This window comes from Ruegeria sp. BE10 (assembly GCF_056538905.1).
The window spans coordinates 114,655-209,747 of the sequence record NZ_JBQFTX010000009.1 but is presented as its reverse complement, the minus strand read 5'-3'; the positions used below and the strand labels follow the sequence as shown (position 1 = coordinate 209,747).

The following is a 95,093-nucleotide window of genomic DNA, read 5'->3' as shown; positions in this document are numbered from 1 at the left end:
CCTGCAAAACACGAGCATCGGTATTGCCAGGCCCCGGACCAGCAGCCAGTGTCTCGGGGATCTCAAGCGTGGGATAAATCTGAAAAGTCATTCGATCCTCCTTGATCGTCGGCGTGATCAATCACGCCCAAATATCGCGTTGTGGATCAGAAAAGCCTTGCTTGCATCATTGCGCAACGTAACTTACTACTGCTTTGGGACTTCTAATAGGATTAGAAAAAAACTACCCGTTTTGGCAGAAATACCGCAGTATACCAAATTATTTCCTATACTTACGGGTAGTTTTTTGGGTTTTTGGGTGTAAAATCAATGGCAGAGCCTTCACAGCAACCGATTAACGTTATGCTTGCCGACAACAATCCACTGGTATTGTCGGCCATGTCCGAGATTTTCGAGCGTGATCCACGATTCTCTCTGGTGGCAACATCAGCAACCGCCGAAGGCTTCTTGGGCGCGGTTATGAGAGTTCCGGTCAAGGTCTGCGTGATCGCCTGGAATTTGCCGGTCTTGGGCGCCGCCAAATTGATCGAGGTTCTGCGTGAACAGGAGAACGCGCCCCGTTTCGTCGTATATGGAGACGATGCCGGAGACGTGCCGCGCCTTGCTATGCAGGCAGGAGCTGCGGGGTTCGCATCCCGGTCAGGTGAGGTCGATGTTTTGCTGGAAACTTGTTCGGATGTTGCCCGAGGCAAAATGGTTTTTCCGTTCATCGATGTTCGGAAAATGCAGCAGGATCCAATTCACAGCCTGTCTCGTAAAGAGCGCGTCATCCTTGAAGCGTTGGCCAAGGGCCTATCCAATCGTGAACTTTCGAAGGACCTGCAAATCTCGACAAATACAGTCAAATTTCACCTGAGCAACATCTATGAAAAGCTCTCGGTTAAAAACAGGGCGCAAGCGATTGCATTCTACTATTCTTCTGGCGCTGCCTCAGATTAACAGATTTGCACCTATGGCCGAGCATTTACTAGCTATCACGCAATATGTGGAAGCCCAAGCAGGCCAAAACGCTCGAATTCAAGCTTTCAGAACGTCGCAGCAAACAGGTCGCCACAAAGTTCTTCGCCAAGATGCTGGAGGTCAACGGCCTCCCACGAAAGATTGTCATCGGCAAAAGCAGCACAAACACTGCGGGTATCAAAGCAATCAACAGAATGCTCAAGGGTTTTGGTTGCCCGATACCAATAGAGATGGTCAGGCGGAAGTACCTGAACAATATCGTCGAACAGGACCACCTGTTCATTAAGAGGCGAACAAGACCGATGCTTGGAGTTAAGGCCTTCGCATCAGCCGAGGCAAGCTTGGACGAGATCGAAATTGTGCACATGATTACTCCGAGCCCGTATTTTCAATTCGTCGAATTGCATTAAAAGACCTGCCTGCTGTCAGGCTACGCAGACGCTTTCATCGCTTTTGAGTGGCGACGGAACGCGATGCAAACTCCATGAGGCGCCTGAACTTTGGGCAATCCATATGGGTCTCTGCCGGACAATCCGCCACGTGACGCAACGCATCGCGTAGCCGGGTGAGACCACGGATTTGTTCATCAAGAGTATCTGCGCGCAGGTGCAATTCAGGGCGTGGCAATTGCGGAGTGCCATCATTGGCGAACATGTCCTTGATCTCAGCAAGTGAGAATCCCGCCATTTTTCCTAAAGAGATCAAAGCAAGCTGCGTCGCGACGCGTATCTCGAATTGCCGTCGAAGCCCATTCCTAGCGGCGGACTGGATCAGCCCGATCTCCTCATAATAGCGCAGTGTTGAGGGGGGGACGCCGCTCCTTTTGGACAGGACGCCAATATCAAGAAGTTTCATAGTTGACCTCAAGTCGACTTGAAATGGCAGGATAGCTCCTCACTGGCACATGAGACAAGAGAGTTTACGATGACTGATACAGTGCAGGCGCAATCTTCCATTCCCATCCTGATCACTCTCGCTGCAGCGACATTGACCGCCTCATTGGGTATCAGTATTGCCGCGGTAATGCTTCCGACGCTGACGCGTAGCTTCGCTGCGACAGTTTCAGAGGTGCAGTGGGTCGTACTGGCTTACCTGACATCCGTGACCATCACGATCGTATCCGCCGGGCGGCTTGGCGATCTATTCGGCCACGGTCGCTTGCTGATTGCTGGTCTCATCGTCTTTATTGCAGCGTCGGTTCTGTGCGCTATGGCCCCGAGCCTGGGCTTGCTGATTACTGGGCGCGCGTTGCAGGGGCTTGGCGGAGCGATCCTGATCGCGCTTCCAATGTCTATCGCACGTGATTTTGTCCCGACTGAGCGGTTGGGTACGGCAATGGGATTGCTTGGCACGACTTCTGCTGCGGGGACTGCCCTGGGCCCCTCACTGGGCGGTGTGTTGTTGGCGATGGGCAACTGGCGCATGGCATTCTGGTTTCTTGCCGGCTTTGCTGGTGTCACGCTTATACTGTCTGTCACCGCAATCACGCGCGATTCTGAACGTCCGACAGTATCCTGCCGAGAATTGGATTTTCCGGGAACCATAGTGTTGGTTATTGCACTGGCAGCCTACGCTCTGGCAACCAGTGGCGGAGCCTCACGTATCCCCGTGCCACCGGTTGCATTGTTTTCTGCTGCTCTGATCGCAATCGTCTTTTTTGGGCTTGTCGAAACCCGTGTAGCTTCACCGCTGGTGCCGATGAAATTGCTCCGCGACCAGAGGACAAGTATCGGGCTTTTTTCGAACCTTCTGGTCAGCGCAATCATGATGTCCACTTTGGTCGTTGGTCCGTTCTTTCTGGCATTTTCTCTGGAATTGAACGAAGCGATCATCGGTTTGGTTATGGCAGTTGGGCCGCTGGTCGCTGCGCTCTTCGGCGTTCCGGCCGGATGGGTGACGGACAGGCTTGGTGCGCATCGCGCGATGACCATCGGCCTTGTGCAGACTACTGTTGGTCTGCTGTGCCTGGCGTACCTGCCGGGATACTTCGGTGTCGGCGGCTATCTGGCCGGACTCATCATGTTGACGCCCGGCTTCCAACTTTTTCTTGCCGCTAACAACACGGCGGTTCTGATCCACGCCGCCAAAGAACAACGTGGCCGGCTCTCTGGCCTTCTCGGGCTCTCGCGGAACCTGGGTCTGATGACGGGTGCCTCTGCAATACCCGCGCTATTCGTCAACATAGTCGGGAAGGGAGATACCACTAATGCTCCGGCCGCAGATGTTGCCTATGCTTTTTCGATGACTTTCACGGCCACTGCATGTTTGACCCTGATTGCCCTGGGGTTGGCAATTAGCAGCCGAGCCTGGCGCGCCCGCAATGCGCCGACCCCCGCCGAGTGACGTTGCCGAGAAAGGTAATCCGCGTATTGCGGGGCGATTGTGGAGGAGCCAGAATTCTTGTTTTCGGATCGAAGCGGCCTTTGAAGTCACTACGGCAATGCAAAGTGGACGGGCAGGGTTGCTGATCCTCCCCCTCTGAAGTGGTCCGCCGTTATGGTTAAGAAAATGAAGGAACCACATGGCGAACAAGCGACCGAAGCCGGAAGAGATTGTATCAAAGTTGCGGCAAGTTGAGTTATTGATGGGCAAGGCATGTCCCGTCTGGATGCTTTGGACCGGTGGCTTGAAGCCATGGAATCTTCTGGAATCCCGTTGTGAGGCACCCTTTACTGATCATGCTTGGATTGCGTGCCGGCATTTCTTTCCTGTTCCGACTTGTAAACACTGTTGGGGACCGGCATACATGTTCACGCCATAATCAAGAGACTGGCTATTCCGTACAGCCCGGCAATGACGGCTCGTTTGTTTGCGCAGCAGGTGAGTTCGTACCCGCCTCAGTTTTCGGTCGCCGCAAATGGCCGGTCAGGTGAAGCCTCACCACGGCTCATAACGGCCTTGCCTAAGTCCGCTATGAGCCGGATGGGTTACATCATCAGTGCCTTTCCTACCAATGCTTGCTTGTTTGGATATTGCGAAACATCAACACCGCGCTCCATCAGTGCTTCGCTAAGTTCTTCCTCGCTCAAGGCTTCGATCGCTTCGGTCGTCATCTTCATGAAATTGATCCGGCGCTTGGGCAGGCCGTTTGTGTCACCAAAAACGTGTCGATCCTCAAACGCGAACTCATCCGCGTATTTGGTCATGAAGTAGGTTAGGAAGGTGTTTAGGCTGGTTCGAACACGGGGATCATCCGCCATCAAATCCGAGGATGCATCAAGCGTTTCTCGCATCAGGGTTACCCAACGCTTGGCCCCTTTGTCGTTCATCAGGGCCATCGCGTTGTGGGTGTGATGGAAGCTCAGCCGGAACTCTGCGCCGTGATAGTACGGGCCGCCGCCCATGACATCGATCCACATTGACGCCTGGGTTGTGACATGGTGGCTCAGCCCACCGACCCGTTCAAACACGGACGTGAACCAAGGCTCATCGGCAAACACACGTTCATAGAACCTATGCACGATGCCGACGATGGGCTCTTGCCCGAGGACGGAATAGAGTTGCCAAAACTGAATGGGCTTGCTCAGGTCACCGGGGGCCGTCAGCGAGACAACCTCTGCCATCCGGAGTGCTTCCGGTGGTAGCAGCCCCTTATCGATTGCCGACTTAATATAGGCCTGCTGGATTCTCTCGCTCATATAACCATGGCGGGTCGGAAATTTGGGGAGGTCAACACGGAGCATTGGGCGAATTCCTAGAGCGTCTTGATGCCAGAAAAATGATGGCTGGGGCAGGGCAGACCGTCACCGTCCAAATGCCTTGCGGTACTTCTGGATAAAGAGTTCTTTTCCTTTCATCTTCCGTGTGACCCAGTCGCCGACAGTCGCAAAGAGCCAACTGTTTCCGATTTTGGGGCCAAGCGGAACGAGGATCGGTGCCATTTTCCAAGGCGCGTAGGGCTTTTGTTTCTCTACCGGTTGCCCGCTGAGGACCTGTTTCAGGGTCTTGATCAGCCAAGGGTTCTGACGAGAGATCGCAACAATCGTCATACTGTCAGCGACGTCGGCTATGTCCCCGGCGATGAAGACATTTGGGTACTCGGACGGGCGCAACCAGCTATCCGTCTTAATCCGGCCAGAGGGCGTCACGGTCACCGCGGGCAGCGTTTGCGCCAATGCAGTATTTGGTTTGGACCCGATCACGGGGAAGACCAGATCAGCTTCGATAACGCGGCCATCTGACAGTTTTACTGATCCGGCATAAGGTTTGTCCGCGTGCTGCAGATTCTCTGCCCTTTGACCTACCACGACGTTCACGCCGGCGCGTTCCAGCTTGCGTTTGAGCTCTGCCCCCAGCTTGACGGGATACGTTGGAAACAAGCTGTTGTCAGACGAAACCAAAGTGATGCCCTTACTGGGCTGTGCCGCTGCAATCTCTCCGGCCAACTCGGTACCGACGGGGCCGGCCCCAACGATGACGACCGATTTCGCAGACGCCAGCCGAGCGCTGACATCGGCACTGGCCTTGCGAAAGTCATCCATACTTTCGCCCGCCGGTTTGAAAGGGGCTGCATAAGACGAACCAGTTGCCAGGACGATGTAATCCGCAGGGTAAGCAGAGCCGTCTTCCAGCGTTACCTCGGATTGAGTCACAGTAGCGGCACGGCCGCGGATGACCCGTCCATTCTTCAGCAAGCGGTCGTAAGGCAAAATGATCTGATCCAGCAGATCGGGCTCTAGTAGCGCACGAATGGCCGCTGGCGGCTGCATGAAAGCCTCTCGCTGCTCGATCAGAGTGACATCAGCATATTCATCCAACTCTTTTGCGACTTCAAAGCCGACGTACCCACCGCCAACTATCACGACTTTCTGCTTGTCCATTCTGTTCCTCATTGCTTTCCATTCGTCTGAGCCGTAATTAGAAACACAAGATCACAACGACAAGTACGGTCATTTGGGATACTGTTATGGCGCCTGTTGAACCGGATGAAAATTGCCTCATTGAACCTTTGATTGAGGCGATATCGGGTAAGTGGAAGCTCTTGGTCATCTATTGGCTGGCGCAGGAAACCTCGCGGTTTAATCAACTGCAACGAAATCTTGGCAGCATCACGCACCGGACGCTGACCCGCCAGCTTAGCGAGTTGCAAGACGCCGGGTTTGTGTCGCGCAAAGATTTCAAAACGATCCCACCGCATGTGGAGTATAGCCTCACACCTTTGGGCCTAAGCCTGATACCAGTGTTACAAGTTATGCATGATTGGGCAGCGGCAAATGTGGACAAGCTAGCCACCAGGAAGTGAGGGCTTCGTACGTCAATTGTTGCGTATTTGCAGGAGAAAGAAGAATAGTCTGAGGCGCTGCGCATCAATGTTCGCTTGTGAATAAGCAGAAACGCTGCACTGGACACTTTGATCAAGGTCAGCAAAGGGCGGCTGGCTGCGATCATTCCTCTCGTAACAACGCTTCATTTCGGTATTCTGTAGGGGTTTTGCCTGTTTGCGAGCGAAAGGCCCGATTGAATGGCCCAAGCGAAGAGAAGCCAACGTCAAAAGCAATGCTGAGCACTGTACGCTCGGCCATTTCCGGCTTTTCCAGCATCGCTTGCGCCTCGTGAACGCGAAATGCGTTCACGAAGCTGGTGAAGTTGCGGTGTCCCATTCCCTGATTGATCGCAGACCGTAGCCGATGCTCTTGCGTCCCGAGTTTGGCCGCCATTTGTGCTACGGTCAGCCCTTCCTCTCTCCAAAGACCTGCAGCCATCGCAGTATCAATACGCTTGATCAATGCCGCTTGCGCAGCGTTCGGGTTTATGTCGCGCTGCGAGGCAGCAGAGTGTTCGATCCAAATGTCGGGTGCAACACGCACCGACCAAACCAGGAACGCCGCTGCAGACAGGCAAATTGCTGATGCCTGTAGGGGGAATACCCAATACGGAAGCACCTGATCCAAATGGGTGATTTCAATCACCGTGATGATTATGCCAAGGGTCAATAGCCAGACCAGAAACCAACGGCGAAACCGGCGGCGTTCGGCAATCAAATCTTCGACCTCGCCTGACACAACAATTTTCAGCATGTGCAAAAAGAAGATCAGCACGCATGCGCCACGAACCACACCGAGTGGAAACTGCAGCTGGGTCAACCAGCTTGTCCCAACGATAAGAACCGCGACGGTGATCTGCCAGGGTCGAATGACAACGTCATCCTGAAACAGCTCAATCGCGGCCCAATAGATCAGAACCGGGATCACGCCCGCGATCATCACAAGTACAAACCGGATTGGCCCCTCGCTCAGATCGATACCCGGAGAGGACACGATCACATAAGGGCCTAGGCTCAGGCACAGCAGCACGACGGCCAGACTTTTCCGGGTTCGGGGTCCGCTTGCCAGAAAGATCACAGCACAGAGAAAGAGAACGCCAACGGCGCTGCCACGCAGGAAAATATCGAAGACCGCTAAATCAGACATCACGCGCATAAGCGAAGTGCGAATTGGCTTGCCGGTCAATGGCTGGACCATGTCGAAACTGAAAAATCCTCGCCGAAAACTCAATATGTCCATCGTTTTTCGAAATCAGAGAGCACCGGAAACCCGCCTGCGTCAGGTCGTTTTGCATGTCCTTTCGCACTTGGAGAAGCCAATGACACATCTCACTACACTGCTTTCCGTCTATGCAAATGTCTTTGGCGGAGACTTCTTGCGCTATGTTTTGGGCGCAGGCGGTACGTATCTATTGATCAATGTCCTTCTGGCACGTCGGCTTGCCGCGCAAAAAGTCCGCCTGTCGGATCCACCCAAGGGCCAGATCCGTCGCGAGATCCTGGTAAGCCTGCGGACCGTTCTGATCTTTACTGCTGCTGGTACATCAATCGTGCTGGGCGCCAGGGCAGGGGTCATCACGATATACCAACAGGTCGCGACATTTGGCTGGGCCTATTTCGCGTTCAGCATCGTGGCGCTGATCGTCCTCCACGATGCGTGGTTTTATTGGACACACCGCGCGCTGCACTACCCGCCGCTGTTTCGGCGGTTCCACCGGTTGCACCATAAATCACACCAACCTACGCCCTTCACCTCCTATAGCTTCGATGTCGGTGAGGCTGTGGTAAACGCGGTCTACCTGCCTTTGGTATTGGTTCTCCTCCCGGCGCATCCATTGGCGCTGTTCGTTTTTGTAACCCATATGATGCTGCGCAATGCAGTGGGTCACTGCGGGATCGAGATCTTTCCAGCCGATCACAAAGGCCGCCCTGTCTTCGGCTGGCTAACAAGCGTCACCCATCACGATCTGCATCACGCCCATGCCGGTTACAACCTCGGCCTGTATTTTTCGTGGTGGGATCGGCTGATGAAGACGGAACATCCCAAGTACCTCACCGAGTTTGCCCGCGTTGCGCCGCGCATCCGGCCTGTTGGTCTGAAAGCAGCACTTCTGTTTGTAGCGATTGTTGGGGGGCTGGCAGCCAGTCGCGGCGATGCCTTCGAGCTCAGCGGTCGCTACGCGTCGCCCGGGCTTGGTATCATAGTTGAATTCGAGGATTGTGGCGGGGATAGTGCCACCAGATGCGGTCGGTTGCTCTGGAGTTGGGAGGGGCAGACACCCCATGCGAAGATAGGCGATTTGATCCTGACGGGTCTTGTGTTCAACGGTACTGCCTGGGAGGGAATGCTGCGGGACCCAGAATCCGGGCGGACATATCGAGGCACAATCAGACAACCGAGCCAACATCGGCTTATCCTCAAGGGCTGCGCCGGCATCATCTGTGCAACCCAGACATGGCACTCTACAAACTACCTTCGATCCGTACTTTCTGAACACGGAGGTTAACTTCACGCATTGCGCGTGAACACGTTACCAAATCGGCGTCGGGACCTTAATGCGATAGGCGGCTTTGTCAAAGTTGCGCAGCAGGGCCAGTGTGTTCCATGGATGTCTCCTGTGGGCTGAGCTTATCAAATGACGTAAATTGAAGTAACGTATTCTGGTTAACAGCAGGTCTTGTTTTTAAGATGGAAAAAGTGCTGGGACTTGGCGGGTTTTTCTTCAGATCTGAGGATCCTCCCGCGTTGGCAGAATGGTACCGCGATCATCTGGGAATTGATCTTGTTCCCAATGATTATGAAACGCCCTGTTGGACACAGGAAGCGGGCGAAACTGTCTTTGCCCCGTTCGAGAAGGTGACCGAGTATTTCGGAAATCAGGAAAAGGAATTCATGTTGAATTTTCGTGTTCGCGACATTGAAAAAATGATTGCGCAGTTGGAATCCAAAGGTGTCGAAGTGCGTCGCGATCCAGATTCTCCTTATCCGAATGGCAAGTTTGCGTGGCTCAATGACCCTGAAGGCAATCCGATTGAGCTTTGGGAACCTGCTTAATTTCAGGGCCCACTGGTTTAATTATCCCGATCCTGTCGGCGTAATAAAGCGCCGCGAGTTTCTGTGCTGCACAATGACTGGATTTCTTCAGATGATCGACAGGAAGATATCGGTCCTCCGGGCGCAATGCGTGTTGCAATTGCAGAACCACCGTATCGCTCCAAACATCCAAATTGGTTGGCTGTCGGATTTGCATGTACTCGCGCGTCCTTGCAGCATGTATCAAAAGGACGGAGGTAATAATGATCTATGCAATCACGATCTATGGGGAGGCAGGTGTGTTTGAGGCGCTGCCCAAAGACCGCCAGGATGAGGTAATGTCAGGCCACGGCGCGCTGCAAACGGCGTTAAAGGATCGGGGAGAGTTTGTTTCGATAAAGCTGATGCCGCCGACCTCTGCAGTGATGGTCGAACCGGCCACCAGCGAGGGCACCGCGCCGCTGATTACCGACGGTCCGTTTGCCGAGACGAAGGAGAACTTCCTTGGGTTCTACGCCGCCGATTTCAAAGATCTTGATGAGGCTTTGGAATACGCAAAGATGATTTCCTCGCCCGTTGCGCGGCTCGAAGTACGGCCTGTGGCCTGGGCCGGGGGTGTCATTTCATCGGAGTAGCTCATGTCGGACTGGCTGGAGGCCACATTCGCCCAACAGCGCCCACGTGCCATTGCGGCCCTGACGCGGGTGTTTCGCGATATCGATACGGCCGAAGAAGCCTTTGCCGATGCGTGCCTTAAGGCGCTGACGGTTTGGCCCAAGGATGGCGCGCCCCGTGATCCGTTGGCGTGGCTGCTGACGACCGCCCGCAATGCGGGTCTTGACCATGTCCGCAAATCCCAACGCCGCGCGGCAATTCTATCGCGCCACACAGAGGAGTTTCAACCAGCACCCACCGAAACACCTGACCCTGATGAGATGCGCGACGATGTCTTGCGACTGTTGTTCGTATGTTGCCATCCGGAATTGGATCAACGGGATCAGATTGCCATCGCTCTACGCGTGGTCGCAGGGTTGAGCGTCGACGAGATTGCCAGCGGATTCCTGGTTAAACCAAAGACAATGGAACAGCGGATCACCCGTGCCAAAAAGAAGATTGCGAGCAACTCGGTCGCTTTTGAAACGCCCAGCCCGGCAGAGAGGGGAGCGCGGCTGGGTGAAGTTTCCCTGATGGTCTACCTGATGTTCAACGAAGGGTGGTCGACTTCGGCCGGTCCCAAACAGATGAAGCTTACATTGTGTGAAGAGGCCATCCGCCTCGCCCGCCTGCTTGTGGCGTTGTTCCCGGCCATGGGTGAGCAGTCCGCCTTGTTGGCGTTGCTGTTGCTCCAGCACGCCCGTCGGCGGGCACGTATCGATGCGGATGGAAAGCTTGTCGCGTTGGACGATCAGGATCGCGACCTTTGGGACCGTTCGGACATCGCCGAGGCAACGGGCCTTTTGCAAAAAGCCCAACGTATTGGTCATCGCGGGGTCTATATCATCCAGGCCGCAATCGCTGCGGCCCACGCCCACGCGGCCTCATCTGAAGACGCCGACTGGGCCTTGATAGAGAGCCACTACGCCGCCCTTCATGCGCTGCAGCCGACCCCTGTGGTTAAACTCAATCAGATCGCTGCACAGGCCAAGTTGCACGGCCCGCAATATGCGTTGAAGGCGATGGAGGTAGTTGCAGATGATCTGACCACCTATCGCTGGTATCACGCGATGCGGGGCAGTCTGTTGCAGGAAACTGGCGACCACATAGCCGCCATCGCCGCCTTTGAAACCGTGATGACACTCGCTCCAACGGGCCCTGAACGCGTTGTGATCGCGGATAAAATCGCGATCAGCCAAAAAGAATTGCGCGGCGTGTAGGAAAGCCGGCACCTCGCGCGTCCTTGAATCAGACCCGTATGTGGCGGGCACAACCAAGGGAGACACCCATGAGTATTCTAGAGATGACAACTGTCGGCAATTCCGGATGGATCGGGCATTCCGGACCGGATCAGGGCAAAGCCAAAGCCTTTTATCAGGATGTGTTGGGCTGGGCGATAAACGACATGCCGATGCAGGACGGGTCGAGTTATTCGGCCGCAGTGGTAGGCGAGACGCCCATTGGTGGCTTTTCACCGATGCCTGAGGACAATGGAAGCTGGACGATCTTTTTTACCGTGGACGACGTGGATGCAAGTGTTGCAAAGGCGCAAGCCAAGGGTGCTGCGGTCATTCAGCCTGCGATGGATATGCCGGGGGTCGGGCGCATGGCGACGCTAACCGACCCGCAGGGCGCGCGGTTCGCGCTGATTACCTATGAAAGCATGGCGTCCTAAACGTCGCTCGAAAGGAGGGATCAGATGGAACAACTGCCCCAAATTGCGCTGATCGTGACAGCGGTGTTTGTCTTGATGAGCATTCCCATGGCAATCGCCGTTGGCGTGCGTCGTGCCAGGACCGGGATACTTTTGCTCCATGGTGAGGATGAGGGACTGCTACGCCTGATGCGGGCACACGGGAACTTCATCGAATATGTCCCGCTTGCCCTGCTTGCCCTCGCGGGTGCCGAGATTGCGGGAACGGCACCCTGGCTCATAGCTGTCTGTGGTGGGGTTCTGCTGCTAGCCCGCCTCATCCACTACTTCGGTTTGCGCGCATCAGCAGAAAGCAAAGGACGCGCAATTGGGGCGGCCCTGACGACCTTGACTATGATGGTGCTGGCTTTCGCCATCCTCTGGCAACTCGGCACAGCCGCCTGATGCCGGTAGATGAAAACCTTAACACTCGTGTGCGCGATGCTTTGGCCGCGCATGCGGGCATCTCCGAAAAACGGATGATGGGCGGCCAGTGTTTCTTTTTAAACGGCAACATGCTCTGCGGCGCGCGCCGTCACAAAGATGGGGTCGGTCGGTTCATGTTCCGGGTGGGTAAGGCGAACGAGAGCATGGCGCTGAAGGATCCAATGGCTAAGGAAGTGATCCATGGAACCCGTAAACTGGGGGGCTTTGTACATGTTGAAGAGGGCGACTGCGATGACCCAGCATTGCGACGCTGGGTAGAACTTTGCCTCGAACACGCCGCAGCCCTCCCGGCTAAAGACTGAATGGAGGATGTGATGGCTACATTTGAGAGTTTCTCGTCTGAGGCACTTGGTTTTCTTGAGGGTCTTAAGGCCAACAACACGAAGGATTGGTTCGCAGCGCACAAGACAACCTACGAAACCCAGTTGAAGGGCCCCAGCAAGCATTTTGCCGACGGCATGGCTGGCGCATTGCAAGACCTGACTGGGCAGGGCCACCGCAGTAAGATCTTTCGCATCTACCGTGATGTCCGGTTCTCCAAGGACAAGACGCCCTACAACGCATACCTGCATATTGCGTTCATTCCGCAGGGCAACGCTGTTCAACCACCGATGTGGTTCTTTGGGCTATCGCCCGAAAAACTGTCCCTTGGCTGTGGGGTATTTCAGTATGACAAAAATGCACTGGACGCGTTCCGCACGGCAATGGCTGGTCCAAAAGGGGCAGAGTTGATCCAGCTCACTGAAGATATGCGACAGGATGGTTTCCGGATCGAGGACCCAGAATTGAAACGCGTTCCGACTGGCTTTGACAAAGATCATCCCCACGCAGAGGCATTGCGCCGCAAGGGCTTTGCCGTTTGGACGGACGTCGGGGCTCCTGCGTTTGTTATTGAACCGAACCTCATAGAACGAACGTCTGCGCTATTCGGGAAACTCATGCCGGTGTTTCAATTGCTTTCCAGGGACATGTAGCCAAGAATTTGCGCTCGCAGCGAGCGGCAGCTTAGACGAGTTGCACTGCGGCGAAGTAGTCCTGTTCCGGATCGCCGATCAGATTGTCGAACGGCATTGCAAAACATCGCAGCGGGCAAGCGCTGTTTTTGACTTCAACCTCTCCCAATTCCTCGAGCCTGACATAAATGCGAGGGCGGATTTGATCTTTTGCAGCGCGCGAAAGGCATATTCCACCCGGTGCCGCCAACCGGGCACCTCAGCACTAAGTCCACAGCGGTCCAATCCTGACATCCACCCTACCTTCAGGATGCTGCGGTGCGCCCCGTCGAAGGAGACATGCGCTGAGAGCACAAATTCCGGAAGTAGTTGAATTCATACATAGCTTACAATGCCACCCTGCAGCGCATTCACGATCAGCTTGCGCGATTTCGTCGAATTTCGGGAACCTTTCCGTGTTTCCTGCATCTAAAGAACCAGGAACGCACTAAAGCGAACCCGGTGAAACCCTTGGAAAGGACCAAACCATGTTCAGAAAAACCGTAGTTGCTTTTGGATTAATTGTCGCTGCCGCCCCAACTGCTAAGGCTCACGATGAACAAGCTCTCGCCAATGCCCCAGCCGGTGATCCTTATGTGAAAGTGAGCGACGTATTGCCATTGCCCGAGTTCATCCCTGGTCTGGGAACGCTCTTCGTCGACCCAACCACTCTGCCCGCAGGTCCGTTCCTCGCATATGATCGCGACGGTCGATTGTCAGCCACGGTCTACATGACACCACTCGACGATCTGCAAAACGGTGCATCATTTGACGGATTGAACATCGGTTCACACACCGTCAGCTCGACAGATATCTATTTCAATGCCGGGCATCCCGGCGTGGACAAGCCGCACGCGCATGTCGTGCTGTTTCACGACGAAAACGCAAAAGAGCGTCTGGCCGAATGATCTGTACGCGCCGTCATGCTGTATGGCTTGGGGGACTGGCCGTTGCTTCCGTCGCCAGTTCGCGGATCGCGCTTGCGCAACCGATCGCCACGGTTGAGATGCGCGGCAGCCCGCGCGGCGAACGTATCTGGTATGATCCTGTTGGACTTGCTGTGTCTTCAGGCACCACCGTCCGGTTCACCAATCGTGATCCCGGCAACAGTCATACAGCAACCGCCTATCATCCGGCGAACTATGATCGAAGGCGACGCATTCCCGCTGCGGCCGACCCGTGGGACAGTGACTTTTTGCTTCCGGATGAGTATTTTGAAGTCACCCTGATTACGCCAGGTGTATATGACTACTATTGCCTGCCACACGAAATGGCGGCGATGGTTGGTCGCATAGTAGTTGGAACCCCCAGCGACGCCGACTGGGAGGGAAGTTCACACGACAAGAGCGATGTTTCGGAAGATATTCTGACAGCTTTGCCTTTGGTAGAGAGGATCCTTTCGGAAGTTACCGTTCGCAGGGAGGACTGATCATGAAGGTCCAAACAAACCTCACTCAACAAGCAACCAGCGATGCGGCCAAATCAGAAGCTGAGCTTGTAAATGCCGCGCGTGACGGAAGCGAGCTGGCGGTCCGGGAACTTATCCGTCGCTTGAACCCCCGCCTGTTTCGCGTTGCCAGAGGTATCGTTGACAGCGACGCCGAGGCAGAAGAAGCGCTGCAGGAGGCTTATCTGTCGGCGTTCAGCAAACTGCAGGGTTTTCGTGAGCATGCCAGCTTTTCCACCTGGATCACCCGGATCGTGATCAACACGTCGCGTATGCAGCGCAGACGAGAGCGTACTGCTGAAGAGTACAACACCGTGGACGAAACCAGTGCACCGAGTGTGATTATGTTCCCCGGACAAAATTCTGAACTCCCCGACGCAACGCTTGGGCGCGCGCAATTGAGAGATTTGCTTGAATCTGCCGTTTCCGACCTGCCGCCCCATCTGCGGCTGCCGTTTCTGCTGCGCGAAGCAGAGGAAATGAGTATTCTTGCCATCGCCACCGAGCTTCAGGTCAACCCGATAACGGTAAAAACACGCCTTTATCGCGCCCGCCGCAGGTTGCAAACTACAATTGAAAACCGGGTACGGGGCGGCTTCGAAGCAATTTTCCCATTTGGCGGCAAACGATGCGCCAACATGACCAATCTTGTAGTAGCGAGATTGCAAGAAGTCGGCGTTCTATGACACAGTTCTTTCGGCTCAGATCAACCATCCTGCAAACCGCGCTCAGTTTTTTTCCCCGGCAACAACGCAAATGCGGTGGCAGATTGACAACGATCAATTCCTTCGCGCCAAAGGAAGCTTAGCAAAACCCGTGTGGTAAACCTTGCTAAAACAGCAGGAGGTCTGTTTGTCGAACCCTCAAAACCCTATTCTGATATGCTCTGCCGCGTGACGGGCGCGCTGCGGGTTGTCCTGCTTACGCCCCTGTCGCGTTCTTTGACCTTTATTGCGCAAAAACGTGAACCGTGTCGCCAGCGTCTCGACCGAAATGTTGGGCGAGGAGCTATGGCGGATGACTTTCTGCCCGGCGCTCCTGATTTCCAGCTGAACGACGGGTTCCTGATTGGCGTGCGTGGCGCGGAGTGATCAGGGTTGACCAGCGCAACACTATGACTTCGCGCAAGATCGTCCCATACCGTGTCCTGTTTCCCGCGGCATTTCTTTGCGCGTTGTTCACGATTGCCCTCTGGCCCCTAAGCGCATGGACTGATGGTTTTGGTCCAGCGTTTGAGCCTGCAATTATCTGGCACGTTCACGAGCTGATTTTTGGCTTTGTTGGCGCGGCGATTGGTGGGTATCTGCTGACGGCATTGCCAAGCTGGACAGGCCGACCGCCGGTTCAGGGTGGAGTTTTGATCACATTGTTGGCGTTGTGGGCCCTTGCGCGTGTTGCTATGGCGCTGGCGGATTTCGTGCCTTCCGGGCTGCTTGTCGTCTTCAATGCCGGGTATTTTCTCTTACTGGCGGTTGTAATCGGAACTCAACTTCTGTTGGCGGGCATCTATCAAAAGCTTGGCTTTGTGTGTGCGATAGTGGGGCTTGGTATCGGTGAATTCTTGTTTTTGACCGCGACGCTGATGGGGTCCCCGTCCAGAAGCCTGAAAATGGTTGATGTATTTCTGCTTGGTCTTGCATTGCTGATGATCAACATCGGATTGCGCGCAATTCCTGCTTTCACAGGTAATTGGCTTACTCTCCACGACCGCGTCGGGCCTTTGGTCCCGAGCACTCAGTCTTTGGTCATACCGCAGGTGCTGTTAGGTTTGGCCATTGCGGCCAGACTGATTGGCGCATCAGACTTGGCATATTTCGCGATGATTTGTGCGGCATTGGCAGTTTTGTGGTCAATGCTCAAATGGCGGACGCTGGCGATCATCGGGAACCCATTGCTTGTGGCACTGCACCTGGCCTTTTTTTGGGTACCCTTTGGTTTGATCGCCGTGGGTTTATCGGGGTTTGCACCGTCGTTCTATCCTAGGGCGGACGCCTTGCATGCCATCACAATCGGCGGAATGGCCGGAATGATTATGGCGATCGCAGGCCGGGCAGCAGCGCATACCACCGAAGGTGGCTTGAGGGCCAATTGGGGGTTTACCATTGGAGTTTGGGCGATCTGGATTGCAACCTGCATTCGCATTGCGGCACCGGTTTTTCCGGATCTTCCTCTCGTACTCTGCGTAGCTGTGCTGTGGTGCCTTGGCTGGACTGCTTTTCTGATCGGATTTATGCCTGCTCTCAGAGGAACACCACGGCGCCCAGTTTTGAGCGGCCGCAGGCATCAGACGAAAGTGAGTGCGGCATACAATGAAAGGACAGAGGGATGAAAATTGCATACGTCTCTTCGCAGAAACGGGGCGAAGCTGACAGGTTGTTATCGGAACTGGCCGATGAGCTGAACAACAACGGGTTTGAACTGCGCGGAATCGTGAAGGAGGCGAGCCATTCGCCGATTTATCAGGATGGGTGCGATATGAGCGTGCGAGTACTGCCAGATGGAGCGGTCATCCAGATTACGCAGAACCTCGGTGTCGGCTCGGAGGCGTGTAGATTGGATCCCAGTGCGCTTGCCGAAGCCGTGGCGCAAGTGGAGCAAAGCAGTTTCGAGAACGCCGATCTGTTCATACTGAATAAGTTCGGCCCCGAGGAATGCGCTGGCCGTGGATTCCGCTCGGTGATGGGCAAGGCCTTGGAACACGGTGTTCCGGTGCTGGTTGGCGTAGGGCCTGCATCCATCCCACAGTTTCAGGCCTTCGCTGACGGCCTTGCCATATCGCTGCCGGATGACGCCGTATCACTTCTTGACTGGTGCGTGACGCGCAGTTAACAGCCAGCTCAATTTGAACGGTTCCCTTGGCGCTGTTGCATTAACCGGCATTGGTAGCGATGGTTCCCGTCTGATCTTCGATCCTTGAAGCCTACGATGAGCCGGAAACCCTCCTCTATGCGAAAACCCTGAATTGTCCAATTGCTGCTGACGTCAGACACGTATGGGCGAATTCTACACCTGGCTTAAAGACGCTGAAGAGGACCCGGCGACAGCAGTCCTCAGGGGATTTTGTGCGTGAAAACTATCCGCTGCAGACCGGTGTGAAAGTTCTGGGTACGGGAATCTCAGCATCCAAACTCATCACGCTTGAACGCGCGCGAGAGCAAATGGCTGCAGTATGATTAACGGCAGTAGTGGGCTCTCATCGCAGGTTCGCAATCGTTCTGTGAACGTAAAGATCTAGCGATCAGTCTTGTCGCACATCGTAAGTCTCGCGCAACAAGCATCAAACAAATGCCTATCCTTCAAAAAAATTTCATCTGTTTTTTCGCTTTGTCCCAAGAAGCCCCTAACCTCTGCTCGAGAGGCTTCTTCCAGCTTCACACCGTTGTTCAACATGCGCCTAGGTTCGTTTGTCCCTGGGATGACCAAGTCCATCAAAGAACTTGTTTTCCCGGCTCATAGGATCTTGGGCATTGGTATGCCCCACCGTGGATTTAATTCGGCTCAGCCCGCGTTCGCACTGTGCCGCTAATGGGCGCATTTCCAGCTCAGTTGAAATCTCCAAGGCACGCTCATAGCATTTCATCGCGTCGTATTCCTCACCTGCGCCTGCATTGCTTAAGACTTCGCCCATCACAAACAAACCAAATGCTTCGTGACCGCGTTCACCACGACTGCGCGCTATTTCGAGTGCGCGACCGAGACGTTTGGATGCGTCTTCAATGCGACCGGCTTTGAGATATCCGAAGGCCAGCTGGGTAAAAACCAGGGACTTGAACAAACCAAGCCCAATGTCATCATACAACTGACAAGACTGTTCAAGCCTCGCCAGGCCCGTCTCAACCTCTCCTGCCAGGATTTCAGCAAACCCAAGAAAACCGTTCGTGAAGGGGGATAGATAGGTGAGGCCCCAAACGTCGATGATCGAACTCGCGTTGCCAAGAGTCGCACGCGCAGCCGCGATGTCACCACGTACAATCTGATAATAGCCAATATCGTAACCGATATGAGCGCGGTTGAAAGGATTGTCTTGAAGATTCGCAAGCGCGACGGCTTGTTCTGCATGATGTAAAGAACGTTCGAATTCGCCACGCTCGGCGTAAGACCAGACCAGCCAGGACCGGGCGATAATCGCAGGTGCAAAAGGCAGCCCACACTTTTCGAGCGCAGCATCGCCAGGCAGATTTGAAACAACGCGTTCGAAGTATTTCTCGGCTGTGCGCAGTTCACCAGAGGTTACGAATGTACAGCCAAGGTAAAAATCAGCCGCAACTTCCAGCGACCGATCACCGGAATTCCGAGCAATATCGCGCCCGCGTTGGGCGGCCGCCTTGGAGTCAGCCGAGCGTCCGACTTGCCACAAACTTGCGCCACGATAAACGGAAACCCAACCAAGGCGCACATCGTCTTCCAACGTGAGCGACAACTTCTCGGCTTCGTCAAGTGGATCTAGAATAGCGGCGAACTGCCCCAGTGCCCAAAGAACGTTCCGTAGCGCAAATTTCGTATCAATTGCTGCGGTTGCAGTTTCGGCATCCATTTCAAATTTTTTGCGAGCCTCGAGCGCCCTGCGGAACTGGCCTGCTGCTTCGCGCAGCGCCGAGCGTTCAACCGCGTCTTCGCCTGCTCTGCGAAACTCTCGGAAAGCACGCGGCCAATCCTCGCCAAGAAAGGCGTGATGGGCCACAATTCCTGCGGTCTCGCCATTGTTATCAGAACTTTTTCTTTCAAGCAGATCGGCAAATGCTGAGTGCAACTCGTGGCGTCGGCTCTTTAATAAAGTGGAGTAGGCAGCATCTTGGACGAGAGCATGCTTGAACATGTAGCTTGCCATTGGCGGAACGCCCATGCGGAGTATCAATCCAGATTCAACAAGTTTTTCAAGCGCTTGCAGGCAGTCCATGCCGACCTCTGCCGACAAGTCCACAATGTCTTTGTGATCGAATTCACGCCCAATGACGGATCCAATCTGAGCAATCGCTTTTGCCGACCCAAGCCGATCCAGGCGTGCTGAAAGCGATGTGTGAAGCGTGGCGGGAACAACATCCCCACTGCTCAACCCCGCCTCTTGAAATGCCTTGGTCAGTTCCTCAATGTAGAGCGGCACGCCATCGGCACGTTTAACAATTTGCGCGGCGGCTTCCTCGCTCACGTCTCCCCCAGAAACGGAGTTTAATATCCGCAAAGATTGCCGCCGACCGACCCGACTAAGGACAATCTCACGCCAATAGCCGCAGTCGTTCCAATCAGGCTGAAATTCCGGTCGGTACGTTAGCAATAACATGATTGGCGCTTCGGCGGCCTCAGAAATCATGTTTTGCAGCAGCTCCAGCGTCGACGGATCGGCCCAATGGATGTCTTCAATAACTATGATGATCGGGTGCTGCGCGCTCATACGCAGCACTTGATCTATCAGGCAGCGAATTATCGCGCGGCGCAATTGCACCGGAGGGAAATCCGGGGCATCGTAGCGCCCTTCAGTTTCTACCCTTAACAGCGACGCGATCAGAGGCACGCTTTCGGTCAACGGGATATCCGTCAGCCCAAGTATGTTCTCTAGTTTTTCAAGTTGCGCCGCTACCGAGTCCTGTTCTGCAATCCCGGCTGCTCTCCGCATCCCGGTGATCAATGGAAAAAAGGCATCGTTGGTGTGATGAGGAGAGCATTGGTAACGATAGCCGAAACGCCTGTCTCCAGAGATTTCGTGCCGCATTTCTTCTACCAATCGCGATTTGCCGATGCCCGGATCTCCGGTCAATGAAATCACTTGACCCGATCCTGCCTTTGCTTGCTGCCATGCATCACGAATTAAGTGAAGGTCCGAAGCTCGTCCAACCAATGGCGTTGAACCTTGGAACCGGGATGCTTCAAAACGTGTTTCGACAGTTGTTTCCGTGCCGACGCGCCAGGCTTGTACAGGCTCGTCAAACCCTTTCAATTCATGTTGGCCAGTGTCTTCCACTTCAAAACGGCGGCCCAAGAGTTGACGGGTTAATGGGCCAACAACAATTTCGTATGGCCGCGCCAGGCGTTGAAGCCGGTCAGCCAAGCCAGGTGTTGCCCCGATGACGGCGGCGTCATCATTCATGACATCGCCAACTATTGTTCCAATAACAACTTCTCCGCTAGCTGCACCTGCACGCGCTTGGAGTTGCCGTCCGTCTTGTGAGTGAATTTCCTGGATTGCTGCAAAGGCATCTTTTGCTGCCTTTACTGCTCGTTCAGCTTCATCTTCATGGGCTTCGGGCCACCCAAAATAGGCCAAAACGCCATCTCCGAGAAACTTGGCGACATAGCCTTGATACCGAAGGACAGCTGATACAACTGCCGACTGGTACTTTGTGACCAGATTCCGCATCTCTTCGGGGTCCAGCTGTCTTGAGAGGACAACGGAATCCACAATATCAACGAACAAAACAGTAAGCAGCCGCCGCTCGGGTGCTGCGTTTTCAATCGTGTCTTTCTTTACGGCTTGTGCCGCTGGCGAAATGGCCGCAAGCAGGCGACGACGGTGCCCAAGGCTGAAGCCAAGGTCTTTCAAGTCCTCGTCATTCAGATGGCGCAGAGTCTCAATGTCGACGTCGTTTTCTTCCAACAACGAAGCATAGCTCTCCAATCCCAGGCGACTCAGCCAGGCACGCAATCGTTGATCCACGTTGCCCCCCTCAGGTTTTTCGGGCTTATTGTATCACATCACAGAGAATTTATCTTTCGTATTGACAGTGTGATGGCCAGAGCCATTGGATGAGGGTCACAATGTCAATCGTTGTCCCAAGCCGAGAATTAGCGCATTCCACAGCGTTTTTTGCGGCACTGCCCCTAAAAAAACCCATCCAGTGCCGCGGCGTTTCACCGAAATTTCAAAAGTCGCAACAAGTTTCAAAAACCTGCGGCGTTTATGCAATCAGCTTCCAATTGGGGAATTTTGGAGCCTTTCTGAAATGGTTTTGGCAGCTTGGACAACCGATGCCGCCAGACCTTCAAGCTTGTTTTCGGGAAATCTTGTAACTGGACCGGAAACCGAAACGCCCGCAACAACTTTGCCCAGCGAGTCGAAGATAGGCGCAGCAATACAACGCATACCCAAAAACCGTTCTTCATCGTCCAAGGCCCATCCACGCTGTCTGGACTTGCGGAGTACTGACTTCAGCTCTTGCAGGTCTGTAATGGAATTGGGCGTCTGGCGGACTAGTGTTTGTGGGGCCAAAAGGGTCTCAACCGCGGCCTCGTCCATAAATGCCATCATAGCTTTTCCCACACCGGATGTGTGAAAGTACGCCGCAGTTCCGTTTTTGAAAGAAGCCCTAATTGGGTTATCGGATTCGACCTGAATGAGAAACAATAGCTGCCCACATTCTTCGATTGCCAGATTTGCTGTCTCACCGGTGTCTTCTGACAGTGTGCGCATCACTGACGGTGCGACTTCCAGCAAATTTGATCCATCTTCAAACGTACTGCCGATCCGATAGGCCTGCGGTCCAATTCGCCATTTGCCTTGCTCGGCATAATGAACAACCATGCCTCGCTGCTGCAACGTGGTCAGAAGCCTGTGTACCGTCGCGACTGGGATTGCCGTGACTCTGGCCAGTTCCGCAAGTGTCGCGCAGCGCGTATCTGAGAGAGCGATCAGCACGCGAATGCCGCGATCCAGCGCAACAACGGGCGATGTTTCGGCTTTCTCCTCATTCGCTTTTAGGCGCGGGCGTCCTCGGCGAAGCGAGTTTTTTTGTTCATTCATACTCAGGGCAACCAATGCTCAGTTTCTTGCTGAAAGATTCTAGCTCGTTCAGCGGGGTAAAAAAATGAAAAATAAAAATATAAAATAATCAATAAGTTGATTGGATTTATTGTCCAAATTTCAAGAGTTTTCCAAATTATTTTGAAATATTTGGAATCTGTCTTATCGTTACTCTTATCCGCTGGAGAGCGGATTGGTGCCAATGCCGAGGCAAAATCGGTCAAGGCCCAGTTAAGGGAGGAAACATGACAAAATCTTTGAACCGCAGAAATTTTCTGCGTGGCTCTGCCGTTGTGGGCGCCGGTGCGCTTGCAGCTCCGGCTGTCCATGCTCAGGAAGGAACTAACCTTAAGATGCAGGCCGCCTGGGGAGGCGGTATTTTTCTGGAAAACGCGCAGTCTTACGTTAACCGCGTGAACGAAATGTCCGGCGGGAAACTCACGATCGAACTGTTGCCCGTGAATTCCGTCGTAAAAACAAGCCAGATGCAGGATGCTGTTCACCGCGGCGTTCTGGATGCAGCGCACTACGTGCCGGCCTATTGGTACTCTAAGTCAAAGACAGCGTCGCTCTTTGGAACTGGCCCCTGCTTTGGCTGGTCCAGCCAGGAAGTTCTGGGTTGGGTGAACTATGGTGGTGGTCAGGAACTATTCGACGAATTGATGGGCATTCTGGGCCTCAACGTCGTATCATTCTTCAACTCACCCATGCCGGCTCAGCCGCTTGGCTGGTTCAAAGAAGAAATCACAAGCGCAGATCAAATGAATGGTCTGAAGTACCGCACCGTTGGTCTTGCGGCAGATGTCTTGCTTGAGATGGGAATGTCGGTCGTACAGCTGCCGGGAGGTGAAATTCAGCCAGCAATGAAGTCAGGTCTGATCGACGCGGCGGAATTCAACAATCCAACGTCGGACCGTGACTTTGGGATGCAGGATGTGTCCAAGCATTATCACCTTGCGTCGTTCCACCAGAGTCAGGAATTCTTCGAGGTCACGTTCAACAAGGACAAATACAACGCCCTTGCGCCTGAGCTTCAAGCCATTTTGAAGTATGCGTCAGAAGCCGAAAACTCCAACTTCTACTGGAACAACACCAAGCGCTATTCCGAGGATCTGGTCACACTGGCAGAGGAGCAGGGCGTTAACGTCTATCGCACCCCCGACAGTGTGATGCAGGCACAGCTAAATGCATGGGATGTGGTCGTTGAACGGATTGCCAACGAGGATCCGTTCTTCGCAAAGGTAATTGAAAGCCAGAAGGCCTATGCGAAGACCGTGATGAATTATCTCAACCTGAACCAACCGGACTACAAGCTTGCGTACAAGCACTACTTCGGTTGAGGCCTGAATACCTTTGAAATGAGGAGGTCGCGTTGTGGCGCGGCCTCCTGAACTCCGGGCAGAACAGGCGAGGAACTGACCTTGATCAAGACAATCCACGCCATCGAAGGGCTAAGCCAATGGGTCGGCAAAGCCTTTGGATGGTGCATCCTAATTCTGACACTTTCCGTGTCTTACGAAGTGTTCGTCCGGTATGTGCTGAACAAGCCAACCGTCTGGGCGTTCGACATGATGGTCCAGATGTATGGCGCGTTGTTTCTGATGGCAGGGGCCTATGCGCTGGCGCAAGACGCGCACGTCCGCGGCGACGTTCTGTACCGGCTGTTCTCTGTCCGCTGGCAGGCTCGGGTCGATTTTGTTCTATACATTCTGTTCTTTTTTCCCGGCATGTTCGCTTTGTTCTGGTACGGGTGGGAGATCGCGAAAGACAGTTGGCGCTATGAAGAGGTCAGCTGGAACAGCCCTGCGCGCATCCAGATTTACTTTTTCAAAACCCTGATCCCGGTCGCTGGTTTCCTTCTTATGCTTCAAGGCCTTGCCGAAATGGCCCGGTGCTGGCTGGCGATGCGAAATGGCGTCTGGCTCGAGCGGCTCGATGACGTGCGGGAAACCGAAGACATGTTGATGGAAAATACAATCGACAAAATTCGAACAACTGGCACTCAAGAAGGAGGTCGCAGCGATGACTGATCCACAAGTCGCCATCCTGATGCTCAGCCTCTTCATTGTTTTGGTGCTGCTGGGTTTTCCCATTGCGTTCACGTTGCTCGCCATGGGTGTCGGTTTTGGGTACTACGCCTACTACCAGTCCGCGCCCGAGACCATTGCGGACATCTTCAACAACAACATCTTCTACCTCCTGAACCAAAACACCTATTCGGTGATGGAGAATGATACGTTAGTTGCCATCCCATTATTCCTATTTATGGGATACGTCGTCGAGAGGGCGAACATCGTCGATCGCCTGTTCTTCTCGCTCTACATGGCGGCGCGAAATCTACCGGGCTCGTTGGCCATTGCGGCGCTGCTGACCTGCGCAGTTTTCTCGACCGCGTCTGGGATTGTTGGTGCAGTTGTTACTCTGATGGGTCTGCTTGCCTATCCTGCGATGGCGAATGCCGGGTATCAGCGCAGCTTCGCCTCTGGCGTTATCTGTGCGGGTGGAACTTTGGGCATTCTGATCCCACCGTCGATTATGCTGATCGTCTATGCCGCCATTGCAGAGCTATCACCATTGCGCCTGTATGCTGCGGCAGTTTTCCCAGGTCTTTTGTTGGCGGGGTTATACATCGTCTATGTGATGGTGCGCGTCTGGATAAACCCGTCGCTGGCACCAAAACCACAAGAGGAAGACATTCCTCCGAAACGGCAAATTTATATGGACTTGCTTGTTTCGTTTGTGCCTTTGACCGTTTTGATCATGCTGGTGCTTGGCTCTATCCTTGGTGGTCTGGCGACCCCGGCTGAAGCGGCGGCAATGGGCGCATTGGGCGGTTTGGTTCTGGCGATGCTGTATCGATCGCTCACTTGGGACAAAGTCAAACAGAGTGTCTTTCTCACAGCTAAGGCAACGGCCATGGTGTGCTGGTTGTTTGTCGGCTCTTGGACCTTCGCCTCGATCTTTTCCTATCTTGGTGGACACGATGTGATCGAGCATTGGGTCGTCGGTATGAACCTTCAACCCTGGCAGTTCTTGGTCCTTGCTCAGCTGATTATCTTCCTGCTCGGATGGCCGCTTGAATGGTCCGAGATCTTGATCATCTTTGTGCCGATCTTTCTGCCGATGCTGGATACGTTTGGGGTCAATCCGTATTTCTTCGCGATGCTGGTTGCACTGAATTTACAGACCTCATTCCTGACGCCTCCCATGGCCATGTCAGCCTATTATCTGAAAGGGGTTCTGAAGAACCAGATCCAGTTGATGGAGATCTTCAAAGGTCTGATGCCCTATCTGGCTATCGTGATCCTGTGCATGGTGCTGATGTATCAGTTCCCGGGGATCGCCCTGTGGCTTCCTGATTATCTGTTTGGGGTTTGGGTGCCATGACCAAGCATGATCTGTCACTGTTCTCGGCGGTTCAATCCGCCGAAGCTATCCGAACCGGACGCATTTCATCCGAAGCATTGGTTGAGGCCTGCTTAGCGCGAATTGAGGAAACGGATGACAAGGTTCGGGCATGGGCATACCTGGACACCGGCGTGGCACTCGATCAGGCGCGTGAGCTGGATCGTATTCGCAAGGCAGGGCGGGCGATAGGTGCGCTACATGGTTTACCCGTCGGACTGAAAGACATTGTCGATACAAAAGACATGCCCACGCAACGCGGATCAGCAATTTTTTCAGGCCGCCAACCTGAGACGGACGCTCGGCTGGTCGAGCATCTTCGTGAAGCCGGAGCGGTGATCATGGGCAAGACCAAGACCACTGAATTTGCCTTCATGAATCCGGCCGACACCACCAACCCTTTGGATCACAGCCGAACTCCGGGCGGGTCCTCCAGCGGATCTGCCGCTGCAGTTACGGCCAGGCACGTTCCATTGGCGATTGGAACCCAGACCGGTGGTTCGGTGATCCGCCCCGCCTCGTATTGTGGCGTATACGGTTTCAAACCCTCCCGCGGAACAATCTCGCGTAGCGGTGTCTTTCGCACATCTGTGTCGCTGGATCATGTCGGCGGATTTGCAAATTCTCTGGAAGACATAGCTTTGTTGACAGACGTCCTGTCTAGCTATGACCAAGCCGATCCCGCCAGCTTTGCCAGACCGCGGGCTAACATGCTGAAAGGCGTGCGGGCAGAGGTGCCTGTCGAACCGAACATCGCCTGGCTGGATTTTCCCTTCAATGATCGTTTGGATGTGGATACCGTCGAAGGCCTTAATGCCGTTATCGAAGGCTTGGGCGGTCGGGTCGAGCGATTTTCGGCATCCCGTCAATTAGCTGACCTCATTAATGTTCACAAAACGATCTACGATTACGAAATTCGCGAGAACATGGTTGAGATTTCCGAAGCTCATTGGCCGGAACTCAGCCTTGAGATGCAGTCTGCAATAACCCGAGGAACAGAAATAAGCTTGGCGCAGTATGAAGATGCCTTGGCTGTCATGATCTCTGCTCAAAGCTTTTTCGCAGAATACTTCACCGAATTCGATGCAATCCTTGCCCCTGCTGCTACAGGAGAGGCCGTGCCACTGACAGCAGGGCATACTGGCGATTCAGTCTTTTGCCTGACTTGGACGCTGGCGGGGTTACCGTGCCTCACCTTGCCTTTGCTGGTTGGACAGAATGACCTGCCAATCGGCGTGCAATTGATTGGCGCAGTCGAGGAAGATGACCGGCTTCTGCGCACTGCATCATGGGTACAACGCACCCTCGCCGAACAAGAACAGTAAGGAAATAAAACGATGTCGCGACTTACAAACATTCTTATGGGCATTATCGGCACCGGTCTGATGATGGTTTTTGTTCTTGGCCTTGCACACAGCATTTCAACTGGTTTTGCCGGGTTTTGGGGAGGTTTGCCTTTCCTGTGTATTGCGGTCTTTGTGATTGCCTTGGCGCTTTATAATTTCTGGGAAGACGCCGTCAAAAAGGACTGAACGCATGAGTGACAGACCAGTCCTATGGCTGCCGCGCCGCGTGTCCGACGCAACCATTGCCCGTGCGCGAAAGGATTATGACGTGATCCTGAACGAAGCCGATACTCCGGGCACGTCAGAAGAGATCATTGAGATGAGTTCCAAGGTAGACGCAATAATGCCCTGCCATTCGGAACACTTCTCAGCAGAGGTCGTGTCAAAGCTTGACCCGCGTTTAAAAATTGTCGCGAACCATTCTGTTGGTGTGGACCATTGCGACTTGCCGGCCTTGGCAGCAAGGGGGATCGTGGTGACAAATACACCAGATGTCCTTTCTGACGCTACGGCGGAACTTGCAATGTTGCTCATGCTTGGTGCGGCGCGACACGCTGTCCGAGGCGATCGCCTTATGCGTACAGGTACTTGGGACAGTTGGAGCCCATCTTTCATGGTCGGCAAGCAACTCACGGGTGCGCGCTTGGGCATCGTCGGGATGGGGCGCGTGGGTCGGGCATTTGCAACAAAAGCACGCGGGTTTGATATGGAAGTTCACTATTTCAACCGCACCCGCCTGTCACCGGATAAGGAACAGGGGGCAATTTATCACGAAAGCGTCGATACTCTTTTGCCAGTGGCCGACTTTTTATCGCTTCACTGTCCTGCGACGCCCGAAACTCTGGACCTTATGAATGCCGAACGGTTGGCTGCGCTGCCTGACGATGCAATACTCGTCAACTCAGCTCGTGGCGCTCTTGTTGATGAAGACGCGCTGCTGCAAGCCATTGAAAGTGGAAAGCTGGCTGCCGCAGGGCTTGATTGCTTTAAGACAGAACCGGGCGGAAATCCAAAGTTCGCAGCGCACGAAAACATCTTCATGTTGCCGCATATAGGTAGCGCCACGACTAAAACCCGGGACGCCATGGGCTTTCGCGCTTTGGACAATTTAGACGCTTTCTTCGCCGGCAAAACACCGCGCGACCTTTTATAGACTAGGAAGCTGTAAGGGCAAAATTCCTTTTTTTGACCTAGGTGTGGTGGACTATCCAAAGGCGAGTCATCCGAGGTCTGGAACGCATTGACTGCCTCGTTTTTAACGGGAACGGCAGATCGAAGATTCAGAACTTTGTTGCCTTTGCCCTTTTTTTCAGGTCGGTCTGACCCGATCAAAGATGCTGAGCGAGAGTACATGCTTGGGCGGCGATGATCTTTCAGAAGAATTGATCAGTATATTCGATCAATATCGGTGTAAAAGTCGGGTATCGTGAATAACAACCCATTTTCGCGGAGCGTTCCGGTATGTTTCTGGATTTCGAGGAACTGACTCTGAATGTCGGCGAGCAGAAGATTTTTGTTCGTCACGGGGGCGACCCCGGCAATCCGGGCCTTTTGTTGTTGCACGGCTATCCGCAGACATCGGCCATGTGGCATGCCGTTGCCCCGCAGTTCACAGATCAGTTCCATGTCATCTGTCCCGACCTGCGCGGATATGGTCGATCGTCCAAACCCGCCTCGGATGATCAGCATACGCCTTATTCGAAGCGCGAAATGGCAAAGGACATGGTCTCGGTCATGTCTCAGATGGGACATGAGACTTTTCTGGTTGGTGCCCATGATAGAGGTGCGCGCGTCACGCATCGAATGGCTCTGGATCATCCACAGAATGTCCAGGCGATGGTCCTACTGGATATCGCTCCGACGCGTGAAATGTATCGCGACACCTCGAAGGAGTTTGCCACCGCCTATTGGCACTGGTTCTTTCTGATTCAGAAACACCCCATCCCGGAACAGATCATCGGCAATGACCCCGCACAGTTCTGGAAACTCAAATGCTTCAATCAGGCTAAAGGTGAAAGTCCCTTTACCGCCGAGGCGCTTGACGAATACATCGCGGCCTTTAGCACACCCGAGGCCATCCATGCCACTTGCGAAGATTACCGTGCCGCTGCGACCATCGACATCGAACATGACGATCGGGACGACGGGCGGAAGGTACAACAACCGCTTATGGTCCTGTGGGCCAAGCGCGGGGTGATCGAGACCTGTTTTGACGCGATGGCGCTGTGGCAAGCGCGGGCGCACTGGGTCGAGGGAGAGGCCGTTGATGCCACGCATTACATGGCCGAAGAGATCCCAGACGAAATAGCAAGCCGAATGCGCGCATTTTTCCTGCGGCAAATCGATCAGAAGGATGCCGCCGAATGAGCAGGACGCTTTACGATAAACTGGTGGACGCACATAAGGTCTGCGACCTGCCGGACGGCGACATGCTGATCTATGTCGATTTCCATATCATGAATGAATACACCAGCCCGCAGGCCTTTTCCGGGCTGGATCAGAAAGGGCTCTCTGTCTGGCGGCCCGAGGCCCATTTGTCGGTCGTTGATCACGTGAACGCTACACGGCAGCGCGATCCGCATGATGCGGCGTCCAAGCTGCTGATCGACAATCTGGAAGCCAATTGCAAAAAGCACAACATCGCCTTTTATGGTCTGGGTGACTGCCGTCAGGGGATCGAGCATGTTGTTGTCCCCGAACAGGGGCTTGTCGCGCCAGGGATGCTGATTGCCTGCGGCGACAGCCACACCACAACCTATGGGGCCTTTGGTGCGTTGAGTTTTGGCATTGGCACGTCTGAGGTTGAACATGTGCTGGCGACGCAGACCCTGCGCTATAAGCGGCTGAAAACCATGTTGATCAATATCGATGGCGATCTCGCCCCCGGTGTGACCGCCAAGGACGTCATCATGAAGGTGGTTCAGGTGGTCGGTGCAGGCGGCGCCAATGGCTATGCTGTCGAGTTTTCAGGCTCGGCCATCCGTGCACAGGAAATGTCTGGGCGGATGACGATCTGCAACATGGCGGTCGAGCTGGGCGGACGGGCCGCCCTGATCGGTGCCGACAAAAAGGCGCTTGAGAGAATCAAGGGCCGCTCGCATAGCGATACGCTGGATTTTGGCGGTCTGGACTGGAACGCTGACCCCGGCGCGGAATATGACACGGTGTTTGAGATTGACGCCGCCGACATTGCCCCGCTTGTCAGCTGGGGTACCAGCCCGGATCAGTCGGTGCCAGTTGACGGCTCAGTCCCTGCCGAGACCGAAGGGATGACGCCCAAGGCACGCGAGGCGCTGAACCGGGCGCTGGGCTATATGGACCTGAAAGCGGGGCAGGCGATGACCGACATTGAAATCGACAGCGCCTTTATCGGCTCATGCACCAACAGCCGTATCGAGGATCTGCGCGCCGCAGCCAAAATCCTGAATGGCAAAAAGGTTGCCGCGTCGGTGAACGCCATCGTCGTTCCGGGTTCGACCTTTACCCGCCTGCAGGCCGAGGCTGAGGGGATCGACCGGGTGTTCAAAGAAGCGGGCTTTGACTGGCGCCCGGAAAGCGGGTGTTCGATGTGCCTTGCGATGAATGACGATATCGCCATGGATGGCGAACGAATTGCGTCCTCGACCAACCGCAATTTTGAAGGTCGGCAAGGCCGCGGGGCACGCACCCATTTGATGAGCCCGGAAATGGTGGCGGCCGCAGCCATCCATGGTCGGATCGCGGATGTACGCGAATTCCTGAGTGAAGGAGTGGACTAGATGCCAAAAACTGTTCACGGGCTGGCCGCCGCCTTGCCGCTTGCCAATGTCGACACCGATGTGATCATGCCCAAACGCTTTCTGATCACGATCACGCGCGAAGGGCTGGCGGATGGCACATTCGCCGACCTGCGCTTTCACGACGACGATACGCCGCGCACGGATTTTGTGCTGAACACACATCCCTGGCACGAGGCTAGGATACTGATCGTCGGCGACAATTTTGGTTGTGGGTCCAGCCGGGAACATGCGGTCTGGGGGCTGGTTCAACTGGGTATTCAGGGCATCATCGGCACCAGCTTTGCGGGCATTTTCTACGACAACGCGCGCAAGAATGGCCTTGCCTTGCCCATCGTCAGTCCTGAGGTTCGGGATCAGTTGATGCAAGCGGCGTCCCATGAGGATGGTGCCAGCTATACGATTGATATCGAAAATCGGGTCATCAGACACGGAGAGGCAGAGCTGCCGTTTGAAATGGACGACGCGACGCAAATCGCCCATCTTGAGGGCCGCGACGACACCCTGAACTCGCTGGATTTCGCCGACGCGATCCGCAAATATGAAAGCGGACTGGGAGAACGGCAACGGGTGCGCGTCATACATTAGCCGGGGTAGTGTGACTTGGAACTTCGCCAACTTCAGTGCTTTGTGGCCGTCGCCGAAGAATTGCATTTTCGAAAGGCGGGCGAACGCCTCGGCCTTAGTCAGCCGGCCTTGTCTGACCGAATTTCTTCCTTAGAGCACGAGCTGGGCTTTGCTCTGTTTTTTCGAACAACCCGGCAAGTCAGCCTGACGCAAGCGGGGTCCGAATTCCTGCGCGACACCAAACGGATACTGGCGGATATCGATAAATCCGTTTCCAAAGCCCGACACACGGCCGACAGCGGGCTGAAAACGCTGCGGGTCAGCGGCGTGGACGAAGCAATCTCGATGCTGTTGCCGCCGGCGCTGATGGAATTCCGCAAACGGCAACCTTCGGTGCACGTGGACATTCTTGAGATTTCGTCTTCGGACTACCATACGAGAGAGCTTGCGAACCATCGGACCGACATTGCTTTTGTCCGCAAACACCCAACGGAAGAATTTCTGCACGCAGATCTTTTGTACCAGCAGGGTGCCGTTGTGGTGCTGCCCTCCGCATCCGAGCTAGCGGGCCGAGCATTGCTGTCAGCGGCGGATATCCGCGATCAGCCGATTATCGGATTTCCAAAACACGCGCGCCCGATCCTGCATGACCTGCTGTGGAACAGCTTTCGTGCCCAAGGATGGCAACCGGACATCGCCTGCGAAGTCATTGACAAATCCACCATGTTGCAGCTGGTGGCGCACGGGGTTGGCATCGGGCTGGCACCAGCCTGGATCCGCACCCTGGCACCTGCGGGTTTGAGCTGCATCCCGTATCAGACAGACAGCCAACGCATCGAACTCTACGTCGCGCGACGGGCGACGGCGAACTCGAAAATGGTAGAGGAGTTTGTGGATGTGGTTAAGTACGTCTCCTCAACCCTGCACCCACACGGCGCAGGTCAGTGACAGATTGCCGATGTGCTTCACAAAGGCACACGTCGACTAAAGTGGAGCAACTCCGGAAGCCTTGATTAACTGCGTGGTTCACCCCAAAGCTGCGCGACGAGAATGCTCAATTGGCGAAACACCGCGCCACTAGGCGGGTTTTCGCGTCTAAATCGACCACGGGTTGGAGAGCAGTTGAGCAGACCCTACATGTCCAGAAACAAGCATCTAAGACATACGCGTGAACGTAAGGAAACCGACATGAAGAAGACAGCAGTAGTATGCCTGCTAGGTGGCACGTTGCTCTTGGCAGCATGTGGAGCCCCGACAACACCAACTCAGGCTCAAGCACAAAACGACGCCCGATGTGCCGCTGGGATTTTGGGGGGTGCAGCCTTGGGTGGCGTCTTAGGCAATCAGGTTGGTTCAGGCACGGGCCAGACCCTTGCAACGGCAGCTGGTGCTGGACTTGGAATGTATGCAGGTCAATCAGCTTGTAACTGACGAAAAGACACAGAAAGTCTGGTACTGGCCTTGCAGTGCTTTTTGGTGCGCTGAAACATTGCGTCGGAGTGTCGAAAAAAGCCGCTCCGTATTGCTGCCCGCATCGTGCCTTAAGGTAAATTAGAAAATGACAAATCCAATAATCAAGCCAACGTCTTCTGACGACATTCCGGGTCTCAAAGCCGTGCTGGACAATACAGGACTTTTCCCAAGCGAGATGCTTCCGGATATGCTGGCACCTACGTTGTCAGGGGAAACAGAAGCTCTCTGGCTTACGTGCCACTCAGACGACGAAGCCGTCGGCTTGTGCTACATCGTTCCAGAAGACCTTGCTGACGGAACCTGGAATATGCTCGCGCTCGCGGTGCGCCCAGACTTGCAAGGCAAACGTCTGGGCGCGGCCTTGGTCAAGGCCGCGGAACAGTATTTGAAAGACAAAGGGCAACGTATCTTAATCGTAGACACATCTGGCACTGATAACTTTGCACTCGCGCGCAAGTTCTATGCTCAGAATGGCTATGAGGAAGAAGCGCGCATCCGCGATTTCTGGGCGGAGGACGATGACAAGATTATCTTCCGAAAGGACCTGTGACGCAATAGGCCCTCTGCCGCTGATATGGCAGAGGGTACCACAAGAAAGCTAGCAGCTTACGCGCCGAGCAACTTCTTCATGGTCACAGCTTGATGGATAGCACTGCTCCGAATGTGGCCAGTGATCTTAAAGTTGTTTGGTGCCCATTGAAGTCATCGGAATCTAACGCCTGCGAGCGGCCTAATCGGTTGGCTTATTCAATCCGTCAAATCGTGGATCTGGTGCCGTAGTTTGCCCCGTCACTGCTGGCATCGGCTGCAACTGCACAGCCTGGCGAGTGTTTATTAACACTTTGATCTGATGTGGTCGAAACGCTTGAAGGGTGGATTCCATTAGTTCGAGTTCTCAGGTAATACGTATGGATGGATATCGTCGTCATTACGACCATCATCACTTCTCTTTTTGTTGTAATCGGGGTGGCGGAACCACTGGCCGCGCGATTGCGCTTGCCCTACAGCGTTATCCTCGCTGTTCTTGGGATAGTGATTGGGCTTGGCGCGGCATTCTTTCTTAACACCGACCTGACGGATGCGCTGAACCCGGGCGCGCAAGCGATTATTGACCTGCCGATCCGGTCTAACGTCTTTCTCTATGTTTTCCTGCCAACATTGCTCTTTCAGGCGACGCTTGGCATGAACCTGCGCAGGATGCTGGACGATTGGATGCCCATCCTGATGATGGCGGTTGTCGCGGTGATCGTGGCGACACTTTCCATTGGCTATGCGCTGAGTTGGGTAAGTACGCTGCCACTGGCCGCCTGTCTGTTGATCGGTGCAATTGTGTCGACAACTGACCCTTCGGCGGTTGTCAGCATTTTTCGATCAATCTCCGCGCCGCGCAGGCTGTCGCGAATTATCGAAGGCGAAAGCCTCCTTAACGATGCCGCTGCCATTGCTCTTTTCGGACTATTCATGAGCTTTGTCATGCTCGGAAGGCCCGACCCATTGCTAAGTGAAGCTGTGGGGCAATTTCCGCTGCTAATCGCAGGAGGTGCTTTCACCGGTTGGCTCATGGCGCGCATGGCTGTTTGGGTGATGGCGTTCGTCGACCGCTGGGATATGGCACAAATTTCTATTTCCGTTGCACTGCCTTATCTCGCGTATATCGTTGCAGAACAAAGCATCGGGGCTTCTGGTGTTATCGCCGTGGTGGCCGCAGGTCTTACGCTTAACCTCACGGGCCCCGGTCGTTTGTCACCGGCCGGTTGGACAAATCTTCAAGAAGTATGGGACCTGCTGGCACATTGGGCGGGCGCGCTTATCTTTATTCTTGCGGCATTGCTGATTCCGAGACTGTTGGAAGGGGTGCAGCCGTCTGACTTCGGCCTGTTGGCTGTGGTGGTTCTTGCTGCAGCGTTTGCACGGGCGGCGGTTCTGTTCGGCTTGTTGCCATTACTCACGACAATCGGTCTGTCGCCAGCTGTTGAACGCCCCTATCGCACCGCGATGCTGTGGGGTGGACTGCGGGGTGCCGTGACACTGGCGCTGGCGCTGGCAGTCACCGAAAGCACGCATATCCCGCTGGAGACCAAGCGACTGGTCGGCATCCTGGCCACTGGCTTTACGCTGTTTACACTGATTGTGCAGGGAACAACCTTGCGCGCAGTGATCACGAAACTGGGGCTCGATAGGCTCTCTCCGCTTGATACGGCACTGTCACGCCAAGTGGTCGCCGTCGCCTTGCAATCGGTGCGCGAGGACGTGTCCCGCATTGCAGAAAACTACGACTTGACCCACGATATCGTCAGAAACGAAGCCAAACAGTTCAGTGAACGCCTCGACGAGGCCGTAAACGCGGCTGAAGACAGCGCGCAGATCCTTGATCGTGATCGGATCACACTTGGCCTTATTGCGCTGGCTGGGGCAGAGCGGGATTCCGTATTGGCCCGAATGCGAGAGCGCACCATGTCATCTGTGCTGAGTGAAAAGATTCTGTCAGACGCGGATCGCCTCATTGAAGGCGCACGGACCGGAGGGCGGCTCGGCTATCAGCGCGCGTCAAACCGCTCCGTCGTTTACGGCAGGTCTTTCCGGATCGCCGTTTTTTTGCACAACCGGCTTCGAATCTCGTTTCCACTCACGCGTATTACAACGGATCGGTTTGAAAGACTGCTCATGCAGCGCCTGATCCTGCGGGACCTTGATGGGTTCGTCCGTGGGCGCATACGTCGAATCCACGGCCGCCGGGTTGCGGAATTGCTTGACGACCTGTTGGCGCGTCGATCCGAGGCGGTTGAGGCAGCGCTTGACGGACTGCGGCTCCAATATCCAGGCTACGCCGAAAAGCTGGAGCGGCGGTTCATCCGGCGAACGGCGCTGCGGCTGGAAGAGCGTGAATACGCGGTCATGCGCGAGGACGGCCTTGTGGGTGAAGAGCTCTATTCGGTGTTGATGCAGGAAGTGGCGGCGCGACGTGCTTTGTCTGAAGGGCGTCCGGTACTGGACATCGCCCTTAAAGGACGGGATCTGGTCCGGCAGTTTCCACTATTTTCTGATCTCGACAAAGCGTCACTGAGGAAACTCAGCAGAGCATTGCGAACCCGATATGCCAACGCGGGTGACACGATCATTTCCAAAGACGAATTCGCGGGGAGTGTATTCTTTATCGCTTCTGGGGCAGTCGAAGTGGAACTCGGCAGACATACTACGCGGTTAGGTCGTGGTGAAATGTTCGGGCAATTGGCCATGCTGTTGAAACGGCCCCGTCGCGTAAACGTGCGGGCATTGGCCCCCTCGACACTGCTAATGCTCGACGAAGCGCGTTTCCGGCGATTGCTCCGGCGCAGTGAGGCAATGCGGAATTCTGTCAAGATGAGCGCAAACAAACGCATGATCGACCCCGCAGTGTTGGATCTGGATGAGCCCGTAGGATCTTCTGAACAAGGGCCCAATTCCTGATAGGCCATCAATGGAAGGAGATTGCGACCCATTCTAGCCGTTTGTAGCCGGTTATTTTTTGCTGGGTTGCGGACGGTAAAACTAGCTATTCGCCGCGTGCGTAAAAAAGGCTGCACGGACACAAACTGCGCGATTGCCGTTACAAAATCTGCACAAATACCTAACGAAAACAAAAAGCTTCAGCTTCGGCCGTTTCATGCGGATATCTGAGATTCAACTGACGGATTTTTCAGCAATTAGCTTCAATGCATCACTCACATCGGTCGTATGCTCACCTCCTGTGATCCTCTCTAAAACGGCACTTAGATCAAAGTCGGCACTTTGCGCTTGTTCAAAACGATTGCATTGCTTGATGTAATCTACCGAGACGCGTAGCTCGAGCATTCCTGCCTTCTGCCGCCTCGCAGATTTCAAAGCCTCACGAAACTCTTGTTCGGCCACTTCATTCTCGCACAGCGCAAGCGCATAGACCCGATCCGTCTCAGATTGGGCCCATCCTTCATTGGTTTGATTTTGGAATTCACGTGCCTGAGCCAAAAAGCTCAAGGCACCTTCCCGATCACCGGTTTTAAGTGTGAGTTCGGCAATCAGAGTAAGAAAGAACGGCTTATAGTTTCCCGCCCCGCTTACCCTCCAAGCTTCTGAAGCTTTCAGTAACGCAAGGATCGTTTCCTGGTTTGGCGAAAGATACGCATTCACCCAGCTTCGCCAGAGGGTCGCAGTCAAGGACATGAACGTGAATGAGTGTTTGATTGAAAGCGCCTCAAGCTTTTCAACAGCCCCGAGTACGTTTTCAGGTTCACGTCTCATTAGGTAAAGCATGCACAGATAGGTCAGCGACTGCGCAATGCTGTGGGCATGCTCAAGTTCTTCTGCGCCCGCCACCGCTTGCGTCTGAACTTCAAGAGCGTTGTCTGGATCCCCGCGCATCCACATGGCCAAACTTAAAAAGCACGAAGTGATGGCCGCATGGTCCGACCCGTAAATGTACGCGAGGTGGCCATCACGTTTCCGGCTGTAGAGTTCTAACGCCTTGTTCAAATGCTCGTATGCTGAACCTAATTCCCCGATATGAAACAACACGGCGCCCATGGCGCGATGTGCCACCATTTGGTGCTGCGTCTCGCGTGTTGTAGTCGCCAATTCCAGCAATTGCGTGGCAACGTTCTTGGCCAAATCATACTCGGCGCGCACCAAATGAAAGGAATACAAACCGTTCAGAACCGGGAACAGATGATCAGTTTCTTCAACGCGTTCGCACAGGTCGCGGATCCTTGCGTAGACCGAGCCGGTCTCATCCGCTGCAATCCCCGCGGTTGATCGTAGAACGCCTGCTTTCAGAACCTGAATCTCAATTTCTTTGCGGTCTCGCTCAGTGCTTTGTTCCAGTTCACTCAACTGTTCGATCGCCAAGGAAAGCTGCGTGTTCGCCTCTGTATTCGCGGATCGTTGGACAGCACGCTGACCGGCAAGATACCGGTAATTGACGGCCTCCTTACGCATGCCAGCCATAGTGTAATGATGGGCCAGCACTTCTGGGCTGGCATCACCCGTGTGCGTCGAAGTGTCATCAAGTTGTTGCGCTACGCGAGAGTGCAGAACGCGACGTTCCCGCTTTAATAGGCTGTTGTAGGCAGTGTCACGAATGAGGGCATGACAGTAACTGAAGGTTTCAAAATCTTCGGCGCGAGAAACGGTAACAATGCCTGCTTCTACCAATAGTTCCAGGTTCGCACGCAGCGCTTTATCGCCAATATCGGCCACTTTAGAGATCAAAGGATAGGTGAATTGAGGCCCGATTACGGCCCCTATCTGGGCCACCTCTTTGGCAGAGCTCAAACGATCAAGGCGCGCCATAAGTGCATCATGTAACGTGCTGGGGACCGAGTTGGCCGGAGAGGCCCCACCCATCGTATAAGTGTCTCGGCCCTTGGTCAGAATGCCCGATTCAAGGAGATCTTTGGTCACTTCCTCTATGTATAACGGCACTCCGTCAGATCTTGCCGCGACCGCGTCGTACATCTCGTCCGAGATCACCTCACCTTTTGCGACTTCGTCCACAATGCTCTTCACCTCTTGAAAATCCAACTGCTTCAAAACAACTTTCGTGAGGTTCGATTGCAGCGTCCAGCCAGGGTCGTACTCGGGCCTGAATGTCATGACGACCAGAACCGGAAGGTCGCGAATTCGCTCCACTATTCGGTCCAAAAGCAGCTTGGTCGTTGGATCAATCCAATGCGCATCTTCAAACAAGAATAGAACCGGCTGCTCCTTTGCTTCCGACGTGAGATTGCCTAGCAGCAGGTCTAATGACTGATCCATGAGTTGCTGAGGCGTCAGATTCAGGGGCCCCAATTGATCCTCGAATGGGATGGACAGAAGGGACGCGGCCAGCTGCAATGCATCGTTGGATTGATCGCCCAGAACAGCACGGATTTTTTCAAGCTTTGCCTCGTTCGAGTCTTCGGAACGGAGCTTGGCGACATTCTCAAGTTGTCGAATGACAGGATAGAACGCAGTCGCAAAATGGTAGGGAGAACACTGATATCGCATCTGCGTGCCGGGCAAGTCCGAAGATTTTTGCCTGAATTCTTCCACCAGCCGCGACTTGCCAATTCCAGGCTCGCCCGACACCAACACAACCTGTCCCTGACCACCGCTGGCAAGCGTCCATTTGTCATTGAGAGTCTCTAATTCTGCGGAGCGACCCACCAACGGCTTAAGCAACACATCATCTATTGCCAAAAAACGGCTTACGGTTTGCCGCTCACCCGTCACCTGCCAAGCTTCGACCTCTTTAGCAAAACCCTTGAGCTTGAACGCGCCTCGCAGAACGTATTCGAAGCTATCACCGGCCAACTGATGCGTGCTGGGGGCGACGATCATCGTTCCTGGATCCGCCATTGCCTGAAGGCGCGCGGCCAGGTTCGGTGTCTCACCCATCGCCGTCCCGTCCTCAAACATGTTTTCGCCACGTAGATCACCGACGACAACCAATCCGGTCGCAACTCCGATACGGACGTTAAGTTTCGCGTGGGTGCGAATTTTCGGCATTTCATTCATAATTTGCAGGCCCGCCCGAATTGCCCGCTCTGGATCATCTTCATGCGCGTGGGGAAATCCAAAAAAGACCATAATCCCATCGCCGTAATAGCTGGCAATATGGCCATCAAACGCAGCAACCGACGCAGCACATGTTTCTTTGAAAAGTCGAAGAACATCGGCCAGATCTTCCGGATCGACGCGTTGTGAAATTTCCGTTGATCCGACCAAATCGATGAACATGACGGTAAGCTGTCGCCGTTCCGCGATGATCTCGGGGCCGGTACCGGTGTTGTGTGGGTCAAGGTCTGCCTTTGCATCGAAGCGAACAGCCTTCATGAAACGCCGCCTTGGTCCGAGGGGGAGGCCGATTGTCACAAGGTCATCGTCTGTTAGCTCAGAAAGATCACCATGTTCGATTTCGTGTTCTGCAAAGGCAGCAGCATACTTGGACAAACCATGTTTTTTTAGCCAAGACGCTATATCGGACATCTACATTTTTGCTTGCCGTTTCAGCAGAACTATCGCCTGCGCCCTACCAGCATGCTTTCCCTTGTTGGATTGACCCGTCGTGCAAACGGTGTTTTCTGATCATGTTCCACTCAATGAAGGACTCTGTTTCAAAGTAGGTCAAGGATTTCATTGGCGCATTGGACGTTAAGCCGTGTACGGCAACGATCGACTTAGATTGGCGGCCTTGGCAAAATCAACATCGCTTGATGCCATAGAACCCGATCTGTGCCCACACGACGGCGACAGATCTTTTCCGGTTCATACTTCCCATGGTGGCGCTGCGCCAATCTCTGCGATCAGAAAGTCCATGAACACCCGCACTTTGGGGGATAGCACGTTGGACTTGGGATAGATCAACCACAAGACATTGTCCTCTGCGGCTTCAAAGTTCGGCAGAACCTGTGTCAGCCGGCCTGACTTCAGTTGCTCATGCACACTCCATAATGCGTTCAATGAAATACCGGCCCCAGCCAGCGTGGCGCAGACCTGGCTTTGGCCGTCGTCGATAATCAATTGACCTTTGGCAGATGCGGGGTCGAATACAGCACGTTCGCCTGCCGGTCCTGTCAGCGGGCGCGGTTGACGGTTTTGGAAGGCGATCAGATGGTGGTTTGCCAGTTCGGCGGGCGTATTGGGGGTTCCGTGCGTTTCAAGATAGTGCGGCGCGGCGCACAGGATGCGCCGGTCATCGGCCAATTTGCGGCCTTTCAAGCTGGTGTCCACAAGCGGCGCGTTCCTAAGTGCAAGGTCAAAGCTGCCTTCGATCAGGTCGAACTGAACATCAGAAAGGCGCAAGTCCAATGTGAGGTCAGGGTGCTGTTGAAGAAACGTCGGTAGGATCGGCGCGATGTAGAGTTGGGCAAAGCTGCTTGGCGCAGCAAAGCGCAATGTGCCCCGGATCGTTGTCGTCTGCTTGCCCAGGGCCGCAAGCGCGGCTTCTTCCTGCGCGATGATCTCGCGGGCGAAAGGCAGGAAATCGGCCCCTTCGACAGACAGCGACACTTTGCGGGTCGTTCGGTGCAATAGTTCAGAGCGCAGGCTCTGTTCCAACTTGGCAAGCTTTGCGCTGGAGACAGCTGGGGCCATGCCCAACGTGCGCCCCGCAGCACTGATGTTGAGCATTTCTGCCGCCCTTACAAACAGTCGGAGCGCATCTGTATCAAGGCTCATTATATCCAAAACCCGAATTATAAATCCTGATATTGGCGGTTTATCTGCAATTTGATCGACATTAAATCCCTTTCGTAGACGCAAAAGGGCCTAGGCAGGAGGCGCAGATGACACGGACAGCCACAGTCAACTACCATGTTCACAAGCCCTATCGGCAAGCTTTTGAACTTGATTCAGGTGGGGTTGCGGGCAACCTGATTTCCCCAGAACTGGCTCCAACGACTGTTGCGCTGGCGGATACCCGCACGAAGGCAACGTCAGTCAAATTTGCATCTGATGCCGTAGAATTCACATTGCTGAAATCGCAGGTCCGGGATTTTACCGGGGACTCCTGGAAACAGACATATGATGCGGAACTGACCGGGATGCTTCTGGATAGGCTGAGTGCGCAAGAGGTTGTGATTTTTGATCACACCGTTCGGGTCGACGATCCCGGTGCCACGCGCAAGCCCGCGCGCAACGTCCACAGTGACTACAGCAAGGACGGGGCTGAGCAGCGCCTTGTCGATCTGCTGGGGGCCGAGACCGCAGCTGAATGGGCGCAAGGTCACTTTGCCTTTGTCAATGTGTGGCGTCCTGTGGAACATCCGATCAATTCCGCCCCGCTGGGCTTTGTTCGCCCGTCTTCAGTTGACCCGTCTGACTGGATTCTGCTGGACCTGATCTATCCCGACCGCAAAGGGCAAATCATGGGGCTGGTGGGAAACCCTGACCATGAATGGGTCTATCTTTCCAAGATGACGCCGGACGAGGCTGCGTTTTTCAACATCTACGACAGTCAAGGGCTACCGTCGGTGGCGCATAGCGCGCTTGATATGATCGAGAATCCAAACGTCACCACCATTCGCAAGAGCATCGAGAGCCGCACTTTGGTGCGGTACTAATGGGGGGCCAGATATGTTGAATAGAATCCAGCCTACCGAGTTTGCCCAGATCAATGTTGCCTACAACCGGGTGTTTCGTCAGGGCCGGCTGAGTGTCGGCCTTGTGTTGCCGCTTGAACCCTATGCGGTCGGCGCAGAGCCGACGATGCAGGGCCACTTAGAGGCCGCGCGGAGGGCAGAGGACCTTGGGTTTGCAGCACTTTGGTTGCGCGACGTGCCTTTCAATGTTCCAAGTTTTGGTGATGCCGGACAGGTTTTCGATCCATTTGTCTATTTGGGTGCGCTGGCAACGGTGACAGACCGGATTGCGCTAGGAACGTCGAGTGTGATCCTGCCTCTGCGTCACCCAGCCCATGTGGCCAAGGCGGCGGCAACCGCGGACGTGCTATCGGGTGGTCGGTTGCTCTTGGGTGTTGCTTCTGGTGACCGGCCCGAGGAGTACCCGGCGATGAGCAAGGGCTTTGACGATCGGGGGGCACGATTCCGCGATAGTGTTGAGTACATCCGCGCGGTCGGATTGGGCTATCCCACGCATGAAAGCGGGCAGGGCACACTGTCTGGCGACATTGATCTGTTGCCAAAGCCGCATGGCACGCGTTTGCCGTTGCTTATCACTGGTGGCAGCCAGCAAACCTCCGATTGGGTGGCACAGAACGGGGACGGTTGGATGACCTATCCACGCAACGCCGCAGCCCAAGGGCGGGTCATCGCGGAATACCGAACGCGCACGAAGGCGGCAGGGCAACCGGACAAGCCGGTTATGCAATCGCTTTATGTCGATGTCGTTGCCGATCCCGCTGCACCTCCGCGCCCGATCCACCTTGGGTTTCAGTCCGGAACTGATTTCCTGTGCAACTATCTTCGCGAGATTGAAACCCTTGGGGTCAATCACGTGGCGCTCAACCTCAGGTTCAATCAAGCACCCATCGACACAACACTTGAACGTCTGGCAGACGTTGTGCTGCCAGGCTTTTCCTAAAGGATAAAACTGATGACCAAGACTGTTCTTATCACCGGTTCAACTGACGGCATTGGCTTGCTGACAGCAAAGAAACTGGCCGCTGACGGGCACCAAGTGCTTTTGCACGGGCGCAGCGCACCCAAATTGGAGAGCGCCGCCGCCGAAGTCGGTAGCAATGTCGAAACCTATACCGCTGATCTAAGCGATCTGTTCGCGGTTCGAAAACTGGCCGAAACCATACGCGCCAAACATGACCAACTGGATATGTTGATCAATAACGCGGGTGTGTTGAAAGCCCCGCAAACGGTGCTTGAGAATGGACAGGACATCCGCTTTGTCGTGAATACGCTTGCCCCCTATCTGCTGACCGAATTGTTATGGCCGATCATTCCCGCAGACGGGCGCGTTGTGAACCTGTCATCGGCGGCGCAGGCCCCGGTAAACGTCAAGGCCATGCAGGGCAATGTGCCGCTGACAGACATGGAGGCCTATGCCCAAAGCAAGCTGGCTATCACGATCTGGACAAGGGAATGGGCTAAATTACAACCCGATGGGCCGGTGATGGTCGCGGTGAATCCCGGATCGCTTTTGGCCTCGAAGATGGTGAAAGAGGGCTTTGGTGTTTCTGGGAACGATATGAGCATTGGCGCTGATATACTGATGGATGCGGCCCTGGGTGGGCGGTTTGCTGACGCGTCAGGTGCCTATTTTGACAATGACAGTGGGGCCTTCGCTGATCCACATGCCGCAGCGCTCGACAAAGATCACGCGGCCGACGTCATGAACACAATCAAGGGCTTGATTAGCCAGACAGGCTGATCTGGGCGGCGCGGCCGCCCCAAACACACATCCACCTTTACCTCCTATCACCCCTCACGCGCGCCGCGTCGAGGCCCAAGAAAGGACTGCCTGATGAAATACGAAAACTTCCAAACTTTTGAAGTTGCCGTTGAAAAAGGTATCGCCACGGTGACATTCAATTTCGGTTCCGTGAACGTGCAAGGCCAGGAAATGTTGGCCGACCTCAACAGCCTGGCCATGCGGCTAGAGCGCGACCGCGACACCAAAGTAGTGATCTTCCAATCCGCCAACCCAGAAATCTGGGTTTGCCACTACGACACCGATCTTCTCAAAGACATGTCGACCGAGGCGGTATCCCGCGAGGATGCACAGCTGTTGGACCTGCAATCGGTTTGCGAACGGATCAGCAAGGTGCCGCAGGCCACTATTGCCAAGCTGGAAGGGTTCGCACGCGGTGGCGGGCACGAATTGGCACTGGCGCTCGACATGCGTTTTGCCGCGCGGGGAAAGTACAAGTTCATGCAGATGGAGGTCGGTATGGGCATCCTGCCCTGCGGCGGTGGCGCGTCGCGGATGGCACGCCAAACCGGCCTTGGCAAAGCGCTTGAGATCATCCTGAGCGCGCAGGATTATGACGCGGATGATGCAGAGCGTCTGGGAACGATCAACAAGGCTTTGGAGCCGGATGAGATTGGCCCATATGTGACCGCGCTGGCCGAACGGATCGCGCAGTTTCCGGCAGAGTCGATCAACGCCTGCAAGCAGATGGTTTATGAATCCATCGACAAACCCATTCATGAGGCACTGAAGGCCGAAGCCTATTGGCTTTATCAGGCCACCAGCAAAACCCCGGCTGTCAAACGGTTTGCCATCGCGGATGAACAAGGTTTGGAACACGACATCGAAAATCAGCGTAAGTGGGGCGACCTGGTTATGCAGGTGCAAGATATCAACTGAACCCCCATCAAAATAACTACGTCCAGGCGCCCGATATCTCGATGCGCGCCCCAGCGTGGTGCTAGACAAGGAATTTCCCAATGAAAGCAATGGTTCTGAATGCCTATGGACCCGACGCACAGTTTGAGCCCGCAGAAATGCCAGACCCGGTTGCGGCACCCGGACATGTGGTGGTCCAGGTGGCGGCCACCAGCGTCAACACAGTCGACACGATGATCCGAAGCATGGGGGCAGAACTGCCCCTGTCCCCTGCGCTGCCTGCCGTACTTGGCATGGATTTTGCAGGCACAGTCGTTGCATTGGGCGACGGAGTGACAAACTTTGCCCTAGGTGATGAGGTGTACGGCTGCGCCGGTGGTCTGATGGACCTTCCTGGCACTCTGGTCGAGTACATGAACGCAGACGCCCGCCTGATTGCACACAAACCCAAATCGCTGAGTATGCGGGAGGCCGCAGCGCTGCCCCTCGTCGGTATCACCGCCTACGAAGGGTTGACCCGTGCTGGTGTAGGCGATGGGCAGACCGTGCTGGTACAGGGCGGCGCCGGAGGCGTTGGCCATGTCGCAGTGCAAATTGCCCGTCACCTTGGTGCAACAGTGTCCGCAACAGGTCGCGGCGCGGATCAGATGGCTCTGATTGAGGGGTTGAGTGCGCGTCCTTTGGATTTCACAACGCAAAAGGTTGAAGACTACGTGGCTGCGCACACTGATGGCGTGGGCTTTGATGTGGTGTTCGACAGCGTTGGTGGGCCGAACATGACAAACTCATTCGCAGCGGCCAAGCTCAACGGCCATGTCGCCTCAACCGTTGCGATGGTCGAGATTGATTTGACGCCCGCGCATTTCAAAGGTCTGTCCCTGCACGTCGTCTTCATGCTGATCCCGATGATGCATGATGTCGGGCGGCAAACCCATGGTGACATCCTCAAGACATTGGCGAATCTGGCGGATGCAGGGGGGCTCAAACCTATTGTTGACGAACACAAGTTTGGGTGGGCCGATGTCGGCGCAGCCTATGCGCACCTGACGAGCGGAGCTGCGGTCGGGAAAGTGGTTGTAGAGTTGTAATCCGCACCTGTTGAGTTTGGTGCGCACAGGATGATCGTGCGCACCAATCTTAGGTAGCTTCCGGACAAGCGTGAAAAACACGATTGTCCTTTTGACCCCTTCAATCGATGTCCAACATCGGCTTTGTGTGCCGACAACTTACCATCTTTGCTGGCGATCTAACGCGCTTGCGAAATCCTTAGACCTCCGCCTTTCACAAGGAGGTCCACAATTGCGTCGACCCCTTTTCTGCGACGAAGGGACGAGAACAAAAACGGCCGTCCTTTGCGCATTCTTTGCGCATCACGTTCCATAACTTCTAACGAAGCACCAACATGCGGCGCCAAGTCGGTTTTGTTGATGACCAGAATGTCCGATTTCGTAATCGCCGGCCCGCCTTTGCGTGGAATTTCCTCTCCGGCGGCGACGTCAATCACATAGATTGTAAGGTCTGCGAGTTCCGGACTGAACGTAGCCGATAAATTGTCCCCGCCGCTTTCGATCAGAACCACATCAAGATCGGGATGGCGGTCTTGCATTTCGGCGACCGCAGCCAAATTAATCGAGGCGTCTTCGCGGATCGCTGTGTGTGGGCACCCACCGGTTTCCACGCCAATGATCCTGTCTTGCGGCAGGATCTGCATGCGCATCAGCGCTTCGGCATCCTCCTGCGTGTAAATGTCATTGGTGATAACGCCCACTGAGCAGACATCGCGCAGGGCTTCGGATAACGCTGCGGTCAAAGTGGTCTTTCCGGCGCCCACCGGACCACCGATGCCAACGCGCAGGGGGCCGTTCATACTGCTCATGTTCGGAACATCCTTGAATACTGTGTTTCGTGTTTCATCGACGCGATGTCTGTCAGGAACGCTGTCGAGTTCAAATCATCCAGGCTGGCCTTTTGCGCCGTTTCGGCAATACGGGCGCATAGCGGTGTCAATTCTCGGATCACTTTCTGAGACGCGGTCTGGCCCAACGGCACAAGGCGTGTTGCGCAAGAGGCCAGGTTGCTTGCAAAGGCTTGCAGAAACATCTTTGTCGTCAGCAAAAGGGGAAGGCCTTGCAAACGCGCGGCGTGGCCTAGTGAGACGGGATAGGAGTACTTTCGAAGGTCTAAATCCCAGACATTTCCAGTCACCGTCCCGAATGCCTGTCCTAGGAACTCGGTTTCCATTTTTCTTTCGGACGACGCGCAAAAGGCCCGTGCAGTAACGTCGACGCCGATAAGTTCATCTTTATCCTGCGCGTTGTATGCCGAAACAACGAACAGAGCGTCGTTCCAACCAGAACCATGTTCCAGCACATCTGAAATCCAGGCTTGGGTGCCTCGTGAATCGGTGACGGTCCCTTCGTCAATTGCGGTCTCTAGCCCGTGAGAATAGGCAAAGCCCCCTACAGGGTAAGCGGGCGACAACCATTGCGTCAGCGTCAGGATGTCGGCGTCAGTGGGCGTGGCCATGAGTCCTGCCATGGCCATAGGCCCCGCCTTCGGGGGTGAACGGTTCATGCACTTCCCGCACCGAAGCCCCGATTTTCAAAAGCATGTCTTGGATGACGTGATCGACTTGGATCAGCAGATGATCCTTTTCGATCTGACAAGGCGTGTGGCGGTTGCCGATATGCCAAGCGACGCGCGTCAGATCCGGGGCTGTTATTTCCAGCAACGCTTCGGGTGCAGCTTGTATTTCTACTTCGCGGCCGTCATCCAGAACCAAAGCGCCGCCGTGGTTCAACGACGTCGTTTGCGCCAGATCGACAAGAATCTGTTCGCCACTTTCGCAGGTCAGAACCTTGCGGCGCAAAAAACGGTCATCATAGGTCAGTGACAGGGCGTCCGCAGGCTCGCCGTGTAAATGATCAGAATATTGCCGTGCTGTACAAAGGAGGATAGTCATGCCAACGCCCCCTCTGTGGAACGGGCAGCTGTTACCAGATAGAACCCGCGAAAACGTGTTGTACGATACGGTCGCGGGACAGGCCGCGTTTGCGCAGTTCTTCGTCGCTCAGCGATTGCAGGAACTGGATTTGATCGGTGCGCGATCGTGCTTCGGCCAATCGAGCAAGAGCCGAATAGATCGACGAACCAATCGTCGAGAACAGACCGAATACGGAAAAACCGGAATGCGGTTGATTTTCTGTGTGTGCCATTGGGACCCTCGTATGCTTGCGAGACGTTGGTCCTCCCTTGCGTGATAGTATCTGTCATATTGCACTCGCTTAGTAGTGGGCAATTGGTCATGCCCGGGATGCGCTTGCTGCAATGCAGCGAAGTTTTTAATCAGAACATGAAGTATCGCTGTGCCATCGGTAGAACTTCGGCTGGCTGACAGGTTAGCAATTCACCATCCGCGCGGACCTCGTAGGTTTCCGGGTCGACATCGATCTGGGGTGTTGCATTGTTCAGCAACAGATCGCGTTTGCCGATATTCCGCGTGTTGTGCACGGCGACAGTTTGCTTCGCCAAGCCCAGTGAATCACCAATCCCGTCGGTCTGTGCGGCCTCAGAGACAAATGTGATCGCCGAATGCTCGACCGAGCGGCCATAGGCCCCGAACATCGGACGGCTATAGACAGGCTGCGGTGTCGGGATTGAGGCATTGGGATCGCCCATCTGCGCGCAGGCAATCGTGCCGCCCAGCAGAACCATTTCGGGTTTCACGCCGAAAAACACCGGGTTCCACAGCACCAGGTCAGCGCGTTTGCCTTCTTCGATACTGCCGATCTGATGGCTGAGCCCATGGGCGATAGCCGGGTTGATGGTGTATTTCGCGATGTACCGGCGGACGCGCAGGTTGTCGTTGTCCCCGGTTTCCTCGGGCAGCCGGCCCCGTTGTTTCTTCATCTTATCAGCCGTTTGCCATGTACGGATCAGCACCTCGCCCACACGGCCCATGGCCTGACTGTCGGAGGCGATGATGCTGAACGCGCCCATGTCGTGCAGGATATCTTCGGCGGCAATGGTCTCGCGCCGGATGCGGCTTTCGGCAAAGGCCACGTCCTCGGGGATCGATTTGTCGAGATGATGGCAGACCATCAGCATATCCAGATGCTCTTCGACCGTATTCACGGTGAACGGTCGCGTCGGGTTGGTCGAGGACGGCAGAACATGGTTCTCACCGCAGATTTTGATGATATCTGGGGCGTGACCACCACCTGCGCCTTCGGTGTGGAAGGCGTGGATGGTGCGACCTTTCATGGCAGCCACGGTATTCTCGACAAATCCGGATTCGTTCAGCGTATCGGTGTGGATCATCACCTGAACATCCATCGCATCGGCCACTGACAGGCAGCAGTCGATGGCGGCAGGGGTCGTTCCCCAATCCTCGTGCAGTTTCAGCGCGCAGGCCCCGGCCTTGACCTGTTCCTCCAGCGCCGAGGGTAGTGAGGCATTGCCCTTGCCCGCAAAGGCAAGGTTCATCGGAAAGGCATCCGCAGCTTGCAACATCCGACCGATATGCCAAGGGCCGGGGGTGCAAGTGGTCGCCAAAGTACCATGTGCCGGGCCGGTACCACCGCCAAGCATTGTCGTCAGGCCGGAATGCAAGGCGTCTTCGATCTGTTGTGGGCAGATAAAGTGGATATGGCTGTCGAACCCGCCCGCCGTCAGGATGCGGCCCTCGCCTGCAATTGCCTCGGTTCCTGGGCCAATGATAATGTCCACGCCAGGCTGCGTATCCGGGTTTCCGGCTTTGCCGATCTTGGCGATACGCCCGTCCTTCAGCCCCACATCCGCTTTGTAAATTCCGGAATGATCTACAATCAGTGCGTTCGTGATGACCGTGTCAACGGCCCCCTCGGCGCGTGTGGTCTGAGATTGGCCCATCCCGTCGCGAATGACTTTGCCACCGCCGAACTTGACCTCTTCTCCATACACATCTTCACGGTGCCCGGTTTCGCTGAACCGTGCAGCGGTTGCGCGTTCCACGATCAGATCTTTTTCAACCTCTATGATCAGATCGGTATCCGCCAATCGTACTTTGTCGCCGACCGTTGGGCCGAACATAGAGGCATAATCACCCCGACTGATCTTGCCCGGCATCTTTCAAAGCCCCCATGATGTGCATATTGAATCCGTAGATGTGCCGGCGCCCCTCAAATGGCACCAACATAACTTCGCGAATTTGACCCGGTTCAAATCGCACAGCGGTGCCTGCTGGGATGTCCAACCGCATCCCCAAGGCCGCGTAGCGGTCGAAATCCAAGGCAGAGTTTGCTTCGGCAAAGTGGTAGTGGCTACCGACCTGAACTGGCCGATCACCAGTATTGGCGACAACAACAAGACGGCTGCTGCGACCGGCGTTGAGCGTCAGTGACCCGTCGGCAGGTATGATCTCACCTGGGATCATTTCGGCAGCTTCAAGATCACGGTGATGGCGATGACGGCGATCAAGGCCAACCCAGCTGCCAACGCGGCGTAATCGCTGCCGTGTGCATGAACATGAGTGTCCGTGTGGGCCATGGCCGGACCAGCCAGAATAAGAGCGGGAAAGAGCATGCGGTTCATTTGTATCTCCTTTGGTAATTAGCGAATGGGGTTGTGGACTGTTACAAGCTTGGTGCCATCCGGGAAGGTGGCTTCGACCTGTACCTCGTGGATCATCTCGGGCACGCCTTCCATGCATTGGCCTCGGGTGATCACTTCGGCCCCGGCTTGCATCATATCGGCGACCGAACGACCATCGCGCGCGCCCTCGACCACGGCATCGGTGATCAGGGCGATAGCCTCGGGGTGGTTCAGCTTGACGCCGCGGGCCAACCGTTTTCGGGCGACCTCGGCTGCCATGGCGACCAGCAGTTTGTCTTTTTCACGAGGGGTCAGGTTCATGTCAGAGCATCCAGCATCGGGGTAACGTGTCTTTGTTCAGTCTGCGCAAAAGCGGCATCAACGCGCTCCGAAGGGCAAAGCTGCTTTTGGCCAGAACACGGATAACCAGCAGGTCGTCCCGGATAAGGGTTGCACCGGCGGTTTCGGGCAGCATTTCGCGAACAGGGTCCAACTGACCTGCGGCGGACCTTGAGGCAAAGACGATCAGCGCCATCGCCCCTGCGCCATTTGCGGTATGCGGCTTGGACATATGCGCGTGCCAATCGCCAGAGAACCGGATTGCATCCAGAAACACCGGCACCCCTTCGCGCCGTATCTCGATCCGATCGTTTAGGCGGATATCGGTCAATGTTTCGCCCATGGCCGCGCGCCCAAAGACCAGCGGCTCTACCATCAGCGTCTGGGCATCCGGGCACAGGTCGATCCTGAGGCGTCGGTCCAAAGTGCAGCCATTGAACAGAATGGTTTCTTGCGGCAACCAGTTCAGCCGGGCGCCTGTCTCGACTGTCAGATGGTTGGTGATCTGGCCGCATTCTTCGGGCTGAGCCTTGTAAGCGCGTTCGCAGGCTTGTGTTGTCAATGTCAGCGCCGTGCCTTCCGCTGCCTTGCCGGAAAACCGGAATGTGTCGCCTCCGGTCACGCCACCTGCTGTGTTCAATAGAACGGCATCAAGATCAGGCGTCGTGGTTCTGGGAAACAGGCACTTAAAGGACCCCGACTGGCGAAACTTGTCCAGAACCGTTCTGTCGCCCAATTTCTTGGTGCTCAAACTGACGGTGCCAGCAGCACGCGGCGGCACCGCACTGTGCGTGGGTAATATGGCTGAAACTTGGGTAATAAGGCACCTTTAGCGCGTGGTTTGGTGCCTCTTGTTTCACTGTTGAAGGGTCAGAACACTAACTTGCAGTGTCGGAAACTGCTTATTTCCACATCGTGCGTCTAATTTTTAGACAGTGACCTTAGTCTTGGATGAAAAATTGGGCGCTTCTGGCTGATTCCGCAAATTGAGTTAGAGGCAAGTTGCCAATCTTGCTGCAATGCAGAAACCGTATAGGTGCCACCGCGGAGATGACCCGGGGGTGTGTGACGGCTGCGCGAATTGGACCTCGAACACAACCGCCACACGTAAACGCAACAACAGTTGCGGGGATCAGGTAGAAGAGAAACGTGCCTTTGCGCAAGCCCTCTCTCCCGGCCCCGCCAGGAGGATTACATGAAACCGCTCAAATCCACGCTCGCCGGATCGGTTGTCTTTGCGGCCATAGCTACTGCTGCATTGTCGGCCGAAGATACGATCAAGGTCGGAGTGCTGCATTCGCTTTCGGGCACGATGGCAATCTCGGAAACGACGCTGAAAGACACCATGCTCATGCTGATCGATCAGCAAAACGCCAAAGGCGGTCTGTTGGGTAAACAGCTTGAAGCGGTCGTCGTGGACCCCGCATCGGACTGGCCCTTGTTCGCGGAAAAAGCGCGTGAGTTGCTGACTGTTCACGAGGTGGATGTGATCTTTGGCAACTGGACATCGGTCAGTCGCAAGTCGGTTCTGCCGGTGATCGAAGAACTCAACGGTCTCTTGTTTTACCCGGTTCAGTACGAGGGCGAAGAAAGCTCGAAAAACGTGTTCTACACCGGTGCCGCGCCAAACCAACAGGCAATCCCTGCGACCGACTATTTCCTGGATGAACTGGGAGTCGAGAAATTTGCGTTGCTTGGCACCGACTATGTCTATCCCAGAACCACGAACAATATTTTGGAAAGCTATCTGAAGCAGAAGGGCATCGCGGATGACGATATCTTCGTCAACTACACGCCCTTCGGCCATTCCGACTGGTCCAAGATCGTGGCTGACGTGGTTGCGCTGGGCGCAGATGGCAAGAAGGTTGGCGTGATCTCGACCATCAATGGTGATGCAAATATCGGCTTTTACAAGGAACTGGCCGCGTCCGGCGTATCGGCGGATGACATCCCGGTTGTGGCCTTCTCGGTCGGGGAAGAGGAGTTGTCGGGTCTCGATACCGCCAACCTTGTCGGCCATCTAGCGGCTTGGAACTACTTTCAGTCGGCCGACACCGATGAGAACGCCGAATTCGTTGACACCTGGAAAGCCACCATGGGCGACGGGCGCGTGACGAACGATCCGATGGAGGCGCATTACATCGGCTTTAACATGTGGGTGAACGCCGCGACCGCAGCCGGTTCAACCGAAGTCGACGCTGTGCGCGCCGCGATGTACGGGCAGGAATTCCCGAACTTGACCGGTGGTACTGCTGTCATGCTGCCGAACCACCACCTCGCCAAGCCGGTTCTGATTGGCGAGATTCAGGAAGACGGCCAGTTCGACATCATTAGCGAGACAGATGTTGTGCCAGGCGACGCCTGGACCGATTACCTGCCGGAATCGGCGGTCCTGAAATCGGATTGGAAGGATCTTGGTTGCGGTATGTACAACACCGAAACCAAGACGTGCGTTCAGACCCTGTCGAACTACTAATCTGCAAGCAAGGCGGGTGTAATCGCCCGCCTTGCCGCCAAGACACACGGGTTTCACCACATGTTTCGACTATTCCTTGCGAGCCTCGCAATTCTGTTTGCCTGCCTGCCCGCCAACGCGCAAGAGGCTGGCCTGGAGCCGATCTTGCAAAGCCATCAGGAGATCATCGCCAAGAGCTCGCGCAAGACGATCAAACCGGCGATTGATGCGATTACGGCCAGTGGGTTACCACAAGCGCAGGTGATGCTTGAAACATGGGCCGCCAAGGACATGTGGATGCGCAAATCCGATAGTTTGTTCTTTGCGGGAAAAAGGGTTGAAGGGCGGTCATACGAGCTGACCGATTTCGACACAGGCGAGGTAATCGGCACTTACGAGAAATCCGATCTGAAACAATTGAAACCCAACAGCGGCGTCCGCGCCATGATCGGGACCGCTTTGGTGCAGTACCAACTGACCGATCAGGATCGAAAAAGGCGCCTGGCCGCTCTGCAATCTATTCAACGTGACCCCGAAGGCGCTCTGCTTGAACCTTTGCGCGCCTCGATCGAGGATGAAACGGATGCAGATTTGAAGGCGCAGAAACAGCGGCTCGAACGATTGCTGACCATTGGGTACGACGCAGACACCGCGGCTCGCGTGGCTGCGGTTGAGGAAATGTCAAACGACTTGGGTGTCGACGTGCGCGCGGCGCTGAACCCTTTGGTGGTGACCACACGAATGGTCGCGCCGAATCTGCCGACGGATGAGAATATCGCTATCGTTCTGGAACCCGGATCAGAGGCCTTGTCGCGGGACGAAGCATATGACTTGCTGGTCGCCAGCAACCTTGCGGCTCCGCGTGTGTCTCAGGACGACATCCGCACGGCTTTGTCAGCGAATATCGACCGAGGCCGCGTCGGTGGCGTCCCGGTTGCACAATTGAACAACGAAACCGCTCGCACGCAAGCATATGCCGCCTTGGCTGAAACGGGGGCGGTTTCCGCGTTGGTAACAGAGGCGGATATCGATGACGCGCTGGGCAAACATGTCTTCTTTGAAACCTATCGCGAGGCCTCGCCTACGGTAACTGCCGCTGCCGAGAAGGCTTTGGATCATATTGAATTCAAGGTCGGGTTGAACCAGACACTCGACCTGTTGCTGGACGCGATCTCACTGGCATCAATCTATTTTCTGGCGGCCATCGGCTTGGCCATCACTTTTGGGGTGATGGGCGTGATCAATATGGCCCATGGCGAATTCATCATGATGGGTGCCTATACGGGCTATGTCGTTCAGCAATTCATCCCCGACCACACGCTGTCGATTATCGTCGCGATCCCGATGGCCTTTGCCGTCACCTTCGCCATGGGTGTCGCGATGGAGCGGTTGGTGATCCGCTGGCTCTATGCCCGCCCGCTCGAGACGCTTCTTGCGACATTCGGCATCTCAATTGCCCTGCAACAACTGGCCAAGAACATTTTTGGCACGCAGGCCCGTCCACTGACAGCGCCGGGTTGGCTGGATGGGGCGTGGGTGCTGAATGATGTGGTTTCGATCAGCTATATCCGCATCGCGATCTTCGTGCTGGCTCTGATCTTTCTGGGGCTGTTCCTGTACATCATGAAACGCACACGGCTGGGTCTTGAGATGCGCGCGGTTACGCAGAACCCACGCATGGCTGGATCAATGGGGATCAATCCCGGGCGGGTGAATATGCTGACCTTTGGCTTGGGTTCCGGCATCGCCGGGATTGCAGGGGTCGCCATTGGCCTTTTTGCCAAGGTCACGTCGGATCTGGGCAGCGACTATATTGTTCAAAGCTTCATGACCGTGGTCGTAGGCGGCGTTGGCAACATCTGGGGGGCACTGGCCGGGGCGGGGATGATCGGCTTCCTGCAAAAAGGGATCGAGTGGATGAACCCCTCGAACACCCTTGCGGCACAAACCTACATGATCGTCTTCATCATTGTTTTCATCCAGTTCCGACCAAGGGGCATCATCGCCCTCAAAGGTCGCGCGGCGGGGGATTGAGACATGGAACGCAGCTTCGTCGCCAAGAACCCTTCCGTGCTGGTCTTTCTGGCCATCCTGTCATTGTTCACATTGGGCGTGACCATCCTGTCCGAAGGGTTCGGGATCGGCGTAATCTCAACCAGTTTCGTCAAGACATTGGGCAAGACCCTATGCTTGTGCCTGATCGCAGTGGCGATGGATCTGGTCTGGGGTTTCACCGGTATCCTGTCGCTGGGCCACTTCGCCTTCTTCGGGCTGGGCGGCTACATGATCGGCATGTGGCTGATGTACGAACGCACCCGCCTGATCGTGGTCGAGTCGTTGTCGCAGGCCGACATCCCGCCAACACCGTCCGAGGTCGTGGACGCCATCGGGACGCAGATTTTCGGCGTCGTCGGATCATCGGAATTCCCGCTGATCTGGGCATTTTCCCACAGTTTGGTTCTGCAGTTGGCGATGATCGTGCTGGTGCCCGGTCTTCTTGCGCTGATTTTTGGCTGGTTGGCTTTCCGCAGTCGCGTTACCGGTGTGTACCTGTCGATCCTGACTCAGGCGATGACATTGGCCTTGGCGCTGTATCTGTTCCAAAACGACAGCGGTTTGCGTGGCAACAACGGGCTGTCGGGCTTGCAGAACTTGCCCGGCGTGACCGCCTCGCAGGACGTGGTGTCGATCTGGTTCCTCTGGGCTTCGGCATTGGCGCTGGGACTGGGTTACATGCTGGCGGCGTGGATCGTTTCGGGTAAGTTTGGCTCGGTCATCCGCGGCATCCGCGATAACGAGGCGCGGGTGCGGTTTCTTGGATATTCGGTCGAGGTTTACAAGCTGACCGTCTTCACCCTGACCGCCTGCACAGCCGCCATCGCGGGTGCGCTTTATTACCCGCAGGCAGGCATCATCAACCCCGAGGAGATGGCCCCCATCGCGTCTATCTATCTGGCCGTCTGGGTCGCCATCGGTGGGCGCGGGCGTCTCTATGGTGCCGTGATCGGTGCGGCGTTTGTAAGCCTGCTCAGCACCTGGTTCACCGGCGGGCAAGCGCCCAACATTCCGTTGGGTTTCTACACCATCAAATGGGTCGACTGGTGGCAGGTGCTGCTGGGCGTCTCGTTCGTGCTGGTCACTCTGTTCGCTCCGCAAGGGATAGGCGGGTTATTCGACTTATGGAGCGACCGGCGACACCCGGATCGCCACGGTGCCAACCTGGGCCCCGATGACGGTGCGTTGCGTGAAAAGGAGGCCATTGAATGAGTACTCTGCTAGAGGTGAGCGGCGTCTCGGTCACTTTTGACGGTTTCCGCGCGATCAATAACTTGTCGTTCCAAATTGGTGATGCCGAATTGCGCGCTGTAATCGGCCCTAACGGTGCAGGCAAGACCACGTTCATGGACATCATCACAGGTAAGACACGACCTGATGAGGGGCGGGTTATCTGGGGAAAGAAGTCCATTTCTTTGTTGGACATGACCGAGGCAAAAATCGCGCAGGCAGGGATCGGGCGGAAGTTTCAGAAACCAACCGTCTTCGAAGATCAGACCGTACAGGAAAACCTGCTGATGGCACTTAAAAACAAACGTGGTTGGCTGGGTGTGTTACTTTATCGCCCTTCGGTAAATGATCTGCAGAAAGTTAAAGATCTGGCCGCCGAAATTGGTTTGCATCAGGAACTAAGCCGCAAATCCGGTGAACTGAGCCATGGGCAGAAACAGTGGTTGGAAATTGGTATGCTGCTTGCACAAGATCCACGTCTGCTATTGGTTGACGAACCCGCCGCGGGCATGACACCGCAAGAGCGTGAACACACTACAGACTTGCTTGTTCAGGCTGCAAAAACCCGCGCTGTTGTGGTGGTTGAGCATGACATGGAGTTTGTGCGGCGTCTGAACTGCAAGGTCACGGTTTTGCACGAAGGATCTGTTTTGGCCGAGGGCGGTCTTGATCACGTGACATCTAATCAGGACGTCATCGATGTCTACCTGGGGCGCTAAACAATGCTGAAGCTGACCGATCTGACTTTGCACTATGGGCACTCGCAAATTCTTAACGGGATTTCCATGGAAGCCAGGCAAGGTGAAGTGACCTGCGTCATGGGGACCAACGGTGTCGGGAAAACCAGCCTGATGAAGGCAATCTCGGGCACGCATCCGCGTTCCGGTGGAAATCTGGAGCTTAACGGGGAACAATTGGGTGTCTTACCTGCGCATCGGATGGCCTGGAAAGGTGTGGCCTATGTCCCGCAAGGGCGCGAGATATTCCCTTTGCTGACAGTTCGCGGGAATCTGGAAACGGGGTTCTCTTGCCTGCCTGTCAGTGAGCATTTCGTCCCGGATGAGATATTCGACCTTTTCCCGGTCCTCAAACAGATGCAGAACCGGCGCGGCGGTGACCTTTCCGGCGGCCAGCAGCAACAGCTGGCCATCGCGCGGGCGCTGATCACAAAGCCGAACCTGTTGCTGCTTGACGAGCCAACCGAAGGCATTCAACCGAACATCATCCAACAGATTGGCGAAGTGATCCGGCACCTCAGATCGACAAGTAGAATGGCAATTGTTCTGGTCGAGCAGTATTTCGACTTTGCCTATGACCTTGCTGACCGGCTTGTCGTGTTACGGCGTGGCGAAGTCATGATCAAAGGCACAAGAGATAACCTTACGCGTGATCAGGTGTTGCAGGCCGTATCCGTCTAGGGGGAATTTGATGAAACCCGTAGGTCAAATCGACAAAAGCCATTTCTTGAAAATTCTCACCGAGACTCGATCCTGATCGCTGGGTCGACAGACAAAGTAGAGCCCGCGATCCAGCGGAACATGGCTTTCGTCCAGACGGATCAGACGACCAATTTCCAAGTCTCTCGCCGCCAATAGGTGTCTTGCCAATGCCACGCCCTGTCCGTCAATCGCGGCCTCCAAAAGCACAGCACTATCCACGTATTTGATGCTCTGCGAGTTGATCTGATCCGCGTTCAGACCAACTTGCGCGGCCCAGCTTTCCCAGCCGATGTTGAAGGCATCGTGCAACAGTGGAAGATCGGTGATGTCAGTGGCACGCATTGGCAGCTGTGTATTCTCGACAAGCGATGGCGCGGCTACGACGACCAGCTCCTCTTGTCTTATTTGCTCGTGATAAAGCCCGTCCCAACCCGGTTCTCCAAATCGCAGGGCTACATCAACCTCGGACGTATCGAAATCGGCAAAGGCATCATTTGTGTCCAGCAATAGCGCGATACCCGGATGTTCTTGTTGAAACGAACTTAGTAACGGCACAAGCCATTTGAGCGCCAATGATGTGGATAAAGACACTGTAATCGACTGGCGGTGATGTAATCGCTTCACCTCCATCACGCCCAACTGCAATGCAGAAAACGCCCCGCGTGTTGATTGGTGCAGGCGTTCGCCGGCTTTGGTCAATTCAACGCCGTTGGGGCGGCGATGAAAGAGTGTCACCCCAAGGTGCAGTTCCAGCAACTTTAATTGTCGGCTGATCGCTCCGTGGGTGACGTTCAGCACACCCGCTGCCTTGGTCAGGCTGGAATGGGTTGCAGTTTCGTCAAACGCCTGAAGGGCACGAAGGTGTCTGAGATTTTCCATCATGTGAGAAAATCTAACAGTAACGTGCCAAAAATTCGATAGCTGCTCCTAAATATAAGAAGTTAGACTGATCTAAACACAAAAAATCTCACACTTTGCTTGCCTAAAGAAGGGAATTCCCATGCCCGAATCCAAAGTCGCGCTGATGACAGGTACAGGCCAAGGCATTGGCCGGGGCTGTGCGGTCGAAATGGCAAAAGCAGGCTACAAGGTTTCGCTGATGTCCCCGTCGAACCGCTCGGTCGAACTGGCCGAGGAGCTTGGGGGCATCGGCCGCCGCGGTTCTGTGCTGGATGTCGATGATCTGCAAGCAATGATCGACGACACCATGAGCGAATATGGGCGGATTGATGCAATCGTCAGCAACATGGGCCACGGCGGAACGGTGCCCGAAGCCATCAAAACGGTGGGATTCGACCCCGACTTTGACGGACCGCTTTTGGAGCTGAGCGATGAGTTGTGGCACGAAAGTCTGGACATGTATGTGCTGAACGTCGTCAAGATTGCTCGTATCGTCACGCCTATCTTGATTGAACAAGGCGGGGGCGCTTTCGTAAATATTTCGTCCATGAACACAATCGAACCACGTGCGCCCTATCCCATGAGCATGCTGCGCGGCGCTTTGCACAGTTTCTCAAAGCTCTATGGGGATCGCTATGCACGTCACAATATTCGAATGAATAACCTGCTGCCCGGCTTCTGCGAGAACGTAAACCTGTCCGAACGGGCCCGCCGTGAAATTCCCGCTCAGCGGTCAGCAACTTTTGAAGAGATTGGACAGGCTTGTGTCTTTCTTGCCAGCGAGGGAGCCCGGTATATTAACGGTCAGAGTATATTGTCCGACGGCGGGATGAACCGCGCGGTTCGGTAGCAACGAGGCAGAAATATGATTGTTAGGGCACTCAATGAAATCCTAGGTACAGATCGGGATGTTTCCGGTCCGGGTTGGAACAGCAGACGATTGTTGTTGGCATCTGATGGCATGGGTTTTTCGCTTACGGATACGATCATCAAAAAGGGTGAAATGCTTGAGCTTGAATACACCCATCATCTAGAGGCGTGTTACTGTATCGAAGGCAAAGGGCAGATAAAGACCTCAGGCGATGAAACCTGGCATTCGCTTGAGCCATTTACTCTTTATGCATTGGATCAACATGACCGGCACCTCGTTCGCGCAACAGACGCTGATTTGCGGCTTGTCTGCGTCTTCAATCCGCCACTCAGCGGGCGCGAAGTGCATCGCAAAGACGGAAGCTATGCGCCGGCTGAATCCTGATGAGGGCAGGGACGAACCACCGAAGGACGCCTATTGCTGTAGGCAATCTTATGTATGGAAACCTGGCGCGTTCAGTCAGTCTTGTGACTGCAACACAAGAAGGAAAGCGCAAACCTTGTCGGGTATCCCAAGCTAAAGTGGCCAGACAGGCACTGTGTCGCAGGCTTCATTGATATAACCGGGCGCCACTAAGGTCGAAATGTTTGGGGAACATTGCCCTCAGGAACCGAAAGACAATTCGCATTGCTTCGTCGCGATCAAAGGAATCCGGGTGAAGCAGGTAGTCAGTCCACATGCCTTCCAACATGGCGAGCGTGCCGTGAGTGGCGTCGCGCGCAACTTGATTTGGGTGTTCGATTTCAGTCTCTTTCGCTATGCGGGCGAACGCGTTGAAGATCAGTTTCCGAAGCTTTGCATCGCGGGTATCTGAAAACGCAGCGATTGCCGCTCTGTTCCTGGCCTCACCTCGAAACGCGTACCAAATTGCGACGTTTTTCTTATTGAGAATGGCTTCGCTCAAGTCACCCCGAACGATCATCTCAATATGTTCCTGGCCTGTTTGTCCGGTCGTCTCCAGCATGGCATAAATGCCATTGTAATATTGCTCGGACGAATAGCGCGCAGCTTCGTCGACAAGGTTGTCCTTACCCCCGAAATGAAGGTGAATCATGCCGCGGGATAAATCGGCGCGTTGTATGATTTCGCTGACCGACGTCTCGGAAATCCCCTTTTCTGCGACCGAGTCGAGTACCGCCTCGATCAGTGATAGGCGGTTTCGTTCTCGAATTTCTTGTCGTCTTCCAGTCATCTGATCAGGTGGTTTTGTTTGTTTTCAGTCTCTTGCGGGTCCTTCTAATCGCCTTTGGGAAATTGGCCAGCCCCGGTTGTGAAAATATCAGTTGACACAGCTAGCCCTAAAATTCCAGATTTAAATGGACGATTGTCCATTTTGTGATCGATATTGTCGCGCCACCGAAAGCAAAGTTCAGCAGGGAAGCATGGCTGGAGTCATACGAAGTGAAACGGGCAAGGGCCTGGCACTGAGCGCGCCTGCGACGCTCTATGTCGGTCTGCTTGTGGCCGTGCCCCTGTGCATTCTTGTCGCCTACAGCTTTTGGACCCAGACCTATGTCGAGATTGATCGCACGCTGACATGGGCGAATTACCAAGAGGCGTTCACCGATCCGCTGGTCCGGCATCTTATGATCCGATCGGTTGCGATTGCGGGGGCGGTGACGCTGGCAACAGTCGGTCTGGCCTATCCGATTGCCTACTTCATCGCATTTCGGACGCAGAAAAAGACCCTCTGGCTATTGCTGATCACCATTCCTTTTTGGAGCAGCTACCTGCTGCGGGTGTTCAGTTGGAAACTGATCCTAGGCTTTAATGGGGTGATGAATTCGGCCCTTATTTCGCTGGGGCTGATTCAGGAACCACTGACCTTCCTGCTCTACAATGAATTCGCCGTTGTCCTTACACTTGCACATGCATGGGCGCCGTTTGCGATCCTGCCGATTTACGTGTCGCTGCAAAAGATCGACCGCAGCTTGTTAGAGGCCGCAACCGACCTTGGGTGCAGCAAGCTGGAACGGTTTGTGCGCGTGACTTTGCCTCTGACTGTGCCAGGGATCATCGCCGCCTGCTTGATCATCTTCATCCCCACGGTGGGCGACTACGTCACGCCGGCCCTGGTCGGTGGCTCGCAGGGGAAAATGGTGGCTAATTTGATTCAGGTGCAGTTTGGCGCGGCCAATAATTGGCCCTTGGGTGCAACCCTGTCTCTGCTTGCCATGCTTTCGGTCGGCTGCGTTGCAATCCTGTTCGTGGTGGTCGTCACCGCTCTGGGGCGGAGGATCAGATGACCAAGGCCATTCGTATCCCATGGTTGCTTGTTTACGCGATCGCCTACCTGGTGTTTCTCTACCTGCCGGTTCTGCTTTTGCCGTTGTTTTCGTTCAATGACGGAACCATCGTGGCCTTCCCGTTAAAGGGTTTTACGCTGAAATGGTACGCGCAGTTGGGTCAGCAGGACACGCTGCTTCAAGCGATGGTGAACTCGCTGATCGTTGGCAGCGTGACTGCCTTGATGGCGACGTCTCTGGGCCTTTTCGCTGCGCGCGCCTATGTCCGGTACCGGTTCAAAGGGCGGGAATTCTCCGAAGGTCTGGTCATGCTCCCGCTGGTCGTTCCCGGCATTATCGTTGCCAGTTCCATGCTGGTGCTGTTCATCAGCGTCGGGCTAAAGCCATCGCTGACGACAGTGATCCTTGGCCATGTCTTTGTGGCCTTGCCCTTTGCCGTGTCGATCATGAAATCGGCCTTTGACGATTTCGACCAGTCGTTGGAAGAGGCCGCGTTTGATCTGGGCGAAAGCGTTTTGGGAACCTTTCGGCGTGTCACCCTACCAATCGTTGCACCGGGCATCATCGCCAGTCTTTTGGTCACGTTCACCGTGTCATTCGACGAGTTTGTTCTGGCCTTCTTCCTGTCCGGCAACAGCCCGACATTGCCGGTCTATATCTGGAGCCAGATCCGCTTTCCGGCAAAGCTGCCTAATACACTGGCGCTGGGGTCGCTGCTTTTGCTGTCCTCGGTTCTGCTGCTGTTGATTGCCGAATATTTCCGCCGCCGTTCCATCCAATCCTCAGATTGAAACCTAAGGAAACCAACCTGATGAGCGAACAGAACATCATCGAAATACAGGGCGTCGAAAAACGCTTTGGTTCCTTTGTGGCCGTGTCCGACCTGAACCTGACCTTGAAAGAGGGCGAGTTCTTTTCGCTGCTTGGGCCTTCGGGCTGTGGAAAGACAACGGCCTTGCGCATCATCGCGGGGTTTCAGGATCACGAAGAGGGCGAGATCCGGATTGACGGACGGACGATGGGCGAGGTGCCCGCCAACAAGCGGCCCACCAACATGGTGTTCCAAAGTTATGCGATCTTTCCGCACCTGAATGTGGGTGACAATGTCGGGTTCGGCTTGCGAAAGACAAAGCTATCCCGAAATGAAATCAAGGAACGCGTTGCCGAGGCGCTTGAGATGGTGGAACTCGGCGGCTTGCAGGATCGCAAGGCCAATGAGTTGTCAGGTGGGCAACGGCAGCGTGTGGCGCTTGCCCGCGCATTGGTCATGCGGCCCAAGGTGTTGCTGCTGGATGAACCATTATCCGCGCTGGACAAAAACCTGCGCGAAGCAATGCAATTGGAAATGCGCCGCCTGCAGCAAAAGCTTGGCATCACCTTCGTCATGGTCACGCATGACCAGTATGAGGCGATGACCATGTCCGACCGGATCGGGGTCATGTTTGCTGGGCAGCTCAAGCAAGTCGACAAGCCCGAGGTTCTGTATTCCCAACCTTGCAACCGAGAAGTGGCCTCTTTCATCGGCGGGATGAACTTTCTGAATGCCGAAGTGACTGCTGAGAACGCCGACACGCTGGACGTGAATGTTCAAGGGTTTGGCTCGATGACTATCGGGGTGAACCCCAACGTTCAGGTACATGACATGGATCTATTGGTCGGCGTTCGCCCCGAGCAATTGGAGATCAGCGCGGAAAAACCGGATGGGTACGACGCGCATGTTCAGGGCAAGGTGTCGGACGTCGCCTTCTATGGCGAAAGCGTCCACTATTATGTGCGCGTCGACGGGTTGCCGGAAAGCATCGCCGTTGCAGTGCCAAACTACTTTCACACAGTTGATCACAGCCGCGACGATACCGTCTGGCTTGGAGTTCAAAGCGCCTCGGTGATCGACTTGGGCAAACGTGAATCTTTGGGAGGAAACACATGAATAAAACAGCATCACTTACGGCAGCAGTGGTTGCCACCTTCACGGCAAGCCAAGCATTGGCCGACGCGGCTGATCTGACCGTTTTCGACTGGTCCGGATATGAGGATCAGGGATTCTTTGGTGATTACGTCGAAAAATACGGCGGGCCGCCCAGCTACACTTATTTCGGCAGCGTGGAAGAGGCTTTCACCAAGCTTCAATCCGGGTTTGAGGCCGATCTGGCCCATCCGTGTACGGACGCCCTGAGAAAATGGGTGGCAGCGGATATGATCAAGCCGATTGACACCAGCAAGCTGGAAAACTGGGACAAACTGATGCCCAAGATCAAAGAGGTCGATGGTATCACGATCGACGGGCAGACCTATATGGTACCCTTTGAATGGGGGAACACCGGCCTGATCTACCGCACCGACATGATTTCGGCTGATGATGTTTCGCTGCAATTGTTGTTAGACCCGGCCTATCAGGGCAAGGTTGCCGTTCCGGATGCAGCCTCCAGCGCGTTCGCCATGGCTGCACTGGCAACTGGTGCCTCAAGCTATTCCGATATGAGCGAAGAGGAGTTCCAGAAGGCGGCGGATTACCTGCGGGCAATTCATCCCAATGTACGTTTCTACTGGTCTGATGCAGGTCAACTGGATCAAGCCATTGCCAGTGGTGAGGTGACCCTGGGTTGGGGCTGGAACCAATCGGAGTTGAACCTGATTTGGAACGAAACCCCGGCAGTCATGATGCGTGATGTGGACAAAGGCATCGCCACCTGGGTCTGCGGTTACGTGCATCTGAAGTCTGCCAAACAGTCCGATGAACAGGTCTACGACATGCTCAACGCGCTCAGCTCGGCCGCCAGCGGTAAGTATATCATCGAAAGCTGGGGTTATGCCCATGCCAATGAAGACGCATTTGCGCAAGCTGATCCAGAGTTGATTGAGACCTACGGGTTCTCGGACGTGGACAGCTTCTTTGAGGGCAGCCTGTTCTTCGACGCGGTCAATCCTGAGATTGAAGCGAAGATGTTGAAGGAGTTCGAGCGCATCAAAGCGGGCTTTTAGAACCATCTAACTACACAATTGGGATTGGCGGTGCCTTAGAAAGCCCGCCGATCCCACAGAACCATTTCCAAATTTTCTGGAGGAAGCGCGACAATGTCAGGCGCTGACGGATATTCTGTTCTCTTTGAACCGGTTCAGATCGGGCCTGTATCGGCCCGAAACCGGTTCTATCAGGTGCCCCACTGCAATGGTATGGGACATCTGCGACCGCAGGCCGAAGCTGCCATGCGGGCAATGAAGGCCGAGGGTGGTTGGGCCGTAGTGTCCAATCAGGAGACGGAAATTCATCCCACTTCAGATTTGTCCCCATATGCGGAAAACCGACTATGGGACGAACGGGATATTCCAGCGCTGCGCTTGATGACCGATGCAGTTCATGCCAAGGGTTCGTTGGCGGCCATTGAATTGGCACATAACGGCCACCATGCGCAGAACCACCTGAGCCGCGCGCCTTTGCTAGGCCCGTCAGAACTTGCCTTGCAAACAGCGTATCCCAAACAGGCTCGGGCGATGGATAAGTCGGACATTCGCGAGTTTCGCAAGTGGCATCGCGCGGCGGCGCGGCGGTCGCGCGAGGCGGGCTTTGACATCGTGTATGTTTATGCCGGTCATCACATGACCCTGCCGCATCATTTTCTGCTGCCGCAGTTCAATGACAGGACAGATGAATATGGCGGATCGTTAGAGAACCGGGTGAGGCTCACCCGAGAGCTTCTGGAAGAAACCAAAGAAGAGGTCGGGGATGACTGCGCAGTTGCTCTGCGGTTTGCAGTCGATGAAATGCTGGGCTCTGACGGCATGCAGGCACAGGAAGAAGGCTGTTCGGTTGTCGAATTGTTGGCCGAGCTGCCGGACCTTTGGGATGTAAACGTCGCGGATTGGAGCAACGACTCGGCGACGACCCGCTTTGAACCCCGCGATGGTTTCCAAACCTCGTATATTGAGTTCGTCAAACAAGTCACTTCCAAGCCTGTTGTGGGCGTCGGGCGCCTTACGTCTCCGGACTTGATGGTGTCACTTGTCAGGAAAGGTATCCTTGATTTTATCGGCGCAGCGCGACCATCCATTGCCGACCCGTTTCTTCCCAACAAAATAAAGGAAGGTCGGATCGAGGAAATTCGCGAGTGTATTGGCTGCAATATCTGTGTGTCCTCCGACGCGCTGGGCGTTCCTATCCGATGTACTCAAAACCCGACGATGGGGGAGGAGTGGCGCCGGAAATGGCATCCTGAAATCATAGAGAGCCGAGGAAAAGAAGAAGCCGCGCTTGTTGTCGGCAGCGGTCCCGCCGGGCTTGAATGCGCCATGCAATTGGCGCGTCGGGGCTATGACGTAACCCTGGCCGAAGCCAAGCAAGAGCTTGGGGGGCGCGTGTTGCAGGAATCTGGTCTGGCCGGGCTATCCGCATGGAAGCGCGTGACAGATCACAGGGTCTATGACTTGCAGCAACGCGGGAACGTGCAACTGTTCACCGACAGTCGCTTGTCAGCAAGCGAGGTTGTCGAGTTGGGCATTCCGAATGTCTTTCTGGCAACTGGCGCGTCATGGCGGCGAGACGGTCGCGGGAAGTCTGCGTTCCGGGGCGTATCGATAGAGGCAAGCTCTCAAGTATTCACTCCGGACGACATCATGTCAGGAGTAATGCCGGGGGACGGCCCGATTATGGTCTACGATGATGATCAGGCCTATCTCGGTGGTGTGTTGGCGGATCATCTGGCGCAGGCCGGGCGAGAGGTCGTCTTTGTAACCCCGGCCTCGATGGTTTCACCTTTCACTGAATTGACCTTGGAACAGGTCAAAGTGCAACGCGGCTTGTTGGAAAAAGGTGTTCGGCTGGTGTTGTCCCAGACCCTGGTCGAAATCACGCCCGGATTGGCGAAAGTTCAATGCGCTTATACCGGACGCGAACAAAGCGTCGAGTGCGCATCAGTTGTTTTGGTCACGCAGCGTGCGCGAGAGACTGCCCTTTATGAGGAACTGCGAAATTTGCCCGACAAGCCACTGACAAGTCTGGAACTGATCGGTGATGCGGCAAACCCCGGTTTGATCGCTGACGCTGTATATTCGGGCCACATGGCAGCCAGGAATTTTGAACGCGACGCGGGCGACATCGACCGTGAATTTTTCCGTCGGGAAATCGTTTCCCTTGAATCTGCATGAGGTGCGCTATGCCAAAAGATGACTTGCAAGTAATGCGCGACTTAATGAAAGCGCAGCGGGAAGGGTTCGCCTTGCCGCGCCATTTCTATACGTCTCAGGCAGTATACGAAAACGATATCAGCACGTTCTGGAATCGCAACTGGATCTGGGTCGGACATGTCAGCCAGATTGTCGAGCCGGGCGACTATTTCCTGTTCGACTACGGGCCTGAATCCATCATCATCGTTCGGGATCGCGAGGGTGAGGTGCGCGCGCATCTAAATGTTTGCCGCCATCGGGGATCGCGCGTTTGCATTGAGCAGAAAGGCAAGGCGCGAAACTTCATCTGTCCCTATCACGCGTGGACCTTTGACCTGAACGGTAAGCTCAGAAACGGGCGGTCAATGGGGGCGGATTTTGACCCGGGCCAGTACGGTTTGTTTCCGGTTCAGGTAAAGATATTTCAGGGTCTGATTTTTGTTTGCCCGTCCGAAGACGCGCCGCCGCTGGACGCCGCTTTGGATAGGCTGGCCCCGCTGTCAAAGCCGTTCGGTTTTGAGAATCTGAAGATTGCCCATGAGGCCTCATACCCGGTTCCGGCGAACTGGAAGCTTGCTCTGGAGAATTACTTGGAATGCTATCACTGCGCGCCATCTCATCAGGACTATTCGCGCAGTCATTCCTTGAAAGATCCGGCCCAGGTCCTTGAGTTCAGCGGGGCACTGCACGAGCGGATGAAAGAAGCCGGGGTTCCCCTCGAGGAGCTTGATCTGACTGGAGAAAACGCAGTCGCACCGGGCGCAGATGTCTATTGGCGGCGGTACCCACTGTTCCCCGGCTACTTGACCGGCAGCAAGGATGGCGCGCCCTTGGCGCCGCCATTGGGTGAGCTGAAATCCCAAGACGGCGGGGCCACCGATCTGGGGATCGGTACGCTAAACTATTTCCTCGTTTATGCCGATCACGTGGTCGGGTATCGGTTCGTGCCGCGTGCTCTGCAAGACACCGATATTCAGATCGTCTGGTACGTGCGCGGCGACGCCGAAGAGGGGCGCGACTATGACAAGGATACCCTGACATGGCTGTGGCATGTCACGTCGCTCGATGACGAACGGATCATCCGGCACAATCAGGAAGGCGTGAACTCGCACCATTTCGTCCCCGGGCCATTGTCCGAGATGGAATGGAGCATTTCGGGCTTCTATCGCAACTACTTCAGCATGATCTGAGACGCGCAAAATTCGGAGAAAGAACATGACAGAGCTAACGCAGCGCAGATCAAGACGGCGTGGGGGCGGGCGTGAGGCACGCGCAGCCGTGCGAACCAGCAACGCAGCCTCGCAAGCAATCTGGCCGGGCATTCCCGGTGGGCGATACAAGCCCCTGTCAGACGCGGATATGTCGCGCATTCACGAGGCCGCGCTTAGCATTCTGGAACGCACGGGCGTGGGGGACCCAACGCAGGAAGTTCTCGATCTTGTGGTGCCAAAAGGGGCGATATTGAACGCGCACGGCAGGTTGTGCTTTCCTCGCGCCTTGATGGAAGATCTGTTGGCCAAAGCCGCCAGTGAATTCTATGTCCATGCACGCGGATCTCGGGCCGGTAAGGACGACATGCACTGCACCAAGGACAAGGTGTATTACGCAAATTCCGGCACGGCGGTGACAACCTTTGATGCCGAGACTCGCAGATACAGGCCATCAACGCTCAAGGATATTTACGACTTCACCCGCTTGGTCGACCGGCTTGATAATATTCACATGACCGGTGACACGGTTTTGGCGACGGATGTGCCACAGGATTATGAGCATGACATGAGCATGCTCTACGCCATTCTGGCAGGTAGCGAAAAACCTTCCTGCCTGACCTTCAGAACCCGCGAGCACATTCAGGATGCGATCCATCTGTTCGATCTGGCATCGGGTGGCGAGGGCAAGTTCCTTGAAAAGCCATCGGTCATCTTTGGAGGCTGTCCCATCGTATCCCCGCTTAGGTTCGGGCGCGAAAATCTGGAGATCTTGATCGATACGGCGAAGATGGGGCTGGTGTGCGATCTTGCCGTTCCCCCACAGGCCGGGGCGACTTCGCCGGCGCCTTTGGCAGGAACCTTAGCGCAAGCGGTTGCTGAGACCTTGTCTTGCGTCGCTATTGCGAACCTCATCAATCCGGGCACTCCGGTCGTTTTTGCAGCTTGGCCTTTCATCACCGACTTGCGTACTGGGTCCTTTACTGGCGGCAGTGGCGAACAGGCGTTAATTTCAGCTGCGGCCATCCAGATGGGCAATTTCTATAACCTGCCGACCAGTGTTGGGTGTGGTATGACGGATTCTAAAATCCCGGATGCGCAATACGGTTTGGAGAAGGCACTGACCTTTGCATTGGCGGCGCATGCCGGTGCTAACAGGCTCTGCGAATTTGGCGGTATGCTTGGCAGTCTGATGGGCTGCAGCTTTGAGTCCATGGTCATCGACAACGAGGCTGCGGGCATGATCTCGCGAACGCTGCGCGGGATCGAGGTGAGCGACGACACGCTTTCGGTCGACGTTATCCATGAATGCGCAATTGATCCGGGTCATTTCCTTGGTAACGCGCAGACCCTGCAATATATGGAGACGGAATATGTCTACCCGACCCTGCTGGATCGGGAACTGACCGATACTTGGGAAAAGGCAGGTCGACAGGACATGTTTGAGCGGAGTCGGTCGGTGGTCAACGACATCCTATCCAATCACTATCCGAACTACTTTGGCAGCAAGGCTGATGCAGAGGTGCGGGCCAAGTTTCCGATTAAATTACCTCCTGAGGCGATGCAGGCGGGTTGAGGACAGCGGAAGGCGATGCGGCATTGAAACTTGTAAAATAGTGATGCCGCATCAAGACGGCTTCTAAGCCTTAAACGCACCCTGCTGTGTCAGGTCTTCAGTCGCCAACCGAATACCTTTCTCAAGGATATCGAACATCTGGTTCAACTCGCCTTCCGTGATGATCAGCGGTGGGGAAAACACGCACATGTTGATGATCGGTCGCAGGATCAGCCCGTTTTCCTGGCAATGCAGGTCAATCAATGCGCCAACAGACTTATCAAGGTCCAAAAGATTATCAGCATTAGCATCGGCAACGCATTCGACGCAGCCAACCAGCCCCATACCTCGGGCGTCACCCACAAGCGGCAAGGCCGCCAGAGCCCGAAGGCGTTCTTCGAACAGCGGCGTAAGCGCGCGGACATGTTCCAGAATACCGTCGCGCTCCATGATTTCTATGGTTTTCAAACCAGCTGCCGCGCTTACCGGGTGGCCCGAATAGGTGAACCCGTTTGAAAACGTAGCCTCCTGTGCGTTCTCACCGCTCACATCTTCGATCAGTCGATCAGAGATGATGCAGGCCCCCATGGGGACATAGCCAGACGTCATACCTTTGGCACAGGTGATGATATCTGGTTGAATACCAAAGACATCTTCGGATGCAAACCAATGCCCAAGCCGCCCAAATCCAGTCACAACCTCATCTGAAATATACAGGACATCGTATTTCCGGCAGATGTCCAAGCAGCGCTGATGATACCCCTGCGGAGGCACGATGACCCCACCAGAACATAGGATCGGTTCAGCGATGAAAGCCGCGACCTTGTCAGGGCCGGTTTCCAGGATCATGTTCTCTAGATCAGCGATTTTTTCGTCTAGAAAATCTTCAACCGTTTGATCGGCGCGGCGCGTGTACGGGTTCACATTCGGCAGGAAACGCGTCAGGTGAGAGGCCTGGTCCAACCACCCTTTGTCGCGCTCTTTTCCAGATACTGAGGCCGCCAAATAAGTCGAACCGTGATAGGCCTTTTGCCGCGATATCACGATCTTTTTTTCAGGTTTGCCAAGCAGGTTATTGCGGAACTGCACAAACCGCAGGGCGCTATCAACGGCTGTTGAGCCGCCGGTTGTAAAGAACACATGGTTCAGGTCACCCGGCGTTCTTTTGGCGATCTCATGTGCCAGCCGGGCTGGGGCCGAGTTGGCGTTGTTGAAGGGCGAAAAATACGCCATCTCTTTCGCTTGCTGGGCCATCGCATCTGCAATTTCAGCGTTCCCATAGCCCAATTGAACGCACCACATCCCCGCAGGCCCATCAATCAAGCGTTTTCCGTCCTCTGTCAGGATGTGAACGCCTTGGCCACTTTCGGCAAAGGTTCGTTCATTTTGGCCAAGGAATGACATCCCTTCCCACGGATGCAGGAAGTGTTCGTTGTCCCAGTCACGTACGGACTGAAAGTCGGAGTTGAACAGGGTCATGGGGCACCTTGATGTAACATACATCACAAAATGAACAAACATTCATTCAATGTCAATCCTTGAACTTCCGCTTCACTAGATGCGAAAAAGCAAAGGCGAGTAACCCAGCGAAGGAAAAACAAGATTACTCTCGAGGCCGATACTCCGACCAATGCCCGCGATCTGAGTAAGCTGCAGAACCGACAGCAGCTGATTCAGGCGGCTGCGGATGCCATCCATAAATACGGTATTCGCGGCACGACCTCGGCCAGAATCCAGGAGCTGTCAGGACTGTCGAGGGGGATGGTGAACCTGCACTTTGGTTCCAAAGAGAAACTGCTGCTTGCCGTGGCCGAGGAGTTGTCGGCGCGCTATGCAGGGCAGTGGAAAGCAATCGCGGACAGTCCGGAATTAGGCCCTGCGGACAAGTTGATCTCAATCCTCAAGGCGGATTTCGACCCTTTGGTCTTGAACGCACGGGACGTTGCGATCTGGTTTTCATTTCGGGCCGAAGCGCTCTCGAACCCCGACATATTTCCTTTCATCGACTCGCGGGACAAAAGTTTCCGGGCAGTGATCCTTGAGCTGTTGCAGCAAATCATAAGCGAAGGTGGGTACAAAGGCGTAGACGCCAAACTTGCAACAGATGCATTGATTGCTTTGCTGGAAGGGCTCTGGACCGACTTCCATTTGCACTCAGATATTTTCAAACCCCGAGAGGCTTTGAAAATCTGCTTGTTTGTCTTGCAGTCGATGTTTCCAGGTCATTTTGATTTTAAATCAATGTCTTAAATTGCGAGGCGGCGCTTCTACGAGCCGCCTCAGAATTTGACTCAGTGGAAAAACTGGCGGCCTTCCAGGTCCCATCTCGCGCATGTTCGTACTGCATTGCAGTAAGCCGACGTCAGTTCAATCGACCGTAAAAGGTCATGCGGGCACTCTCTGACAGTTCCACATCAGGTTCCGAGTTATAGGCCAACACGGCGAGCATTCTTGTCTTGTTACTCTCATTCGGTGAGACCCGGTGAATGGAGTTTCTACCGCGAAACAGAACCAGCGTGCCTTGATCCATGTTCAGGATTTGCGGCTTCAATTCTTTGTCCAGAACGGCCCTGACACCTTCATAGTTCATGTCCCCTGCGCTCGCGTCCCGCAGGTCCTTTACATATTCGAAACGGCTACCGGCGTCGGGTTTCTGGATCAGCAATGTGATTGCGAACGAGGAATTGTCGAAATGCCAACCGAGTTCTTGCCCTCGGGTTGCGTAGTGAATGTTAATTGACGAAAGCGGATCGACATAAGGGTGCAGTTCAGTCTCGCCCGTGACCTGCTTGATGAAGCTGTGGAATGATGGGTCGTTATACAGGGTGCGCAGGGGCGATGTCGGTGACACCACGTCGTCGCAGATACATCCTTTGGACGACTCCACTTGGCGATTTGCCGGGTGTGATGCGTCAAACTCTGGATTTGGCGGCGTTAGGTAGACCGAGTGGCTTTGAGTGCAGAAATATGCCTGGTCTTGTCCCGTCAAAGCCTCGGCTTGCATCATTTCCAGTGCCTCGGGGCGGATGAATTCCTCAAGGACCAAGACACCGTTTTCATTCAGTGACGATCTTGCCTTCGTACTGAAATCTTCATTTCCCAGAGGGTAACGCCCAAAGTCGACGATGTCTGCAATATTCATGCCACTTACCCATTTAGCAAAAGCTTAGAACGGGTGGATTAAACCTTTTCTGACAGCGCGAGAAAAGCTGCTTTTTCAGTGCGGCTTGTTTGCCTCCCAAGAACGAACCCAGGCGAATTCGGGTCGGGGGAACGTTTCAGCTTACCTAGAACGTCTCGGTACAGAATTGCCGCCCTTTGCCGCGGCAGCGCGTGCGCGGTTTTTCTTGCTGTTTGGCTTACCCTTGGGCGGCGGCGGGCCCTTTGGGCCGCGGTTTGGTTTTTTGCCTTTGCTGCTTAGGCTATCGCCATCGCGCTTGGGCTTAGTGTCGACTTTGGTTTTCTCAGGCGGCTTTGATGCCGTCTTTTTTCGCGCCTTCGCAGGCTGTGGATCGACAAGGCGAGGCGGTCTGCGCTCAGACTTTTGCGGGTCTCTCTTGCCTTTCACACCTCGTTTTGGGCCTGTCTTTGTCGGTTTCGAAAAGTCGGGGGCCGTGTCCAACCGCACGATGTCTTTTGTGCCCTCGACCTTCATCTCAGGTCCGATCGCGTCCAAAAATCCGGAAACGCTGCTCTCGCGAATTTCGATAAAGGTCACATCGTCAGCGATGCGGATCGCGCCGATATCGGATTTGGTGAGGTTCCCGGCCTTGCACACCATGGGAAGAACATAGCGCGGAGACGCGTTATCGTTGCGTCCTTCCGACAGCGAAAACCACACACTCGGGCCAAAAGGTGCCTCTGACTTTGTCCCTGTGGTTTTGACGTCGCTTAACTCTTCCGGAGCAGAATGCTGACGTTTGTATTGACGGACATAGGCCGCGGCGAGTTGTTCCGGCGAGAATCTGGCCACCAGTTCGTCGACCGATGTGCGCTCGCTCTCGACGAGATCCACCTGCCAGTCGTCCGAGCCGAACATCCGCTGTAGATCCTGTGCGTTGACTGCGTCTGCGGAAGGTGCCGGACCCCAATCAGCAGTCAGTTTGGCGAATTTCAACAGCCGTTGAGCCTTTTTGAACGAAGCCGGTGCGACGATCAGGGCGCTGACCCCTTTGCGCCCCGCGCGCCCGGTTCGACCTGAACGGTGCAGAAGAGTTTCGTGACTGTTGGGCAGTTCGGCATGGATCACCAGATCCAGATTCGGCAGGTCAATCCCGCGCGCGGCCACGTCGGTCGCCACACAGACGCGGGCACGCCCGTCGCGCATGGCCTGCAGGGCATTTGAGCGTTCGCTTTGGGTCAGTTCACCGGACAAAGCCACAACCGAGAACCCACGGTTCGACAAGCGGGCAGTCAGGCGTGCAACCATCGCACGTGTGTTGCAAAAGACGATGGCGTTCGGGGCCTCGTAATAACGCAGCACGTTGATGATCGCGTTTTCACCATCGCGCGGGGCCACATTCATTGCACGGTATTCGATATCGGCGTGTTGCGTCCGTTCACTGACGGTACTTACACGCTCGGCATCCCGTTGATACCGGGTGGCAAGGGTGGCAATGGCGCGCGGAACCGTGGCGGAAAACAACAGTGTTTGGCGGTCTGTGGGCGTTTCGTCGAGAATGAACTCCAGATCCTCGCGGAACCCAAGGTCAAGCATTTCGTCGGCTTCATCCAAAACCACAGCGCGCACGGCCGTCAGATCAATCGACCCGCGCATGATATGATCGCGCAAACGCCCCGGGGTCGCGACCACGATATGCGCCCCACGTGACAGAGCCCGGCGTTCGTCGCGCATATCCATTCCGCCAACGCACGAGGCAATGAACACCCCCGCGTCGGCGTAAAGCCATCCCAATTCGCGTTTGACCTGCATTGCCAGCTCTCGCGTTGGCGCAATCACCAGTGCCAAAGGCGCGTCTGCCGTGCCGAAAACCTGCGCATCGCCCAAAATGGTCGGCGCGATGGCCAGGCCGAACCCAATGGTTTTTCCCGATCCGGTTTGGGCCGACACAAGCAGGTCTTTTCCTTGCAACTCTGGAGCGGACACGGCCTCTTGGACCGGGGTCAGGGTGTCATATCCTTTGCGCTTCAGCGCATCTGCGATTGTCTGTTTCATAGCTCGGCTCTCTTGGGTGATGCGGTCACCCTCAGAGCGTCCAACACACGGATCATTGTCGAAGCACGCTCCTTACCGAGAGACGAACCGGATGTATAGAGTGGAAGATGAATGGCCGCTGAACCGGCGGATTTTTCGACCACAGTCGCGCGGTGTGGTACAAACAAGCCTGTGAATCCAGCGTATATTCCAGGTCAACGCCAGGGTGGTGGACTGTACCGTCCAACGTCATTTGCCCGGTAGGACAGGCAGCCGCACGGTCCTGCCTTACAAGCGCGTTAAGGGTTCGCCTATTTTTCTGTTTTCAGGGCAAAACCCCTGTTTGCGCTAAAATGGGCGAAAAAATTAACTGTGATTTCAACACTATCCGGGGGGCTACGGGAAACCCCCTATATCGAAATTCAGGCCGATTCGTTAACTGTGTTTTATCGAACGGGTCATATCGGACGATACCACTTTTCCCCTGTGAGGGGCTGGCTACTTACCCCCTCGGCCGGCCCCTCAGTCACTGGCCGCGACCCGTTTCGATCCCCCTCTAGAAATAGGCTCTCAGGCGCTTTGCTCCAGAGATAGCAGTACTTGTGCAACCAGTTTGGGCAATTCAGAGGATCGGTCGTAGCTTGCTGTATGTGGAATGTCGGCAACCGGTGATTTTCGATAACCTTCGGTGAACAACAAAAACGGCACTTGTGCGCGTTGAGCGGTTTCGGCATCCACCTCGCTATCTCCGACAAACAACTGCGGACCGGCTGTGGTAACGGCGGCAAAGCTGGCCTCAAGATGGGCCGGGTCGGGTTTGCGGGTGTTCAGGCTGTCACCGCCAAGGACGGCATCGAAATGGGGTGCAAGCCCCATCGCCTCAAGCACATGGCGGGCAGGGGCTTCGGGTTTGTTGGTACAAACCCCCAGAACGCAGCCCATTTCACGCAAATGCTCCAGCGCCTGCAGCACACCGGGATAGACCACGGTTTTATCGCTGGAGGCGGCGTTGTAATGGGCAAGCGTCAACCGGGTCAGATCACCGTGCTGGGCCATCGGCAGGTCGCAATGCTCAATCACACGCTCGACCAGTTTGGGTAGCCCGTTGCCAACAAATTGTTTGATCTGGTCCTGTGATAAGGGCGCTACGCCGGCGTCACGCAACATATTGTTCGCGGCCGCGGCAAGATCAGGAAGACTGTCCACGAGCGTTCCATCCAGGTCAAACATGATAGTCGCGGCCATTGGCTGCCCCCTTGGTTTGATATTCTGAGAAAGTGGTACCCTGCCTGAATTTTTGGTGCAATCGTGCGAGGTTGGAGAATTCACCAGAACGGGCCTTGACATACCTGACTATTTTAATCAGATTACTATTCAAGTCCACAGCCAACCCCTGTCAGGGTCAGCCAGATCAAGTGAAACGCGAACAGATTAAGGCATTTCGCCCCAGCCCCCTCTGGAGTTGTCCTGATGAATATGCAGACCCCGAATCCCAGCCAATCCTATGCTGTATCCATGCTGCCATCGCATAAGGCCGAAGAACTGACCAATGGCGGTAACCTGGCCCATATCGAATTGGGCGACCAGCTGTATACGCTGCGCATCACCCGCGCAGGCAAATTGATCCTGACGAAATGAGCGCGACTTCCTCTCGGGGTGGGGCGGCTGTTGGCCGCTTAACTGACCTTGGCCCCGTCGAAGCCGGAGCCGTGATGTACTTGCGGCTTTGGGGTGATGGTGCCCAGGGCCGCGCAGATGCCGCCAGCGATTTTGAAATTGCGTTGGGCGCAGAATGCGGGCGCGCTGCGATGATGTCGCTTGACCGCCTGTGTTCGCTGTGCGCGCATCACGGGCGCCGCCCGTTGATCCGTCACGGATTGGGGTGTTCTTGTCTTGGCGCTGACGAAAATTGCTTTGCGCAGATGATCGCGGCGGCCTCTGAAGGCTCCCGTGAAGACGCGATGATGATGGCGTCCCTGATTGTGCGACCGGATTTTGCCCCCGCTCTGGCCTCATTATCAGAACAACTTGGACTGGCGCTGCGACGCATGACCGCGTCGATTCCGCTGCCCACAACCGGGCACCAACCCCCCGCAGCCCTGCTGCATTAGGCAGCAGCGTGGCGCAGAACCCCGGCCCTCCCTAGGCCGGGGTTTATTTCTCAGCAGCACCCGCACCCAGCATGGTGATGCTCGTGATCGCAGGCTGGGGCAGGGGTGAAATCACCCACTCCGGTCAAAACGTCCCGCAAAGCCCAGAGGATCATGTCGACGTCCTCGGCCTCGATCGTCAGCGGTGGGCGGATTTTCAGGATGTTGTCCTTGGGCCCTTCGCTGCCGATCAGAATACGATGATCGCGCATCCGGTTTTTGACGTATTTGCAGATTTCGGTGCCCTCGGACCCATCCGGGTTGATCAGCTCAACCCCAAGGAACAGGCCCATTCCTCGCACATCGCCAACGCATCCGAAATCGGATTCAATCTGACGCAGACCATCCATCAGGCGCGCGCCCATATCGCGGGCGTTGTCCTGCAGGCCTTCGTCATCGACGATGTCCAGCACCTCCTTGCCGATCCGGCATGACAGGGTCGAGCCGCCAAAGGTTGAAAAGAACTCGATCCCGTTGTCAAAGCTCTGGGCGATTTCTTTGGTCGTAACCAGTACGCCCAGCGGATGGCCGTTACCGATAGGTTTGCCCATGACGACGATGTCCGGCAGCGCGCCTTGATGTTCAAAGCCGAAATAGTACTCACCCAGTCGCCCAAGCCCGGTTTGTACTTCATCGGCAATGCACACACCGCCCGCAGCGCGGATTTTCTCATATACCGCTGGCAGGTAACCTTTGGGCGGAATGATTTGGCCGCCGACCGAGGGGAAGGTCTCGGCAATGAAACCTGCGACCCCGTGCCCCTTGTCTTGCAGAGCAGCGATTGCAGGGTCTACAAAATTCGCGAATTTTGTAGCGCGGTCCGGGTCGTCACGCTTGAATGACCCGCGATAGTCGTCGGCAACCTCAACCAGCTCGACCCAGTCGGCCTGACCGACACCGCCGGGTTTGTTGAACTTATAGGCCGAGATCGCAACAGCCGCGTTGGTGTTGCCATGATAGCCGTGATCCGGGGTGACAATGCCCTTGGCGCCGGTATGGGTGCGGGCCAGTCGCAAGGCCAACTCGTTCGCCTCGGTGCCTGAATTGACAAAAAAGCAGACCTCGAAATGATCCGGCAGTTTCGAGAGAATCTTGTCGGCAAAGGTCGTTTGGGCAGGGTGCAGATAGCGCGTATTTGAATTCATTCGCTTCAGCTGATCCGCCGCCACCGCCTGAATTCGCGGATGCGCATGGCCCACATGGGGGACGTTGTTATAGGCGTCCAGATAGGGCCGTCCCCATTCGTCAAACAGATGATGTTTCCACCCGCGCACCAGCATGACTGGATCGTCATAGGTCAGGCTAAGGTTGCTGCCGAAGTGGTCGTGCCGCCCCTGCAGGATCACCTGTTTATCTGTGGGCCGATAGAATACCTTGTCGTCTGGCAGGTTCAGCAATGCCGCGGGATTGGGGCAGACGGCGTGCCACAGCTCTATCTCATCCGGATCGCCGACACCGGGCCAGTCGGTCTGCATTCCATCCGTGGTCAGGGCCAGCTGGAAATGCACATGCGGGGCCCAGCCACCGTTCTGGCTGGCGTCCCCTAGCCGGGCAAAGGCCGCACCCTGCGCCACCGGATCGCCCGGCTTCAGACGGTCACAAACTTCGGGGTCCAGATGACCATAAAGAGTATAGAAGGGATCGCCCTCGGGCGTTTCGTGGTGCAGGATCACGACGCCGCCATAGTCCAAATGGGCGTCGCGGTTCTCGACCGCTTCGATCCGGCCGCTCATCGGCGCGTGCAGCACGGTGCCTGCCGGGGCAAACACATCCACCGCCAAATGCACGGTGCGCCGGTCCGAAGCCTTCCAGGGCCCCTTGCGGAACCCGGGCTCGGCATAGATCAGGCGGGGTTCGTTGTAATAACCCAACCACAGGCCTTGGCCAAATTCCTCACCCACACGCGCGGCCTCTTCCAGTGGCATGTGGAACGGGTTCTGCGGCCAGGTCGAGTTCTCAACCGACAGCGAGCCCATGGGCGCATCGCTTAGATCCTGATTGAACATCAGGGCGAACTGGCCGCGATGTTCGGACAGATAGGCGTGGATGCGTTCGGCCCCGTCAGTAACGGGCAAACCGCAGGCCGTTCGTAGCCGCGCCGCCATCAGGTCACCGTTCACGCCTGCATTCTCAAGGAACCGCCATGCGGGGGCCTGACTGATCGTCACATAAGGATCGTCCGGGTTCTCGATCGCCATATGGGTCGAGTTTACAACGGACACCGCCAGCCGCATCCGTAGCAAGGGCCAGATCAAATCAATCTCATCGGGGCGCAGCCGATTAGCCGCATGATAGCCCTGCACAAGAGCGGCAAGCGCGCGTTCCGGTTTAGGGTGATCCAGAACGATATAGGCCCCCGCAATCGCCAGATCACAGACACGCGGCGCAGCACACATATCGCCCAGATCAATCAGGCCCGAGATACTCTGCCGCTGACCCAGTTCGCCCTCAACCAGAATGTTGTAGTCGTTGACGTCATTATGGATCGCCTGTTTCGGCAGTTCCGCCAACGGACCCGAGATCGCCGCGAACTGGTCACAAATCTCGGACAGCAAAACCCGACGAGCAGGATCAGTGATCGCATCCAGCCGATCGGCGATCCAACCGGCTTGCGTAAGGTCCCATTTGAAATCTGCACGATGCAGCCCGTCATGGGTAAACCGCTCCAACGCTTTGTCGGTGGCACCCAGAACACGCCCCAATTTTAAGATCAACGCCTCGGATTTAGGCGCGGCCTTAGCGTAACATTGCCCCGGCAGGCATTCCAGCAACCAGACCAGCCGCATCTGCCCTTGCTGATCGGCAATTTGCGGCAGCTGCGCCCCGGTAAGGGCGGGATAGACCTGAGGGAATGGCAGCCCCGGCGCCTCACCCGCGATATGGGCCAATGCCTTGACCTGCAGATCAACGAACTCTGCTTCGCATCCGGGGCGCATGACTTTCAGTACATAATCCTGACCATTGGAAGCCCGCACCATAAAGTTCAGATCATATTCGCCATCCAGCCGCGTCAGCTTGGCGTCCAGCCCCCAATGGGCGCGCAGGGCATCCGCCCAGAATACGGTCAAGTCGCTCATACGCTTCCCTGTCCAATTTTCACGAGGTTCCCCTTCATTTGGCCGAAAATATCCTCGGGGGTGAATTGGCCGAACGGTCCAAAAGGGGGCAGACAGCCCCCCAATGCCGTCAGTCCAACGCGCGCAACCGCTTGAACAGCGAAGATGTATCCCACCGTCCGCCGCCCAGCTTTTGCACATCTTTGTAGAATTGATCGACCAACGCCGTAACCGGCAGGGACGCCCCGGTTTCGTTTGCCGTCTCAAGGCAAATCCCCAGATCCTTGCGCATCCAGTCAACCGCAAAACCGTGTTCGAAATGATCATCCAGCATGGTTTCATAGCGGTTCGCCATCTGCCAGCTGCCCGCAGCGCCCTGGCTGATCACCTCAACAACAGATCGACCGTCCAATCCGGCTTTTTCAGCGAAATGTAGCGCTTCGCTGAGACCCTGAACCAAACCGGCAATGGCGATCTGGTTGCTCATCTTGGTCATCTGCCCTGCGCCGCTGTCGCCGATCCGACGGCAGATCTTGGAATAGACCTGCATGATCGGTTCAGCCGCATCATAGGCGGCCTGATCACCACCGCACATGATCGACAAGACGCCATTCTCGGCTCCCGCCTGACCGCCCGAGATCGGGGCGTCCACAAATGCGATACCCTTGCTTTGGCCCGCCGCATAAAGCTCACGGGTCACCTTGGCGGAAACGGTGGTGTGATCAACGAAAGTTGTGCCGTCGGACATTCCGTCAAAGGCACCATTTTCACCCGTGCAGACCATCCGCAGGTCATCATCGTTGCCGACGCAGGCCATGACGAACTCCGCGCCCTGGGCGGCCTCTTTTGGGGTGGTTGCCATCGCGCCACCATGTTGGGCAACCCAGGCTTCGGCCTTTGCGGCAGTGCGATTGTATACGGTTACTTCATGGCCCGCCGCCTGCAGGTGACCGGCCATTGGATAGCCCATGACGCCCAAACCCAGAAACGCAACTTTTGCCATATTGTGATCCTCTCTGTTGTCCGGGCCATTTCATTTGGCGGGCCGGATTGCCAGGCAGAGTCAAAGCAAAGCCGCGCGCAAAGAGCAACCCTGTGTCAGGGTTTGCCACCCAAATCCTGCAGGATCGGACAATCAGGCCGGTCATCTCCGGCACAGGCGTCGATCAGGTGACCCAGCGTATCGCGCATCGCGTTGAGGTCGGCGATCTTGGTTTCGATCTGCGCCAGATGCGCGCGGGCAACCTTTTTGACATCGGCACTGGCGCGGGTTTCATCCTCATAAAGGGCCATCAGAGTGCGGCAATCCTCGATCGTGAACCCCAGCGCGCGGGCGCGGCCCAGAAAGTTCAGCTTATGCACGTCCTGTTCGCGGAACCGACGATAGCCGTTGTCGTCCCGCATAGGTTTGATCAGGCCGATATCCTCGTAATACCGGATCGTCTTGGCGGGCAGGCCGGTCTGGGTTGCAACGTCTCCGATATTCATGGCGTCACCGTTTGGGATGTGTGGTCTTGGGATGTTTCGGGCAGCGCAGCCCGGACACGGCGCAGGCGCAGCGCGTTGGCGACCACGAAGACGCTGGACAACGCCATTGCCCCGGCAGCGAGGCCAGGGGACAACAGATGCCCGCTGAACGGGAACAGCACACCAGCAGCCACCGGGATCAGCAGGATGTTGTAACCAAAGGCCCAGCCCAGGTTCTGGCGAATGTTGCGCATGGTGCGGCGGCTGATCTCCACCGCATTGGCCACACCGCGCAGATCACCCGACATCAACACCACATCCGCCGTTTCAATCGCCACATCAGTGCCGGTTCCGATGGCCACGCCGATATCCGCCGCCGCCAACGCTGGGGCGTCGTTAATACCGTCGCCGACAAACGCCAATGTGCCGAATTGTTCACGCAGCGCGGTGATCGCGGCCAGTTTACCGTCCGGCAAAACCTCGGCCGTGACATGGTCGATGCCCAGCCTGTCGGCCAGCGCTTGTGCAGTGCGGACATTGTCGCCGGTCACCATCGCCAGTTTCAGGCCCGTCGCGTGCAATCGTTCTAACGCGTCCTGCGTGCCGGGTTTCACCGGGTCCGAGACCGCCAATAGAGCCGCCGCCTGACCGTCGATGGCGACGAACAAAGGTGTGGCACCTTCGCTGGAGCGCAGATCGGCCTCGGCAGTCAGGGTGGTTAAGTCCACCCCGTTCTGCGCCATCAGCCGCGGCGACCCGATCAACAGATCGTGTCCGTCGACCGTCGCTTGAACGCCTAGCCCGGTTAGGGAGTTAAATGCGGATATTGCGGGCAGATCGTCCGGGCCCGCGCGGGTGATTGCGGTGGCAATGGGGTGTTCTGACTGGGCCTCTACCGCTGCGGCTAACCGCAGAACGGTGTCGCGATCAAAGCCGTTCGTGGTGGTGACGCTTTCCAGTTCGGGCCGCCCCAGCGTCAGGGTTCCGGTCTTGTCCAGCGCGATGACCTTGGCCTGCTGCAATTGCTGCAGCGCATCGCCTTTGCGGAACAAAACCCCCAGTTCAGCTGCGCGCCCGGTGCCGACCATGATCGAGGTCGGCGTCGCCAGACCCATCGCGCAGGGGCAGGCAATGATCAAGACCGAGACCCCGGTGACCAGTGCCATCGGCAGCGCAGGCGCAGGGCCAAAGATCAGCCAGACGACAATCGTCAGCAGCGCGACGGCGATGACCACCGGCACGAACCATGCCGTGATCCGGTCGACCAGCCCCTGAATCGGCAGCTTGGCCCCTTGCGCCTGTTCGACCATCCGAATGACCTGCGCCAGAACCGTATCAGCCCCGACCCGCGTGGCGCGCAGGCGCAGCGCGCCGGTGCCGTTGACCGTTCCGCCAACAACCTGATCGGTTGGGGATTTGCCCACAGGAACGGGCTCGCCCGTGATCATGCTTTCATCCACGTAGGAGGTGCCCTCAAGCACCTCTGCGTCCACAGGAACCCGCTCTCCTGGGCGGATTTGCAGGATGTCCCCAACAGTAATCTCGGCGATCGGACGGTCGATGAAGCGACCGTCCATTTCGACCCGCGCGGTTTTGGGTTGCAAGCCTACCAGTTTGCGGATTGCGGCCCCGGTGCGGCCCTTAGCGCGGGCTTCCATCAAGCGACCCAGCAAGATCAAAACGACGATGACCGAGGCGGCCTCGAAATACACGTTTGCGCTGCCCTGCGGTAGGATCTGCGGCGCAAAGGTGGCCGTGGCCGAGAACAAGTACGCCGCGCCCGTGCCCAAAGCCACAAGCGCATTCATATCCGGAGATCCGCGCAGCAGCGAGGGGATGCCCTTTGCGTAGAAAACCCGCCCGGGCCCCAGCAAGATCACTGAGGTCAGCGCGAATTGGATCAGATGGCTGGTTTGCGTGCCGATGCTTGCCTGCACCCAGTGATGGAAAGCCGGGATCATATGCCCGCCCATCTCTAATACGAACACGGGCAGGGCCAGGATGGCGGCAAACAGGGTGGCGCGGGTCAGCGCATGGGCCTCTTCGGTTTTGCGCCCATCGGTCTGGGGGGCGGCAGCGTCCGCCACGCGCGCCGGATACTCGGCCTCTTCGCAGCGTTTCGCCAGCATCTGTGGATCAGTTACGCCGTCGACATAGGTGATTTGCGCGCTTTCCGTGGCCAGATTGACCTGAGCGTCGACCACTGCCGGATCAGTTTTCAGCGCGCGCTCGATTTTAGAGACGCACGAGGCGCAGCTCATACCGGCGATCTTCAGGGTCGTTTGCCGGGTCGCAGCGGGATATCCGGCATGCGACAGTGCGTTGATCAAACCGCTGACCTGGCCGTCATAGGTAACCTGCGCGGTTTCCGTCGCAAAGTTGACCGATGCGTCAGACACACCCGGCACATCCAGCAAGGCGCTTTCCACCCGACCGACGCAAGAGGCACATCCCATGCCTGAGATTTTCAACTGAGTTGTCTGCGGCGCAGCCATCCGACTCATCCTATCGTCACTTTTACCCTCCAGATGAGGGTTCCAGTCACGGGAAGGTCAAGGGGTCATGTCAGATTTCCGTAGAATTCCGCAGCGCAGATCAATTGTTCGATAGCTGATCAAGCAAAAGGGAATCGTGCGAAAAGGGAAGAGGGGAACGCACGGATTCAGGCGAGGCAAAAAACGCCAACGCAAGGCCCATAGCCAGCAACAGTGCCCCAATCAGGCCGAGATGAACAACATTCAAGGCAAAGCGTAGCATGGTTGTGGACCCTATTATCTGATTTAGTTTGCGAATTTTAGGTGCAACGGGGTCAGGACCGTTGCGCTAGTTGCTGTCTTAGTTTTTCGTTCTCGGCCTGTAACTGAGCCAGTTGCTGGCCTAGCGCGTTAATATGCGGGCGCAACTCGGCTTCGGTAAAGCGGGGAGTGATGTTGCTGGGGCAGTTCCAGTCCAGCGCCTCGACCCGAATTCGGACGGCGCGTTCGGCGGGGGCTTTTGCACCTTCGGGATAAAGGTCGGCGGCGGCGGCCGCGCCCTCAGTAAACTCCACCCGACCCAAAATCTTGAGGCGCCTCTAGTTGGCATAATCCATCAGGATCAGGGCGATCCGGTCGTTTCCATCCAGGTTCCCGCGCGAAATATACTGTTTATTGCCCGTGAAATCGGCGTATCCAATGGTCTGTGGGTCCAGAACCTTTAGAAACCCAATCGGTCCGCCGCGATATTGAACGTAAGGCCAGCCGGTCTCGGAAACGGTGGACTGATAGAATCCATCGCGCGCTTCGATAAAGGCCTTTTCAACTGGTCCGATCTGATGGCCTTGCTGCGGACCGCCGTCAACAAACTTGGCGTAAGTCTTGGCTGAGCCCATTCTTTCCTGATGCGCACGGACGGCTGGTGTAAATGTCAGTTCGGAAAAGGCACGCGGCATGTTTTTACCCCTTTACAACCCCAGGTCAGACAGCCCGGCGTGATCATCGGGACGGGGCCCTTGTGGCCAATGAAACAGGCGATCGCCCTCGGAAATTGGTAAGTCGTTTAATGAGGTATAGCGTTTGGCCATCCGCCCATCTTGTGCAAATTCCCAGTTCTCGTTGCCATAGGACCGAAACCACTGTCCGCTGTCGTCCCGCCATTCGTATGCATAGCGCACGGCGATACGGTTGCCGGAAAAGGCCCACAGTTCCTTTATTAGACGATAGTCCAGTTCCTTGCTCCACTTTCGGGTCAAAAAGGCGTGGATTTCGGCGTGACCGTTTAGGAACTCTGCCCTGTTTCGCCACTGGCTGTCATCAGTATAGGCCGGAGTGACCACATCCGGGTCGCGGCTGTTCCAAGCGTTTTCCGCCATTCGGACTTTTTGTTTGGCGGTTTCCAAACTGAATGGGGGCAGCGGGGGTCGGTTCATTGCGTGGTCTTTCATGTCAGTATGGCTGCAAGCATCGCCAAGGTTAAAACAACCGGGACGTACTGGGGTGGGAAAAGGCTGGCATGGTGTCTCATCTGAACGCTCCATGGTTTACAGATCGGTACATCTTGTTGGCAATGTGTACCGATCTGTAAACTTTTGCAAGTCTTATTTTGAAATTTCACCGCAGCGCACTCTACGGTTGCCGTGAGGACAGTGCGGTATTATGTACTGATCTGTACATGTAGGAGGTGACACATGCGCCCAAACAAACGCGATGAACTGGTCCGCAAGTCTTTGCAGGTCTTTTATCGTGACGGATTTCACGCCACCGGAATGGACAAGCTGGTGGTGGAAACGGGCGTGTCAAAAACCTCGATGTACAAACACTTTCGCACCAAGGAAGAGCTGATTCTGGCTGCCTTGCAGTTGCGGGATGAGAACTTCCGAAAAGAATTCTTTTCTCGGATCGAGGAGCTCGCAGATACCCCTGTCGGCCAGTTGCTCGCCAGTTTCGATGCGCTGGGCGAGTGGTTTGATGAGAAAGAGTACCGCGGCTGCATGTTCATCAAAGCAGGGGCGGAGTATCAGGAAATTGACCACCCGATCCACAAGCAATCCGCCGAGCACAAGCGCATATTGCTCGATCATTTTATCGATCTGGCGCGGAAGGCTGGTGCCCGTGATCCAGAACATCTGGCCTGCCAGATTGTTCTATTGCAGGAAGGCGCGATTGTGACGGCTGTGTTCTTGAAAACCTGTGACCCGGCGGGGGATGCTAAGGCGGCTGCCCGGGTCTTGCTGGACGCGGCGCTGGCCTGACCGGACCCGAACATTCAAAAGAACGTTACGTTCCAACGCGTTGGGTGGATTGGATTGCAATGCCTCCAAAGCTACCTTGATCAACGGAAGATTTGGGGAGGATACCGCATGCAGCTATTTACCACGACCGCCAGTTGGGTAACCGAAGAACACCGGATGTTTGCCGAAATGGCGGATCGGTTCATGGATGATGAGCTGATCCCCAATATCGAACGCTGGATCGAAAATGGTGTCGTGGATCGCGACATGTGGCGCAAGGCTGGCGACATGGGGCTAATGGCGGGCGCGATCCCCGAGGTTTACGGCGGTGTAGGTGGTGGCATCGGATTTGATGCAGTTACGATGTACGCGCAATCCTCGCACGGGGATTCCGGATGGGGTTATGCGATCCAATCCATCGTCATTCACTACATCAACGCCTATGGCAGCGAGGATCAAAAGCAAAACTGGTTACCGAAACTGGCGTCGGGCGAGATGGTCGGCGCGCTTGCCATGACCGAACCCGGGACCGGCTCGGATGTGCAGGCCATTCGCACGACGGCCGACAAGGATGGAAATTCCTACCGTTTGAACGGATCCAAGATATTCATCACCAACGGGCAATCGGCAGACTTGATCCTTGTGGCGTGCAAGACGGACAAGGCGCTGGGCTCAAAAGGGGTTTCACTGATTGGGGTTGAGACCGAGAGCGCCGAGGGCTTTCGCAAGGGGCGTAACCTCAAGAAGCTGGGGATGAAGGCCAATGACACGGCTGAGCTGTTCTTTGAAGACGTTAAGGTGCCTATGACCAACCTTCTGGGCGCGGAAGAGGGGCAGGGGTTCTACCAAATGATGAACCAATTGCCCTGGGAACGCCTGACGATTGGCATCGGTGCGCTGGGCGCAATTGATTTCGCCATCGCTGAGACGGTGAAGTACACGCAAGAACGCAAGGCATTTGGTCAACGGGTGATGGATTTCCAGAACACCCGCTTTAAGCTGGCCGAGTGCAAGACCAAGGCCGAGGTTTTGCGCAGCTTCGTCAATGATTGCATCGCGCGGCTTGAAGCTGGCACGCTGGATGCGGCGACCGCTTCGATGGTGAAATACTGGGGGTCGGAAGTTCAAAACGAAATCATGCACGAATGCTTGCAGCTGTTCGGTGGGTATGGGTTCATGATGGAATACCCGATTGCCCGCCTTTACGCAGATGCCCGCGTTCAGATGATATATGGCGGCACCAATGAGATCATGAAGGAACTCATTGCCCGATCTTTGGATACTTAATCAGACCGGTTACTCCCGCCCGTCATCAATGTTTCTGGCGAAACATCTCCTCCCGTTGGGCCAGGCAGGCGCGGGCTATGCGCGCGCCTGCCTGGCCCCTCCTACTTCCGCAGGACGCAAGGCCGAAGGCGGCGCAGAACCGCATTGCACCTCTGGCTTACGTGTTGGGGGCCTGATCAATCTGACCTTGTAGCCACGCTCGGAATGATCTGAGTGGTTCGGATTCCGCCCGCGATTGTGGCCAGACCAGATAGAAATTCCCAAGGCTGACACCCGGACCGTGCCACGCTGGGACAAGCCGCCCCGCTGCCAGATCAGCATCGATCAAGTAACTTGGGAGCAATGCCACGCCCAGCCCGTGGATAGTGGCCTGTCCCATGGTCGAGAATTGATCGAATAGCATTCCCTGTATCCCAGAAACCTCGCGGCCTTGTGCGGCGAACCATTTCTCCCAGGCTTCGGGGCGTGTTTCCAAATGCAGCAGGGGCGCTTTGATCAACCACTCAATGTCATCGCTGTCGTCGGGCAGCATATCGGGTGCGCAAACGGGCACTACATCTTCGCGCATAATGGGCAGGTAATTCACGCCGGCCCAGTCGCGTTGACCAAAGTGGATCGCGGCGTCGAATTGTTCCGTGTCGAAATCAAAGGGCCGCAGCCGCGTATTCAGATTTACGGTGACTTCTGGATGGCGGCGGGCGAAATCCTGCAGGCGTGGCGCCAGCCAGTGCATGCCGAATGCAGGCAGGATCGACAGGTTTAGCGACCCTCCGGTCGGGTTGGCCTTGAGCTTCAGCGACGCCTGCGCCAGTTGGTTCAGCGCTTTGCGGGCGACCTGGACATATTCCTTTGCCGCAGGCGTCAGATGCAACCTCATCTGGCTGCGCTGGATAAGGGCGACGCCAAGCTGTTCCTCCATCGTCTTGAGCTGACGGCTGATTGCGCTTTGCGTCAGTGACAGTTCTTCGGCGGCGGCAGAGGCGCTGCCAAGGCGATCAACGGCCTCAAGCGCCAGCAAAGAGGGGATCGAGGGCAAAAAGCGGCGCGGGGCGATCATATGACAAATCCTCATACCTTTCGAAAGGAATATCACTGGCTTTTGCCGCGCGCCAGCCCGATACAAATGCAGGTATTTCTTCAGGGTATGTGCGTGTAAGCCTGTGCATCGGATCGGAGGTTTATTTCCCGGGTGCTTGCGACTTTCTTTTGCCTCTGCCCTTGAATGCCTGCAAGAAAGGGGGGTGCTGCTGCGGCAACACTCCGGATTAAGTCACACAGGATCAGGGAACTGGCCATGGATCGCGCTCAGATCGTTCACGAGAATTTCCTGACCCGAGTCGCACAGCGCGATTTACCCCACGGGGCCGCCCCCAGACCGGGTCTGAGCAACCCCGATGCGGTGTCATTGTTTCGGTCGCAAGTCCTCAGCCGTGCGCTGGACCGCACCAGCCGTGCGATGCAAAAGGCGGGGCAGGGCTTCTATACGATAGGCTCTTCGGGGCACGAGGGGATGGCAGCCGTCGCCCACGCGCTGCGCCCGACCGACATTGCCTTTTTGCATTATCGCGATGCGGCATTTCAGATTGCCCGGGCCGAGCAGGTGCCGGGCCAGCAGATCGCCTGGGACATGTTGCTTAGCTTTGCGTGTTCCAAGGATGACCCGACCTCGGGCGGGCGGCACAAGGTGCTGGGGTCAAAGGCGCTGACGATCCCGCCGCAGACCTCGACCATTGCCAGCCACCTGCCCAAGGCGGTGGGCGCGGCCTATAGCCTGGGCGCGGCGCGGCGGCATGATCCGGAACACCGCGAGTTGCCCTTGGACGGGATTGCTGTTTGTTCTTTTGGGGATGCTTCGGCCAACCATTCGACCGCGCAGGGGGCGTTCAACACAGCCGGTTGGACCAGCGTGCAATCGACGCCGTTACCGTTGTTGTTCGTGTGCGAGGATAACGGGATCGGAATCTCGGTAAAGACACCGAAGGGCTGGATTCAATCGTCGATGGAGCATCGGCCGGGCGTCAAGTATTTCCAAGCCAATGGGTTAGACATATTCGAGACCTACGCCGTGGCCAAGGAAGCCGCCGATTTCGTGCGAACCCGCCGAAAGCCCGCCTTTCTGCACCTGAAAACAGTGCGCCTCTACGGTCACGCCGGGGCGGATGTGCCGACCACCTACCTGCCTAAAGCCGAGGTCGAAGCTGATGAGGCCAACGACCCGCTGCTGCATACTGTGCGTTTGTTGGATCAAGCGGGCGCGTTGCAGCCGGATCAGGCGTTGAAGATTTACAATGACACCTGCGCCCGCACGGATCGCATCGCCGCCGAGGCCGCCACCCGCCCTCACTTGTCAGATGCCGCCGAGGTGGTGGCCAGTCTGGTTCCACCGAAACGTATCTGCAAACCCACCAACGGCACGGATGCCGAGGCGCGCGCCAAAGCCTTTGGCGGCGATTTGCGGGCGATGAATGACCCCCAGCCCATGAGCCGCCTGATCAACTGGGCGCTGACCGATCTGATGCTGGAACACGGTGAAGTCGTCTGTATGGGTGAAGACGTGGGCCGTAAGGGAGGCGTCTATGGTGTGACGCAGAAATTGCAACAACGCTTTGGTCCGGATCGGGTGATCGACACGCTGTTGGACGAGCAATCCATACTTGGGCTGGCGATAGGAATGGGGCACAACGGCTTTATTCCGATCCCCGAAATTCAGTTCCTGGCCTATCTGCACAATGCCGAAGATCAGATCAGGGGCGAGGCCGCGACACTACCGTTCTTCTCGAACGGGCAGTTCACGAACCCGATGGTGCTGCGGATTGCGGGGCTGGGGTATCAGAAAGGGTTCGGCGGGCATTTCCACAACGACAATTCCCTGGCGGTGCTGCGCGACATTCCCGGCGTGATCATTGCCTGTCCGTCCTCTGGTGCAGATGCGGCACAGATGCTGCGTGAATGCGTGCGGTTGGCGCGGGAAGAGCAAAGGGTGGTGGTGTTTCTAGAGCCCATCGCGCTCTATCCGATGCGTGATTTGCACGGGGCGCAAGATGGCGGATGGATGAGCACCTACCCTTCGCCGGATCAACGTATTTCGTTGGGTGAGGTTGGCGTGCATGGGGATGGCACCGATCTGGCCATCGTGACCTATGGCAACGGGCATTATCTGTCGCAACAGGCGCTGCCCAAGCTCGACGCAGCCGGGATAAAGACGCGCATCATCGACATGCGCTGGCTGGCGCCTTTGCCAGTCGAGGCCCTGCGCGAGGCCACCAAACCCTGCGCACATGTTCTGGTCGTAGATGAATGCCGCCGCACTGGCAGCCAGTCCGAGGCGCTGATGACGTTCTTCGCCGAAGAAAATCCCGCAACGCCAACCGCACGCGTTGTGGCCGAGGATTGCTTTATCGCCACGGGTCCGGCCTATGCCGCGCCACTGCCATCCAAGGGCGGTATCGTTGCCGCCGCGCTGAAACTGGCCGGAGGCCGCCAATGACCCGCACAGCCGTCGTCATCTGCCCCGGTCGGGGCACCTATAACAAGCCCGAGCTGGGCTTTCTGCACCGCCATCACGCGCAGTGGATGGACCTGTTCCACAACTTCGACGCCATCCGTGCCGAGACGGGGCAGGACGCCGTGACCGCCCTGGATGGTGCAGGCCGGTATACGATGTCCAAGTATTCGCGGGGCGATGTGGCCTCGCCCTTAATTTATGCGGCCTCGTTTGCCGATGCGCAGGCTTTGGCGGACGATATCGAGGTTGTCGCGGTCACCGGCAATTCGATGGGCTGGTATATTGCCCTGGCCGTTGGTGGTGCGCCGTCGCCGCAGGATGGTTTTCGGGTGGTGAACACGATGGGCACGCTGATGCAGGAACAGCTGATTGGCGGGCAGCTTGTCTATCCATACGCGGGCGACGATTGGCGGGATGCTCCGGCGCGCAAGGCCGAGTTGCTGGCGGATGTGGCGCGGATCAACGCAACCGACGGGTGTGATCTGGCGCTGTCCATCGATCTGGGTGGGATGTTGGTGCTGGCCGGGGACGAAGCGGGGTTGAAGGCGTTCGAAGCTTCTCAGCCTGTTGTACAGGAACGCTTTCCGATGCGGTTGGCGAACCACGCGGCGTTTCATACGTCCTTGCAGACTCCGGTCGCTGCGGAAGGGCGCGCGCGACTGGCACCGGATCTGTTTGCGCAGCCTGATCGCCCCTTGATCGATGGGCGCGGCAAAATCTGGTGGCCGGGCGCGACAGATACGCAGGCGCTGTGGGATTACACTCTGGGCCATCAGGTGACCGAGACCTATGACTTTACCCGCGCCATCCAGACCGCTGCGCGCGAGTTCGCCCCTGACCTGTTCATCGTCACCGGCCCGGGCGCGACCCTGGGGGGTGCCGTGGCGCAATCACTGGTTCTGGCCGATTGGAAGGGCATGTCGGACAAGGCGGCGTTTCAGGCGCGGCAACAGGTCGAGCCGTTTCTGATCGCAATGGGCCGTGATGATCAAAGGGCACTTGCAACCGGCTGAGTCCACCGCAATGATCCGCGCAAAATTCTGGAGCCCAGCGTGAGTGACCACGACCAATCCCTGTGGTTGAAAACCTGCCGCGAGCATGTGGAAGACCGCCCCCTAAGCGTTGATCTAACGGTTGATCTGGCCGTAATCGGCGGCGGCTATACTGGCTGTTCTGCAGCATTGACGGCAGCGCAGGCCGGGGCGTCGGTCTGCCTGTTGGAGGCGCAAGGCATTGGCCACGGCGGTTCAGGCCGAAACGTCGGTCTGGCGAATGCGGGGCTGTGGTTGCCGCCCGAGGATATCCGCGCGCATCTGGGCAAGCGGGCCGGGGATCGGTTGATCGATCTTTTGGCCGCGGCACCTGCGGATGTGTTTGACCTGATCGAGCGGCATGGCATCGACTGTGATCCTGTTCGCAATGGGACGTTACACTGCGCGCATTCCGCCTCGGGCCTTCAGGATTTGCAGAGGCGTCACGCCCAGTTGAGCGCCACGGGAGCCCCGGTTAAATTGCTGCCCGCCGATCAGGCTACCCAACGGACTGGCAGCGCGGCATTCCATGGCGCGCTGTTTGATCCGCGTGCGGGGACGATTCACCCATTGGGCTATGCGCGTGGTCTGGCCCGTGCCGCTGCCGAGGCCGGGGCGCGGATTGTCACCCAATGCCCGGTGCAGTCGATGCAGTACGACAACGGTCAATGGGTGCTGAAAACCCCGCATGGCTCGGTGCGGGCGAAATCGGTAATTCAGGCCACCAATGCCTATCATCAGGGTCTTCAAGATACCGCCCCGGACTATGTTCCGGTCTATTACTTCCAGTTCTTTACGGCTCCGCTGTCGGACAATCTGCGGGCCAGTATTCTGTCGGGGGCGGAGGGGTGCTGGGACACCGGGTTGGTCATGACCTCTTTCCGTATGGATGCCGAAGGGCGGCTGATCATCGGGGGCATGGGTGATCTGGGCCAGGTGGGCCGGGCGGTTCACGCGGCATGGTGCAGGCGCAAACTGGCCGAGTTGTTTCCTCAACTTACAGATCAGCCGTTGACCGAGGGGTGGCATGGGCGCATCGCCATGACCTCGGACCACATCCCCAAGATCACGCAGATCGGTCCCAATGCCCTTTCAGCACACGGATATTCTGGACGGGGCATCGGTCCGGGTACGGTTTTTGGCCGCTTGATGGCAGAAAGCCTGCTGCAGGACGACCCGAGCCTGCTGCCTGTGCCTGCGGTTCCTGAATACCGCGAAAGCTGGACCGCCCTGCGACGTGCTTATTTCGAGACCGGCGCGACGTTGATGCATCTGATCAAGGCACGGTTCTGATCCGCGACCGCCCCGGTGATCAATTCTGCAGCGTGGTGGCGATGGTCTCGATCCGTGCGCGCAACCAGCGATGGGCCGGGTCATTGGCCGAGCGTTGATGCCAGACCATGTAGATCGAGACCGGCTCGCACTCGAACGGCAATGGCGCGCAGTCCAGTGCCGCCAACGGCCCGTGTTTCATCAGCACAGTGTCCGTCGATATCAGGTCGCTGCCCTTCACAAAGGACGGAATCGCGTGGAAATGCGGCAGGGTGACGGTGGGTGGCCGGATCTGGCTTTGGTCCACACCACGCATCACAGCGCGGGAACTGCGTCCGTCGATAAATCGCACCTCGATATGCTCAGACTGGCAATAGGCCTGCCAACTGTCTGGCGGGTTGCGCTGATCGGCATCGTAGAAAATCATTAGCGGGCTGATCAGTACACGTTTTTGAAAAATATCCGGCCCATCGGGCGGCAGCGGGGTCAGCATCAACTGACACCGGTCGCTGCGCAGCAGTTCGGGGTCGGGGACGCCGGACGGGATGAACCCCAGCCGCAGGCGCACGCCTTCGGCCCGAAGCGCGTGCAGCAATGGCGGAAAGATCAGGTCGCGCGGCATGTCGTTGGTGGCGATCTGGATGCTGATCTCATCGGCCAGCGGATCAAACGGACGCTCGTCAGTCAGCGCCCGCATGCCGTCCAGCACCTGTTGTACCGGCTCTTTCAGCGATAAGGCGCGCTCGGTCGGGGTCAGGCCCTGACCCGAGCGCACGAACAACGGATCCCCCAGAACCTGCCGCAGTTTGGCCAGCGTGTGGCTGATCGCTGATTGCGTCACACCCAACCGGTCGGCAGCCTTTGAGACTGAGCTTTCCTCGAGGATCGTCAGAAAGGTGCGCAAGACTTTGCCGTCCAGATCGGTGAAATCAGTTTTGCTCATATCATCTATGACTATTCATGAATGGATTTGCTGTCTACGGCGCATTAGGTGACAGTCAGCAACAGGAGGCGCGTAATGGGAATCCGCTTTTTCTCGGATAAGAACAGACCTGTCCATATGGGCCGGTATCCGCTGGAGCGGTTGGAGCGGCAGATCGAGATGCCGGATCTGTCTGTGGTGCCCCCGATGCCAAAGCTGAGATTTCGCCAACCGGACCAGCCCGAAAGCATCGTCAACGCGATGGGTGAGTTTCAGGCGATGATGGACGCCATCCGCGACGGGTTCGTGAATCCGGTGAGATCAGAGATTCCGGCGGACCCGTCCGAGCGCGCCAACCACCTTAAGGCATTTGGCTATTTCAATGATGCCTCGATGATGGGCTGCGGCCCGTTGCCGTCTGAGGCGTTGTTGTCTGAGCCACGTCGCAACCCCGATATCGACCGGTTGTCCCATGCGCTGAAGACGCGACAGACCAAGACGTTGGCTTCGGGAATCGACCTGATCATGGCGGACCTGAAGGAAAGCATGGAGGCCGCGCCCAAACCGATGGAAACGCATCGCCACGCCATCGTTTTTCTGTACGAACACAATCGTGATCCAGACCCGACCGAGCCAGGGGCCGAGTGGATCATCGACGCGCAGGATCATCGCGCCTGTCTGCTGGCGACCGAGAATGCGGTGGTGATTGCCAATTACATCCGCCTGCTGGGCTATGACGCGCGGGCGCATACCGCGATGTCGTCCGAGGTTGATCTGGGCCGGCTGGCAGTAGCGGCGGGTCTAGCCACGGTTGAGGGTGGCGACATAGTGGCCCCGTGGTTGGGCAAACGGTTCGGTCTGGCCGCCGTAACGACCGAGTTAGAGATCACGCATGACCAGCCTCTGATGCCCATGGCGCAACAGCCGTGGTTTCACACACAGGGTCCGGCCTGGTGGTTGGGCACCGGGTT

The 95,093-nt window shown here is 56.0% G+C and carries 89 protein-coding genes and 1 pseudogene (1 of these 90 running past the window's edge); 58 read left to right on the top strand and 32 right to left on the bottom strand.

The window, feature by feature from the left end; genetic code table 11:
• Positions 1 to 309: 309 nt before the first annotated feature.
• Positions 310 to 939: a response regulator transcription factor gene (locus ACR0M2_RS18360; protein WP_254428658.1), complete on the top strand. Its 630-nt coding sequence runs from the start codon at positions 310 to 312 to the stop codon at positions 937 to 939.
• A gap of 56 nt (positions 940 to 995) precedes the next feature.
• Positions 996 to 1,370: pseudogene (locus ACR0M2_RS18355) on the top strand (DDE-type integrase/transposase/recombinase); the annotation flags it as partial.
• 34 nt (positions 1,371 to 1,404) lie between these two features.
• Here the strand turns inward: ACR0M2_RS18355 and ACR0M2_RS18350 are convergent.
• On the bottom strand, positions 1,405 to 1,815 hold the full coding sequence (locus ACR0M2_RS18350; protein ID WP_170350775.1) for a helix-turn-helix domain-containing protein: 411 nt from the start codon (positions 1,813 to 1,815) through the stop codon (positions 1,405 to 1,407).
• Between the two features lie 69 nt (positions 1,816 to 1,884).
• Here ACR0M2_RS18350 and ACR0M2_RS18345 point away from each other — a divergent pair, with 69 nt between their 5' ends.
• Positions 1,885 to 3,303 carry an MFS transporter gene (locus ACR0M2_RS18345; protein WP_480706452.1) on the top strand — a complete coding sequence of 473 codons (1,419 nt, stop codon included), beginning with the start codon at positions 1,885 to 1,887 and terminating at the stop codon, positions 3,301 to 3,303.
• A gap of 584 nt (positions 3,304 to 3,887) precedes the next feature.
• Here the strand turns inward: ACR0M2_RS18345 and ACR0M2_RS18340 are convergent.
• Positions 3,888 to 4,523, bottom strand: coding sequence for a globin domain-containing protein (locus tag ACR0M2_RS18340; protein ID WP_480706451.1), 636 nt, complete (start codon positions 4,521 to 4,523; stop codon positions 3,888 to 3,890).
• A gap of 180 nt (positions 4,524 to 4,703) precedes the next feature.
• Complete coding sequence (locus tag ACR0M2_RS18335) at positions 4,704 to 5,792, bottom strand: NAD(P)/FAD-dependent oxidoreductase (protein ID WP_480706449.1); 1,089 nt, start codon at positions 5,790 to 5,792, stop codon at positions 4,704 to 4,706.
• A 74-nt stretch (positions 5,793 to 5,866) separates the two neighbouring features.
• Here ACR0M2_RS18335 and ACR0M2_RS18330 point away from each other — a divergent pair, with 74 nt between their 5' ends.
• A complete protein-coding gene (locus tag ACR0M2_RS18330) occupies positions 5,867 to 6,202 on the top strand; it encodes a winged helix-turn-helix transcriptional regulator (RefSeq protein ID WP_170350779.1) in 336 nt (111 codons plus the stop codon).
• Positions 6,203 to 6,344: 142 nt separating this feature from the next.
• Here ACR0M2_RS18330 and ACR0M2_RS18325 read toward each other — a convergent pair whose 3' ends face one another.
• Positions 6,345 to 7,421, bottom strand: a complete 1,077-nt coding sequence (locus ACR0M2_RS18325; protein WP_480706447.1) for a helix-turn-helix domain-containing protein — start codon at positions 7,419 to 7,421, stop codon at positions 6,345 to 6,347.
• Between ACR0M2_RS18325 and ACR0M2_RS18320 the strand changes: the two genes are divergently transcribed.
• The 13 genes from ACR0M2_RS18320 to ACR0M2_RS18260 all read left to right on the top strand — a co-directional run bounded on the left by ACR0M2_RS18320 (position 7,420) and on the right by ACR0M2_RS18260 (position 17,319).
• Positions 7,420 to 8,730, top strand: coding sequence for a sterol desaturase family protein (locus ACR0M2_RS18320; RefSeq protein ID WP_480706445.1), 1,311 nt, complete (start codon positions 7,420 to 7,422; stop codon positions 8,728 to 8,730). The two genes, ACR0M2_RS18325 and ACR0M2_RS18320, sit on opposite strands and share 2 nt — an antisense overlap.
• Positions 8,731 to 8,912: 182 nt before the next feature.
• Positions 8,913 to 9,278 carry a VOC family protein gene (locus ACR0M2_RS18315; protein WP_170378148.1) on the top strand — a complete coding sequence of 122 codons (366 nt, stop codon included), beginning with the start codon at positions 8,913 to 8,915 and terminating at the stop codon, positions 9,276 to 9,278.
• Positions 9,279 to 9,520: 242 nt separating this feature from the next.
• Positions 9,521 to 9,892, top strand: a complete 372-nt coding sequence (locus tag ACR0M2_RS18310; protein WP_170378147.1) for a YciI family protein — start codon at positions 9,521 to 9,523, stop codon at positions 9,890 to 9,892.
• A 3-nt stretch (positions 9,893 to 9,895) separates the two neighbouring features.
• Entirely contained in the window at positions 9,896 to 11,131 is a 1,236-nt protein-coding gene (locus ACR0M2_RS18305) for an RNA polymerase sigma factor (RefSeq protein WP_480706443.1), read from the top strand.
• A 68-nt stretch (positions 11,132 to 11,199) separates the two neighbouring features.
• Positions 11,200 to 11,586 carry a VOC family protein gene (locus ACR0M2_RS18300; protein ID WP_170350785.1) on the top strand — a complete coding sequence of 129 codons (387 nt, stop codon included), beginning with the start codon at positions 11,200 to 11,202 and terminating at the stop codon, positions 11,584 to 11,586.
• Positions 11,587 to 11,610: 24 nt separating this feature from the next.
• Positions 11,611 to 12,009, top strand: coding sequence for an MAPEG family protein (locus ACR0M2_RS18295; protein WP_170350786.1), 399 nt, complete (start codon positions 11,611 to 11,613; stop codon positions 12,007 to 12,009).
• Entirely contained in the window at positions 12,009 to 12,353 is a 345-nt protein-coding gene (locus tag ACR0M2_RS18290) for a TfoX/Sxy family protein (RefSeq protein WP_170413712.1), read from the top strand. The genes ACR0M2_RS18295 and ACR0M2_RS18290 overlap by 1 nt, the downstream gene beginning before the upstream one ends.
• A 12-nt stretch (positions 12,354 to 12,365) precedes the next feature.
• Positions 12,366 to 13,025, top strand: coding sequence for a DUF2461 domain-containing protein (locus tag ACR0M2_RS18285; RefSeq protein WP_480706442.1), 660 nt, complete (start codon positions 12,366 to 12,368; stop codon positions 13,023 to 13,025).
• 506 nt (positions 13,026 to 13,531) lie between these two features.
• Positions 13,532 to 13,951 carry a hypothetical protein gene (locus tag ACR0M2_RS18280; RefSeq protein WP_170350788.1) on the top strand — a complete coding sequence of 140 codons (420 nt, stop codon included), beginning with the start codon at positions 13,532 to 13,534 and terminating at the stop codon, positions 13,949 to 13,951.
• Entirely contained in the window at positions 13,948 to 14,472 is a 525-nt protein-coding gene (locus tag ACR0M2_RS18275) for a plastocyanin/azurin family copper-binding protein (protein WP_226689604.1), read from the top strand. Before ACR0M2_RS18280 ends, ACR0M2_RS18275 begins: the two co-directional genes overlap by 4 nt.
• Positions 14,473 to 14,474: 2 nt before the next feature.
• On the top strand, positions 14,475 to 15,176 hold the full coding sequence (locus ACR0M2_RS18270; protein WP_226689605.1) for an RNA polymerase sigma factor: 702 nt from the start codon (positions 14,475 to 14,477) through the stop codon (positions 15,174 to 15,176).
• Positions 15,177 to 15,604: 428 nt separating this feature from the next.
• On the top strand, positions 15,605 to 16,819 hold the full coding sequence (locus tag ACR0M2_RS18265; protein ID WP_302478559.1) for an NnrS family protein: 1,215 nt from the start codon (positions 15,605 to 15,607) through the stop codon (positions 16,817 to 16,819).
• Positions 16,816 to 17,319, top strand: coding sequence for a DUF2478 domain-containing protein (locus ACR0M2_RS18260; RefSeq protein ID WP_480706440.1), 504 nt, complete (start codon positions 16,816 to 16,818; stop codon positions 17,317 to 17,319). Before ACR0M2_RS18265 ends, ACR0M2_RS18260 begins: the two co-directional genes overlap by 4 nt.
• A gap of 565 nt (positions 17,320 to 17,884) precedes the next feature.
• Here the strand turns inward: ACR0M2_RS18260 and ACR0M2_RS18255 are convergent.
• The gene (locus tag ACR0M2_RS18255; RefSeq protein ID WP_480706438.1) at positions 17,885 to 21,139 is read right to left on the bottom strand and encodes an adenylate/guanylate cyclase domain-containing protein; all 3,255 of its coding nucleotides are present in this window, start codon (positions 21,137 to 21,139) and stop codon (positions 17,885 to 17,887) included.
• A 249-nt stretch (positions 21,140 to 21,388) separates the two neighbouring features.
• Positions 21,389 to 22,222, bottom strand: a complete 834-nt coding sequence (locus ACR0M2_RS18250; RefSeq protein WP_480638882.1) for an IclR family transcriptional regulator — start codon at positions 22,220 to 22,222, stop codon at positions 21,389 to 21,391.
• A 245-nt stretch (positions 22,223 to 22,467) separates the two neighbouring features.
• Between ACR0M2_RS18250 and ACR0M2_RS18245 the strand changes: the two genes are divergently transcribed.
• From ACR0M2_RS18245 to ACR0M2_RS18185, 13 genes are all read left to right on the top strand, one after another.
• Positions 22,468 to 23,562: a TRAP transporter substrate-binding protein gene (locus ACR0M2_RS18245; protein WP_170350796.1), complete on the top strand. Its 1,095-nt coding sequence runs from the start codon at positions 22,468 to 22,470 to the stop codon at positions 23,560 to 23,562.
• Between the two features lie 81 nt (positions 23,563 to 23,643).
• Positions 23,644 to 24,252 (top strand): TRAP transporter small permease subunit, encoded by a 609-nt coding sequence (locus ACR0M2_RS18240; protein WP_170350797.1) that lies wholly within the window; start codon positions 23,644 to 23,646, stop codon positions 24,250 to 24,252.
• A complete protein-coding gene (locus ACR0M2_RS18235) occupies positions 24,245 to 25,609 on the top strand; it encodes a TRAP transporter large permease (protein ID WP_170350798.1) in 1,365 nt (454 codons plus the stop codon). Before ACR0M2_RS18240 ends, ACR0M2_RS18235 begins: the two co-directional genes overlap by 8 nt.
• The gene (locus tag ACR0M2_RS18230) at positions 25,606 to 26,952 is read left to right on the top strand and encodes an amidase (protein WP_480706436.1); all 1,347 of its coding nucleotides are present in this window, start codon (positions 25,606 to 25,608) and stop codon (positions 26,950 to 26,952) included. Before ACR0M2_RS18235 ends, ACR0M2_RS18230 begins: the two co-directional genes overlap by 4 nt.
• Before the next feature lie 12 nt (positions 26,953 to 26,964).
• The gene (locus ACR0M2_RS18225; RefSeq protein WP_170350800.1) at positions 26,965 to 27,159 is read left to right on the top strand and encodes a hypothetical protein; all 195 of its coding nucleotides are present in this window, start codon (positions 26,965 to 26,967) and stop codon (positions 27,157 to 27,159) included.
• A 4-nt stretch (positions 27,160 to 27,163) separates the two neighbouring features.
• Entirely contained in the window at positions 27,164 to 28,126 is a 963-nt protein-coding gene (locus tag ACR0M2_RS18220; protein WP_170350801.1) for a 2-hydroxyacid dehydrogenase, read from the top strand.
• Between the two features lie 308 nt (positions 28,127 to 28,434).
• Positions 28,435 to 29,340 (top strand): alpha/beta fold hydrolase, encoded by a 906-nt coding sequence (locus tag ACR0M2_RS18215; protein WP_480706434.1) that lies wholly within the window; start codon positions 28,435 to 28,437, stop codon positions 29,338 to 29,340.
• A complete protein-coding gene (leuC, locus tag ACR0M2_RS18210) occupies positions 29,337 to 30,731 on the top strand; it encodes a 3-isopropylmalate dehydratase large subunit (RefSeq protein ID WP_480706432.1) in 1,395 nt (464 codons plus the stop codon). The genes ACR0M2_RS18215 and leuC overlap by 4 nt, the downstream gene beginning before the upstream one ends.
• Positions 30,732 to 31,337, top strand: coding sequence for a 3-isopropylmalate dehydratase small subunit (leuD, locus tag ACR0M2_RS18205; protein ID WP_480706431.1), 606 nt, complete (start codon positions 30,732 to 30,734; stop codon positions 31,335 to 31,337). It begins immediately after the preceding gene.
• Between the two features lie 15 nt (positions 31,338 to 31,352).
• Positions 31,353 to 32,264 carry a LysR family transcriptional regulator gene (locus ACR0M2_RS18200; protein ID WP_480706429.1) on the top strand — a complete coding sequence of 304 codons (912 nt, stop codon included), beginning with the start codon at positions 31,353 to 31,355 and terminating at the stop codon, positions 32,262 to 32,264.
• A 102-nt stretch (positions 32,265 to 32,366) separates the two neighbouring features.
• Complete coding sequence (locus tag ACR0M2_RS18195; protein ID WP_368039771.1) at positions 32,367 to 32,747, top strand: glycine zipper 2TM domain-containing protein; 381 nt, start codon at positions 32,367 to 32,369, stop codon at positions 32,745 to 32,747.
• A 127-nt stretch (positions 32,748 to 32,874) separates the two neighbouring features.
• Positions 32,875 to 33,339: a GNAT family N-acetyltransferase gene (locus ACR0M2_RS18190; RefSeq protein ID WP_480706427.1), complete on the top strand. Its 465-nt coding sequence runs from the start codon at positions 32,875 to 32,877 to the stop codon at positions 33,337 to 33,339.
• Between the two features lie 362 nt (positions 33,340 to 33,701).
• Entirely contained in the window at positions 33,702 to 36,236 is a 2,535-nt protein-coding gene (locus ACR0M2_RS18185) for a cation:proton antiporter (protein WP_480690011.1), read from the top strand.
• Between the two features lie 213 nt (positions 36,237 to 36,449).
• Here ACR0M2_RS18185 and ACR0M2_RS18180 read toward each other — a convergent pair whose 3' ends face one another.
• Positions 36,450 to 39,770, bottom strand: coding sequence for an ATP-binding protein (locus tag ACR0M2_RS18180; protein ID WP_480706425.1), 3,321 nt, complete (start codon positions 39,768 to 39,770; stop codon positions 36,450 to 36,452).
• 279 nt (positions 39,771 to 40,049) lie between these two features.
• Positions 40,050 to 40,961: a LysR family transcriptional regulator gene (locus tag ACR0M2_RS18175; protein WP_170378113.1), complete on the bottom strand. Its 912-nt coding sequence runs from the start codon at positions 40,959 to 40,961 to the stop codon at positions 40,050 to 40,052.
• A 107-nt stretch (positions 40,962 to 41,068) separates the two neighbouring features.
• On the opposite strand from ACR0M2_RS18175, the gene ACR0M2_RS18170 reads away from it, so the two are divergent.
• The 5 genes from ACR0M2_RS18170 (at position 41,069) to ACR0M2_RS18150 (ending at position 45,631) form a co-directional block, all read left to right on the top strand.
• On the top strand, positions 41,069 to 41,845 hold the full coding sequence (locus tag ACR0M2_RS18170) for a CmcJ/NvfI family oxidoreductase (RefSeq protein ID WP_480706423.1): 777 nt from the start codon (positions 41,069 to 41,071) through the stop codon (positions 41,843 to 41,845).
• Between the two features lie 13 nt (positions 41,846 to 41,858).
• Positions 41,859 to 42,824 (top strand): LLM class oxidoreductase, encoded by a 966-nt coding sequence (locus ACR0M2_RS18165; RefSeq protein ID WP_480706421.1) that lies wholly within the window; start codon positions 41,859 to 41,861, stop codon positions 42,822 to 42,824.
• Between the two features lie 12 nt (positions 42,825 to 42,836).
• The gene (locus tag ACR0M2_RS18160; RefSeq protein ID WP_480706420.1) at positions 42,837 to 43,625 is read left to right on the top strand and encodes an SDR family NAD(P)-dependent oxidoreductase; all 789 of its coding nucleotides are present in this window, start codon (positions 42,837 to 42,839) and stop codon (positions 43,623 to 43,625) included.
• Positions 43,626 to 43,718: 93 nt separating this feature from the next.
• Positions 43,719 to 44,564, top strand: a complete 846-nt coding sequence (locus ACR0M2_RS18155) for an enoyl-CoA hydratase/isomerase family protein (protein ID WP_170350810.1) — start codon at positions 43,719 to 43,721, stop codon at positions 44,562 to 44,564.
• Positions 44,565 to 44,644: 80 nt separating this feature from the next.
• On the top strand, positions 44,645 to 45,631 hold the full coding sequence (locus ACR0M2_RS18150; RefSeq protein ID WP_480706418.1) for a zinc-dependent alcohol dehydrogenase family protein: 987 nt from the start codon (positions 44,645 to 44,647) through the stop codon (positions 45,629 to 45,631).
• A gap of 158 nt (positions 45,632 to 45,789) precedes the next feature.
• Here the strand turns inward: ACR0M2_RS18150 and ureG are convergent, their stop codons facing one another.
• The 9 genes from ureG to ACR0M2_RS18105 form a co-directional block, all read right to left on the bottom strand.
• Entirely contained in the window at positions 45,790 to 46,419 is a 630-nt protein-coding gene (gene ureG, locus ACR0M2_RS18145) for an urease accessory protein UreG (RefSeq protein ID WP_170350812.1), read from the bottom strand.
• Complete coding sequence (locus tag ACR0M2_RS18140; protein WP_254437270.1) at positions 46,416 to 47,081, bottom strand: urease accessory protein UreF; 666 nt, start codon at positions 47,079 to 47,081, stop codon at positions 46,416 to 46,418. Before ACR0M2_RS18140 ends, ureG begins: the two co-directional genes overlap by 4 nt.
• Positions 47,053 to 47,505: an urease accessory protein UreE gene (locus tag ACR0M2_RS18135; protein WP_170350814.1), complete on the bottom strand. Its 453-nt coding sequence runs from the start codon at positions 47,503 to 47,505 to the stop codon at positions 47,053 to 47,055. The genes ACR0M2_RS18140 and ACR0M2_RS18135 overlap by 29 nt, the downstream gene beginning before the upstream one ends.
• A gap of 31 nt (positions 47,506 to 47,536) precedes the next feature.
• Positions 47,537 to 47,758, bottom strand: a complete 222-nt coding sequence (locus tag ACR0M2_RS18130; RefSeq protein WP_170350815.1) for a DUF1127 domain-containing protein — start codon at positions 47,756 to 47,758, stop codon at positions 47,537 to 47,539.
• Positions 47,759 to 47,888: 130 nt separating this feature from the next.
• Positions 47,889 to 49,649, bottom strand: a complete 1,761-nt coding sequence (gene ureC / locus ACR0M2_RS18125) for an urease subunit alpha (RefSeq protein WP_480706416.1) — start codon at positions 49,647 to 49,649, stop codon at positions 47,889 to 47,891.
• Positions 49,624 to 49,956: an urease subunit beta gene (locus ACR0M2_RS18120; protein WP_170362032.1), complete on the bottom strand. Its 333-nt coding sequence runs from the start codon at positions 49,954 to 49,956 to the stop codon at positions 49,624 to 49,626. Before ACR0M2_RS18120 ends, ureC begins: the two co-directional genes overlap by 26 nt.
• Positions 49,953 to 50,114 carry a hypothetical protein gene (locus ACR0M2_RS18115; RefSeq protein WP_170350818.1) on the bottom strand — a complete coding sequence of 54 codons (162 nt, stop codon included), beginning with the start codon at positions 50,112 to 50,114 and terminating at the stop codon, positions 49,953 to 49,955. The genes ACR0M2_RS18120 and ACR0M2_RS18115 overlap by 4 nt, the downstream gene beginning before the upstream one ends.
• A gap of 18 nt (positions 50,115 to 50,132) precedes the next feature.
• Complete coding sequence (locus ACR0M2_RS18110) at positions 50,133 to 50,435, bottom strand: urease subunit gamma (protein ID WP_170350819.1); 303 nt, start codon at positions 50,433 to 50,435, stop codon at positions 50,133 to 50,135.
• Position 50,436: 1 nt separating this feature from the next.
• Positions 50,437 to 51,204 carry an urease accessory protein UreD gene (locus ACR0M2_RS18105; protein ID WP_217356084.1) on the bottom strand — a complete coding sequence of 256 codons (768 nt, stop codon included), beginning with the start codon at positions 51,202 to 51,204 and terminating at the stop codon, positions 50,437 to 50,439.
• Positions 51,205 to 51,648: 444 nt separating this feature from the next.
• Here ACR0M2_RS18105 and urtA point away from each other — a divergent pair, with 444 nt between their 5' ends.
• Genes urtA through urtE form a run of 5 tightly spaced genes read left to right on the top strand, consistent with a single transcriptional unit; the run spans position 51,649 to position 57,611 of the window.
• On the top strand, positions 51,649 to 52,929 hold the full coding sequence (gene urtA, locus ACR0M2_RS18100) for an urea ABC transporter substrate-binding protein (RefSeq protein ID WP_170362035.1): 1,281 nt from the start codon (positions 51,649 to 51,651) through the stop codon (positions 52,927 to 52,929).
• A 60-nt stretch (positions 52,930 to 52,989) separates the two neighbouring features.
• Positions 52,990 to 54,942: an urea ABC transporter permease subunit UrtB gene (urtB, locus tag ACR0M2_RS18095; protein ID WP_480706415.1), complete on the top strand. Its 1,953-nt coding sequence runs from the start codon at positions 52,990 to 52,992 to the stop codon at positions 54,940 to 54,942.
• A gap of 3 nt (positions 54,943 to 54,945) precedes the next feature.
• Positions 54,946 to 56,175 carry an urea ABC transporter permease subunit UrtC gene (gene urtC / locus ACR0M2_RS18090; RefSeq protein ID WP_170413622.1) on the top strand — a complete coding sequence of 410 codons (1,230 nt, stop codon included), beginning with the start codon at positions 54,946 to 54,948 and terminating at the stop codon, positions 56,173 to 56,175.
• The gene (urtD, locus tag ACR0M2_RS18085) at positions 56,172 to 56,912 is read left to right on the top strand and encodes an urea ABC transporter ATP-binding protein UrtD (protein ID WP_480706413.1); all 741 of its coding nucleotides are present in this window, start codon (positions 56,172 to 56,174) and stop codon (positions 56,910 to 56,912) included. The genes urtC and urtD overlap by 4 nt, the downstream gene beginning before the upstream one ends.
• A 3-nt stretch (positions 56,913 to 56,915) precedes the next feature.
• On the top strand, positions 56,916 to 57,611 hold the full coding sequence (gene urtE, locus ACR0M2_RS18080) for an urea ABC transporter ATP-binding subunit UrtE (RefSeq protein WP_480706411.1): 696 nt from the start codon (positions 56,916 to 56,918) through the stop codon (positions 57,609 to 57,611).
• A 24-nt stretch (positions 57,612 to 57,635) separates the two neighbouring features.
• Here the strand turns inward: urtE and ACR0M2_RS18075 are convergent, their stop codons facing one another.
• Positions 57,636 to 58,514 carry a LysR substrate-binding domain-containing protein gene (locus tag ACR0M2_RS18075; RefSeq protein WP_480706410.1) on the bottom strand — a complete coding sequence of 293 codons (879 nt, stop codon included), beginning with the start codon at positions 58,512 to 58,514 and terminating at the stop codon, positions 57,636 to 57,638.
• 118 nt (positions 58,515 to 58,632) lie between these two features.
• Between ACR0M2_RS18075 and ACR0M2_RS18070 the strand changes: the two genes are divergently transcribed.
• Both ACR0M2_RS18070 and ACR0M2_RS18065 read left to right on the top strand, forming a co-directional pair.
• Entirely contained in the window at positions 58,633 to 59,382 is a 750-nt protein-coding gene (locus ACR0M2_RS18070) for an SDR family oxidoreductase (RefSeq protein ID WP_480706408.1), read from the top strand.
• A gap of 15 nt (positions 59,383 to 59,397) precedes the next feature.
• On the top strand, positions 59,398 to 59,787 hold the full coding sequence (locus ACR0M2_RS18065) for an ectoine synthase (protein WP_480706406.1): 390 nt from the start codon (positions 59,398 to 59,400) through the stop codon (positions 59,785 to 59,787).
• A gap of 166 nt (positions 59,788 to 59,953) precedes the next feature.
• Here the strand turns inward: ACR0M2_RS18065 and ACR0M2_RS18060 are convergent, their stop codons facing one another.
• Positions 59,954 to 60,595 carry a TetR family transcriptional regulator C-terminal domain-containing protein gene (locus ACR0M2_RS18060; RefSeq protein WP_170350829.1) on the bottom strand — a complete coding sequence of 214 codons (642 nt, stop codon included), beginning with the start codon at positions 60,593 to 60,595 and terminating at the stop codon, positions 59,954 to 59,956.
• A gap of 190 nt (positions 60,596 to 60,785) precedes the next feature.
• Here ACR0M2_RS18060 and ACR0M2_RS18055 point away from each other — a divergent pair, with 190 nt between their 5' ends.
• The 7 genes from ACR0M2_RS18055 to ACR0M2_RS18025 all read left to right on the top strand — a co-directional run bounded on the left by ACR0M2_RS18055 (position 60,786) and on the right by ACR0M2_RS18025 (position 69,590).
• Entirely contained in the window at positions 60,786 to 61,649 is an 864-nt protein-coding gene (locus ACR0M2_RS18055; RefSeq protein WP_170362042.1) for an ABC transporter permease, read from the top strand.
• On the top strand, positions 61,646 to 62,440 hold the full coding sequence (locus ACR0M2_RS18050) for an ABC transporter permease (protein WP_480706404.1): 795 nt from the start codon (positions 61,646 to 61,648) through the stop codon (positions 62,438 to 62,440). The genes ACR0M2_RS18055 and ACR0M2_RS18050 overlap by 4 nt, the downstream gene beginning before the upstream one ends.
• Before the next feature lie 20 nt (positions 62,441 to 62,460).
• Positions 62,461 to 63,576, top strand: a complete 1,116-nt coding sequence (locus tag ACR0M2_RS18045; RefSeq protein WP_170362043.1) for an ABC transporter ATP-binding protein — start codon at positions 62,461 to 62,463, stop codon at positions 63,574 to 63,576.
• On the top strand, positions 63,573 to 64,628 hold the full coding sequence (locus ACR0M2_RS18040) for an ABC transporter substrate-binding protein (protein ID WP_170378083.1): 1,056 nt from the start codon (positions 63,573 to 63,575) through the stop codon (positions 64,626 to 64,628). Before ACR0M2_RS18045 ends, ACR0M2_RS18040 begins: the two co-directional genes overlap by 4 nt.
• A 93-nt stretch (positions 64,629 to 64,721) precedes the next feature.
• Positions 64,722 to 66,788 (top strand): oxidoreductase, encoded by a 2,067-nt coding sequence (locus ACR0M2_RS18035; protein WP_480706402.1) that lies wholly within the window; start codon positions 64,722 to 64,724, stop codon positions 66,786 to 66,788.
• 8 nt (positions 66,789 to 66,796) lie between these two features.
• Positions 66,797 to 67,996, top strand: coding sequence for an aromatic ring-hydroxylating oxygenase subunit alpha (locus ACR0M2_RS18030; RefSeq protein ID WP_480706400.1), 1,200 nt, complete (start codon positions 66,797 to 66,799; stop codon positions 67,994 to 67,996).
• 25 nt (positions 67,997 to 68,021) lie between these two features.
• Complete coding sequence (locus tag ACR0M2_RS18025; protein WP_480706398.1) at positions 68,022 to 69,590, top strand: trimethylamine methyltransferase family protein; 1,569 nt, start codon at positions 68,022 to 68,024, stop codon at positions 69,588 to 69,590.
• Between the two features lie 63 nt (positions 69,591 to 69,653).
• Here ACR0M2_RS18025 and ACR0M2_RS18020 read toward each other — a convergent pair whose 3' ends face one another.
• Positions 69,654 to 71,048: an aminotransferase gene (locus tag ACR0M2_RS18020; protein ID WP_480706396.1), complete on the bottom strand. Its 1,395-nt coding sequence runs from the start codon at positions 71,046 to 71,048 to the stop codon at positions 69,654 to 69,656.
• Between the two features lie 123 nt (positions 71,049 to 71,171).
• Here ACR0M2_RS18020 and ACR0M2_RS18015 point away from each other — a divergent pair, with 123 nt between their 5' ends.
• Positions 71,172 to 71,819: a TetR/AcrR family transcriptional regulator gene (locus ACR0M2_RS18015; RefSeq protein ID WP_480706459.1), complete on the top strand. Its 648-nt coding sequence runs from the start codon at positions 71,172 to 71,174 to the stop codon at positions 71,817 to 71,819.
• Positions 71,820 to 71,931: 112 nt separating this feature from the next.
• Here ACR0M2_RS18015 and ACR0M2_RS18010 read toward each other — a convergent pair whose 3' ends face one another.
• From ACR0M2_RS18010 to gph, 3 genes are all read right to left on the bottom strand, one after another.
• Positions 71,932 to 72,711 carry a HalD/BesD family halogenase gene (locus tag ACR0M2_RS18010; RefSeq protein WP_480706394.1) on the bottom strand — a complete coding sequence of 260 codons (780 nt, stop codon included), beginning with the start codon at positions 72,709 to 72,711 and terminating at the stop codon, positions 71,932 to 71,934.
• A gap of 141 nt (positions 72,712 to 72,852) precedes the next feature.
• Positions 72,853 to 74,745, bottom strand: a complete 1,893-nt coding sequence (locus tag ACR0M2_RS18005; protein ID WP_480706392.1) for a DEAD/DEAH box helicase — start codon at positions 74,743 to 74,745, stop codon at positions 72,853 to 72,855.
• A 549-nt stretch (positions 74,746 to 75,294) separates the two neighbouring features.
• Positions 75,295 to 75,969 carry a phosphoglycolate phosphatase gene (gene gph / locus ACR0M2_RS18000; RefSeq protein WP_480663749.1) on the bottom strand — a complete coding sequence of 225 codons (675 nt, stop codon included), beginning with the start codon at positions 75,967 to 75,969 and terminating at the stop codon, positions 75,295 to 75,297.
• 225 nt (positions 75,970 to 76,194) lie between these two features.
• Here gph and hemP point away from each other — a divergent pair, with 225 nt between their 5' ends.
• Positions 76,195 to 76,362 (top strand): hemin uptake protein HemP, encoded by a 168-nt coding sequence (hemP, locus tag ACR0M2_RS17995; RefSeq protein ID WP_170350842.1) that lies wholly within the window; start codon positions 76,195 to 76,197, stop codon positions 76,360 to 76,362.
• Entirely contained in the window at positions 76,359 to 76,835 is a 477-nt protein-coding gene (locus tag ACR0M2_RS17990; RefSeq protein ID WP_170362053.1) for a hypothetical protein, read from the top strand. The genes hemP and ACR0M2_RS17990 overlap by 4 nt, the downstream gene beginning before the upstream one ends.
• Positions 76,836 to 76,885: 50 nt before the next feature.
• On the opposite strand, the gene ACR0M2_RS17985 is transcribed toward ACR0M2_RS17990, so the two are convergent.
• From ACR0M2_RS17985 to ACR0M2_RS17955, 7 genes are all read right to left on the bottom strand, one after another.
• Complete coding sequence (locus tag ACR0M2_RS17985; protein ID WP_480706389.1) at positions 76,886 to 79,951, bottom strand: aminotransferase class III-fold pyridoxal phosphate-dependent enzyme; 3,066 nt, start codon at positions 79,949 to 79,951, stop codon at positions 76,886 to 76,888.
• A gap of 109 nt (positions 79,952 to 80,060) precedes the next feature.
• Positions 80,061 to 80,933: an NAD(P)-dependent oxidoreductase gene (locus tag ACR0M2_RS17980; RefSeq protein WP_170362055.1), complete on the bottom strand. Its 873-nt coding sequence runs from the start codon at positions 80,931 to 80,933 to the stop codon at positions 80,061 to 80,063.
• 95 nt (positions 80,934 to 81,028) lie between these two features.
• Positions 81,029 to 81,418 carry a Cu(I)-responsive transcriptional regulator gene (gene cueR, locus ACR0M2_RS17975; RefSeq protein WP_170362056.1) on the bottom strand — a complete coding sequence of 130 codons (390 nt, stop codon included), beginning with the start codon at positions 81,416 to 81,418 and terminating at the stop codon, positions 81,029 to 81,031.
• Positions 81,415 to 83,892, bottom strand: a complete 2,478-nt coding sequence (locus ACR0M2_RS17970; RefSeq protein ID WP_480706387.1) for a heavy metal translocating P-type ATPase — start codon at positions 83,890 to 83,892, stop codon at positions 81,415 to 81,417. The genes cueR and ACR0M2_RS17970 overlap by 4 nt, the downstream gene beginning before the upstream one ends.
• 314 nt (positions 83,893 to 84,206) lie before the next feature.
• The gene (locus ACR0M2_RS17965) at positions 84,207 to 84,446 is read right to left on the bottom strand and encodes a hypothetical protein (RefSeq protein ID WP_480706385.1); all 240 of its coding nucleotides are present in this window, start codon (positions 84,444 to 84,446) and stop codon (positions 84,207 to 84,209) included.
• Positions 84,447 to 84,470: 24 nt separating this feature from the next.
• A complete protein-coding gene (locus ACR0M2_RS17960; RefSeq protein ID WP_480706383.1) occupies positions 84,471 to 84,827 on the bottom strand; it encodes a pyridoxamine 5'-phosphate oxidase family protein in 357 nt (118 codons plus the stop codon).
• 12 nt (positions 84,828 to 84,839) lie between these two features.
• The gene (locus ACR0M2_RS17955; RefSeq protein WP_480706382.1) at positions 84,840 to 85,304 is read right to left on the bottom strand and encodes a nuclear transport factor 2 family protein; all 465 of its coding nucleotides are present in this window, start codon (positions 85,302 to 85,304) and stop codon (positions 84,840 to 84,842) included.
• 258 nt (positions 85,305 to 85,562) lie between these two features.
• Between ACR0M2_RS17955 and ACR0M2_RS17950 the strand changes: the two genes are divergently transcribed.
• The gene (locus tag ACR0M2_RS17950) at positions 85,563 to 86,126 is read left to right on the top strand and encodes a TetR/AcrR family transcriptional regulator (RefSeq protein WP_170350850.1); all 564 of its coding nucleotides are present in this window, start codon (positions 85,563 to 85,565) and stop codon (positions 86,124 to 86,126) included.
• A 108-nt stretch (positions 86,127 to 86,234) separates the two neighbouring features.
• Positions 86,235 to 87,392, top strand: coding sequence for an acyl-CoA dehydrogenase family protein (locus tag ACR0M2_RS17945; protein WP_480706380.1), 1,158 nt, complete (start codon positions 86,235 to 86,237; stop codon positions 87,390 to 87,392).
• 157 nt (positions 87,393 to 87,549) lie between these two features.
• Here ACR0M2_RS17945 and ACR0M2_RS17940 read toward each other — a convergent pair whose 3' ends face one another.
• Positions 87,550 to 88,449, bottom strand: a complete 900-nt coding sequence (locus ACR0M2_RS17940) for a LysR substrate-binding domain-containing protein (RefSeq protein WP_170507159.1) — start codon at positions 88,447 to 88,449, stop codon at positions 87,550 to 87,552.
• Positions 88,450 to 88,686: 237 nt separating this feature from the next.
• Between ACR0M2_RS17940 and ACR0M2_RS17935 the strand changes: the two genes are divergently transcribed.
• The 3 genes from ACR0M2_RS17935 to ACR0M2_RS17925 are packed head-to-tail and all read left to right on the top strand — an operon-like array spanning position 88,687 to position 93,221.
• Entirely contained in the window at positions 88,687 to 90,879 is a 2,193-nt protein-coding gene (locus ACR0M2_RS17935) for a dehydrogenase E1 component subunit alpha/beta (protein WP_480706378.1), read from the top strand.
• Positions 90,876 to 91,910, top strand: a complete 1,035-nt coding sequence (locus tag ACR0M2_RS17930; protein ID WP_480706376.1) for an ACP S-malonyltransferase — start codon at positions 90,876 to 90,878, stop codon at positions 91,908 to 91,910. Before ACR0M2_RS17935 ends, ACR0M2_RS17930 begins: the two co-directional genes overlap by 4 nt.
• A 39-nt stretch (positions 91,911 to 91,949) precedes the next feature.
• Positions 91,950 to 93,221, top strand: coding sequence for an NAD(P)/FAD-dependent oxidoreductase (locus ACR0M2_RS17925; RefSeq protein ID WP_480706374.1), 1,272 nt, complete (start codon positions 91,950 to 91,952; stop codon positions 93,219 to 93,221).
• 19 nt (positions 93,222 to 93,240) lie between these two features.
• Here the strand turns inward: ACR0M2_RS17925 and ACR0M2_RS17920 are convergent, their stop codons facing one another.
• Positions 93,241 to 94,143: a LysR family transcriptional regulator gene (locus ACR0M2_RS17920; protein ID WP_480706372.1), complete on the bottom strand. Its 903-nt coding sequence runs from the start codon at positions 94,141 to 94,143 to the stop codon at positions 93,241 to 93,243.
• A gap of 75 nt (positions 94,144 to 94,218) precedes the next feature.
• Here ACR0M2_RS17920 and ACR0M2_RS17915 point away from each other — a divergent pair, with 75 nt between their 5' ends.
• Positions 94,219 to 95,093, top strand: partial view of a 2Fe-2S iron-sulfur cluster-binding protein gene (locus ACR0M2_RS17915; RefSeq protein ID WP_480706370.1) — the 5' end (the start) only. 2,338 nt of this gene lie beyond the right edge of the window; only the first 875 of its 3,213 coding nucleotides appear in the window; the start codon lies at positions 94,219 to 94,221; the stop codon falls past the right edge of the window.

Excerpts from the sequence above, each read along its gene's own strand:
- ACR0M2_RS17950 (WP_170350850.1), top strand. The coding sequence starts at position 85,563 with ATGCGCCCAAACAAACGCGATGAACTGGTCCGCAAGTCTTTGCAGGTC.
- ACR0M2_RS18030 (WP_480706400.1), top strand. The coding sequence starts at position 66,797 with ATGCCAAAAGATGACTTGCAAGTAATGCGCGACTTAATGAAAGCGCAG.
- ACR0M2_RS18070 (WP_480706408.1), top strand. The coding sequence starts at position 58,633 with ATGCCCGAATCCAAAGTCGCGCTGATGACAGGTACAGGCCAAGGCATT.
- ACR0M2_RS18260 (WP_480706440.1), top strand. The coding sequence starts at position 16,816 with ATGAAAATTGCATACGTCTCTTCGCAGAAACGGGGCGAAGCTGACAGG.
- gph (WP_480663749.1), bottom strand. The coding sequence starts at position 75,969 with ATGGCCGCGACTATCATGTTTGACCTGGATGGAACGCTCGTGGACAGT.
- ACR0M2_RS18115 (WP_170350818.1), bottom strand. The coding sequence starts at position 50,114 with ATGAACCGCATGCTCTTTCCCGCTCTTATTCTGGCTGGTCCGGCCATG.
- ACR0M2_RS18180 (WP_480706425.1), bottom strand. The coding sequence starts at position 39,770 with ATGTCCGATATAGCGTCTTGGCTAAAAAAACATGGTTTGTCCAAGTAT.
- ACR0M2_RS18235 (WP_170350798.1), top strand. The coding sequence starts at position 24,245 with ATGACTGATCCACAAGTCGCCATCCTGATGCTCAGCCTCTTCATTGTT.
- ACR0M2_RS18305 (WP_480706443.1), top strand. The coding sequence starts at position 9,896 with ATGTCGGACTGGCTGGAGGCCACATTCGCCCAACAGCGCCCACGTGCC.
- ACR0M2_RS18320 (WP_480706445.1), top strand. The coding sequence starts at position 7,420 with ATGTCGAAACTGAAAAATCCTCGCCGAAAACTCAATATGTCCATCGTT.
- ACR0M2_RS18040 (WP_170378083.1), top strand. The coding sequence starts at position 63,573 with ATGAATAAAACAGCATCACTTACGGCAGCAGTGGTTGCCACCTTCACG.
- ACR0M2_RS17920 (WP_480706372.1), bottom strand. The coding sequence starts at position 94,143 with ATGAGCAAAACTGATTTCACCGATCTGGACGGCAAAGTCTTGCGCACC.
- ACR0M2_RS18265 (WP_302478559.1), top strand. The coding sequence starts at position 15,605 with ATGACTTCGCGCAAGATCGTCCCATACCGTGTCCTGTTTCCCGCGGCA.
- ureG (WP_170350812.1), bottom strand. The coding sequence starts at position 46,419 with ATGAGCAGTATGAACGGCCCCCTGCGCGTTGGCATCGGTGGTCCGGTG.
- ACR0M2_RS18220 (WP_170350801.1), top strand. The coding sequence starts at position 27,164 with ATGAGTGACAGACCAGTCCTATGGCTGCCGCGCCGCGTGTCCGACGCA.
- ACR0M2_RS17935 (WP_480706378.1), top strand. The coding sequence starts at position 88,687 with ATGGATCGCGCTCAGATCGTTCACGAGAATTTCCTGACCCGAGTCGCA.
- ACR0M2_RS18140 (WP_254437270.1), bottom strand. The coding sequence starts at position 47,081 with ATGGCAGGACTCATGGCCACGCCCACTGACGCCGACATCCTGACGCTG.
- ACR0M2_RS18285 (WP_480706442.1), top strand. The coding sequence starts at position 12,366 with ATGGCTACATTTGAGAGTTTCTCGTCTGAGGCACTTGGTTTTCTTGAG.
- ACR0M2_RS18155 (WP_170350810.1), top strand. The coding sequence starts at position 43,719 with ATGAAATACGAAAACTTCCAAACTTTTGAAGTTGCCGTTGAAAAAGGT.
- ACR0M2_RS18360 (WP_254428658.1), top strand. The coding sequence starts at position 310 with ATGGCAGAGCCTTCACAGCAACCGATTAACGTTATGCTTGCCGACAAC.
- ACR0M2_RS18335 (WP_480706449.1), bottom strand. The coding sequence starts at position 5,792 with ATGAGGAACAGAATGGACAAGCAGAAAGTCGTGATAGTTGGCGGTGGG.
- ACR0M2_RS17945 (WP_480706380.1), top strand. The coding sequence starts at position 86,235 with ATGCAGCTATTTACCACGACCGCCAGTTGGGTAACCGAAGAACACCGG.
- urtB (WP_480706415.1), top strand. The coding sequence starts at position 52,990 with ATGTTTCGACTATTCCTTGCGAGCCTCGCAATTCTGTTTGCCTGCCTG.
- ACR0M2_RS18150 (WP_480706418.1), top strand. The coding sequence starts at position 44,645 with ATGAAAGCAATGGTTCTGAATGCCTATGGACCCGACGCACAGTTTGAG.
- ACR0M2_RS18350 (WP_170350775.1), bottom strand. The coding sequence starts at position 1,815 with ATGAAACTTCTTGATATTGGCGTCCTGTCCAAAAGGAGCGGCGTCCCC.
- urtA (WP_170362035.1), top strand. The coding sequence starts at position 51,649 with ATGAAACCGCTCAAATCCACGCTCGCCGGATCGGTTGTCTTTGCGGCC.
- ACR0M2_RS18055 (WP_170362042.1), top strand. The coding sequence starts at position 60,786 with ATGGCTGGAGTCATACGAAGTGAAACGGGCAAGGGCCTGGCACTGAGC.
- ACR0M2_RS17955 (WP_480706382.1), bottom strand. The coding sequence starts at position 85,304 with ATGAACCGACCCCCGCTGCCCCCATTCAGTTTGGAAACCGCCAAACAA.
- ACR0M2_RS18300 (WP_170350785.1), top strand. The coding sequence starts at position 11,200 with ATGAGTATTCTAGAGATGACAACTGTCGGCAATTCCGGATGGATCGGG.
- ACR0M2_RS18060 (WP_170350829.1), bottom strand. The coding sequence starts at position 60,595 with ATGACTGGAAGACGACAAGAAATTCGAGAACGAAACCGCCTATCACTG.
- ACR0M2_RS17970 (WP_480706387.1), bottom strand. The coding sequence starts at position 83,892 with ATGGCTGCGCCGCAGACAACTCAGTTGAAAATCTCAGGCATGGGATGT.
- ACR0M2_RS18045 (WP_170362043.1), top strand. The coding sequence starts at position 62,461 with ATGAGCGAACAGAACATCATCGAAATACAGGGCGTCGAAAAACGCTTT.
- ACR0M2_RS18245 (WP_170350796.1), top strand. The coding sequence starts at position 22,468 with ATGACAAAATCTTTGAACCGCAGAAATTTTCTGCGTGGCTCTGCCGTT.
- ACR0M2_RS18330 (WP_170350779.1), top strand. The coding sequence starts at position 5,867 with ATGGCGCCTGTTGAACCGGATGAAAATTGCCTCATTGAACCTTTGATT.
- ACR0M2_RS18170 (WP_480706423.1), top strand. The coding sequence starts at position 41,069 with ATGACACGGACAGCCACAGTCAACTACCATGTTCACAAGCCCTATCGG.
- ACR0M2_RS18340 (WP_480706451.1), bottom strand. The coding sequence starts at position 4,523 with ATGGCAGAGGTTGTCTCGCTGACGGCCCCCGGTGACCTGAGCAAGCCC.
- ACR0M2_RS18190 (WP_480706427.1), top strand. The coding sequence starts at position 32,875 with ATGACAAATCCAATAATCAAGCCAACGTCTTCTGACGACATTCCGGGT.
- ACR0M2_RS18120 (WP_170362032.1), bottom strand. The coding sequence starts at position 49,956 with ATGATCCCAGGTGAGATCATACCTGCCGACGGGTCACTGACGCTCAAC.
- ACR0M2_RS18175 (WP_170378113.1), bottom strand. The coding sequence starts at position 40,961 with ATGAGCCTTGATACAGATGCGCTCCGACTGTTTGTAAGGGCGGCAGAA.
- ACR0M2_RS18325 (WP_480706447.1), bottom strand. The coding sequence starts at position 7,421 with ATGGTCCAGCCATTGACCGGCAAGCCAATTCGCACTTCGCTTATGCGC.
- ACR0M2_RS18345 (WP_480706452.1), top strand. The coding sequence starts at position 1,885 with ATGACTGATACAGTGCAGGCGCAATCTTCCATTCCCATCCTGATCACT.
- ACR0M2_RS17985 (WP_480706389.1), bottom strand. The coding sequence starts at position 79,951 with ATGAGCGACTTGACCGTATTCTGGGCGGATGCCCTGCGCGCCCATTGG.
- ACR0M2_RS17930 (WP_480706376.1), top strand. The coding sequence starts at position 90,876 with ATGACCCGCACAGCCGTCGTCATCTGCCCCGGTCGGGGCACCTATAAC.
- ACR0M2_RS18295 (WP_170350786.1), top strand. The coding sequence starts at position 11,611 with ATGGAACAACTGCCCCAAATTGCGCTGATCGTGACAGCGGTGTTTGTC.
- ACR0M2_RS18215 (WP_480706434.1), top strand. The coding sequence starts at position 28,435 with ATGTTTCTGGATTTCGAGGAACTGACTCTGAATGTCGGCGAGCAGAAG.
- ACR0M2_RS18290 (WP_170413712.1), top strand. The coding sequence starts at position 12,009 with ATGCCGGTAGATGAAAACCTTAACACTCGTGTGCGCGATGCTTTGGCC.
- ureC (WP_480706416.1), bottom strand. The coding sequence starts at position 49,649 with ATGCCGGGCAAGATCAGTCGGGGTGATTATGCCTCTATGTTCGGCCCA.
- ACR0M2_RS18280 (WP_170350788.1), top strand. The coding sequence starts at position 13,532 with ATGTTCAGAAAAACCGTAGTTGCTTTTGGATTAATTGTCGCTGCCGCC.
- ACR0M2_RS17980 (WP_170362055.1), bottom strand. The coding sequence starts at position 80,933 with ATGGCAAAAGTTGCGTTTCTGGGTTTGGGCGTCATGGGCTATCCAATG.
- ACR0M2_RS17990 (WP_170362053.1), top strand. The coding sequence starts at position 76,359 with ATGAGCGCGACTTCCTCTCGGGGTGGGGCGGCTGTTGGCCGCTTAACT.
- ACR0M2_RS18050 (WP_480706404.1), top strand. The coding sequence starts at position 61,646 with ATGACCAAGGCCATTCGTATCCCATGGTTGCTTGTTTACGCGATCGCC.
- ACR0M2_RS18165 (WP_480706421.1), top strand. The coding sequence starts at position 41,859 with ATGTTGAATAGAATCCAGCCTACCGAGTTTGCCCAGATCAATGTTGCC.
- ACR0M2_RS18315 (WP_170378148.1), top strand. The coding sequence starts at position 8,913 with ATGGAAAAAGTGCTGGGACTTGGCGGGTTTTTCTTCAGATCTGAGGAT.
- ACR0M2_RS18010 (WP_480706394.1), bottom strand. The coding sequence starts at position 72,711 with ATGAATATTGCAGACATCGTCGACTTTGGGCGTTACCCTCTGGGAAAT.
- ACR0M2_RS18270 (WP_226689605.1), top strand. The coding sequence starts at position 14,475 with ATGAAGGTCCAAACAAACCTCACTCAACAAGCAACCAGCGATGCGGCC.
- leuD (WP_480706431.1), top strand. The coding sequence starts at position 30,732 with ATGCCAAAAACTGTTCACGGGCTGGCCGCCGCCTTGCCGCTTGCCAAT.
- cueR (WP_170362056.1), bottom strand. The coding sequence starts at position 81,418 with ATGAATATCGGAGACGTTGCAACCCAGACCGGCCTGCCCGCCAAGACG.
- ACR0M2_RS17960 (WP_480706383.1), bottom strand. The coding sequence starts at position 84,827 with ATGCCGCGTGCCTTTTCCGAACTGACATTTACACCAGCCGTCCGTGCG.
- ACR0M2_RS18130 (WP_170350815.1), bottom strand. The coding sequence starts at position 47,758 with ATGGCACACACAGAAAATCAACCGCATTCCGGTTTTTCCGTATTCGGT.
- ACR0M2_RS18230 (WP_480706436.1), top strand. The coding sequence starts at position 25,606 with ATGACCAAGCATGATCTGTCACTGTTCTCGGCGGTTCAATCCGCCGAA.
- ACR0M2_RS18075 (WP_480706410.1), bottom strand. The coding sequence starts at position 58,514 with ATGATGGAAAATCTCAGACACCTTCGTGCCCTTCAGGCGTTTGACGAA.
- ACR0M2_RS18020 (WP_480706396.1), bottom strand. The coding sequence starts at position 71,048 with ATGACCCTGTTCAACTCCGACTTTCAGTCCGTACGTGACTGGGACAAC.
- ACR0M2_RS18160 (WP_480706420.1), top strand. The coding sequence starts at position 42,837 with ATGACCAAGACTGTTCTTATCACCGGTTCAACTGACGGCATTGGCTTG.
- ACR0M2_RS18185 (WP_480690011.1), top strand. The coding sequence starts at position 33,702 with ATGGATATCGTCGTCATTACGACCATCATCACTTCTCTTTTTGTTGTA.
- ACR0M2_RS18195 (WP_368039771.1), top strand. The coding sequence starts at position 32,367 with ATGCTCAATTGGCGAAACACCGCGCCACTAGGCGGGTTTTCGCGTCTA.
- ACR0M2_RS17940 (WP_170507159.1), bottom strand. The coding sequence starts at position 88,449 with ATGATCGCCCCGCGCCGCTTTTTGCCCTCGATCCCCTCTTTGCTGGCG.
- urtC (WP_170413622.1), top strand. The coding sequence starts at position 54,946 with ATGGAACGCAGCTTCGTCGCCAAGAACCCTTCCGTGCTGGTCTTTCTG.
- ACR0M2_RS18035 (WP_480706402.1), top strand. The coding sequence starts at position 64,722 with ATGTCAGGCGCTGACGGATATTCTGTTCTCTTTGAACCGGTTCAGATC.
- ACR0M2_RS18025 (WP_480706398.1), top strand. The coding sequence starts at position 68,022 with ATGACAGAGCTAACGCAGCGCAGATCAAGACGGCGTGGGGGCGGGCGT.
- urtE (WP_480706411.1), top strand. The coding sequence starts at position 56,916 with ATGCTGAAGCTGACCGATCTGACTTTGCACTATGGGCACTCGCAAATT.
- ACR0M2_RS18310 (WP_170378147.1), top strand. The coding sequence starts at position 9,521 with ATGATCTATGCAATCACGATCTATGGGGAGGCAGGTGTGTTTGAGGCG.
- ACR0M2_RS18275 (WP_226689604.1), top strand. The coding sequence starts at position 13,948 with ATGATCTGTACGCGCCGTCATGCTGTATGGCTTGGGGGACTGGCCGTT.
- ACR0M2_RS18065 (WP_480706406.1), top strand. The coding sequence starts at position 59,398 with ATGATTGTTAGGGCACTCAATGAAATCCTAGGTACAGATCGGGATGTT.
- urtD (WP_480706413.1), top strand. The coding sequence starts at position 56,172 with ATGAGTACTCTGCTAGAGGTGAGCGGCGTCTCGGTCACTTTTGACGGT.
- ACR0M2_RS18135 (WP_170350814.1), bottom strand. The coding sequence starts at position 47,505 with ATGACTATCCTCCTTTGTACAGCACGGCAATATTCTGATCATTTACAC.
- ACR0M2_RS18005 (WP_480706392.1), bottom strand. The coding sequence starts at position 74,745 with ATGAAACAGACAATCGCAGATGCGCTGAAGCGCAAAGGATATGACACC.
- ACR0M2_RS18110 (WP_170350819.1), bottom strand. The coding sequence starts at position 50,435 with ATGAACCTGACCCCTCGTGAAAAAGACAAACTGCTGGTCGCCATGGCA.
- leuC (WP_480706432.1), top strand. The coding sequence starts at position 29,337 with ATGAGCAGGACGCTTTACGATAAACTGGTGGACGCACATAAGGTCTGC.
- ACR0M2_RS18225 (WP_170350800.1), top strand. The coding sequence starts at position 26,965 with ATGTCGCGACTTACAAACATTCTTATGGGCATTATCGGCACCGGTCTG.
- ACR0M2_RS18250 (WP_480638882.1), bottom strand. The coding sequence starts at position 22,222 with ATGAATGAACAAAAAAACTCGCTTCGCCGAGGACGCCCGCGCCTAAAA.
- hemP (WP_170350842.1), top strand. The coding sequence starts at position 76,195 with ATGAATATGCAGACCCCGAATCCCAGCCAATCCTATGCTGTATCCATG.